The 101,796-nt window shown below is 43.2% G+C and carries 91 protein-coding genes and 1 pseudogene; 73 read left to right on the forward strand and 19 right to left on the reverse strand.

What is annotated here, in order from left to right; translation table 11 throughout:
- Positions 1–88: 88 nt before the first annotated feature.
- From ACIPK1_RS08565 to ACIPK1_RS08610, 10 genes are all read left to right on the forward strand, one after another.
- Positions 89–502: a flagellar protein FlaG gene (locus ACIPK1_RS08565; RefSeq protein WP_301387482.1), complete on the forward strand. Its 414-nt coding sequence runs from the start codon at positions 89–91 to the stop codon at positions 500–502.
- 4 nt (positions 503–506) lie between these two features.
- Entirely contained in the window at positions 507–1,928 is a 1,422-nt protein-coding gene (fliD, locus tag ACIPK1_RS08570; RefSeq protein ID WP_016611598.1) for a flagellar filament capping protein FliD, read from the forward strand.
- Positions 1,929–2,002: 74 nt separating this feature from the next.
- Positions 2,003–2,332: a hypothetical protein gene (locus tag ACIPK1_RS08575; protein ID WP_008376569.1), complete on the forward strand. Its 330-nt coding sequence runs from the start codon at positions 2,003–2,005 to the stop codon at positions 2,330–2,332.
- Positions 2,333–2,345: 13 nt separating this feature from the next.
- Positions 2,346–2,714 carry a flagellar export chaperone FliS gene (fliS, locus tag ACIPK1_RS08580; protein ID WP_008376567.1) on the forward strand — a complete coding sequence of 123 codons (369 nt, stop codon included), beginning with the start codon at positions 2,346–2,348 and terminating at the stop codon, positions 2,712–2,714.
- 165 nt (positions 2,715–2,879) lie between these two features.
- Positions 2,880–4,631, forward strand: coding sequence for a hypothetical protein (locus tag ACIPK1_RS08585; protein WP_008376564.1), 1,752 nt, complete (start codon positions 2,880–2,882; stop codon positions 4,629–4,631).
- 166 nt (positions 4,632–4,797) lie between these two features.
- Entirely contained in the window at positions 4,798–5,238 is a 441-nt protein-coding gene (locus ACIPK1_RS08590; RefSeq protein WP_016611594.1) for a MarR family winged helix-turn-helix transcriptional regulator, read from the forward strand.
- The gene (locus tag ACIPK1_RS08595; protein WP_016611593.1) at positions 5,235–6,977 is read left to right on the forward strand and encodes an ABC transporter ATP-binding protein; all 1,743 of its coding nucleotides are present in this window, start codon (positions 5,235–5,237) and stop codon (positions 6,975–6,977) included. Before ACIPK1_RS08590 ends, ACIPK1_RS08595 begins: the two co-directional genes overlap by 4 nt.
- On the forward strand, positions 6,943–8,709 hold the full coding sequence (locus tag ACIPK1_RS08600; RefSeq protein ID WP_016611591.1) for an ABC transporter ATP-binding protein: 1,767 nt from the start codon (positions 6,943–6,945) through the stop codon (positions 8,707–8,709). Before ACIPK1_RS08595 ends, ACIPK1_RS08600 begins: the two co-directional genes overlap by 35 nt.
- A 167-nt stretch (positions 8,710–8,876) precedes the next feature.
- Positions 8,877–10,313: a glycoside hydrolase family 1 protein gene (locus tag ACIPK1_RS08605; protein WP_008376556.1), complete on the forward strand. Its 1,437-nt coding sequence runs from the start codon at positions 8,877–8,879 to the stop codon at positions 10,311–10,313.
- 262 nt (positions 10,314–10,575) lie between these two features.
- Complete coding sequence (locus ACIPK1_RS08610) at positions 10,576–13,038, forward strand: heavy metal translocating P-type ATPase (RefSeq protein WP_016619548.1); 2,463 nt, start codon at positions 10,576–10,578, stop codon at positions 13,036–13,038.
- 73 nt (positions 13,039–13,111) lie between these two features.
- On the opposite strand, the gene ACIPK1_RS08615 is transcribed toward ACIPK1_RS08610, so the two are convergent.
- Both ACIPK1_RS08615 and celB read right to left on the reverse strand, forming a co-directional pair.
- Complete coding sequence (locus ACIPK1_RS08615) at positions 13,112–13,828, reverse strand: GntR family transcriptional regulator (protein WP_005226669.1); 717 nt, start codon at positions 13,826–13,828, stop codon at positions 13,112–13,114.
- Positions 13,829–13,936: 108 nt separating this feature from the next.
- Complete coding sequence (gene celB / locus ACIPK1_RS08620) at positions 13,937–15,208, reverse strand: PTS cellobiose transporter subunit IIC (protein WP_005226670.1); 1,272 nt, start codon at positions 15,206–15,208, stop codon at positions 13,937–13,939.
- Positions 15,209–15,367: 159 nt separating this feature from the next.
- On the opposite strand from celB, the gene ACIPK1_RS08625 reads away from it, so the two are divergent.
- From ACIPK1_RS08625 to ACIPK1_RS08635, 3 genes are all read left to right on the forward strand, one after another.
- Complete coding sequence (locus tag ACIPK1_RS08625) at positions 15,368–16,756, forward strand: glycoside hydrolase family 1 protein (protein WP_008376549.1); 1,389 nt, start codon at positions 15,368–15,370, stop codon at positions 16,754–16,756.
- Positions 16,757–17,002: 246 nt separating this feature from the next.
- Positions 17,003–18,283, forward strand: a complete 1,281-nt coding sequence (locus tag ACIPK1_RS08630) for a PTS sugar transporter subunit IIC (protein ID WP_005232725.1) — start codon at positions 17,003–17,005, stop codon at positions 18,281–18,283.
- 186 nt (positions 18,284–18,469) lie between these two features.
- Positions 18,470–19,210 (forward strand): GntR family transcriptional regulator, encoded by a 741-nt coding sequence (locus ACIPK1_RS08635; RefSeq protein WP_008376546.1) that lies wholly within the window; start codon positions 18,470–18,472, stop codon positions 19,208–19,210.
- A 74-nt stretch (positions 19,211–19,284) separates the two neighbouring features.
- Here the strand turns inward: ACIPK1_RS08635 and uvrC are convergent, their stop codons facing one another.
- Positions 19,285–21,075 carry an excinuclease ABC subunit UvrC gene (gene uvrC, locus ACIPK1_RS08640; protein WP_005232721.1) on the reverse strand — a complete coding sequence of 597 codons (1,791 nt, stop codon included), beginning with the start codon at positions 21,073–21,075 and terminating at the stop codon, positions 19,285–19,287.
- Between the two features lie 232 nt (positions 21,076–21,307).
- The gene (locus ACIPK1_RS08645; RefSeq protein ID WP_016619552.1) at positions 21,308–22,159 is read right to left on the reverse strand and encodes a LysR family transcriptional regulator; all 852 of its coding nucleotides are present in this window, start codon (positions 22,157–22,159) and stop codon (positions 21,308–21,310) included.
- 65 nt (positions 22,160–22,224) lie between these two features.
- Here ACIPK1_RS08645 and ACIPK1_RS08650 point away from each other — a divergent pair, with 65 nt between their 5' ends.
- Positions 22,225–23,247: a YeiH family protein gene (locus ACIPK1_RS08650; RefSeq protein WP_016619553.1), complete on the forward strand. Its 1,023-nt coding sequence runs from the start codon at positions 22,225–22,227 to the stop codon at positions 23,245–23,247.
- 165 nt (positions 23,248–23,412) lie between these two features.
- Here the strand turns inward: ACIPK1_RS08650 and ACIPK1_RS08655 are convergent, their stop codons facing one another.
- Positions 23,413–24,180 carry a DeoR/GlpR family DNA-binding transcription regulator gene (locus ACIPK1_RS08655; protein ID WP_005232717.1) on the reverse strand — a complete coding sequence of 256 codons (768 nt, stop codon included), beginning with the start codon at positions 24,178–24,180 and terminating at the stop codon, positions 23,413–23,415.
- A gap of 332 nt (positions 24,181–24,512) precedes the next feature.
- On the opposite strand from ACIPK1_RS08655, the gene ulaG reads away from it, so the two are divergent.
- Genes ulaG through araD form a run of 7 tightly spaced genes read left to right on the forward strand, consistent with a single transcriptional unit; the run spans position 24,513 to position 30,145 of the window.
- Positions 24,513–25,577 carry an L-ascorbate 6-phosphate lactonase gene (gene ulaG / locus ACIPK1_RS08660; RefSeq protein WP_005232716.1) on the forward strand — a complete coding sequence of 355 codons (1,065 nt, stop codon included), beginning with the start codon at positions 24,513–24,515 and terminating at the stop codon, positions 25,575–25,577.
- 47 nt (positions 25,578–25,624) lie between these two features.
- Entirely contained in the window at positions 25,625–26,098 is a 474-nt protein-coding gene (locus tag ACIPK1_RS08665) for a PTS sugar transporter subunit IIA (RefSeq protein ID WP_061054474.1), read from the forward strand.
- Positions 26,099–27,565, forward strand: a complete 1,467-nt coding sequence (locus tag ACIPK1_RS08670; protein WP_016611581.1) for a PTS ascorbate transporter subunit IIC — start codon at positions 26,099–26,101, stop codon at positions 27,563–27,565.
- Between the two features lie 23 nt (positions 27,566–27,588).
- Positions 27,589–27,882, forward strand: a complete 294-nt coding sequence (locus tag ACIPK1_RS08675; protein WP_008376531.1) for a PTS sugar transporter subunit IIB — start codon at positions 27,589–27,591, stop codon at positions 27,880–27,882.
- A gap of 60 nt (positions 27,883–27,942) precedes the next feature.
- Positions 27,943–28,581 carry a 3-keto-L-gulonate-6-phosphate decarboxylase UlaD gene (locus tag ACIPK1_RS08680; RefSeq protein ID WP_034872090.1) on the forward strand — a complete coding sequence of 213 codons (639 nt, stop codon included), beginning with the start codon at positions 27,943–27,945 and terminating at the stop codon, positions 28,579–28,581.
- A 6-nt stretch (positions 28,582–28,587) separates the two neighbouring features.
- Complete coding sequence (locus tag ACIPK1_RS08685) at positions 28,588–29,487, forward strand: L-ribulose-5-phosphate 3-epimerase (RefSeq protein WP_016611579.1); 900 nt, start codon at positions 28,588–28,590, stop codon at positions 29,485–29,487.
- Positions 29,459–30,145, forward strand: a complete 687-nt coding sequence (gene araD / locus ACIPK1_RS08690) for an L-ribulose-5-phosphate 4-epimerase AraD (protein ID WP_016611578.1) — start codon at positions 29,459–29,461, stop codon at positions 30,143–30,145. Before ACIPK1_RS08685 ends, araD begins: the two co-directional genes overlap by 29 nt.
- 43 nt (positions 30,146–30,188) lie before the next feature.
- Here araD and ACIPK1_RS08695 read toward each other — a convergent pair whose 3' ends face one another.
- The 6 genes from ACIPK1_RS08695 to ACIPK1_RS08720 form a co-directional block, all read right to left on the reverse strand.
- Complete coding sequence (locus ACIPK1_RS08695) at positions 30,189–30,692, reverse strand: GNAT family N-acetyltransferase (RefSeq protein WP_005232701.1); 504 nt, start codon at positions 30,690–30,692, stop codon at positions 30,189–30,191.
- 205 nt (positions 30,693–30,897) lie between these two features.
- The gene (locus ACIPK1_RS08700; protein ID WP_034872089.1) at positions 30,898–32,337 is read right to left on the reverse strand and encodes a 6-phospho-beta-glucosidase; all 1,440 of its coding nucleotides are present in this window, start codon (positions 32,335–32,337) and stop codon (positions 30,898–30,900) included.
- A 32-nt stretch (positions 32,338–32,369) separates the two neighbouring features.
- On the reverse strand, positions 32,370–33,680 hold the full coding sequence (locus tag ACIPK1_RS08705; RefSeq protein WP_008376519.1) for a PTS sugar transporter subunit IIC: 1,311 nt from the start codon (positions 33,678–33,680) through the stop codon (positions 32,370–32,372).
- A 159-nt stretch (positions 33,681–33,839) separates the two neighbouring features.
- Positions 33,840–34,598, reverse strand: a complete 759-nt coding sequence (locus ACIPK1_RS08710; RefSeq protein WP_005232695.1) for a MurR/RpiR family transcriptional regulator — start codon at positions 34,596–34,598, stop codon at positions 33,840–33,842.
- Positions 34,599–34,655: 57 nt separating this feature from the next.
- Positions 34,656–35,582 (reverse strand): ROK family protein, encoded by a 927-nt coding sequence (locus ACIPK1_RS08715; protein WP_005232693.1) that lies wholly within the window; start codon positions 35,580–35,582, stop codon positions 34,656–34,658.
- A gap of 75 nt (positions 35,583–35,657) precedes the next feature.
- Entirely contained in the window at positions 35,658–36,209 is a 552-nt protein-coding gene (locus ACIPK1_RS08720) for a GNAT family N-acetyltransferase (protein ID WP_005232691.1), read from the reverse strand.
- Between the two features lie 321 nt (positions 36,210–36,530).
- On the opposite strand from ACIPK1_RS08720, the gene ACIPK1_RS08725 reads away from it, so the two are divergent.
- From ACIPK1_RS08725 to ACIPK1_RS08740, 4 genes are all read left to right on the forward strand, one after another.
- Positions 36,531–36,899 carry a YxeA family protein gene (locus ACIPK1_RS08725; RefSeq protein ID WP_016611572.1) on the forward strand — a complete coding sequence of 123 codons (369 nt, stop codon included), beginning with the start codon at positions 36,531–36,533 and terminating at the stop codon, positions 36,897–36,899.
- Between the two features lie 296 nt (positions 36,900–37,195).
- Positions 37,196–38,503: an amino acid permease gene (locus tag ACIPK1_RS08730; RefSeq protein WP_400450536.1), complete on the forward strand. Its 1,308-nt coding sequence runs from the start codon at positions 37,196–37,198 to the stop codon at positions 38,501–38,503.
- A 145-nt stretch (positions 38,504–38,648) separates the two neighbouring features.
- Entirely contained in the window at positions 38,649–39,077 is a 429-nt protein-coding gene (locus tag ACIPK1_RS08735; protein ID WP_008376507.1) for a DUF1761 domain-containing protein, read from the forward strand.
- A 243-nt stretch (positions 39,078–39,320) separates the two neighbouring features.
- Positions 39,321–39,821: a hypothetical protein gene (locus tag ACIPK1_RS08740; RefSeq protein WP_086316758.1), complete on the forward strand. Its 501-nt coding sequence runs from the start codon at positions 39,321–39,323 to the stop codon at positions 39,819–39,821.
- A gap of 108 nt (positions 39,822–39,929) precedes the next feature.
- Here the strand turns inward: ACIPK1_RS08740 and ACIPK1_RS08745 are convergent, their stop codons facing one another.
- Positions 39,930–41,066 (reverse strand): serine protease, encoded by a 1,137-nt coding sequence (locus ACIPK1_RS08745; RefSeq protein WP_034872087.1) that lies wholly within the window; start codon positions 41,064–41,066, stop codon positions 39,930–39,932.
- Between the two features lie 425 nt (positions 41,067–41,491).
- Between ACIPK1_RS08745 and ACIPK1_RS08750 the strand changes: the two genes are divergently transcribed.
- From ACIPK1_RS08750 to ACIPK1_RS08760, 3 genes are all read left to right on the forward strand, one after another.
- A complete protein-coding gene (locus ACIPK1_RS08750) occupies positions 41,492–42,793 on the forward strand; it encodes a hypothetical protein (protein WP_016611566.1) in 1,302 nt (433 codons plus the stop codon).
- Positions 42,794–42,857: 64 nt separating this feature from the next.
- On the forward strand, positions 42,858–44,228 hold the full coding sequence (locus tag ACIPK1_RS08755) for a hypothetical protein (RefSeq protein WP_400450557.1): 1,371 nt from the start codon (positions 42,858–42,860) through the stop codon (positions 44,226–44,228).
- Between the two features lie 4 nt (positions 44,229–44,232).
- A complete protein-coding gene (locus ACIPK1_RS08760) occupies positions 44,233–44,985 on the forward strand; it encodes a hypothetical protein (protein ID WP_176374309.1) in 753 nt (250 codons plus the stop codon).
- Between the two features lie 89 nt (positions 44,986–45,074).
- Here ACIPK1_RS08760 and ACIPK1_RS08765 read toward each other — a convergent pair whose 3' ends face one another.
- Positions 45,075–46,004: a methyl-accepting chemotaxis protein gene (locus ACIPK1_RS08765; RefSeq protein WP_016611563.1), complete on the reverse strand. Its 930-nt coding sequence runs from the start codon at positions 46,002–46,004 to the stop codon at positions 45,075–45,077.
- A 218-nt stretch (positions 46,005–46,222) separates the two neighbouring features.
- Between ACIPK1_RS08765 and ACIPK1_RS08770 the strand changes: the two genes are divergently transcribed.
- From ACIPK1_RS08770 to ACIPK1_RS08790, 5 genes are all read left to right on the forward strand, one after another.
- Complete coding sequence (locus tag ACIPK1_RS08770; RefSeq protein ID WP_016611560.1) at positions 46,223–47,182, forward strand: alpha/beta hydrolase; 960 nt, start codon at positions 46,223–46,225, stop codon at positions 47,180–47,182.
- 253 nt (positions 47,183–47,435) lie between these two features.
- Positions 47,436–49,088, forward strand: a complete 1,653-nt coding sequence (gene alsS / locus ACIPK1_RS08775; protein WP_301387517.1) for an acetolactate synthase AlsS — start codon at positions 47,436–47,438, stop codon at positions 49,086–49,088.
- Between the two features lie 18 nt (positions 49,089–49,106).
- The gene (gene budA, locus ACIPK1_RS08780) at positions 49,107–49,823 is read left to right on the forward strand and encodes an acetolactate decarboxylase (RefSeq protein WP_005232672.1); all 717 of its coding nucleotides are present in this window, start codon (positions 49,107–49,109) and stop codon (positions 49,821–49,823) included.
- Positions 49,824–50,125: 302 nt separating this feature from the next.
- Positions 50,126–51,556 (forward strand): catalase, encoded by a 1,431-nt coding sequence (locus tag ACIPK1_RS08785; protein WP_016611558.1) that lies wholly within the window; start codon positions 50,126–50,128, stop codon positions 51,554–51,556.
- A gap of 16 nt (positions 51,557–51,572) precedes the next feature.
- A complete protein-coding gene (locus ACIPK1_RS08790) occupies positions 51,573–51,836 on the forward strand; it encodes a hypothetical protein (RefSeq protein WP_005232670.1) in 264 nt (87 codons plus the stop codon).
- Positions 51,837–52,019: 183 nt separating this feature from the next.
- On the opposite strand, the gene ACIPK1_RS08795 is transcribed toward ACIPK1_RS08790, so the two are convergent.
- On the reverse strand, positions 52,020–53,513 hold the full coding sequence (locus tag ACIPK1_RS08795; RefSeq protein ID WP_016611557.1) for a helix-turn-helix domain-containing protein: 1,494 nt from the start codon (positions 53,511–53,513) through the stop codon (positions 52,020–52,022).
- A gap of 591 nt (positions 53,514–54,104) precedes the next feature.
- Between ACIPK1_RS08795 and ACIPK1_RS08800 the strand changes: the two genes are divergently transcribed.
- The 3 genes from ACIPK1_RS08800 to ACIPK1_RS08810 all read left to right on the forward strand — a co-directional run bounded on the left by ACIPK1_RS08800 (position 54,105) and on the right by ACIPK1_RS08810 (position 58,306).
- On the forward strand, positions 54,105–55,622 hold the full coding sequence (locus ACIPK1_RS08800; RefSeq protein ID WP_016611555.1) for a peptidoglycan DD-metalloendopeptidase family protein: 1,518 nt from the start codon (positions 54,105–54,107) through the stop codon (positions 55,620–55,622).
- A gap of 496 nt (positions 55,623–56,118) precedes the next feature.
- A complete protein-coding gene (locus tag ACIPK1_RS08805; RefSeq protein WP_016611554.1) occupies positions 56,119–56,523 on the forward strand; it encodes a hypothetical protein in 405 nt (134 codons plus the stop codon).
- A gap of 241 nt (positions 56,524–56,764) precedes the next feature.
- Positions 56,765–58,306, forward strand: coding sequence for a helix-turn-helix domain-containing protein (locus ACIPK1_RS08810; RefSeq protein ID WP_087664773.1), 1,542 nt, complete (start codon positions 56,765–56,767; stop codon positions 58,304–58,306).
- A gap of 232 nt (positions 58,307–58,538) precedes the next feature.
- On the opposite strand, the gene ACIPK1_RS08815 is transcribed toward ACIPK1_RS08810, so the two are convergent.
- A complete protein-coding gene (locus tag ACIPK1_RS08815) occupies positions 58,539–58,916 on the reverse strand; it encodes a DUF7006 family protein (protein WP_005232663.1) in 378 nt (125 codons plus the stop codon).
- A gap of 552 nt (positions 58,917–59,468) precedes the next feature.
- Between ACIPK1_RS08815 and ACIPK1_RS08820 the strand changes: the two genes are divergently transcribed.
- The 21 genes from ACIPK1_RS08820 (at position 59,469) to ACIPK1_RS08920 (ending at position 81,072) form a co-directional block, all read left to right on the forward strand.
- The gene (locus tag ACIPK1_RS08820) at positions 59,469–60,956 is read left to right on the forward strand and encodes an NAD(P)/FAD-dependent oxidoreductase (RefSeq protein WP_301387523.1); all 1,488 of its coding nucleotides are present in this window, start codon (positions 59,469–59,471) and stop codon (positions 60,954–60,956) included.
- An 11-nt stretch (positions 60,957–60,967) separates the two neighbouring features.
- On the forward strand, positions 60,968–62,074 hold the full coding sequence (locus tag ACIPK1_RS08825) for a glycosyltransferase (RefSeq protein WP_086372523.1): 1,107 nt from the start codon (positions 60,968–60,970) through the stop codon (positions 62,072–62,074).
- A gap of 6 nt (positions 62,075–62,080) precedes the next feature.
- Positions 62,081–62,599: a glycosyl-4,4'-diaponeurosporenoate acyltransferase gene (locus ACIPK1_RS08830; protein WP_086372524.1), complete on the forward strand. Its 519-nt coding sequence runs from the start codon at positions 62,081–62,083 to the stop codon at positions 62,597–62,599.
- A gap of 296 nt (positions 62,600–62,895) precedes the next feature.
- Positions 62,896–63,960: a bifunctional transcriptional activator/DNA repair enzyme AdaA gene (locus ACIPK1_RS08835; protein WP_016619575.1), complete on the forward strand. Its 1,065-nt coding sequence runs from the start codon at positions 62,896–62,898 to the stop codon at positions 63,958–63,960.
- Between the two features lie 300 nt (positions 63,961–64,260).
- Positions 64,261–64,689 carry a MarR family winged helix-turn-helix transcriptional regulator gene (locus tag ACIPK1_RS08840; protein ID WP_016611544.1) on the forward strand — a complete coding sequence of 143 codons (429 nt, stop codon included), beginning with the start codon at positions 64,261–64,263 and terminating at the stop codon, positions 64,687–64,689.
- Between the two features lie 10 nt (positions 64,690–64,699).
- Positions 64,700–65,662 carry a ring-cleaving dioxygenase gene (locus ACIPK1_RS08845; RefSeq protein ID WP_016611543.1) on the forward strand — a complete coding sequence of 321 codons (963 nt, stop codon included), beginning with the start codon at positions 64,700–64,702 and terminating at the stop codon, positions 65,660–65,662.
- 13 nt (positions 65,663–65,675) lie between these two features.
- Positions 65,676–66,569 (forward strand): VOC family protein, encoded by an 894-nt coding sequence (locus ACIPK1_RS08850; RefSeq protein WP_301387526.1) that lies wholly within the window; start codon positions 65,676–65,678, stop codon positions 66,567–66,569.
- A gap of 17 nt (positions 66,570–66,586) precedes the next feature.
- The gene (locus tag ACIPK1_RS08855) at positions 66,587–67,195 is read left to right on the forward strand and encodes a flavin reductase family protein (protein WP_086332884.1); all 609 of its coding nucleotides are present in this window, start codon (positions 66,587–66,589) and stop codon (positions 67,193–67,195) included.
- 13 nt (positions 67,196–67,208) lie between these two features.
- A complete protein-coding gene (locus ACIPK1_RS08860) occupies positions 67,209–67,805 on the forward strand; it encodes an alpha/beta hydrolase (RefSeq protein WP_086316771.1) in 597 nt (198 codons plus the stop codon).
- Between the two features lie 646 nt (positions 67,806–68,451).
- Complete coding sequence (locus tag ACIPK1_RS08865; RefSeq protein ID WP_400450544.1) at positions 68,452–68,883, forward strand: PTS sugar transporter subunit IIA; 432 nt, start codon at positions 68,452–68,454, stop codon at positions 68,881–68,883.
- A gap of 2 nt (positions 68,884–68,885) precedes the next feature.
- A complete protein-coding gene (yajC, locus tag ACIPK1_RS08870) occupies positions 68,886–69,161 on the forward strand; it encodes a preprotein translocase subunit YajC (RefSeq protein ID WP_121260316.1) in 276 nt (91 codons plus the stop codon).
- A 19-nt stretch (positions 69,162–69,180) separates the two neighbouring features.
- Positions 69,181–69,663 carry a PTS N-acetylgalactosamine transporter subunit IIB gene (agaV, locus tag ACIPK1_RS08875; protein ID WP_061053601.1) on the forward strand — a complete coding sequence of 161 codons (483 nt, stop codon included), beginning with the start codon at positions 69,181–69,183 and terminating at the stop codon, positions 69,661–69,663.
- Positions 69,664–69,689: 26 nt separating this feature from the next.
- On the forward strand, positions 69,690–70,496 hold the full coding sequence (locus ACIPK1_RS08880; protein WP_400450546.1) for a PTS mannose/fructose/sorbose/N-acetylgalactosamine transporter subunit IIC: 807 nt from the start codon (positions 69,690–69,692) through the stop codon (positions 70,494–70,496).
- On the forward strand, positions 70,486–71,514 hold the full coding sequence (locus tag ACIPK1_RS08885; RefSeq protein ID WP_008376454.1) for a PTS system mannose/fructose/sorbose family transporter subunit IID: 1,029 nt from the start codon (positions 70,486–70,488) through the stop codon (positions 71,512–71,514). Before ACIPK1_RS08880 ends, ACIPK1_RS08885 begins: the two co-directional genes overlap by 11 nt.
- Positions 71,515–71,728: 214 nt before the next feature.
- Entirely contained in the window at positions 71,729–72,463 is a 735-nt protein-coding gene (locus ACIPK1_RS08890; RefSeq protein ID WP_016619581.1) for a GntR family transcriptional regulator, read from the forward strand.
- 178 nt (positions 72,464–72,641) lie between these two features.
- The gene (locus tag ACIPK1_RS08895) at positions 72,642–73,811 is read left to right on the forward strand and encodes an SIS domain-containing protein (RefSeq protein WP_301387538.1); all 1,170 of its coding nucleotides are present in this window, start codon (positions 72,642–72,644) and stop codon (positions 73,809–73,811) included.
- A 186-nt stretch (positions 73,812–73,997) separates the two neighbouring features.
- Positions 73,998–74,993, forward strand: coding sequence for a tagatose-bisphosphate aldolase (lacD, locus tag ACIPK1_RS08900; RefSeq protein WP_301387539.1), 996 nt, complete (start codon positions 73,998–74,000; stop codon positions 74,991–74,993).
- 406 nt (positions 74,994–75,399) lie between these two features.
- The gene (locus tag ACIPK1_RS08905; RefSeq protein ID WP_301387541.1) at positions 75,400–77,166 is read left to right on the forward strand and encodes a DUF2264 domain-containing protein; all 1,767 of its coding nucleotides are present in this window, start codon (positions 75,400–75,402) and stop codon (positions 77,164–77,166) included.
- Positions 77,141–77,968 carry a hypothetical protein gene (locus ACIPK1_RS08910; protein ID WP_301387542.1) on the forward strand — a complete coding sequence of 276 codons (828 nt, stop codon included), beginning with the start codon at positions 77,141–77,143 and terminating at the stop codon, positions 77,966–77,968. Before ACIPK1_RS08905 ends, ACIPK1_RS08910 begins: the two co-directional genes overlap by 26 nt.
- Before the next feature lie 151 nt (positions 77,969–78,119).
- A complete protein-coding gene (locus ACIPK1_RS08915) occupies positions 78,120–79,283 on the forward strand; it encodes a glycoside hydrolase family 88 protein (protein WP_400450550.1) in 1,164 nt (387 codons plus the stop codon).
- Between the two features lie 13 nt (positions 79,284–79,296).
- A complete protein-coding gene (locus ACIPK1_RS08920; RefSeq protein WP_301387544.1) occupies positions 79,297–81,072 on the forward strand; it encodes a beta-galactosidase family protein in 1,776 nt (591 codons plus the stop codon).
- Positions 81,073–81,096: 24 nt separating this feature from the next.
- Here the strand turns inward: ACIPK1_RS08920 and ACIPK1_RS08925 are convergent, their stop codons facing one another.
- Positions 81,097–81,804 (reverse strand): GntR family transcriptional regulator, encoded by a 708-nt coding sequence (locus tag ACIPK1_RS08925; RefSeq protein WP_034878155.1) that lies wholly within the window; start codon positions 81,802–81,804, stop codon positions 81,097–81,099.
- A 190-nt stretch (positions 81,805–81,994) separates the two neighbouring features.
- On the opposite strand from ACIPK1_RS08925, the gene ACIPK1_RS08930 reads away from it, so the two are divergent.
- The 16 genes and pseudogenes from ACIPK1_RS08930 to ACIPK1_RS09005 all read left to right on the forward strand — a co-directional run bounded on the left by ACIPK1_RS08930 (position 81,995) and on the right by ACIPK1_RS09005 (position 97,259).
- A complete protein-coding gene (locus ACIPK1_RS08930; RefSeq protein ID WP_301387547.1) occupies positions 81,995–82,957 on the forward strand; it encodes a PTS mannose/fructose/sorbose transporter subunit IIAB in 963 nt (320 codons plus the stop codon).
- A 140-nt stretch (positions 82,958–83,097) separates the two neighbouring features.
- Positions 83,098–83,886, forward strand: coding sequence for a PTS sugar transporter subunit IIC (locus ACIPK1_RS08935; protein WP_005226797.1), 789 nt, complete (start codon positions 83,098–83,100; stop codon positions 83,884–83,886).
- On the forward strand, positions 83,870–84,679 hold the full coding sequence (locus ACIPK1_RS08940) for a PTS system mannose/fructose/sorbose family transporter subunit IID (protein ID WP_005226799.1): 810 nt from the start codon (positions 83,870–83,872) through the stop codon (positions 84,677–84,679). Before ACIPK1_RS08935 ends, ACIPK1_RS08940 begins: the two co-directional genes overlap by 17 nt.
- 253 nt (positions 84,680–84,932) lie before the next feature.
- Positions 84,933–86,234: a 2-hydroxycarboxylate transporter family protein gene (locus ACIPK1_RS08945; protein WP_142971765.1), complete on the forward strand. Its 1,302-nt coding sequence runs from the start codon at positions 84,933–84,935 to the stop codon at positions 86,232–86,234.
- A gap of 124 nt (positions 86,235–86,358) precedes the next feature.
- The gene (locus ACIPK1_RS08950; protein WP_142971764.1) at positions 86,359–87,759 is read left to right on the forward strand and encodes an oxaloacetate decarboxylase subunit alpha; all 1,401 of its coding nucleotides are present in this window, start codon (positions 86,359–86,361) and stop codon (positions 87,757–87,759) included.
- Between the two features lie 16 nt (positions 87,760–87,775).
- Positions 87,776–88,036, forward strand: a complete 261-nt coding sequence (locus ACIPK1_RS08955) for an OadG family protein (RefSeq protein ID WP_142971763.1) — start codon at positions 87,776–87,778, stop codon at positions 88,034–88,036.
- Positions 88,037–88,062: 26 nt separating this feature from the next.
- Complete coding sequence (locus ACIPK1_RS08960; protein ID WP_142971762.1) at positions 88,063–88,413, forward strand: biotin/lipoyl-containing protein; 351 nt, start codon at positions 88,063–88,065, stop codon at positions 88,411–88,413.
- Positions 88,414–88,426: 13 nt separating this feature from the next.
- Positions 88,427–89,557, forward strand: a complete 1,131-nt coding sequence (locus ACIPK1_RS08965) for a sodium ion-translocating decarboxylase subunit beta (RefSeq protein ID WP_142971761.1) — start codon at positions 88,427–88,429, stop codon at positions 89,555–89,557.
- 57 nt (positions 89,558–89,614) lie between these two features.
- On the forward strand, positions 89,615–90,502 hold the full coding sequence (gene citG / locus ACIPK1_RS08970; RefSeq protein WP_221887583.1) for a triphosphoribosyl-dephospho-CoA synthase CitG: 888 nt from the start codon (positions 89,615–89,617) through the stop codon (positions 90,500–90,502).
- Between the two features lie 110 nt (positions 90,503–90,612).
- A complete protein-coding gene (citD, locus tag ACIPK1_RS08975) occupies positions 90,613–90,921 on the forward strand; it encodes a citrate lyase acyl carrier protein (protein ID WP_142971788.1) in 309 nt (102 codons plus the stop codon).
- On the forward strand, positions 90,909–91,796 hold the full coding sequence (citE, locus tag ACIPK1_RS08980; RefSeq protein WP_142971760.1) for a citrate (pro-3S)-lyase subunit beta: 888 nt from the start codon (positions 90,909–90,911) through the stop codon (positions 91,794–91,796). The genes citD and citE overlap by 13 nt, the downstream gene beginning before the upstream one ends.
- A 3-nt stretch (positions 91,797–91,799) precedes the next feature.
- Positions 91,800–93,332 (forward strand): citrate lyase subunit alpha, encoded by a 1,533-nt coding sequence (gene citF / locus ACIPK1_RS08985; protein WP_142971759.1) that lies wholly within the window; start codon positions 91,800–91,802, stop codon positions 93,330–93,332.
- Positions 93,325–93,863, forward strand: a pseudogene (gene citX, locus ACIPK1_RS08990) (citrate lyase holo-[acyl-carrier protein] synthase). Before citF ends, citX begins: the two are co-directional and overlap by 8 nt.
- Positions 93,864–94,034: 171 nt before the next feature.
- Positions 94,035–95,048, forward strand: a complete 1,014-nt coding sequence (gene citC / locus ACIPK1_RS08995) for a [citrate (pro-3S)-lyase] ligase (RefSeq protein WP_301387557.1) — start codon at positions 94,035–94,037, stop codon at positions 95,046–95,048.
- Between the two features lie 67 nt (positions 95,049–95,115).
- Positions 95,116–95,859: a GntR family transcriptional regulator gene (locus ACIPK1_RS09000; protein WP_142971756.1), complete on the forward strand. Its 744-nt coding sequence runs from the start codon at positions 95,116–95,118 to the stop codon at positions 95,857–95,859.
- A gap of 113 nt (positions 95,860–95,972) precedes the next feature.
- Positions 95,973–97,259: a DUF1576 domain-containing protein gene (locus ACIPK1_RS09005; protein ID WP_142971755.1), complete on the forward strand. Its 1,287-nt coding sequence runs from the start codon at positions 95,973–95,975 to the stop codon at positions 97,257–97,259.
- 381 nt (positions 97,260–97,640) lie between these two features.
- On the opposite strand, the gene ACIPK1_RS09010 is transcribed toward ACIPK1_RS09005, so the two are convergent.
- From ACIPK1_RS09010 to ACIPK1_RS09020, 3 genes are all read right to left on the reverse strand, one after another.
- Positions 97,641–99,692, reverse strand: coding sequence for a DEAD/DEAH box helicase (locus tag ACIPK1_RS09010; protein ID WP_142971754.1), 2,052 nt, complete (start codon positions 99,690–99,692; stop codon positions 97,641–97,643).
- Positions 99,682–100,845, reverse strand: coding sequence for a Hachiman antiphage defense system protein HamA (locus tag ACIPK1_RS09015; RefSeq protein ID WP_301405298.1), 1,164 nt, complete (start codon positions 100,843–100,845; stop codon positions 99,682–99,684). Before ACIPK1_RS09015 ends, ACIPK1_RS09010 begins: the two co-directional genes overlap by 11 nt.
- A 718-nt stretch (positions 100,846–101,563) precedes the next feature.
- Positions 101,564–101,755, reverse strand: a complete 192-nt coding sequence (locus ACIPK1_RS09020; RefSeq protein WP_400450555.1) for a trypsin-like serine protease — start codon at positions 101,753–101,755, stop codon at positions 101,564–101,566.
- Between the last annotated feature and the right edge of the window lie 41 nt (positions 101,756–101,796).

Raw genomic sequence — 101,796 nt, forward strand, 5'->3', positions numbered from 1 at the left:
AACCACTGACACAAGGACTGCCTAGGGGAAGCGCAGTTCTTGTGTTTTACATAGCAGCACAAAAACGCTTAGAAATGAGGAAGCTCTGATGGATATTCAGCCAATGTCAGGAATACACCCGATCGAAGCCGTTGCGTCGGTCGCTAAAGCACGTCCGATCGAATCCCTAGATCCAGAGACCGCCAACCTTCAGCCGCAACACCAAGAGGGGAAACTGGCGGAGAAAAAGGAACGGACAGTGGTCACTGAACCGCCGATCCGCTATTTTTCAGTAGCCGATCAGCACAAGATCGCAGCCTCCGTGGAGGAAGTGAATCAGCGACTACTTGGCAAAGATATGAAATTGGCTTATGAAGTACATGAGCGCACAGGGCGTACGATGGTGCGTTTAGTGGATATGCAGACCAACGAAGTGATCAAAGAGATCCCACCAGCCAACATGCTAGATGTGATTGGAAAAATATGGGATGACATGGGCATTGCGGTCGATCGAAAGGGATGAAACTATGGCAAGTGTAACCAGCAGTTCAGGAATCAGTACAACGCTAGGGAGTTATTCTGGCGTGACTTCAGAAGATATTGAAAAATTATTGGCGGCAGATGCGATCAATAAGACCCGTGCTGAGAATAAAATCACGTCGCTTAAAGCACAAAAAACGGCATGGAGTGATATCAGCACTCGCTTGACTAACTTTTTGTCAAAAGTCGATGCGTTACAAAAAGATGATGCTTATCAAACAAAAAAAGCGACGACCACCAATAGTAGTATCGCTTCAATTGCAGGAACAACGGAAGCCCCAGAAGGCACCTATGATCTAAAAGTCAACCAACTAGCAACAGCCACGAAGGTGACGGGGAGTCAAGTAGCTCAAAGCAGCAAAACGGCCCTAAATGTCAGTGGTCAGCTCTCATTGACCAGTTCGGAAGTCGATGAAGATGGCAAACCGATCACCGCTTCGATCGAGATCACTGCCGAAGACAGCTTAAAAGATGTGGCAGCTAAGATCAATGGCCAAAGCAAGACGACCTTCGTTGCAGCGAGCATCGTGGATAACCGTTTGATTTTAACGAATACCAAAATGGGCGACAAAAACTTCTTGATCGACGGCAATGCCGCCGAAGGATTAGGGATCGGTTCAACTGCGGCTACGACGCAAGGCCAACCGGCTATTTTTGAACTAGACGGCATGGAGATCACCCGCGACAGCAATAGTGTGACGGATGTTATCGATGGTGTCACGCTGACGTTAGCGAAAAAAAGCGAGGAGCATGTGACGCTTTCTTTAGCCAATGATACCTCGAAAGTCGTTGATGCAGTGCAAGGATTAGTGGATCAATACAATAGCTTGATGAGTTTTATCGGCGACAATTTGACCGTGGGAGATCCTAGTAGTGAAAACAACAAGACGGGGACCTTGGTGGGAGACAGTGCGTTGACTCGTCTACAGACCCAATTGCGAAATTTGATCACCATTCCAGCCGTCAGCGGCTCAAAGCTGACCGCCAATAAGCTAGGTATCTCCACCGTTGATAATGATGGTACATTGGGACTGGATACGACAAAGTTAAAAGAAGCCTTAGCGGAAGATCCCGCTGCTGTGAAGTCCTTCTTTTATGCAAGTACGAAAACCAAAGAAGCCGATGGCACTGCGAGTACGAAAGAGACCGGCTATACATTAGCGCTAAAAGAATTAGCCAACAGCTATGTCGTCAATACTTCAGCCAATAAAGGGATCATTGCCACCAAATCTGCGACCTATGACAGTACCATCAAGGATTTGAACAAACAGATTACACGGTTTGATGATATTTTAGCAATGAAAAAAGAGCGTTACATCACAATGTTTACCAAATTAGACTCCGTGATGATGGAGGCTGAAAATCAGCTGAGTTACCTAAGCAATCAGTTTGCCAATACGTCAAACTAGGCAGGGTAGCCGATTAAAGCAGTCATTTTTTCATTCGCATAAGAAACCCTCGTCAACAAGAAAGGAAACAACCTATGGAGCCACACGTATCATTAGATGAACGTTTGAATCAGATTTTAACTGGGTTTGCAAAATGGCGCGGCGACAGCGAAGAAGCCGGTCGTTTGATGGCAGCCAATGCAGCGGTCATAGCAGCCATGCAAGCAGAAGAACAGAGCCATAGTCCACAAACCAGTGCATTGGCGCAACAAGTGATCCAAGCGTATCAAGCGTTCCTAGACCAGGTCAAAGCCCAGCAGCAAGAGATCAAACAAGAATTGGGGCGTTTGAACCGCAAAAACAATCTTGTCAAAACGTATTTGCAGCAAGAAGACAGTGCCGCCTTCGTCGAATTTGATTTATAGTGAGGAAAAAAAGATGAATTATCAAAAAATGCAAAACAACTACCTGCAGAACCAAGTAATGAGTGCCTCCCCCAACAAACTGATTGAAATGCTGTTGCAAGCAGCCATCAAAAACATCAAATTAGCAGTGATCGCATTGGAAAAAGAAGAGTTGAGCCAAGCCCATCAGCAATTTGTCAAGGCGCAGAATATTTTATTGGAATTACGGGTCTCTTTAGACCGTGAGCAAGGCGGCGCTATTGCTGAAGATCTCGATCAGCTGTATGGCTATATGTACGATCAGCTAGTCAGTGCCAATGTCCAAAAAGAGGCAGCCCCTGCAGAAACGGTCGTCCCGCTTTTAAGCGAACTACTGGAAAGCTGGCAAACGATCACCCAATAAATTTGAGAAAAAGCAAAGAAACGACCACCTAAAACCTAGAAAAGTTTAGTAATTGGTTAAATTTTTACCATGTATCCCTTTTCACTAAGCTTTCTTTTTCCCCTCCTCGTCCCTATCTGGTACTCTTTTTATGAGCGTACCGAAAAGGTGCAAGGAGGTTTTTTTTTGAAACAAAAAATAGTACAAAAGCCGCTTTTCTGGCAAGTGGTGATTCTGATTGCAATGAGTGGTGTTTTTTTATTACCGCAGATCTTAGGCCAAGGCATGATTTTGGGCTCTGATGTGGTCTTTCACTTCAATCGTTTTTATGAGACCAGCCAGCAGATCAAAGAGGGCAATTTTCAATATTTTCTTTCTATCTACGGGTTTCAGCAATCTGCTCGTATCGTCAATGCATTATACGGTCCCTTTTTTGCCTATTTCCAAGGTCTGCTGGTCTTGCTGAGTCCTTCGTGGTTTTCCTACCAACTGCTCGCCAATGGGCTGCTCTATCTGCTAGCAGGGTTTTCGATGTTTGGCTTATTAAAGAAACTACGAGTCAATGGCTGGCTGTCAGTGGGGATGAGCATCCTGTTTATGGCGACCTATTCTGTCCAGTATTGGATTGAGCGGCAGGGCTTTTCTGCTTGGGGAGCAGCCGTGTTACCGCTGTGTCTGATTCCACTGATTGCACTAGGGGAACATAAACGGTTGCGGCCTTTTGCGGTAGGGGTTTCCGTGGCAGTCTTATTTCAAATCCATGTGTTTTCAAGCATCTTGTTAGTGCTCTTATATGTGCCCTTTTTCTTACGCGCCTTTTTTGTTGGAACTTCCGGCGAAGAAAAACGACAATTGGTGCTGCGCTTAGCAGGAGCGATCGGGATTTTCTTGCTGCTGACCGCCAATATTTGGTTAGGGATGTTGGATCTCTATACGAGTAACACGTTGATCGCGCCTTTTGTGAATCGCAACATGCAGAACAATACCATTACTGGAACCAGCAGCTATTGGTGGACGACTCCGTACCTGCTGCCAATCTTATGTGCCTTGTTCTTTTGCGGTGCGATTCGTGTATGGCCTCGTCTATCCGGCGGCTTCAAATTAATGACAGCAGCTGCAGCGGTCTTTTTCGTTTTATCATCGAACGCTATTCCTTGGCAATGGCTAGGCAGTCTGGACAATGGTGTGATCAATTTACTACAATTCCCTTTTCGGTTCTTTGTTCCTGCCACGATTTTGATCTTAGTCGGTTTGTGCCTGCTGGTTCCTTATTATCGGGGCAAGCCATTGGCAAATCCGCGTTGGTTCGTCCTCGTTTTAGTTTTGAGTGTTGGTCAAATCCTGATCCAAAACACGGTCAAAATGCAGGACTGGCACTCCGATGAAGCGGCAGTTTCACTGCGAAACCACACCTATCTCTCGGCGGAATCTGAAGCGCAATTGAAGGAAGCCTATTTTAGTAAAGACAAGTCCTTAGCATTAGCGCTGTATCAACGTTCTACCCCAGATTATCTGCCCCTCTATCAAGAGACCAAGAAGAACAAGTACAATTTGTACGGGGAAGAAATCATTGAAAAAAATGATACCGTGGCAAAAACCGTAGAAAACGGGAAACTTACTTTACGTTGGCAAGGTGATCAAGAGGCGTGGAAGGCGTTACCGATCATCAATTACCGCTATACTGAATTGACCCTCAATCAGCAGCCACTAACTGAGAAAGATGTCTCTTTGAGTGCCATTGGTGCCGTTTCTGTCCAACAGCAAGCAGGGGAGAATGTCTTAGTCGTTGACTATGACGCACCTTGGTTTTTCGACGGAGCTTTATGGCTGACGATCATTTCTTGGATCGCTTTACTCATCGGCTTTATCAGCTGGAAAACAAGACAGCTGTATCGTCGTCGTAAGGTCGTACAAGCTTTATTGAAAGAATCTGAATAAAATGAATCAGAAAAGAACTTCAGCGAGAGGGCTGAAGTTCTTTTTTTGTTGATCAGCAACAGTGTACCTATTTTTTTCCGAGAGAAACAACAATCGTTGCGTGCGCAACGATTATTCCTTATAATAGATAAGACACTTTGAAGAACCAAGAAAGGCAGGAGTGCTCATGGAAGCCATTATCCGCTCAATCAATCATATTGCCCGTCTCGCCACCCTTTATCGGGAAAAAGAACTGAAAAAATTTGGTTTAGGTGGGATGCATCATACCTATATCTTAAACATTTGCCGTCAACCGGGGATCAGTCAAGAAGCCTTAGCCAAGAAGATTTTTGTTAATAAAAGCAATGTTGCCCGTCAACTAGCGATCTTAGAAGAACGAGGATTTGTCACTAGAACCAGCAGTCCCACCGACAAACGACAATTACTGGTTTATCCAACCGAAAAAGCACTTGTTGTCCAACCAAAGATCCAACAGCTGCTTCAAAGCTGGAATGAACAAGTCGTAGCAGGTTTTTCTGCTGCCCAACAGCAGCAGTTGATCGCTGATCTGGAAATCGTCAAAGAAAATTCCCAACGGCTTTTAGCGAAAGTTGAGGCGATGGAATGAATCTTTTGACTCAATATTTAAAACCCTATATCGGCCGCATTTCCCTTGGCGTCAGCATCAAATTCTTCGGGTCATTGATGGACTTGCTATTGCCTTGGATTTTGGCGTATATCATCGATTCTGTGATTCCCACGAAGCAAGTATCAGCGATTTTTGCTTGGGGCGGGGCGATGGTGGTCTGCTCCATCATCGCAGTTGTCACCAATATCATCGCCAATCGGATGGCCTCCAGTGTTGCTCGCGATACCACTGGTAGTATACGCCATGACTTATTTGAAAAAGTTTCCTATCTGTCGATTCCGCAAGTCGAAGAAGTCGGGATCCCTTCCTTGGTGTCTCGCTTGACGACAGACACTTACAACATCCATCAAACGATAGGGATGATCCAACGGATGGGGATTCGTGCCCCGATTCTGTTATTAGGGGGAATCATGATCACTGCTACATTAGATCCCGTTTTGACACTGGTCTTAGTAGGCGTCTTGCCCTTCACTTTAGTGGCAGCAGTCACCATCTCAAAACGGGGGATCCCCTTGTTTGCCTCATTGCAAAAGCAAGTGGATGTGTTGGTGCGGACTGTCCGAGAAAATGTAACTGGGGCTCGGGTGATCAAGGCCTTGTCTAAAGCAGATTACGAGAAAAAGCGCTTTGACCACGTCAATCAAGACGTAGTAGCTGCGGAAACCACTGCTAATCGAACCATGGCTGCGACACCACCCCTGATGGACCTATTTTTGAATATCGGACTGACGCTAGTGATCGTCGTCAGTGCCTTTCGCGTCAATCAAGGGTTGACCCAACCAGGGGTCATCATTGCCTTTTTGACCTATTTTACGATCATTTTGAATGCCATGCTCAGTATCACTCGCATCTTTGTAATCGTGTCGAAGGGGCTCGCTTCTGCCGATCGGATCCAATCCGTCTTGCGCCTGCCGCAAAATATGCAAGTCATTGAGGCGCCTGTCAAAGAAGAGTCGGCGCATATCGTTTTTGAAAAAGTTTCCTTCACTTATCCTAATGGCACTCGGGTGCTGAAAGACATCGATTTTTCCTTGCAGCCGGGAGAAACCTTAGGGATCATCGGTGCGACTGGTAGTGGAAAATCAACGATCGTCAAACTACTGCTGCGGCTCTATGACCCAACGAAGGGCATGATTCGCATCGCTGGTCGCGACATTCGCTCCATCGATCCGACGGAGCTGCATCAGTTATTCGGTGTCGTCTTACAAAAAGACGTGCTTTTTGCGGAAACGATCGAAGAAAATATCGCTTTTGGCCGGCGGTTTTCCAAAGAGCAGATCGAAGAAGCGGCGGCTCGCGCCCAAGCCAAGGAGTTTATCAATCAACTACCCATGCGCTTAGCTCATCCACTGCATGCCAAAGGCAGCAATTTAAGCGGCGGTCAAAAGCAGCGGGTCTTGTTATCGCGGGCATTGGCGGGGGATCCGGAAATTTTGATTTTGGATGATTCTGCCAGTGCGCTGGATTATCGGACCGACGCTCAGTTGCGCAAGGTCCTGAAACAGCAGTTTCAACAGACGACGACGGTCTTGATCGCGCAGCGGATCAGCTCGATCCAGCATGCCGACAAAATTTTGGTACTGGAAAATGGTCAAATGAACGGTTTTGGCAGTCACCAAGAATTACTAGCAGAAAATGCGATCTACCAAGCCATTTATCAAGGTCAGACAGGAGGTGCCGACGATGCCGAAGAAAAAAACGGAAAAACCCAAGGATAGCAAGAAAACACTCCGGCGTTTGTGGGGCTATCTCTACGAGTACAAAGGACTCCTGTTGGCAGCCGCTATTTTAATGATGGTCAGCAACATCTTCGCCTTGGTGGGCCCGTTGCTTTCCGGGTACGCCATTGATGCTATTCAACCGGGTCCCGGCAAGGTCATTTTTGAACGAGTCTTCTTTTATTGTGGGCTGATGCTCCTGTTTTATCTTGCGTCTTCCCTTCTTAGTTATCTGATTTCGCTCATGATGATCCGCTTGAGTCAGCGGGTGGTGGCAGCGATGCGCAAGGCGATTTTTGATAAAATCACCGAATTGCCAGTGGGGTATTTTGACCGGGTCGCCACTGGGGATATCATCAGCCGCATCAGTTATGACGTCGATACCATCAATACGTCATTGGCCAGCGATGCCATTCAAGTCCTCAGCAGTCTTGTGACGATCATTGGTTCGTTTGTGATGATGGTTTTGATTTCGCCGCTGCTGGTGCTGATTTTTGTCGTAACGGTTCCCGCTTCGATCTTTTTGACCCGCTTTTTGATGAGCAAATTTCAACCATTGTTTCGCCGTCGTTCCCGCAAATTAGGTGAGCTGAACGGCTTTGTGGAAGAGATTATTTCTGGTCAGCAAACGATCAAGCTGTATAACCAAGAAGAAGCGATCATCAGCCGTTTTGACGAAAAAAACCAAGAAGCGGTGGATGCCTATTACAATGCCGAGTACTACGGTAGTATGACTGGTCCTTCCATCAACTTTATCAACAATCTGTCGTTGTCCTTGATCAGTATGTTTGGCGCCTTGCTGTTTTTGTTCGGTCATCTGACATTAGGGAATGTTTCTTCCTTTGTTCTTTACTCCAGAAAATTCTCAGGACCAATCAATGAGTTAGCCAACATCTTCAGTGATTTGCAATCGGCATTGGCGGCGGCAGAACGGATCTTCCGTTTGCTGGATGAAGAACCGGAAGTTTCTGATGTTCCTGGAGCCTACGAATACCACGAGGTGTCTGGTGAGGTCGCCTTTGACCATGTGACCTTCGGCTATCAAGCACAGCAGCCCATCATCAAAGACCTTTCGCTGCAAGTACCAGCTGGCAGCTTGGTCGCGATCGTCGGACCAACCGGAGCCGGGAAAACCACCATCGTGAACCTCTTGATGCGGTTTTATGACCCTGACCAAGGAGCGATTCGGTTAGACGGCAAAAATATCCGCCAAGCGACACGCCGCAGCTTACGGCAAAGCTATGCGATGGTGCTGCAAGACACGTGGCTGTTCACGGGAACGATTTTTGAAAATTTGGCCTACGGCAAGGCGAATGCGACGATGGCAGAAGTCCAAGCTGCTGCACAAGCCGCCCATATCCATGACTTTATTATGAGCCTGCCAAAAGGCTATGATACTTTGATTTCTGAAGACGGGACCGGTATTTCACAAGGGCAAAAACAACTATTGACGATTGCGCGAGCAATGCTGTTAGATGCCGATCTGCTGATTCTTGATGAAGCCACATCAAATGTCGACACGCAAACGGAGCTGCTGATCCAAGCAGCGATGACCAAATTGATGAAAGGCAAAACCTCCTTTGTGATCGCCCATCGCTTGTCCACGATTCGACATGCCGACACGATCCTCGTGGTGGAACAGGGCAATATCGTAGAGCAAGGGACCCACGAAGAGTTAGTAGCCAAAGAGGGGCGTTATGCCTCACTCTATCAGGCACAATTTGACGCATGATCCATAGCTAGTCCGCATCCGTACAAGGAGTAACCCACTGCTTGCACGGATGTTTTTTGCGTGCCATCGGCTTTCTTGGCACAGGTAAAAAATCTTCTTATGACAAATCAGGCAATTATCGGTATACTTAAGAAAGGGGTATCATCAAACAGAAAGAAGGGAAACAATTGGATCATAAACAACTAAAAGAATTCCCCAACGATTTCTTATGGGGTTCAGCATCAGCAGCCTATCAAGTAGAGGGCGCATGGCAAGAAGACGGCAAAGGCGCTTCAGTTTGGGACGATTTTGTCCGCATTCCAGGCAAAACCTTTAAAGCAACGAACGGAGATGTCGCGGTCGACCATTACCACCGCTTCAAAGAAGATGTTGCCTTGATGAAAGAACAAGGATTGAAAACCTATCGTTTTTCCATTGCATGGACACGGATTTTTCCAGAAGGACGAGGAGAAGTCAATCAAGCAGGGTTAGACTTTTATTTAGCATTGATCGATGAGCTGATTAAAGCAGGGATCGAACCAATGGTGACCTTGTACCATTGGGATCTGCCACGTACGTTGCAAGAAGAATATGGCGGCTGGGAATCTCGCAAAATCATTGAAGATTTCACCAACTATGCGGCCGTATTATTTGAAGCCTTTCGCGGCAAAGTTCACTATTGGGTCAGCTTGAATGAACAAAATATCTTTACTTCTTTAGGCTATCTTTTAGCTGCCCATCCACCAGGAGTGACCGATCCTAAACGGATGTATGAAGTCAATCATATCGCTAACTTGGCAAATGCGTCGGTGATCAACAAGTTCCATGAGATGAAAATCCCAGGGAAAATCGGACCAAGTTTCGCCTACTCACCAAACTACCCAATCAACAGCGACCCGAAAAATATTTTGGCAGCTGAAAATGCCGAAGACTTGATGGCGCATTATTGGTTAGACGTCTATCTATGGGGCGAATACCCGATTGCCGCAATGAATTACTTGAAAGAGCAAGGGATCGCACCAACGATTGAACCAGGAGATATGGACTTGCTGCGTTCAGCAAAACCAGATTTCTTAGGGATCAACTATTACCAAACAGCAACGAATGCCTACAATCCATTAGATGGTGTCGGTGCCGGTAAAATGAACACCACTGGGAAAAAAGGTAGCTCCGAAGAAACCGGGACACCAGGAATGTTCAAAAAAGCTGAAAATCCATTTGTGGAACGGACGAATTGGGATTGGGAGATCGATCCTCAAGGGCTGCGGATCGCTTTACGCCGAATCACTAGCCGTTATCGGGTGCCTGTGATCATTACGGAAAACGGACTTGGTGAATACGATAAACTAACAGACGATCACCAAATCCATGACCAATACCGCATCGATTATTTAGCAGGGCATGTCCATGCCATCAAAGAAGCGATCAGCGACGGCGCGGAAGTTCTTGGCTATTGCACCTGGTCCTTCACTGATTTGCTAAGCTGGTTGAACGGCTACCAAAAACGCTATGGCTTTGTCTATGTCGACCAAGATGAAACCCAAGAAGGGTCACTGGCACGCTACAAGAAAGACAGCTTCTACTGGTATCAAGAGCTGATCAAAACCAACGGGCAAGAGTGCTAGCCTCCTAAAGCCAATACCTGAATAAGCGAAACGACCCCTGCAACGGCAGTGATCGTTTCTTAGAAAAAAGTACGTTCCACCTGTAGCGACCGCCCAAAGGTAGACCAAAAGTCTCGCTTTTTGGGCCGCTTCAAAGGAGAACGTCCTTTTTTTGAGTATTATCGTTGACAAGTGTAAACGATAATTGTAAAGTAGAAGAAGATTACAACTGTAAACACAAAAGGTGAATGGGTTTGCATAGCAAGCAAGGAGGAAGGAAACAATGATCGAAAAGAATTATGGGGTAAAAGGGATGACCTGTGCGTCTTGTTCCCAGACAGTCGAAAAAACAGTCAGCAAGCTGGCGGGGGTCGACCAAGCAGCTGTCAATTTGGCTACTGAAAAATTACATATTCGTTATGATGAGCAGCAGCTCACCGAAGAAACACTCGCTGAGGCCATCAAAGCAGCGGGCTATCAACTGATCGGCTCTCAAAGACAAGAGACCTTTGCCATCTCGGGCATGACCTGTGCGTCTTGTGCCCAAACAGTAGAAAAAGCTGTCCAAAAATTAGCGGGTGTGGAGCAAGCCTCCGTCAATCTGGCGACAGAAAAACTGACGGTCAGCTATCAACAAGACCAAGTGTCCGCCGCGAAGATCGCAGCTGCCGTGAAAGAGGCGGGCTATGACGCACAGCTGCCGACCGCTTCTGCCGACAAGGCGGATTCAAAACAGGCAGAGATTCGTGCTTTATGGCAACGGTTTTGGCTTTCGGCGCTCTTTACGATCCCCTTGTTCTATTTGACGATGGGGGAAATGATCGGTTTGCCGATCCCTGGCTTTTTAGATCCAATGGCCTATCCAGTCAATTTCGTTACCACTCAATTGATTTTAGTCTTACCGGTGATGGTCCTCGGTCGCGCCTTTTACATTGCTGGTTTCAAAGCGCTTTGGAAAGGCCATCCTAACATGGATTCCCTCGTCGCATTGGGAACCAGTGCTGCCTTCTTTTATAGTATTTATGGGACCGTGATGGTCTACCTGGGCACGACCCACTATGCGATGCACTTGTACTATGAAACGGCCGCCGTTATTTTGGCATTAGTGACCTTAGGAAAATACCTTGAGTCGGTCTCAAAGGGCAAAACCTCCGAAGCCATCAAGAAGTTGTTGGATCTCGCACCGAAAAAAGCCCGCGTGCTTCGCGGCAGCGGGAATCAAGCCGAAGAAGTCGAAGTGGGTATTGAAGAAGTCGCAGCCGGCGATATCTTAGTCGTACGACCTGGTGAAAAGATTCCTGTGGATGGGATCGTTACCCAAGGACGCTCTGCCATCGATGAATCAATGATCACCGGAGAAAGCTTACCTATCGAAAAACAAGTCGGTGATCGGGTGATCGGCGCTAGTATCAACAAAAATGGCTCGTTTCAATACGAAGCCACCAATGTGGGAGAAGATTCAACGTTAGCGCAAATCATTCAGTTAGTAGAAAATGCCCAAGGCTCCAAAGCGCCGATTGCCCGCATGGCAGATAAAGTTTCGGGTGTGTTTGTCCCGATTGTCATGGTCTTGGCGGTTTTTGCAGGACTTGCCTGGTTTTTCTTAGGACAAGAAACCTGGATCTTCTCATTGACCATTACGATCTCTGTATTAGTGATTGCTTGTCCGTGTGCCTTAGGATTAGCGACACCGACCGCCATCATGGTGGGTGCGGGCAAAGGGGCAGAAAATGGCGTCTTGATCAAAAGCGGCGATGCGTTAGAAACAGCTAGAAACGTGACGACGATCGTCTTTGATAAAACCGGCACGATCACAGAAGGCAAACCAGTCGTAACCGATCTCCTGCCTGCCGGCAACCACACGCCGACGGAATTGCTGCAGCTGGCGGCTTCTGTTGAAAAAGGCTCAGAACATCCATTAGGCGAAGCCATTGTGATCGAAGCCCGCACGCAAGCCCTCGCCCTGCAAGAAGTTGACGGGTTTGAAGCGATTCCGGGGCATGGGATTCAAGGCACGATTGCTGGCAGTCCAGTCCTATTAGGCAACCAGAAATGGCTGGAAAAACAAAACGTTGCCATCGATGGCCTGATCGAGCAAGCCCAACAATTGGCTCACGAAGGGAAAACACCGATGTATGTTGCCAAAGACGGCGAAGCGATCGGGATCATCGCTGTGGCAGATACTATCAAAGAAAGCAGTCGAAAAGCCATTGAACGTCTGCATCAAATGGGCTTGTACGTAGCAATGATCACTGGCGACAATGCTCGGACAGCCCAAGCCATCGCCAAACAAGTCGGTATCGATGAAGTAATCAGTGACGTCTTGCCAGAAGATAAAGCCGCCAAAGTAGCCGGCCTGCAAGCCAAAGGCCAAAAGGTTGCGATGGTAGGTGACGGGATCAATGATGCGCCGGCGTTAGCCCAAGCCGATGTAGGGATCGCGATTGGCTCTGGTACCGATGTCGCCATCGAATCGGCAGACATCGTACTGATGCGCAGCGATCTGATGGACGTCCCATCAGCGATCGAGTTAAGTCGGGCAACCATCAAAAACATCAAAGAAAATCTTTTCTGGGCTTTTGCTTATAACGTCTTAGGCATTCCTGTCGCAATGGGTGTGTTGCATCTTTTCGGCGGCCCCTTGCTCAATCCAATGATCGCCGGGGCGGCCATGAGCTTCAGCTCGGTATCCGTTTTATTAAATGCCTTGCGGCTGAAACGATTCCAACCCTCAGCAAAAAAATAAACGAAGCAACGAATGCAACAACAAAAAGACCTGCCCACGGTTTCTGATGGAAGAAAACCGTGGATAGGTCTTTTTAGTGCTGGACATCTAAATAAGAGTAGGCCCGCACGTCATAACGGTTGCGACTACGGGAAAATTCGATGGGTGAGCCATTTTTCTGATAGACGATCTGTTCAATCTCTAAGACCGGATCATCGGCTTTACAGTCCAAATACTGTTGATCGTACGCGGTACTTTTATCAGCGGCGATGGTGCGGTAGGCCCCAGCAAACTGGACCCCTAGTTCCTCTTTGACATAACGATAGATAGAACTTTCTAAATGGCCACGAGTTAAATTGGGCACCAAATGGACCGGCATATAGGTATATTCTAAAATAAACGGCTGGTCTTCAAGAATCCGCAAGCGGACAATACTATAGATCGGCTGTTCTTCCGTCAACATCAACTTTTCTTGGATCGTTTGGTCAGGAAATTCGACTTGAAAATCGATGACCTGACTGACTAGCTTGCGGCCAGCTTTGCCCATTTCTGTTGACAAGCCTTCATAGACCGTTAAAGCAGTGGTGTCTTTTTTTAAGAATGGGTGGTTCAATATTTTTGTTCCAGCGCCCCGCTGAGAATAAACCAGTCCTTCCATGGCTAAAATACCGATGGCTTTTTTGACGGTCATCCGGCTGACTCCGAATTCTTCGACTAAATCAGTTTGATTCGGCAGTAAGCTGTCAGGCGGATACGTTTTGTTTTTGATACGTGTGCGTAAAATATTGGCAATTTCTTGGTATTTTGGCATCTGATCACCTCGCAAGAAGTATAGCTGAAAAAAGCGGTTTCGACAATCAAACCTTGGTTTTTTTATAAAAAGAACGGCTGACTGAAAAAATTCAGCCAGCCGTTGCGCTTAATCGATCGATGGTTCTGCTTGGCGATCTAAAACACGTAAGAATGGATACCAGATTAAGCCGACGATCACCACGTCAATGACTTGCAGCAAACCACCTAACCAAGAGTTGGTTGCTAAGACACCACTGAAGACCACTGGAACGGTCCAAGGAACAGAAACACCAGTTGGTGCAGGAACAAGTCCAGCCGCCATCACTAAGTAGTTGAAGGTCGTTACCACAAGAGGTGCCACGACCCAAGGAATCAGGATTGTCGCATTCAAGACGATCGGCATACCGAAGATTGCTGGTTCGTTGACGTTAAAGATCCCTGGTGCTAAAGCCAAGCGACCCACATCGCGGTATTGTTTTTTCTTCAATACGAAAGCCATCAAGATAACAACGGCTAACGTCATACCAGAACCGCCTAATCCAACAGTAAAGGTTTCCATAAATGGTTTTGTGACGATATGCGGCAGTGCATCCCCATTTTGATACGCTTCTAAGTTGTCTAACATCAATGTATTCCAAATCGGGTCCATCACAGAGTTGACGATGATTTGACCATGTAGACCGAAGAACCAAAGGAATTGAACAAAGAACAAAGCCAATAGAGTTGCTGGCAAGCTGCTGCCTAGTCCAGTCAATGGTTTTTGGATCAATTCATAAACCAGGTCATGCAAGTTGGCATTGAAGACACCCGTCATGATGGCATTGATCACTAAGAATACCGTTAAGGTGATAATTGCTGGAATCAAAGCGGCAAAAGATTTAGAAACTGCTGGTGGTACCCCATCAGGCATTTTGATCTGCCAGCCGCGTTTTGTGATGCGGCAATAGATTTCAGCTGCCAAAAATGCTGCGATCATCCCGATAAACATCCCTTTTGCGCCAAGACGATCAAGAGACAGCACGCCGGAGATCGTTTCGCCAGATTCAGTAGTCATAAAGAAAGGAGTTAAGATCAAAAAGCTGGCAAAAGAAACGGCGCCGCCAAAAATCCCTTCCACATCATATGATTTTGATAAATAATAGCCGATACCGAAAGTAACGAAAACAGTCATGATACTCATTGTTGCATTTTGCCCATTGCCAAACAGCGTTCCTAATGTTCCTTTAGTGGCATCACTGAAGAAGGGCAGGTTGTTTAAAACGACCACGATCGATCCAAACATAGTGATTGGGAACGAAAGCATAAACGCGTCCCGCAAGACGGTCAGGTAGCGATTTTGTCCTAAGGCATTCGCCAAGGGCAAAATCTTTTCAGATAACTTATCCATAAAACCATTCATTATTAGTTCACTCCTTAAATTTCTTTTTGCAATCGATTACATTGATAATGTATCATGTTTTATTTTAAATGTCTATACATTTATTTTAAAAAAGATTGATTTTTGTAACTGCTTCCTTTATGATTAGGGCAGCAAAGAAAAAATGAGGAGTGAATGAAGATGGATTATCAATTTCCAGCAGGCTTTTGGTGGGGGTCAGCCGCTAGTGGCCCACAAACAGAAGGTGTATTTGAAGGTGATGGCAAAGGGGCAAGCATCTGGGATTACTGGTATCAGCAAGAACCAGAGAAATTTTTCAATAGGGTAGGTCCTGAAAAAACCTCGCAAGTCTACACACGCTATCAAGAAGATATTCAACTCATGAAAGAAACCGGCCATACGACGTTTCGGACGTCGATCCAATGGAGTCGTCTTTTCCCGCAGGGCAAAGGAGAAGTCAATCAAAAAGCCGTTGATTTTTACAATGCCTACATTGATGAGTTGATCGCCAACGGGATCGAACCTTTCATGAATTTATACCACTTCGATATGCCAATGGCGCTGCAAGAAAAAGGCGGCTGGTTGAACCGAGAGACCGTGGATGCCTATGTCGCGTTTGCGCAAACCTGCTTTACGTTATTTGGTGATCGTGTCAAGAAATGGTTCACTCATAATGAACCGATCGTCCCTGTTGAAGGCGGCTATCTTTACCAATTCCATTATCCGAATGAGATCAACATGAAACATGCAGTCCAAGTTGGGTTCCACGAAACGTTGGCGAGTGCTAAAGCCATCAAAGTCTACCATGAGATGAACCTTGGTGGGGAGATCGGCATCATCTTGAACTTGACGCCAAGCTATCCAAGAGATGAGAACGATCCAGAGGATGTCAAAGCAGCGCAAATCGCAGATGCCTTCTTTAATCGCTCTTTCTTAGACCCTGCGGTCAAAGGCACGTTCCCAGAAGAATTAGTGACCATCGTCAAGGAATTAGATATGGTACCAGCGATGGAAGCTGATGATTTACAAACAATTCGCGAAAATACGATCGACTTGTTGGGGATCAATTATTACCAACCTCGTCGTATCATGAAGAAAGAATCACCGATCGATCAAGCGAAAAGTCCAATGCCAGATGATTACTTTGATAACTATGATATGCCGAACAAGAAAATGAACCCGTATCGTGGATGGGAAATCTATGAAAAAGGGATCTATGATATTTTGACAAACACGCGAGAAAACTATGGCAATATCAAGTGCTACATTTCTGAAAATGGCATGGGTGTCGAAGGAGAAGAACGTTTCGTCAATGCTAATGGCGTGATCGAAGATGATTACCGCATCGAGTTTGTCTCTGACCACTTGAAGTATGTCCACCAAGCGATCCAAGAAGGAACCAATTGTGTTGGCTACCATATGTGGACCTGCATGGACAACTGGTCATGGACCAATGCTTACAAGAACCGTTACGGATTTATCTCCGTTGACTTAGCAAATGATGCTAAACGAACAGTGAAAAAATCAGGTCGTTGGTTTAAAGAAGTTTCAGATAATAACGGCTTTTAATAACAATGAAAAAAGCAATGCTGTAGGGGCCAGCATTGCTTTTTTTGTGTAAAATCGCGGATTTTTCTGTCTTGTTCCGAAGGGAATTCTCTATTAAAAAACCACCTGTTTTTGCAAATGATAAGCTGGGTTAAACAAAAGCGCAGTTTTGATAAAGAAAAGACTAGACATGGAAACGTTCTCGTGGTATTCTTTAGTAGAAATCGGTTTCATTATTTTGTTTAGGGTTTGAAAGGAGAAAAAACAATGGATAAATTTATTGGATTTATGGAGAAGCACTTTATTCCGATCGCTTCTAAAATAGGCTCTCAAAGACATCTAGTGGCCATTCGTGACGGATTTATCGTAACGATGCCGTTGATGATCTTAGGCTCTTTTGGGGTATTGATCAACAACTTACCAATTCCTGCCTATATTGATTTTATGAATGGCATTTTTGGTGAAGGGACATGGCAAGCCTTTGGGAACAACTTGTCAGCAGGTACTTTTTCAATACTTGGTCTGTTAATCGCTTTCACAGTCGCGTATAATTTAGCTAAAAGCTACAATCAAGACGCATTAGGTGCTGGGGCGATCTCAGTTGCAAGTTTCTTCGCATTAGGTGCAATGGCGACAGGCCCAGATGGTTTGTTAACAGCTGCCGGACTTGGTTCTCAAGGATTATTTTTAGCATTAATCGTATCGATCATTTCTACTGAGATCTTCCGTCGTCTAGCTGGCAACCCACGCTTAGTCATCAACATGCCTGATGGCGTACCACCAGCAGTCTCACGTTCATTTGCTGCGTTATTCCCAGCAATGATCACCGTATCGATCTTTGCTTTGTTTACAGCAATTTTCCAAGCATTTGGTGTGACAAGTATCGTATTGTCCTTCTATGAATTGGTGCAACAACCATTCATGGGCTTGGCAAACTCTTACCCAGCTGCTTTGCTATTAGGTTTTATCTCTGCATTCTTATGGTTCTTTGGTTTGCATGGTGCCAACATCATCGACCCGTTCATGCAAACGATCAATGTGCCAGCGATCGAAGCAAACGCACGAGCATTAGAAGCAGGAACAGATTTGCCTTATATCGTCAACAAACCATTCTTTGATTCTTTCGTGAACATCGGCGGAACAGGCGCGACACTAGGTCTTCTGATTGCGATCTTTTTAGTTGCTCGTCATCATAAAGCGTATATGACTGTCGCAAAACTATCCGTTGCACCAGGTGTGTTCATGATCAATGAACCAGTGATGTTTGGGTTACCCGTTGTCTTGAACCCAATCTTGTTCATCCCATATGTGTTGACACCACTTGTTTTAGTCACGACTGCTTATTTTGCAACTGCAACTGGCTTAGTTCCTGCAAGTACCGTCATCGCACCATGGACGACGCCACCAATCATCGGCGGTATTTTGTCGACACAAAGTATTGCTGGCGGAATCTTGGCAGCTGTTAACTTGATCTTGTCGATCGTTATTTACTTGCCGTTCGTGAAAATGGCGCAAATTCAAGAAACACGCCGTTTAAAAAATGCGTAATGTCTGATCGAGTCGATTAGAAACAAGCGCCAAACGTAATAGACCTTATCCGGCCGCGATCAGAGTGCAATACCCCTTATCACACTGCTTCATTGGAAGGTGCAGTGGTGTGATGACACTCTTTTCGTTTGGCCGGTTCTTTTCTCGTTTTTCAATCAATACAACACACGTTTTGGAGGTGGCAAAATGCCCAAATATATGGAGATCGCAGATGTTCTGCGTAAAAGAATCAAGGACGGAACTTATCCGAAAGACAGTCTTTTACCTTATCAAACAGAGTTAGTGGAAGAGTTTGGCGTCAGCCGAATGACGATTAAAAATGCGGTGAATATCCTGATTATGGAAGGCTTGCTGCTGACAAAGCGCGGCTTAGGGACCAAAGTTTTGAATCATTCCTTTTGGGGCAAAGATACCTCATCGGTGACAGAATACAAAGGCCTGAGCTATCAGATGAAACAAGAAAAACGGACGTTGACTAGCCAAGTCATCACCTTTGAAGTCTGTTTTCCTACAACAAGAATTCAAGAGATGCTTCAGATCACTGCCGAACAACCAATCTACCATGTGATCCGTTTGCGGATCTTAGAAGGCAATCCATACATACTCGAGCATTCCTATATGCCGTTGGATCTGGTCAGCGGTTTGACGAAAGAGATCTTGGAAGAATCCGTCTATGACTATCTGTTGCAAGATTTAGGCTACAAATTTGCTGGTGCTTATCGGACTTTTCAGGCTGCCAAAAGTGATGAATACGATCAAACCTATTTAGCGTGCCAAGCAGATGATCCAGTATTGGAATTAGAACAGATCATCTATTTAGAATCGGGACGTCCAGTGGACTATTCCTGCAGCCGCAATCGGTATGATGTTCGTGGCTATTCCATGTTAGACATGAAGCCTGATCTGTTACAGCACCGCAAAAAGTAACGGCTTACAAAATGGTTCTTCAACGAAAAAACGCTTCATAGCTACTGTTGGCTATGGAGCGTTTTTGTTTTGACTTAAGAAGTGGGTTGGTTTTGATCGCCTAGTTTGGCTAAGATAGTTTCCGCAACGGCTTTGGGAATACCAGCTTGCTGGATCTCTTCCACGGAAGCTGCTTGGATGTTTTTTAACGACTTGAAGGTTTTCATGAGCTGTTGCTTGCGTTTTGGTCCTAAGCCAGGAATTTCATCTAGCTTGGAAGAAAAGCTGTTTTTACTGCGCAGTTGGCGATGGAAGGTGATCGCAAAACGATGGACCTCATCTTGGATCCGTTGCAGCAAAAAGAATTCCACAGAATTGCGTTCCAGTTGGATCGGATCTAAAAATTCCCCGAAAATCAACTCGCTGGTTTTGTGTTTGTTGTTCTTCACTAAACCTGCAACCGGAATATCTAAACCTAGCTGGTTATGCAGCACTTCTTGGGCAGCACCGACTTGGGCTTTCCCGCCATCGATGATGATCAGATCAGGAAAAGGCAGGTTTTCTTTTAGAACACGAGAGTATCGGCGGTAGATGACTTCTTGCATAGAGCCATAATCATCGCCGCCTTGTGCGGTACGAATCTTATATTTCCGATAATCATCTTTAAACGGCTTCCCGTCGACAAAAACCACCATTGCAGAAACCGGATCGGTTCCCATGATGTGGGAGTTATCGAAGGCTTCAATCCGATAAGGTGTCGGGATCCCCATGGCATCGCCTAGACGATCCACAGCACCGATCGTCCGTTCTTCAGTACGCTCGATCAACGCAAATTTTTGGGCCAAGGCAATGCGGGCATTTTTATTGGCCAAATCGACCAATTTCTTTTTGTCGCCTCGTTGGGGCTGCAGGACTTTGGTTTCCAACAGCGCTTCTAATGGGGCAGCATCGACATTTTGCGGAACAAAGACTTCTTTGGGAATGAAGTGTTCATTCTTTTGGTAAAACTGGCCGACGAAGGTCAAGAAATCTTCATCCGCTTCATTGTAGAAAGGAAACAAAGAGACTTCTCGTTCGATCAGCTTTCCTTGACGGATAAAGAATACTTGGACACACATCCAGCCTTTGTCGACACTGTAGCCAAAGACATCACGGTCCATCAGGTCGGTCAGGGTCATTTTTTGTCGCGTCATGACGGTATCGATCGCTTGGATCTGATCCCGCAGCTCAGCCGCTCGCTCAAACTCTAATGTTTCAATGGCTTCGCCCATCTTCTCTTTCAGATCTTTCAAAATATCGACGTGACCGCCGTGGAAAAAGTGTTTGACTTGATCCACGATCTTTTGATAATCCTTGGGGTCTACATTATTGACATAAGGACAGACGCATTGACCCAAATGATAATAAAGACAAGGCCGCTTTTGAGAAGGACCGCATTTTCGTAAAGGAAAGAGGCGATCTAGCACCCGTTTGGTTTCATTGGCTGCTCGTGCATCAGGATAAGGGCCAAAATATAAAGCCCCGTCTTTTAAAACTTTACGAGTGATGATCAAACGCGGATAGCGCTCTTTGGTCACTTTAATAAAAGGATACGACTTGTCGTCCTTTAACATGATATTGTATTTTGGTTTGTTTTTTTGAATCAAATTGATTTCCAGCAATAAAGCTTCCGTATTTGATTCGGTAACGACGTACTCAAAATCATTGATTTCTTGAACGAGCCGTTCGGTTTTCGTATCGTGGCTGCCGGTAAAATACGAACGGACACGATTTTTTAAAATTTTGGCTTTCCCAACATAGATGATTTTGTTATTTTTATCTTTCATTAAATAACAACCAGGTTGATCAGGAAGCAGCGCTAATTTGTTCTTGATTTGTTCGTTCATTTCAAGATCCTTTCTTACTGGTTTGCTTCACGAACTGCATAAGTAGTCAAAGGGCGGTCTAAGTTTCCCTCAAAAAGGGGAACGTTAGAGCCCATAGCCAGTACTCCTCATTTTAGCACAAATTTCTTAAGAAACAATCAATCGGACCAGATCAGCAGCGAGGAAGCGTAATCGTAAGAAAAGGTTAAGAAATCCCACGAGGCGGTGGTTCCCCCAAAAAATCAGTTTGTTATTATACGCTTGCCACCTGTGAGGGATCGTTTTGCGACCACTCCTGAATGAAGGTCCGCAATCCCTCGATGGCTGGTTCTGTGACTACTTTGCGCTGGATTAAGTAAAATTGGCGCTCAAAGTTTTTATCCAGCAGTTGATAGCCAATGCCGTGGGCGGCTCGCTTGGAAAGGATCGAACAGCCGAAGCCTTGTTTCAGCAAAGCGACAATCAATTCATTGCTGGCGATCTCGATGATCGGTCCTTGAATGTTCTGTTCCTCCAGATAGCGCTTAGTGTAATAGTAGACACCAGAACTCGCTTCTCGGACGAGCCAAGGACCGGTTTGGGGATCGCCAGCTAAGACGAGCTGATCTTTCAAAATCGGAAAACGCAAAATACTCGGTGCGGATAAGGGTTTTTCAATGATCCCTAAATCCAGTTGATGTTGTTCAAGCGCTGTTAAGACTTCAGCGGAGTTCATCATCGATACCCGAAAACGCACCGTGGGAAAGGCGTTGTATAAAGCAATCATCAAGTTAGGCATCAAGGCCATCGCATAGGTATGAGAGATGCCTAGGGCACAGTGGCTTTGGTGCTGCGTGTTGGTATGGATCTCGCTGGTGATCGTCGACCACTCATCCAATAAATTCAGTGCCTTTTCGTAAAGGTACTCTGCTTGGGGTGTGGCGATCACGTTTTTGCGACCATTGCGTAAAAAGAGCGGTGTATCCAGGTCTTGTTCCAACTGCTTGATTTGAGCAGAAACCGTGGGCTGCGAAATAAATAGCAATTCGGCAGCTTTCGAAAAATTTTTCGTTTCATAGACCATCTTAAAAGTCTCCAATAATTTTAACATTGCAATCCCTTCCATTAGAAAATTCAATCATAACTATTATACCAATAAATCCTACTGATCGGTCAATCTGTGTATAATGGATGTTATATGAAAGGATGAAAGCAATGAAGCAACGACAAACAGCTTTGATACTTCCCGGTTTGTTCCTGTCCTTTTCGGTAGCCGTCATCGCCCGAATCATGGCTTTGGCTGTGCCAAAATTAGGGGGAGCAACCCTTGCTATTTTATTAGGAATCATTTTAGGAAATACACTGTTCAAGCAAGAACGCTATCAAGTCGGGACGAAGGTTGCGGAAAGTCGTCTCCTAGAATATTCGGTGGTTTTGCTGGGCTTTACCGTCACTTTCCAGACTATCAGTGAAATGGGTCTTCGGGGCTTTCTCTTTATTTTGCTGATGATGAGCTTGGTCATTACCGCTGCTTATTTGATAGGGAAAAAAATGGGCTTTAATCAAAAGATGAGCCTGATGATGGCAGGCGGCAATGCTGTCTGTGGGTCCTCTGCGATTGCGGCGATCGCACCAGCCATTGATGCCGATGATGAAGAAAAAGGGCAGATCATCACCTTGGTCAATCTTTTAGGAACGGTGATGATGCTGACGCTGCCGTTTTTAGGCTTGGCCTTATACGGCGATGATCTATTGCAAAAAAGCGCCTTACTTGGCGGCACACTGCAATCCGTCGGGCAAGTCGTGGCGGGGGCTAGTTTGATTGATGCCGACACCGTCAAATACGCGATGCTCTTTAAAATCGCGCGCATCATCATGTTGGCAGTCGTCGTCATTGTTTTTGAACGAATGACGACAAAGACCCCCACCAAAACCAAAGGCAAAGGTAAGCTACGGCTGCCAATCCCTTGGTATGTGTTGGGCTTCTTGACCATCTGTATCTTGAACAGCTTCTTGCCGCTGCCTAGCTGGTTGAATGAGGGGGCTCATTTTATCAGTACGTGGTTTGAAACAACGGCGTTGGCAGCCATCGGTTTGCGCCTGGATTTCCGCAAGTTTTTAAAAGAAGGACCGCGCTTTTTATTCTATGGTCTTTCCGTTGGAGCCGTCCAAACCGTGGGTGCTGTTGCGTTGATTTGGTTGCTGCGGCTCTGATTCACACGAGGCACATCTCATAAAGCACGTTTGAAGCGTACGATTGTTTAACGAAAAAAGCCACGACGGTTGATCGAAGGGCACGCTTTGCTGTTTCTGTTGGAAGAGGCAGCAAGGCGTGGCTTTTCAGATCAACTGTCGGGCTTTTTTTAGCGACAAAGATTGTTAGACGGGGACTTGGATGACTTGAACACCTTGTTGCTCAATCAAGTCGATGACTTTGGGATCAGAATAATGGTCGGTAATCAGCAGATCGATAGCCGCAATTGCGCCAATCGTAAAATTGGATTGCTTACCGATTTTGCGATAATCCGCGATAACGATCAACTTGCCAGAATTTTCGATGATTTTCGCATTGACTTTGGCTTCGTGGATCACTGAAGTGGAAATGCCGGTCTGTAAATCTAACCCACTACAACCAATGATCGTAACATCAGAACGAACATGAGAAAACGACTCCACGGCGATATCCCCTGACAAGGCCGCTTTAGGATAGCGTATTTCGCCGCCACTTAAAACGATCGTTGATTTTGGATGGTGTTCCATTTGGATCACACTTGTATTGTTCGTCAACAAACTGATTCGTTTGTCTGTGAGATGGCGCAACGTTTGAGCGGCGCTAGTACTCGTATTGACGAAAAGGGTATCGCCATCTTTTACTTGGCGAGCCGCTTCTTTGGCCAGTCGATCTTTGATGTACTCGATCGAGTCGGTGGGATGCGCTTCATCTTCATAAGCTTCACAGTATTCGATTTTTCCGTGGGTTTGTTTGATCTGACCCATCTCACTCAGTACGGTACAGTCTCTGCGGATCGTCATCTCTGATACTCCCAACTGATGACTGAGGGTCTTCACATCAGAAAAACCAGATGTTTTTATCAGATCGATCAATTGTTTTCTCCTTTGCCTCACTTCTTCATTGGAACGTTTCACGATACTTCCTCCTTACATGCGCTTTATTCTATTCTTGTCTTTCATCGTTTATCCAGATTGCGATTGCCTTTGCATAGCAAAAACCTTCTCGCCTCCTTCTCGCAAGTTCAAGTGATGATCCCACACCACTTGTTGAGAAGCAACGATGTGTTTGTTGTTTCTTCTTTCGAACTCATTTTAACATATCCCCTATACATTACCATATATATTAAATAATCACATTTATTTATGGGTTAATTAACATATAATAAGCTAAATTAACATAAAACTAGATTGAAAGCGTTTTTCTATATGTTAGAATCAAAGTGTAAATAAGCAAGGGAGGAATAAGAATGGCACATGTAAATGATGTTTCGAAAGAGAGTTGGCTTTTAAATACGTTTCCAGAATGGGGGACCTATTTGAACGAAGAGATTGAAAATGAGCTTGTGAAAGAAGGCACAGTTTCCATGTGGTGGCTAGGCTGTACGGGTATTTGGCTGAAGAGTGCGGAAGGAACCAATATTTTATGCGACCTTTGGTGTGGCACTGGCAAGCGTAGTCATGGGAATGGGCAAATGAAAAAAGGCCATCAAATGATGCGAATGAGTGGTGTACAAGAAATGCAGCCTAACCTACGGACTCAGCCCTTTGTGATCGATCCATTTGCAATCAAAGGAGTGGATGCGTTAGTGGTGACCCACATCCATTCCGATCATTTAGACATCAATACCGCAGCCGCAGTCCATCAAAATTGTCCAGAAGCAAAATTCGTCGGTCCCCATGAAGTCGTTGCAACTTGGTTGAAATGGGGAATACCAGAAGAAAAAACCATCGTGGTCAAACCGGGGGATGAAGTGACCATTGGGCAGGTGAAAATCGTCGCTTTAGAAGCATTCGATCGAACCGCTCTGATTACTTGTGAAGATCCGGATACCAGCTTGAAAGGAAAAATGCCACAGGACATGGATCGTATCGCAGTCAATTACTTGTTTGAGACTTCCGGTGGGGCGATTTATCATGCAGGAGATTCTCATTATTCGAATGTATTTGCTAAACATGGGAATCAGTACAAGATCGATGTTTGCTTAGGTGCATATGGCGAAAACCCGCGGGGCATCACCGACAAAGTTACATCAGTCGATATGTTGCGGATGGCCGAATCCCTCAATGCCAAAGTGGTGATTCCCGTACATTATGATATCTGGTCCAATTTTATGGCTGATCCAAAAGAGATCACCGAGATTTGGAAGTTTAAAAAAGATCGTTTGAACTATGAGTTTAAACCGTATATTTGGCAAGTTGGCGGCAAATTCACCTACCCAACGAATAAAGATGATCTTGAATTTAATTTCTATCGTGGCTTCAAAGATGTTTTTTCGGTCGACAATGATACGCCATTCCCTTCTTTCTTATAAAAGAAGGGGGGATGCTGCAAAAGCCAAATTTGAAAGGAGCAAACGTAATGCTGCGTTATTTTTATGAAAATGAGTTGGTTGCAATCAACCATGAACAGCCCGAAGACTGGGAAGCTGCTATCTGGGCGAGTGGCGAAGGATTAAAGCAAAAGGCGTTGATTACGGATCAGTACATTGAAGATGTCATTCGGGATGTCCATCAATACGGTCCTTATATTGTGATCATTCCCAAAGTAGCCATGCCCCATTCTTCAGCAGAAAGCAAAGGCGTCTTAGGAACAGGGATCGGGCTGACGATTTTTCCAGCGCCCGTCTCGTTTCAGGAAGATAATCCGGACAAGGAGGCGCAGTTGTTCTTTATGCTCGCTGCCAAAAACGCTGAAGCACATATGAACAATATCGCTAGTTTATCCGAAACGCTGATGGAAGAAGGGCTGGTGGAAGATTTACTAGGTGTAAAAACGATGGCAGATTTTGAAATGGTGATGGAGAAATATGACCAAAAAGAAAGCAGGGATTAGATGGAAGTGGTAGGAGATTTCTTATTGAGATGCTGGGATTACTTTGCTCAGAATATTTTGATGCAGCCAGCTTTTTTGATCGGTTTTATTGTACTGATCGGTTACTTACTATTGAAACGGCCGTTTGTTGAATGTGTCGCAGGTTTCTTAAAAGCCACCGTTGGTTACTTGATTTTGACGATTGGCTCTGGTGGATTGGTCAATAATTTCCGTCCGATCTTGGTGGGGCTTAAGGAGCGTTTTGAATTAGATGCGATGGTCACTGACCCGTATTTTGGTCAAAATGCGATCACCGCCGGCATTGAAGAACGATTCGGACGCACCTTTGGTGACACGATGCTCTTATTATTGATTGCCTTTGTTTTTAATATCTTACTCGTTCGCTTTAAAAAATATACGAAGCTGCGGGCCGTCTTTACTACTGGAAATGTGCAAGTACAGCAAGCCGCAACGGCCTTTTGGTTACTGCTATTTTGTTTTCCAGACTTGGGTCGGATCGAAGTCTTACTTGTCATGGGCTTGATCTTAGGCTGCTATTGGGCGGTTGGTTCCAATTTGACCGTGGGCATCTGTCAAGATTTGACGGAAGGTGCTGGTTTTGCGATTGCCCATCAACAGATGTTTGGTGTTTATTTCTTTGCGAGACTTGCGGAACGGTTCAAAAAGAACAAATCCAATCGGAAATTAGAAGATGTCGAACTACCGGGTTTTTTATCGGTCTTCAATGAAAATATGGTATCGACTTCGATCCTGATGCTCTTTTTCTTCGGTATCATTTTAGTGACACTTGGACAAGATTATTTAATAACAGCAGGATTTATGGCAGAAGGACAAAGTTTCTTATTTTATATTTTACAAACATCACTGATGTTTGCCGTCTACTTAGCAATTCTTCAATTAGGTGTGCGCACCTTCGTTTCCGAATTGACCGAGTCATTTCAAGGAATCTCAAATACGATTTTACCAGGTGCTGTTCCGGGGATCGATATCGCGGCAACCTTTGCCTTTGGTTCACCAAATGCTGTGACGGTGGGCTTTTTATTCGGTGCATTAGGACAATTTTTAATGATTGCTTTACTGATTTTGTTCCGGTCACCAACGATCGTGATTGCCGGGTTTATCCCACTGTTCTTTGATAATGCAGCGATTGCCGTTTTTGCCAACAACCGTGGAGGTATCAAGGCGGCTTGTCTTTTCCCATTCTTATCAGGCATCATTCAGATCGGTGGTTCGGCCTTGATCGCTACTTGGGTAGGATTGTCCCAATATGGCGGCTATCTTGGTATGTTCGACTGGGCGACCGTCTGGCCATTCTTTACAGTATTGATGAAATTCTTAGGCATCATTGGTGTGGTTCTTGTGGTGGTGATCTTATTAGTGATTCCGCAATTGCAGTACCGCAGAGATCCAGAAGGATATTTCTTGATCGTAGATGATTACGATGCGTATGTAGAAAAACAAAAATAATGAATTCTTAGGAGGAAAAAACGATGAGAGTATTAGTATCTTGTGCAAATGGATCAGGAACAAGTTTGATGATGATGCGGAGTGTTGAAAAAGCTTTGAAGTCTGAAGGGATCACAATCACCTCTATCCACCACTGCGCGATTTCTGAAGGCAAAAGCACCGCCAAGAATTACGATGTGGTCTTTACGCCAATGAACTTTGTCAATATGTTCGATAAAGCAAAAGAAAAGGGCGTAACAGTAATCGGGGTCAGAAATGTGATGTCTCCAAAAGAAATCATTGAGCGGGTCAGAGAAGCGGGTCTTTCAAAGGAGTAGTCAGCGTAACAGGATGTGGCAAAACAAAAAGGTTGGTCAAACAAAAGAGAGGGGAATTTCATGAGCAGACCAAAACTACAGATTGCTTGCGATCACTCCGATTTAGCTAGTGCACTGGCAGATATCAAAAAAGTCGGCGATGTGGTTGATATTATTGAAGCAGGGACTATTTTATTGTTGCAAGAAGGAGAACAGGTATTACGCTGTTTCCGAGCAATGTATCCGGAGAAGTTGATCGTAGCAGACACAAAATGTGCCGATGCCGGTGGGACGGTCGCCAAAAACTGCCAGCAAGCTGGCGCGGATTATATGACCGTGATTTGTGCAGCAACGATCCCAACAATGAAGGCAGCGGCAAAAGAAATTGCTGAGATCCAAGTAGAATTATATGGTGACTGGACCTACCAGCAAGCACAGCAGTGGCTAGATGCCGGCATCTCACAAGCCATCTATCATCAAAGTCGTGACGCATTGTTAGCTGGTGAAACATGGGGAGAAAAAGATTTAACGAAAGTCCGTAAATTGATCGATATGGGGTTTCGAGTGTCCGTCACGGGAGGATTGAGCGTCGAGACGTTGGCTCTGTTTGCTGGCATTGATGTGTATACCTTTATCACAGGACGAGGCATCACTGCCGCTGACGATCCGCAACAAGCAGCAGTTGATTTCAAGCAAGAGATTTTACGGATTTGGGGGTAGTTTTCTATGAGTTTGATCGGTCTATATGAAAAAGCAACACCCAAAGCCCTTTCTTGGCCGAAACGATTGCAGTTTGTCAAAGACCGAGGTTTCGACTTCATTGAAATGTCCATCGATGAATCCGATGAACGCTTGGCACGCCTAGAGTGGAACCAAGCACAGCGCAAAGAGATCGTCGAGGCAATCTATGACTCGGGGATCAAAATCTTGTCTTTATGTCTCAGTGGACATCGGCGGTTTCCCTTTGGTTCGATCGATGAAAAAAAGCGCAAGCACGCGATGCATCTGATGGAAAAAGCCATCGACTTGGCTTCAGATTTGGGTATTCGCTGCATCCAATTAGCCGGATACGATGTGTATTATGAGGAAAAAAGTCTTTGTAGCCGCGAATGGTTCATTGCCAATCTAAAAGAAGCCGTCGCCAGGGCGTCTGAAAAGGGGGTCGTTTTGTCACTAGAGATCATGGATGATCCGTTTCTGAATTCTATCTCAAAGTATTTACGGATCAAGGAGCAGATCCCTTCACCCTATCTACAAGTCTATCCAGATGTCGGGAACCTGTCGGCCTGGCCAGAAAATGATGTCGGTTATGAATTAGAAAAAGGCATTTGCGAGATTACCCAGATTCATTTGAAAGATACATTGGCGGTCTCAGATAAGTTTCGAGGAAAGTTTAAAGAAGTACCGTTTGGCACTGGGTGTGTTGATTTTGATGGCTGCTTACGCACGCTGAAGCGGTTGAATTATAACGGTTCTTTTGTCATCGAGATGTGGAGTGAGACGAGCGCTGACCCGATTGGGGAGATTGAACAAGCCAAAGCATATTTATTACCAAAACTAAAGGAGGTCGGTTACCTTGATCAATCAGCTTCAATTGATGAAAGAGCGAGTTTATCAAGCCAATAAGAGACTACCTGAGGAAGGGCTAGTAAAGCTGACTTGGGGAAATGTTAGTGAGATTGATCGAGATTTAGGGATCATCGTCATTAAACCAAGTGGTGTTGATTATAAGAAGATGACGGTTGATTCAATGGTGGTTTGCGACTTAACGGGAACACCGAAAGAGGCGAAGACGTTGAAGCCTTCCTCGGATATCAAAACCCATGCGCTATTGTATAAGCACTTCGAAGGCGTCAAGGCGATCGTCCATACGCATTCGACAAATGCGGTAAAATGGGCGCAAGCACAGCGAGACATTCCTGCATATGGAACGACGCATGCGGATACTTTTTATGGTAGTGTCCCTTGTACACGACCATTACGGGCCTCTGAGGTAACGGCAGACTATGAAAAAGAAACCGGCAAAGTCATTGTCGAGACGTTTGAAAAGCGGGGATTAGATCCGCTTGCATGCCCAGCTGTCCTCACAGCGGGACACGGTCCCTTTACTTGGGGGCAATCTGCGGAACAAGCGGTCAGCAATAGTATTGTTTTAGAAGAGGTTGCAGAAATGGCACTAGGTACCGAAGCTTTGACCTTAGAGCGAACACCGATCGCTGATTATTTGCTGGATAAACATTATTTCCGCAAGCATGGCGAACATGCTTATTATGGACAAGGATAACGGAAAAGCAGCCATTCCTAGCGATCAAGGAATGGCTGCTGTTCTATTCGTTTTCTTCAACGAGTGTTTTCACATAAAAGCGATCCATCGTGGTATGCTGTGCCGCCAATAGTGGCTGGGACAATGCGCGATAGCCGGCTTTTTGATAGACATGCAAGGCAGCTTCTAAAGAATGATGGGATTCTAAATAGAGTTGCCGATAGCCTAGTTCAAAAGCTTTGGCCTCGATCTTCGCCAGCAGGGGATAGCTGAGACGCTGCCCTTTGGCGGCATCACTAAGATAAAATTTTTGCAGCTCGGCGATTTGCCCTTCTGAATCATAAGCGGCAAGACCACCGCCGCCTAAAAGGGTACCCGATTCATCGGTGACGACAAAATAATGGCGGCTAGCAGGATCTGCTGCATAAAATTCACTTAAGTGGTCTAACTCGGGATCAAAATAGGCAGTTCCTGGAACCGCCAACTGGTGGTTGGTCAAGCTTTTGCGAATGATAGCAGCTAATGGCGCATCATCTTGAGATTGGATTGGACGAAATATCGGCTTCATGCAGTTCCTCCTTAACGTAAAAGTAAATGAATAGCTATAGTGTACCACAAGCATCGAGGTAGTGTTTAGTGATGATAAGAAAAGCCATCCTCGCAATGGCGCACCTCTTTAATAAGAAAACCGCCCCTCGTTGCCAGGCTCCTAATGTAAAAAGGAGGATGGCGAAACGAGGGGGCGGTTTTTGTGTTAGTCATGGAAGCAGTAATTAGAGCGTTTCACCATTAGAGGCGATTACTTGCTGGTACCACGCAAAGGAATCTTTTTTCAAACGATTCAAGGTTCCTTTGCCGGTATTGTCTTTGTCGACATAGATCATGCCATAGCGTTTCTCCATTTCGCCGCTGCCGAAGCTGACGATATCAATGATCCCCCAAGGCGTATAACCTAATAGCGGTACACCATCTTCAACCACCGCTTTTTCCATCTGTTCGATATGCTCTTTCAGGTAAGTGATGCGGTAGTCATCATGGACTTGCTGTTCATTGGTTAATTGATCGTAAGCACCAAAGCCATTTTCTACGATAAATAGCGGCAAGTCATAGCGTTGATAGATCGTATTTAACACATAGCGCAACCCGACTGGATCGATAGGCCAGCCCCAATCAGAAGCACTGATATAAGGATTACTCACGATTTTTGCTCCCGGGATATCCTCAGTTGGTGTGCCAGCCACTTCATCAAGGGTTGAGATCGTTCCTGACATGTAATAGCTGAACCCAATATAATCAACGGTTCCCGCTTTTAATAGCGCTTGTTCCTCGGGCGTGATCTCAATCGTGATGCCTTTTTTTGCCCAATATTTTTGCACATAGGTTGGGATCTTGCCTCGTACGTGGACGTCGCTGTAAAAATAGCGCCGTTCATTGGCTTTGACGGATGCCATCAAATCAGCTGGCGCACAAGAGTAGGGGTAGACCGGGACATAGGCCATCATACAACCAATCTGAAACTCTGGATTGATTTTTTTGCCTTCGATCACGGCTGCCGCACTGGCAATCAACTCATTGACGCCCGCTTGAAAGACGAGTGCTTCTTTTTGACTGTCATCCTCGATGATCATGGCAGAATTGGTCCAAACGTGCAGCGGCTCTTGCCCATCTGCTTGATTATTGATCTCATTGAAAGTCATCCAATACGTCACTTTGTCATGATACCGTTGAAAAACAGTCTTAGCGAATTTGACAAAGAGGGGAATCACTTCTTTGTTAGCAAACCCACCAAATTCTTCATAGAGGGCATAAGGCATTTCAAAGTGAGACAAAGTGATGACGGGTTCGATGCCATTTGCCTGCAATTCGTCGAAAAGATCATCGTAGTATTGGAGACCGGCTTCATTTGGTTCTTCTTCTGTTCCAGTTGGATAGATCCGGCTCCAAGAAATCGATGTCCGTAGACATTTCAAGCCCAGTTCTTTGAATAACTGGATATCTTCTTTGTAACGGTGATAAAAGTCAATGGCTTCATGGTTCGGGTAATATTCCCCTTCAATGACTCCTTTGGTGATTTTACGGGGAATACCGTTGCCACCGGCCGTCATGACATCGGCGGTACTCATTCCACGGCCAGCAACATTCCAAGCGCCTTCCGCTTGATGGGCAGCGATCGCGCCGCCCCATAAAAAATCTTTCGGCATTTTTGCGGACATAAATTTCATTCCTCCTCGACTCATTCGTTTGCTTATAATTCTACTTTCTGGGAACGGTTAGAGGCGATCACGAAAGGCAAATAGATCAAGACCGAAATCGCAAGACAAACGACACCGACAACCGCAGCGATCGCATTTCCTCCCGTTCCTAAAAAGAGATTAATGATTCCTGGGGTCGTCCATGGTACCCCAATCGCTGGGGTCGGCATGATCGGCCAGACAACAGTGACAAAATAACCCACCAAAATATTGACCATTGGTGTCAAAATAAACGGAATGATCATGATTGGATTCAAGACGATCGGTAGACCGAAGATCATCGGTTCATTGATTTGGAAAATTCCTGGAACTAAGGACATCTTAGCGATCTCACGTTGTTCTGGACGTTTTGAAGCGATGAAGATCGCAATGATCAAGCCCAATGTCATACCAGTTCCGCCCATATTTGCGAACATATCATTTAAAACGCCCCAGGTTTCTTTGTAAGGAACGTCCCACAAGGAGCCGCCCTGGTTGATAAAGTCTAGGTTAGCTAGATCTTGTTCGGTAAAAATCGCTGAACGAACCGCATTCAATGTGTTTGGTCCATGGATCCCAATCGCAAACAACGTGGTTTGCAAAAATGCCAAGATCAAGACACCGACGACATTGCCCCCCAGATCCCGCAATGGACTTTGGATCCCGTTGTAAATAAGTTCATTGATGCCTTCCGGTGCAATCATTAAAACTAAGAAATTGATCAAAGCAGTGACTGCCACGATGATCACGATCGGAATCATGCCAGAAAAGGAACGGGAAACAGCTGGTGGTACCATTTCAGGCATTTTGATCTGCAATCGTTTGACCTTGAAAAGCTTCGGTAAGAATTCACCGACCAAACAAGCCACGATCATAGCTACAAACAACCCTTGGGCGCCTAAATATTGTGTGGAGATCACATTGACATCATCTACTGCAAAGGAGGTCGGGTACAAGATCATAAAGGCAGCGACACTTGTCAAACCAACTAGCGTAGCATCTGCTTGGAAATGCTTGGCTAAAAGTTGGGCAACAAGAAACGCAATGAATAAACTCATGATGTTGATGGTCCCGTTCGCCACGGAAGCTAGAACTTGCTGGGCGCTTTCCAGATTAGGAAAAAGCCGATTCAGTTGAAATAATTGCACGATGAAACTTTCATTGGAAAATAAAATATTGTTGACCAAAATAACGAGAGAAGAAGCGATGGTCAGTGGGAAAATCAGCATGAATGCATCCCGGATCGCTGCTACGTGGCGTTGATTGTTCAACTTTGTTGCGATTGGTACCAACGAGCGGTCTAACAGGTCATTGAATTTTTGCATAATAATAACACCTTTCCTTAATTGATGCCATCATTATAGCGAATGAAAGCGGCTAAAAGTAAGCGGATACGGATTCCGTACATATCTCTCAAGAAATGAAAAAAATTCCGCATCCGGAACACAGTGTTACAAAAAAAGATGGTTCAGTAAACTGAACCATCAAGGGTTGGAACGATAATCTTGTAAATAGCCGATCAGTGTTTCTAAAATCGCTACTGAAGGCAATTGACTAGTCAAATCAAGAAAGATGTCTTTGCGTTCCTCTTTGATCGCATACTCGATCGAATAATCGCACAGGCGTGCCAACGTACTTTCCCGATTAGGGGTAATGCAGTATTTCTGCACGATCGCTTGATTGTCTAAACCGGTAATGACTTCGATCAGTTCTTTGGTTTCACCAGAGACACTCAGAAAAACCAAAACATTTTTTTGATCTTTTCGCAAAAAGCTTTTGATTGGGTAGGTCAGCTCATCAATGCTGATACTAAAGTAACCGAGACTGGCTAGCTTGCGGGCAACGTATTGCGCGATCGCACCGGATGCCCCCATCCCCATAAATAAGATCAAATCGGCATCCCGCATCGCTTCGGCAAGTTTTCGTATTTGGTATTCCGCATCAGGGTGGAAGATCTGCATATTCAAGCCTTTGATGCGCGCTTCTAAACCTAAGTGTTCAGGATGCGCGTCAAAATGGGCTTTTTCTAAATGATTTTTGATATAGAAGCGAAATTCTGGAAACGACTGAAAGCCGACTTTTTGAATAAAACGAAAGACCGAAGTCGAAGAGACATGAGCATCATCGGCAATGTCGCGCACACGCATATACGGGATCTTTTCTAAGTGATTGACGATAAAACGGTAGATTTCTTGTTCTACCGCAGAGAGCTTGTTCAAGTTTAATTGTTCAAAAAGCGCCATGCTGGTTCCTCGCTGTCCTAGATAATCAATTTACACCAGTATAGCATATCCGAACTTTTAACGGTGCAGCTGTTGGTGGATCTGATAGACTGCGCCGATCAAGCCGGCATCGTTTTTTAGTTTCGCTGGACGAACAGGCGCGATGGTTTGTCCGCGCAAATAATTAATCGCTTCATGCCGTGTTTCCGTGATCGTCAAGCGAGCCTGCAGGCGTTCCCAGAAATAAGGATTGGCACTGATGCCGCCGCCGATCAATACCAATTCTGGGTCAAAACAGCTAATCAAATTGATCAGTCCTACAGATAAATCCGTTAGAAATTGGTCCGTCAGCTTCAGCGCCAACGCTTCGCCTTGCTGCGCGCGGTCAAAAATCTCTTTGGCGTCTTGGGTGGGTTCAAAGCCAGGAACTGCTGCGCCAGATAAATTGTAGAGGCGAATCAAGCCGCCCACGACGGCAGTTTTTTTATTGATGGAACTTTCCTCGATATTGCCTTCTTCTGGCAGCTGATCAATCACCATCCAGCCAAATTCACCAGCCATGCCATGAGCACCTCGGTAGACTTGATTATTGATCACGATCCCACCGCCTACACCAGTGCCTAGGACAAGACACAAATAGTTGGCTACCTCTTGCGCATTCCCGATCCATTTTTCAGCAATCGCTGCTGCATTGGCATCATTTTCCACCGCCACCGGCAATCCTGTACGCGCTTCCAAGACTGCTTTAAAATTTTCACCATATAACGATTTGATGGCTCCAGCCGTTAACATAAACCCGTCTTTTTGAACGATCCCTGGGGCACTGATCCCAATGCCATCAATCGTGTGGCGGCTCTGGGCATCTTCGATGATCGTGAGTAGATCCTGATAAAACTGGGCTGGCTCATAGCTAGTGGGGATCGCTGATTTTTCAAGGATCACTCCGGTTTCATCTAAAACCCCATATTTAATACTTGTTCCGCCAATATCAAATCCTACGTACATTCTTCTTCCTCACCTTTCAAAACATTGTTGCCTTAAGTGTACCATCTGGCAGGAGGAATTTTTTTCTTTTTTCAGCTATTTTTTGACAGCCGTTTCCGCTGCATCCAAATAAAACAAAATGTCACTTTTGCCTTCCTGATTGGTTCCTTTGTACACCTCCGTATCCAGGCCTCCGATACGAAAGCCTGCTCGCAAGTAAAACAGACAGGCAGAAGGATTGTTGTCCTGCGCTTGTGTATAGATGCCGCGATAGTCTTTGGCAAGGGCCGCTTTCAGTGCCTGTTGGATCAACAGTTGACCGATTCCTTGCTTGCGGTAGTCTGTGTTGACCTTTAAGTCATAGAGGTACAGATACTTGAAAAAAGCGTCTTGAACGATCGCTAAGCCAATGCATTTTCCATCATCATAAGCACCGATAAACAGACTGTTTCGGCTCATTTCATCATAGCAATAATTTTCATCTGGGAAACGCATCGTCTGAATGTCTTCAGGTGCAAATTTACAGATCGTGTACTGCCAGTTGCCCTCATTATAAGACGGCAGCATTTTCCCCCATAAGGAGAAGGGTTCGTTTTTCAAGCGGATATCAGCTTGGTGTTCTTGATCGATCAGTTTGATTTCTAGCATGGGACACCTCGGTTTTCTATAGTTTTCAATCATGAGTATTTAAAAGTAAGTTGTTGCAGTTTAGTTTACTACAAAGAATGAAAAATCACGATACTTATTAAACAGTCTGGTCTTCCTGTGAGAAGGGACGTTTTTGTAGGAGTAACTTAGTTGTTTGTCTATACATTTAGGTGGAAAAAGCAGAAAATATTCTATTGATACCTTAATCACAATGACCGACGGAAAAATACGTCTTAAGTTTGATTATATTTATCGCTTGTTTTTTTATACTGAAGGTAGATAGAAAAAACGGAGGACAATCACTTGAAAAAAGCAATTAGTATGATCCTGCTCGTGTTAACGATCGGGACCGTCACATTGGTTACATGGTCTTATTTTACGAAAGATGATTCCAGCGAACTGGTTCAGCTGGTGGATCGTTTCAATCCTTTCGTACCGGAGAAAAAGGTTTATGTCAAAACATCCAATGAGTATGGCGTGCCGCAAGAACATGATGCCTATGAATATACGCAAGAAGGAATCAATGAAGATGGACAAAAAATAAAAATCACGTTTTGGGCACCACAAAAATTAAAAGAAAATGCCTACCTAGAGCTTGATGCAAAGGGCAAACATGTGGAGTCGTATCAAGAGGTGACCGAGCAGGATCTCCCTGACGCTATCAAAGACGAGTTGGTTACGACCCATTGATCATCGAGCCTGCTTGAAGAAACGGACAGAAAGTCATTTCCCACAAGTTGGGAGATGGCTTTTTTTAGTACCTTCACCTAAAGAAAAGTTCGCCAAGATTTGATTTGGGTGAAAAAGATTAGAGGATGATAGAATTTTCAGAAAAAATAGATAATTTTTTCAATTCTTAGTTGCAATAGCAGAAACGTCTGGTATTCTCTATGAGGTAGTTAAAAAAAATCATTCATATAATTAAAAATAGCAACAGTGAGAGAATCACTGTGTATGAAGGATCAACGGTTTTCGAGGAGGAACGTATGACAGAAAAAAATCAATTAAAAAAACAGATGAAAACCAGACACATCACTATGTTGGCACTAGGTGGCGCAATCGGTGCCGGCCTATTCAAAGGCAGTGGGGAAGCGATCCAGTTAGCGGGGCCTGCGGTCTTGCTAGCGTTTATTTTTTGTGGGCTGATCTTATTTGTCGTCATGACAGGACTGGGACAGTTGGTTTTATCTGACCAAAAACAACATGGCCTTTCGGGCTTAGTCCAGCCGTATCTTGGCTTGCATACAGCTGATTTCATTGATTGGATCTACTGGTCAATGTGGATGATCAACATCATCGCCGAAGCAGTTGCTGCCGCAAGCTTTTTGCAGCTGTGGTTTCCCAATATTCCAGCTTGGATCTTTGTTTTGATTTTGGCACTACTCACGACCATCATCAATTTGTTTTCGGTCCGCTTGTTTGCAGAAACGGAATACTGGCTTTCGTGGGCCAAAATCAGTGTGGTGATTGTGCTGATCTTGGTGGGTCTCTATCTGGTTGCCACGCAAGTCTTTGATCTGGGCTTTTTACCGACGATGAGACAAATGACAGACTATGGTGGTTTTGCCCCTCACGGTCTCAAAGGATTTATCAATTCTTTATTGGTCGTAATCTATTCGTATGGCGGTTCTGAGTTAGTAGCCATCACGATTAGTGAAGCAGAAAATCCAAAAAAAGCGATCCCTCAAGCAATCAAAGGAGTAATGACTCGGATTGCCGCTTTTTACATCATTCCCATGTTTCTTTTACTGATCATTTATCCGTGGAATCAATTAGCAGATCCAAATGTCAGTCCCTTTGTAATGGTGTTTCAAAAAATCCATGTGCCTTTTGCTTCCGACATCGTTAATTTAGTGATCATTTTGGCCTTGTTTTCCTCCATCAATTCTGGGGTCTATGCTTCTTCAAGAACGTTGTTTTTCCGGTTAAGCAACAATGGCCAGAAAAAAAGCCGCTTCACGATGCTGAATAAAAACAGCGTGCCCCAACGAGCGATCATGTTTTGCAGCGGTACTTTATATCTTGGAGTCGTTCTTTCTTACTTTTTAGGCGACAAACTCTTCAATTATCTGGCAGGCTCCCTGTCGTATACTGTATTACTGATTTGGTTGTTGATCAGTGTGGCGGCGTTTGTTTTGGTACGCAAGCAGAAGAAAATGGGCTATACGATTTTTTTGGGTGGGGCGATCCTTGCGTTGCTTTTGCTGTTTGCCGGAATCTTGATCACTAACCCATTAGCGGTTACAGGTTTCACCGCATTGCTGTATACGATCATTTTTCTTAGTTTTTATTAGAACCATCGAAAAATAGGGGACACCAGTGGAAAAAGTTGAAGAACCCTCCCTTAAGGCATAAACTGATGGAGAAGGAACAGCCCGCTTGGCTATTTTTTCGCTTCTCAGGAACATGGCTAAAAATAAAGTAAAGGAGAATACGAAAATGGTTAATTTTTGGACATTGATTTTCGGCACCCTCAGCTGGGTTGTGGTGGAAAGTCTGCTTTACAACCCGATGCATAAGTGGGGCAAGTTTTGGGCGAAAGAATCAGGAATGGCAGAGAAGATGGACGGTCAGCAGATGACGACCGGTGACATGCTCTTTACCTTTGGCGGCACGATTGTTGGTGGGATTCTCTTATCGGCAGCGACCTATCAAGTCGTCTATTGGTTTGCCACATTCGATCATGATGGTTGGCTGATGACCTCCTTGCAAGTCGCTTGCTTATTGTGGCTAGGGGTGTATGGGGTCGCCACCTTCGTGATGGCTGTTTACTCGGGACAGTCCCGTAAATTAGTTGGGCTGCACCTTGTGAATGGGTTTCTAGGAGTGATCGTTTTAGGGCTTGTTGTCGGACTAATTGGACAATAGGCAGCGATCATATCCCAGCGAGAACGTTCAAAGATCTCAACGAATCAATCCTAAAGAAAGCCGATCTTGTCTCGACAAGGTTGGTTTTTTTGTGCGTGAAATTAATCTCACTATAAAAAAAAGCTATAAAAGCAAATTGTTTATGCTATACTGAAAATAACTCAATTTGACAGGAAACACAAACCCACGGGTTTGCGAAAAATCATGAAAGAAGGAAACTTAGGGACAACGAGGAGGGGAAAAATGAAAACGAAAAGCAAGTTAGGTAGAAGAATGTTTGCTACCGTTTGTTTGGCGGTGCTATTTTTTTTGGCAAGCTGCAGCCGCTCAGGGGTTGACTCTGCAGCTGCAAATCAAGTATTGACCAATAGCAACAGTCATCAACAAAATGCCTTGTACGTTTTGGAAGATGGAAAGCTCACCGTCAATAAAACGCTGAGTTTTTTGGTCGATCCGAATCAGGAACCTGCGGACTTGGTAGAAGAACAAGAGGCGCAATTAGTGCAGATCAACGAAACACTGCAAGCAGAGTTTCCCAAAAGCAAAGCACTGACTGCGGCAGACATCGGCACTATGCACACCTTTGAAGTGACAAATGCCCAAGTGATCATTGATCAAGAGAAAAAGGAAGTGCGCATGACTGGCGATGATTTTGAGAAAGTATTCAAAATGGTGGACAACAATGACAAGCGTCTGATCGATGATGAACAAAACGAGTACGAGTTTTCTTACGATGAGAAATAGCAAGTGACAAAAAAGCAGCTGCCTCCGACGAGACAACCGCTTTAGACTGCAGACAAACCTTAGACAAAAATGAGGTTTGTCTTTTTTTGTTGTAAAATTTAGTGGCTATTACGGAAAACATTTTGCGCAAGGAGTAAGTCCGCGACTTTGCGCTTCTGCTAAAGTGGCAGGCGTGTAGGTACCGTTACCGCATTTTCTCGTATGATATTTCGAACCTGTTGGTGTAACGAGGACCGACGTTTGGGCTTGATTGCTAGCAGCGGCTGGCTGGCTTTGTTCTGGCACAGCGGCGGCTGCCTGCCGTTCTTCCTCCGCCTTAGCTTGTGCGACTGCTTGTTCGTTGGCAGTGATCGTTTGCGCCACTGTTTTCGTTCGAGCAGCTAATTCCTCATCGGGGGTCTTGAGACGAGCGACAGCATCTTCTGCACGAGCAAGGGCATCTTTTGTCGGCTCCGCCTCTGCCGCTTCCACCGCTTGGACAGCTTCTGCAACGAGGGCTTCTGCTTCTTTCTCAGAAATCTTGGTTTCTACAGTGGATAACCGACTTTCAAACGTTTCCTTGTTCAACACCGCTTGTGCGACCAATTCTTTTGCCTGATCGAAATCCTTGCGCTCAAGAGAAGCTTCAGCAGTATCGAGGGCTTTGCCGATGGCAAGATGTTCTTCCACCACGGTTAGCCGGGTAGCGAAATCTTCGTAGGTTTTACTCAAAGCATGAATCAGCGTCACGGCTTCGTCGTAATTCTTTTGGTTTGGCTGGGTTTCGGCAAGCGCCAGTGCCGTCTCGGCTTTTTCCAGTGCTGCTTGTTCTTGTTTTTCAGCTTGCAAACTCGCTAGAAATGCGCGAGAAGGTTTGACGGTGACGACTTCTTCTTTGGTGCTTCCACCCATTGAGGCTTGGAGGGTAAATTCCTGTTCCTCTTCATCTTCAAGTTGCACGGTGTAAGAAAATGTTTCGTCCGCCAGCGAAACCTCCACCCCGTTGATCGTCAGTTGCGCTTCTGGATTGGTTTGCCCAGTGATCGCTACTTCACCTTGCTCATTCGTAACCAGTTCTGCTTCATCTACGTGAAGCTCCGGTGTTGTTGCAGGAGTCAATAATACCCCGCCGATCAATAAGAGAAAACCACCCATAAAAATAACGATTTTGTTGCGAAGCGGCTTTTTCTTGATCAAACTAAGAATAAAAAAGATTCCGCTTACAACCATTGTCAAAAAAACAACACCAAAAATAAATATCCCCATAACTTTTTCCATTTCCTTTCTTGTGAATATTTTAATTATAACATTTTTCCTAACTTATCCGCCATTAATAACCGGCTAGCAAGGGTTGCTGAACGTATGGAGGGAGTTCAACTAGCAAACCGATAGATTTTTATCAATAATAAATAGATTTACAGAAATTTTTATTATAAAATGATATAGAAAGAGTTGTTTTTCGTTTGTATTTGCTTTTTTTGCTAAACAGCTTTTGGTCCTAATACACGTATTTACTTCATTACTGGAAAAAGACGCTTTGAACAAACGGATGAAATCGAGCAAATACCTGCAAACAAGCGGCTTTCCTTCGCTGCTTCCCCCAAATAACACCATAAAAAAAGACATTCCCCCTCATGTGCAACTAAGCCACTTCATTGATAAGAAAATCAGTATGTGCAAAAGGAGTAGCAATGAAAATCACACAAATCCAATGTCCCAGCTGCTTGGGTCAGTTAACCGTTGACTGGGAGACAGGAAAAGCAGTCTGCCAATATTGCTTAACTAAATCAGTCCTACAGTCGCCGCCAAAACAAACGCAAGAAGCTTCGAATGAACAGGCTCCCGTAGTTTTTCAAAAAGTCAAAGAAGGGTTTTATTCGTTTGCCTTTAATGAAGACGAGGTAGCAAATGCCTTGAAAAAATGGCTGATCCAACAGGAATCAGTTCCTGAGGACATTATCGTTCATCTTGAAGTCAGCGAGGTAAAACGATATTTTATTCCGATTTATGAATTTCAGGTGACCTATACGATGCAGTGGGAGGGGGCCTTTGGCTACGATACCCATTCCATTGCATGGGAAGGATCGCATACGACCACGTGGGAAAAGAAGCGAGGCGACCATTCAGGTGAGACGGTTATATTCTATCAATGCGGCAGTTCGGAGGTGATCGAACAAGAAATTCCTCAGAGCTTTGAGGTCAATGATGAAATGAAAAGAAAACCGCACTTTAGTACCGATCAAAAGGAATTTCAACAGCTAGTCTCAGCACATGCTATTCATGTTTTTCCCTTTGATATTGAGCAAGAGCAGGCGCTCTTTGGTTCTGAAAAACAAGCGGAATTGAGAGCTCATGCGAATGCGGTGATCCAGAAGAAAGAATCTGCCGATCATCTAAAAGAGCTGCACCTAGATCTTTCCCTGATCAGCTGTGCTACAGAAAAGCTCTACTTTCCCCTGTATATGGGCACCTTCAAGTACCAAGAGCAATCCTTTGAATTTGCGATCGACGGCAAAGATCCTGACCGAATGAAGCTGCCGATTATCCCACAGTGCCAAGAAACCTTACAAACGGTTGCGAATTTTTCAAAAGCTCGTAAGGTTTTTGGCTGGTCCTCCGTACTCTTTTTTACGTTAGGTGTGATCCTGATGATCTTGGCTCTATTCATTTCTGAATGGATCCCTCTCGGAAGAGTATTTAGGGCTGTCATAGGGGGGATTGTCATGAGTTCCCTGCCAACTGCAGTTTATTGGGTAGTATCGGGGATAGTGTTGCACTTTCTAAAAGAACAGTACCTCAAAACAGTCCAAAAATTTAGAGATGAGTGCCAAAGAGAATTATTAGGTAAGAAAACTGGGACAGCTTTTTTAGCAAACTACGAGAAGCGTGGAAAGCATCTTGCAAGAATGAGGAAATTTTATGAATGGCTCGATACGCTCGCTTATGTGGTCGTGGTCGTTACCCTTATTTGGAACATTCTTCGGTTTCTTTGATAAACCATCTTGTTGAAAAGAAAAAACGATTCATAAAAAAGGAGAAAAAATGAAAATCACCTAAATCCAATGTCCCAGCTGTCTGGGACGTCTAGAAGTTGATTGGGACTCAGGAAAAGCAGTCTGTCAGTATTGTTTAAATGAGCTGTTGATCAAACCGGAACAAAAAAACCAGGAACAAACAAAACAAGTCGTCTCGCTTAAAGAGTTGTCACGCATTCAAGGGACCGTCAAAGAAGGATTTTATCCGTTTGCCTATGATGAAAAGGCATGTGAAGCGGCGTTGAAAAATAGACTAGCATGGCAAGACACCATCTCGGAAAGTATCTTTTTTGAGCTAGAGATGGTTCATCTAAAACGTGTATTTATCCCGATGTATTATTTTCAAATTGCTTATGATGCTCAAGTGAGAGGGAGCTATGTCCACGAGGAACAGCAGAGGGGGAGTGGGCGCATTACTGCCGACATTTCTTTACATAACAGCGGGAACACAACAATTTTCAATGAACATTTCCCTACAGATATCCAAAAAGAAGCGGATTACAGTATCAATGGTAAGCTGCCGCTGCATCTTCAAAAAGGAGCCGCCTATTGCACGGATATGCAGCAGTTTTCGGCACTTAGCCAAGGCGCTCAGGTGCTGCCCTTTGATATTTCCAGAGAAGCGGCACTCTCTGATACCCATCTAATGGAAGTCTTTGAAGCAAAAGCCAAAGACCATTTGGTGGGAGCAGATGTTGCCAATGAGGTTCAACTGACTCTTTTTCCGAAACAATGTGATACGGAAAAACTGTATTTTCCTTATTACATTGGCGAATTCAAATACGGAAACCAAACCTATTCTTTCGTGGCTGATGGCACCGATGCTGAACGTCTCTTTCCAACCCAGCTTCCTGAATGTGAACAGCTGGTGCAAGTGAAGAAAAGTTTTTCGAAGACCAGTAGTGTCCTTTGGCAATTCTGCTATACCTTCTTTTCATTCGGAATAATTTCCGGGACCCTTTTAAATTTTATTTTTGGTGGATTTTTAATGCCTGCCGTTTCCTTTAGTTTGATTGGCACATCGATCGTGCTTTTTGTCATTTGGCTAGTAGTTTCATTTTTTTTGATTACACAAAAAATCAACTTCTTTACAGAACATAAAAAGTTTAAAAAGGATCTGAATCAAGCACTCAGTCAGCCACAGGCAGATCAAATAGCTATTTTGCAGACATTTGAAGCCCGAAGAAAGAAACTCGTCCGAAAAACAGTATTTTACAGCAGTCTGGAAAACATGGCGTATGAATTTGCCTTGATTCTCTTCTTAGCAATATTGGTTTGGTATTTCGATTTTTATGGCTTATCTCTTCTAGTGCTGCTGGCGTTTGTCAGCTGGAATACGATCCGTATTTTTACAACGAATAGCTCTGATCGATGCATCAAAACGAAAGGATGATCTCGTGGATATCATTCCCATTCAATGTCCCCATTGTTTAGGGGAACTAGAAGTAAACTGGGGTGTCGGCACGGCAGTCTGTCTGTATTGCCGCGGCAAAATGGTCATCAAATTGCCCTTTGACCACGCCAAAATTGCCCAGTCCAGTCCCCTGACGGACAAACAGCTTGCGCTGACCCAGCTGACGGCTCTCTTGAAGAAAATCAGTTTGTCGTCTGCTGCTCTTAGGGAAGACGCACCATCAGCCGGCGTTTTCGTTGGACAAGAGCAGCCAAAACCAACGTCAAGAAACCAGGTGTCTCCGATTCAAAGGGCGCCCATCCATCAGCGCAACCAGCGACAAAATCGTTTGACTGCCTTTTTTCAAAAACAAAATTTTTTGTTCTATTTTTCTGGAGAAAGACAAGTGCTACCAAGGCAATGGCAAAGACAAGTCCTCGCTAGTTTTCAAGTGCCTGAAACGGAGACCCCTCTTGCGTTGCTAACGTCAAAGATGACTGGCAAGAAAGCGAATGCGGGACTGCTTTTTGGCGTTGAACGAGTGTATTTGTGCACGTACGAAAAGAAAGAAAAACGAATAGTCAGTTTTTCCTGGATTGTTTGGAAAAACCTCGGTTTTGAGGTCCAGCATAAAATGTTTGGTAGCTTTTTGGTGATTCAACAGGAATATCGTGTTCCTCTTCAAGCATTGGGCTTTGCGACCCAATCATTTTTGCAAGAATTACAGCAGTTGTTGCAAGAGTGGGAGACTGGCTAGTGCTGAGTATCGATGAAATCAAATAGGGAATCAATTTATTGGTCAAAAAAACAAAGAGAGCGTCGCAAACAGCGGCGCTCTCTTTCACTTCATGTGGTTTCCAACTCAGCATCGTTGGTCTCTGTTAAATACTCGGCTTCATCGTTTAAAAGACTGGCCGTCGTTCGCAGCGTGTCGTAAGAATGCAAAACGGCAGCGAGACTTTTTTGCGAATCACTGATTTTCATGGTCGTCGAATCGGCACTATCTAACACGACTAAGGCTTGTTGGTTGATGGCTTGCATGGTTGCGGCAATGGTTTGGGTCAACTGCTTGGTCTGTTCGGCTAATTTTTGCATTTCATCGGCAACTACCCGAAAGCCAGCTGCTTGTTCGCCGATCCGTGCTGTTTCGATGGAAGCGTTGAAGGATAGCAGTTTGGTTTGTTGTGCAATGCGGTCGATGTCATGCAGCACCGCTGTCACCTGTTGGCTATCCATTTCTAAGGCATGGGTCGTTGCTTGATTTTGATCAGACAGCCGTTTGACTTGCGCCAAGTTCTCTGACAAATGATCGACTTGCTGATGCCCGTTGGCAGAAAGTCGTGTCAGGGAAGCAGCACTTTCTTGCACTTTTTTGATAGTGACCGCTAAGGCTTGTTCTCTTTGGGTAATGTCAAAAGCGATTTTGACGACGTTGACGACTTCTTGCTGCTCATCGAGGACGGGGAAGTAGATTCCTTCTAAAATCAGTTTTTCTCCTTGTTTGTTTTTTCGGATGATTTTGTCTTGAAACCGTTGCTTTGAGTACAGCAGTTGATTCCAAAAAGCTTGGTAATCCGTACTGGCAGCATAATGGTCAAAACAAAAGGTCCGATGCGGCAAGCCAATGATTTCTTCTTGGCTGTACCCTAGGATATCAGTCATGTTGGCATTGGCGAAAACAACTTCTTTTTGCGGATCAAAGACTATGACAGCGAGTTCTTGAAAAATAGCAGCGAGCAGACGGTTATTTTGTGTTTCATCTAATGTGAATTTCATACGTACTTACCTACGCCTTTCAGTTTTTTGGGAAGTTTACACAGCGAGTGTCTTACAGTTATCGGTCATGAAGGCAAGGCAGTTAAGAGTGCAAAAACCACCTTTTTTGTCGAACAAAATGCCTGGAAGCAGAAGGAAGCAAGATTCTTTGCATCAGAATGACTTGGTGGTACCCTTAAGGTCAACACGAACGATTTCAAACAAAAGGAGAGAATCGTATGACAGATAGAATTTCGTTGGAAAAAGCAGCCGTTGAATTTAGTGAGGCAAATGCACCGCACCCACGGATCTATGAATTACCGCCAGAAGAAGGGCGCGCACTATTGGAACAAGTCCAAGAGTCACCCGTCAATAAATTGGCGGTTGAGATAGAAGATCAGACCGTAGATACAGGCGAATGGGGGACCATCAATGTTCGTTTTGTTCGTCCTGAAGGAAATCATGCGATTCTCCCTGTCATTTATTATCTCCATGGCGCGGGCTGGGTCTTCGGCAGTGCCGCAACTCATGATAAATTGATCCGTGAATTGGCGGTACGAACCAACTCGATCGTCATTTTTCCTGAATACAGTCGTTCGCCAGAAGCAAAATACCCAACGGCGATCGAACAAAATTATGCGGTCTTGCAGCAATTACCGGGATTTGTCGATGTCAAAGGCTTAGACCTTACCCGTTTGACCGTGGCTGGCGATTCCGTAGGTGGGAACATGGCGACTGTTATGACCTTGTTAACGAAAGCCCGTGGTGGCATTCCGATCGCACAGCAATTATTGTTCTATCCTGTGACAGATGCCCGCTTTGATACGCCTTCGTATGAAGCATTTGGCGAAAACTATTTTCTGACCAAAGAAGGGATGCAATGGTTCTGGGATCAATACACGACGGATGAAACACAGCGGAATCAAATTACCGCTTCTCCTTTACGAGCGACCAAAGAGGAGTTAGCCGATCTGCCACCAGCGTTGATCATTACGGGGGAAGCAGATGTCTTGCGGGATGAAGGGGAAGCCTATGCGCAGCATTTACGAGCAGCTGGCGTGGAAGTTACCCAAGCACGTCTGCAAGGAATCATCCATGATTTTGTGATGGTCAATGCGATGGATCAGACCCAAGCTGCACGAGCTGCCATGACACTGGCTGTCGGTTGGCTGACGGAAAAAAATGTCCCAGCAGAATAAAAAACCGACAAAAGAAGCTTCTTTTTAGAGGTGTTCTGATACAGTAAAGGATTTATGGGGTGGAGCGATCCACTCCTTTTTTTGTCGGAAAAATGGAAAGACATACACCTGCGGTCTGAAGCAGATGCAAACGCTCTCTAAAAAACTACGTTTTTATGGTACAGATATTAATAAGTGTTTTTCGTTGATAAATAAATAGAAAGTGCTATTATATGTATTGTGATTAATACAGTTTTTGAAAAGAGGTAATACAGTGAGTGCAAAAGGATCAGAAATCATTGTTGAAAGTTTAGAAAATCATCGGGTGCCTTATATCTTTGGGATTCCCGGTGCAAAAATCGATGGCGTATTTGACGTGTTGAGTGATCGGGGACCAGAGTTGATTTTGGCACGACATGAACAAAACGCGGCATTTATGGCACAAGCAATCGGTCGCCTGACAGGAGAGCCAGGAGTCGTCATTGCGACAAGTGGACCAGGAGCCAGTAATTTAGCGACTGGGTTGGTCACGGCAACTGCCGAAGGTGATCCCGTCCTGGCACTAGCAGGCCAAGTGAAGCGTTCTGACCTTTCAAAATTGACCCACCAAAGCATGAATAATGCGGCATTGTTTGCGCCGATCACGAAATTCAGCAGTGAAGTCCAAGATCCTGAAACCCTTTCTGAAAGTATTGCCAACGCCTTTCGCATCGCAAAAACAGCGAAAAAAGGGGCGAGCTTTTTATCCATTCCTCAAGATGTGACGGACGGAACCGTTCAAGGGGCAGCGATCAAACCACTATCTTCGCCTAAATTAGGCAGTGCCGATGCAGAAGATATCCAGGCACTCGTCGATCGGATCAAAGAAGCCAAGCTGCCTGTCCTACTCTTAGGAATGCGGGCTTCAGGCGTGAAAGAAACACAAGCGATTCGTCATTTAGTTGCAAAAACTGGGTTGCCTGTCGTAGAGACCTTCCAAGGCGCTGGGATCATTTCTCGTGAATTAGAAGAGCATTTCTTTGGCCGCGTCGGCTTGTTCCGCAATCAGCCTGGTGATATGCTGTTGAAACGCAGCGACTTAGTGATCGCTGTGGGGTACGACCCGATCGAATACGAAGCTCGCAACTGGAATGCGGAAAAAGATGCCCGCGTGATCGTCATCGATGAAGTACCGATGGAGATCGATCCATTTATGCAGCCAGAAGTTGAACTGATGGGCAGTATCGCGAAAATTATTGAACAACTATCAAAAGCCATCGATCAGTATCACTTGACCGAAGACGCTAAAAACTATTTAACGACGCTGCAAACCAAACTCAATGAAAAACCAGCGGATGTCGAAGGCAGCAACAATACCTTGCATCCCCTGGAAATCATTGATGCTTTGCAACAAGAAGTGACCGATGACATGACGGTGACGGTGGATGTCGGCAGCCACTACATTTGGATGGCCCGTCATTTCCGCAGTTATGAGCCACGGCATCTGCTCTTTAGTAATGGCATGCAGACTTTAGGGGTAGCTTTGCCATGGGCGATCGCGGCAGCGCTCGTGCGACCAAATACTCAAGTGATCTCTGTATCTGGCGATGGTGGCTTCTTGTTTTCTGCCCAAGAGTTAGAAACAGCCGTCCGTTTGAAACAAAACATCATTCACTTGATTTGGAATGACGGTACCTACAATATGGTGAAATTCCAAGAAGAAATGAAATATGATCGTGCTTCTGGGGTTGATTTTGGACCAGTTGATTTCGTGAAATATGCCGAAGCGTTTGGTGCCAAAGGCTTACGGGCAACCACCAAACAAGAATTGATGGCAGCCATCGAAGAAGGCTTTGCAACGGATGGTCCAGTGATCATTGATATCCCTGTGGATTATTCAGACAATGCCGATCTTGGCAAAACGATCCTACCTGATCAATTTTATTAAGACCAAAGGAGCATCAAGATGAAAGTGAAAAACAAAAGTTATTTATATCAGCATGGCACCCTAGGTGGGTTGATGCAGGATTTAATGGATGGCACGGAGCAAATCGGAAAAATGCTTGAATATGGCAATTTTGGGATTGGTACTTTGGCTGGTTCCAATGGTGAAGTGATTATTTTAGATGGTGAAATCTACCATGTAGACGAGTCGGGCAAGGTACAAGTGCTCCAAGGAAATGAAGGAACCCCCTATGCGGCAGTCGTTGATTTTTCTGCGGCGAAGCACCTGCAGGTCAGCCAAGAAATGACCGATGAAGAAGTGAAAAACCACGTCCTGACAGAAGTCAGCCCGAATTTGTTTTCCGCTGTCAAGATTCATGGGGTATTTACCAAGATGCACGTCCGCGTTGCCCCAAAGCAAGAAAAACCGTACCCAAAATTCATTGAGATCATCCAGCATCAGCCGGAATTTCAAGCAGAAGATATCAGCGGCACGATCGTCGGGTTCTTTACCCCGTTGCTGTTCCACGGTGCTGCGGCCGCCGGTTTCCATTTGCATTTTATTAGTGATGATCGCACATTTGCTGGTCATGTCTTAGACTTTGAAGTGGCAGCTGGCGAAGTCGAATTGATGGAACTAGCCGAATTTCGTCAGCATTTTCCTATCGACAACCAAGACTACTTGCAGCGGGAGATCGATGTCGCAAAAATCGCCAAGGATATTGAAGCTGCCGAATAAGTAGCAGGCAGCAAAAAATAATTGATCGCCAGTAGAGTGGTCTCGGATCGAATGGAACGCAAAGCAGCAGTGAAGCCAACGCTTCACTGCTTTTTTGTGCTTCCTTTTATTCATGAGGCTTGCTGCAAAACCTGGATACTTCGATAGAAAAGTTGGGGAATGGTCAAAAATCTGAATTAATTCTTATTTACGAGCAAATAAATTGATATATTTTAAGAATAATGATAATTTTTGTACTAATTAGAAGTATTTTGTTGAGAGTAATTGCACTTGACTGATTTTATAGAGAAAAGAGGAAAGATATGAAAAAAAAGTTGACGACTGCGCAAGGAGCCAGTGTAGCGGATAACCAGAATTCTTTGACAGCGGGGCGCCGTGGCCCAGTGTTGATTCAAGATGTCCATTTGCTAGAAAAACTGGCACATTTTAATCGTGAGCGGATTCCCGAACGGGTCGTTCATGCGAAAGGTGCGGGGGCTCATGGGGTCTTCCGAGTAACAAACGACGTAACGATGTACACGAAAGCGGCGTTTCTTTCAGCCATCGGGAAAGAAACGGAGATGTTTATTCGCTTTTCAACGGTTGCCGGAGAACTAGGGTCTGCGGATACGTTGCGCGATCCTCGGGGGTTTGCGGTTAAATTTTACACGGAAGCGGGGAATTATGATCTCGTGGGCAATAATACCCCGATTTTCTTTATTCGTGATCCGTTGAAGTTTCCTGATTTTATCCATACCCAAAAAAGAGACCCGCGAACGCACTTGAAAAATCCAGAGGCGGTATGGGATTTTTGGTCCCATTCACCGGAATCCCTCCATCAAGTCAGCCTGTTGATGGGGGATCGGGGCTTACCGGCAACCTTTCGTCATATGCATGGGTATGGGAGCCATACATTCGCTTGGCTCAACGCAGAGGGAGAACGCTTTTGGGTGAAATATCATTTTCGGACGGATCAAGGCATTATGAACATGAGTGCGGCACTCGCAGCAGAACTTGCGGGAAGCAATCCTGATTATCATATTGAAGATCTATATAAAGCGATTGAGGCAAAGGAGTATCCTTCTTGGACACTCTATGTTCAAATCATTCCCTTTGAAGAAGGTTGGTCAGCTGCCGTCAATCTTTTTGATGTGACCAAAACAGTCTCACAAAAAGACTATCCGCTGATTGAAGTGGGACGAATGACTTTGAATCGCAATCCAGAGAACTATTTCAACGAAGTCGAGCAAGTCACTTTTTCACCGGGCAATATCGTTCCAGGGATTGATTTTTCTCCGGACAAACTATTGCAAGGTCGGCTGTTTGCTTACGGTGATGCGCATCGTTATCGAGTTGGACCCAACAGCAGCCAGTTGCCGATCAATACGCCAAAAGCGCCTGTCCATAATCACCAACAGGACGGTTTCATGAATACCAAAACGAATTCTTCAGGGATCAATTATGAACCGAACAGTTTCGATGGCATCAAAGAAAACCCGCATGCCAAGGGCATCCACTATTCGTTAGAAGGAGAGATCGGTTCCTTTGATTACGATGAAGACTATTATAGCCAAGCAGGTGATTTTTATCGTTTGCTCTCAGAAGAAGAACGAACACGTTTAATTCAAACGATTGCGGGAAGTTTGGGACAGGTTCAAAATCAACAGATCAAAGAACGGCAGGTCATGCATTTTTACCGTGCGGACCCAGAATACGGCAGACGAATCGCTGAAGCGATCGATGTGAACATTTAAGAAAGGAGGAAAAAGAATGTTACTTTTACATGTAGTTTTTGGTCTTTTATCTTTTGTCGGAGCAATGATGCTGGGGGTGGCCTTTAAAGGGCAGCTGCGAGAGCTTTCAAGGCTTCAGCAATGGGCAGTCGGTTTGAGTTATACGGGCACGCTGTTGACGGCGATTTTGGGGATCTTGTCTGCATCTTCTCATCCAATCATCGTACTCATGACCCTCGTAGGCGCACTGGCTTTTACGAAACGGACATTTTTAAGTGCAGATCAATCCAAAGAGCAATGATTGCTGATAGTAGCGGCGTAGAAGGAAAAAGCGTACTTGATTCATTGGAAAAGTCCCATATAAAGCTGCTTCCACTAAAAAAGAACAGCTTTATATGGGAGGATTAGTCAGGCGTTCGTTTAAAGGCGACAAGGAAATATCAATTCTCTTTCTTTGGAGAAGCGGCGTGAATGATTGGAATTACTACGTATTATCAAGAACGACCAACCGCAAAATTCTCGGATTGATTCGATTCAAAAGATAATTCCAATCGGCAGCGTCGGGTATTGATTTTAATAAGACACTTTCAACATCCAGTAAGTATTCAGTGGCGTATTCGGAGTAGTTAGTAATGAGAAAATTAATGTTTTTTTCTTTTAAATACTCGTGGGAGAGTTCGTTTGAATCAGGGTAGTACATTTCATGATAAACGCCAAGATATTTTCGGATAATACTTTCGGCGTACTCACAAACATACTCGTTACCTTCAAAAATAACAGCTATAGTTCTCCGTGTGCCCCAATTCTCTTCAATGATGGCTTCCATGTGGAAGGTGAGACTTGCACAAAAATCATCCAAATGGTCGAAAGAATAGAGTGTTTTCACAAGAGGATGTGAGAGCAAAAACTGGCGATTTTTTTTATATTCAGCCGCAAATTTTTCTTTGACGAAAGCATTCAAATCATCGATGTTGACGTTCATCGTTGGCGATAACAACTCACGAAGCTTAAAAATAGTGAAGAATGACTCTAACCAAAGCAAATCTTTTTGTTCATCAAAGCTGTTGCCGCGATTTTGGGTATAGAAATCAGCAGTGATTTGTTTGATCGCGGGCCAGTGGTTATAGTTAAGACAAAACACTTTGCTTGTTTCTAGATCGGTGTTGAGTTTGCGACGACAAATGATGCAAGTCAAAAGATAGATTGCTTCTTCTTGAGGAAACTCAAAGGTAAAATAACGCTGGATAATCTTTTTAAGGTCCTCATAATTTGAAAGTAAACCATTTTTTTTAACTAACTCGCTTAGTTCTGGAGAGGGGGCAGCAAGTAAACCGCGTTTGCTGCGCTCCACGCTAATATAAAGGATATAAGCAAAATAAGAAAACGAAGAGCTCTGTAAGGCCTTCGTTTCCAAAAGGTCAGTGATTTCCATCACCGCATCTTGTACATGGATCGAGGGAAATAACGTGTGGACATTAATGTCAGACTCGTAGTAAAAAAGACAGAAAAATTTTCGTATATCGATCTCCGAACCTGCCAAAGAGACGGGATCCGTTTTGATTTTTAAACAGAAAGGGGATAAAAATGGCTGTATTTTCCGGAAGTAGCTGATCAGCGCTTGTTCAGAAATATTAAGCGTTAAGCTCCAATCAAAGAGGGTTTGCTGCTCATCATAAAAAATACTTTCTAAAATCTGGAAAATCGGTTCATCTTTTATCAATTCTTGCTTTTGCTTTCGATACCTATCATGATCGATTTCTTCAAAAAGATACCCGATTTTTGCTGTATGGATCGCCATAGCCCCTTTAAAATACTCTCGCAAGCTAGCAATGTCAGTAATCAACGTACGCGTACTGCTCTCGGTCACTTCAGCGAGTTCTCCCAGTGTACGGGAGGGACTTTTCTCAAATTCATTCAACAATTGCAGCCAGCGAATCAACGTACGATTTCGCATGAATTTTAATTGAAATGTTTTCATGTCAGCCTCCGAAAAATAAGTTTAAATAATTATAGCATAATCATTTACACAGAGAATGAAACGTTCAACTGTTAGGCGTTCTTGCCACAGTGCCTTGAAGACTCTGACTACCAGCAGAACATTTCCGGGAATATCAATCGTTCACGGTAAGTATAGCAAGGACCTGAGAAACCAATTGCCAAAAATCATACATAAACTTGAGAAAACGAAGCGCTAATAGAAAGGCTCCAAACGCTAGATAAAAAGCTAATGAAGCAAGAAAAGACGATAAAAACACAGTTTTTGAACTGGCAGTTGCCCATTTGAAAAACTGTGTTTTTTTCTGATGACGCCAGAGGATCTTAGGCAACAGAAAGAAAAAGCTGCAACCCAGACTCGATAACGAATTGGATGCAAAACGTGATCCTTTACCAGTAGACCCATTCTTCCAACAACTCGTTCTCTTTGACAAGCACGGGAGTCATTTGCTTGAGTCGAAAAAACGAAGCGTAGTATAATAAAAGAGAATTGATATTTATTTACTATTTGGATGACAACATGTTTTTTTGATAGAGGTTGTTAAGTGAAAAAAGGAGAGAAAGGAAATCGCCTATGAAGCATTCGCAAAAAGGGGTAGCGCTTCTTTTGGTTTGCGGACAACTTTTAGCTGGTGTGCCAGTTTCAGCTGCGGTTGTTGCATCGGAAGGTACGATCGTTGCCCAAACATCAGAAACAGCTGCACAAGAAAGTGACAGTAGCAGCACAGCAGGGACGGTTGAAGAAACTGCTCCAGCAGGGGAAGGACAAGTGTCCGATTCGGAGCAAGGATCGGCACCTGTAGAAAGTGTACCAGAAGGATCTGAGACAGCGCCGGAGGGAACAGAGCAAACCGAAGAACCAACCCCAGATCCCCAACCGACGCCAGAACCGAAACCAGAGCCGAAACCAGAGCCAGAACTACCGAGTAAGCCAGAGCCTTCTCAGCCAGAAGAACCAACCCCAGCACCGAAACCAGAAAAACCAACACAGCCTGAAGCGCCCAAACCTGAGACGCAGCCAGAGAAGCCCCAACCGTCAAAACCTGTAGAAACGCAACCGACACCAGAAGAAAATAGGGGAGCAAGTCAAGAAACACCGGCGGCTGTGTCTCCGATCATACCACCAAGTACCCAAGCACCAAGCGGGCCAAGTCAATCCGATCCTATAACGCAGCAAGGTAGCGAAACGAGCTTGACGGTCACACCAGTAAAAGAAGTGTGGGATTTTATCCAAGAAATCGGCGAAGATGCTCGGGAAATTGGCTTGAAAAATGATTTGTACGCTTCTGTCATGATTGCACAGGCTATTTTAGAATCAGGTGGCGGGCAAAGCAGACTGAGTCAGGCGCCGTATTTCAATCTCTTTGGTATCAAAGGAACCTATCACGGACAGGGTGTTGCCTTTCGGACACAAGAAGATGATGGTTCGGGAAATCACTACACAATCACGGCAACGTTCCGCCAATATACTGGCTACAAAGAGTCATTGATGGACTATGCTCGTTTGTTGAAAGAAGGGGTCGGGCAGCAGTCTGATTTTTATAAAGGCGTATGGAAATCAGAAGCGACTTCTTATCAAGAGGCTGCCCGTTATTTGACTGGTCGGTATGCCACAGATACGACGTATGATCAAAAGCTGACAGCTTTGATCGAAGCCTATGCGTTGACTCGTTATGATCAGAAAAAACCTGATGTGACCGCAAGTGAGACGTATCTTTTTCCTGTTGAAAAAGCCGTTGTCACTTCTACCTTTGGTCCACGTTGGGGAAGTTTTCATCGAGGTGTTGACTTTGCCGCAGCGTTTGGGACACCCATCATGGCGAGTCAATCTGGAACGGTCATCCGTTCAGAGGTTCATCCTTCTTGGGGGAATTATGTAGCGATTCTCCATGAGGACGGGATGACGACACTCTATGCTCACAATCAACAGAACCTTGTGAAGGTTGGTCAACAAGTGGAACAAGGAGAAACGATTGCGCTCATGGGTAGTACGGGCAATAGCACAGGCGCACACCTGCACTTTGAAGTCAGTGCATCGCCTAGTTTGAGCCAAGCGAAATTGGTCGATCCAATCGCTTTTTTAACAAAATAAGGATTGCCGAAAAGAGAGTATCGTGGATACTTTCTTTTTTTGTCTTTTTCCAGCAATTTTTTGGGAGCAACGATTTTAATTTTTTTTTCATGAAAACCGAAAAAATGTTTAAAAAAATCGTGCATAGATTCTTTATAATTTTCACATAACCGTAACAGTTGCTAACCCATAAACTGGCGTGAACAGATCGGTCAGCCAGCAGCACAAATGGTAGGTTCGAATGCTATTGATGATGAGCGGAGAAGCAAAATCGTTACAGTTGTTACCCCTACGAATAAAAACTTGCTAACGAAGTAGGGGAGCGAATAATCAGGAAGTGCATCAATTATAAGTCTACTCCTTTTTTTCTAATCAGTATTGATCGTTGAAAAGAACTAACAAGAAATGATTAACCATAAAAAAGTAGAAGAGATAAATGAGCTGCTCTTTTTTTCTGTTAAACGAAAAGAATGTTTTACACAGTGATGCATAAAATAAAAAAAGAGGGGAACATTTTATGAGAATAAATAAAACGGATTTTGAGACAGTGATGGCCAATAGCGAATTTTTAGACTATTACTGTCAATTATTTGAACAAAACGGTGAACGATCCGTCACAGATAAGCAATTAGAAAAATTACACTATTTGATTCAAAAGCAGGTGGCACTAACGATTCAAAAGAATGCGAGCTATTCCTTTTTTACACAAACATACAAGCTGCCGCAAACACTCGTAAAGGATTACCAACTGTTAGCGGAATGTACCGAGAGGCTTTCAAAAATAGAAATGGATCAGTTGATACCCAAACAATTTATTGAACAGGACTTTAATGTGCAGATGAAAAAAGTAAGTCAAGAAACGCAATATGAACAGCTTTTAAACATCATGACAGACACATTTAGACAAATAAAGAAAACATAGGTGATTTTCAACATAGCAGTTTTTTTCCAAAATGAAGCAAATAATACAAAGAATTTTCTTATTCCTTAAGCAGAATCTGATGAAAGTAAAAGCGAAATCCTTGCACTATTTTTAATAGCCGATAAAATAATTGTTATAAGACAGTAGTCTGGACACAACGCTTTTTTTCATCAGTCTATGAAAAAACCGATTTTTTATGTAGGATGAAAACCGATATAATGAGACTGCTTAGGCGCCTTTCATGCGTAAATTAGCCGCAAAAAAGAAATTCTTAGTAAGGAGCTTATGTTTGAAAAATTTTCAATTGAGTTTTGTCACAAGCAAATCGACCGTCCGATGGCTGCAGATTCTAAGTGAATTTGAAAAAAATGAAATTTGCAGTGCCAGCCATTTGGCTGAAGTAACAAGTAGTACCACAAGGACGATTGGCAAAGACATCAGTCAGATTAATGATTATTTCTGTGGGTTGATCCTGATCACTTCCACCAATCAAGGCTATTCGTTTGAACTATTTGATTATTCACAGTATGAAAAGAAAAAAGCCTCGCTTTTAGCGAATGAACCGCTCTTTATTTTATTGGAAAATATTTTTATTGGAGAGTTAAAGACGATCGATGAGTGGGCGGACTGCTTGTTTTTATCCAAGAGTACCTTATCAAAATACTTGCAGCGCATTCATGAACAACTGGCACGTTTTGATCTCCAACTAGCACTAGATCCCCTGAATATCGTTGGACAAGAAGCAGATATCCGCAATTTCTTCTGTACCTTTTTCTATGAAACGGATAGCACACCCCATACTGTCTTTCCGCCAGCTGCGGTCCAACAGGCAGTAACGGAAATCGGCAGGATGTTTAACAAAAATAGTTATCACACCGTTTCGTTTTCACAATATACGTATCTACTCTATATTTCGCTTGAGCGATTTATGCAAGGCAAAACTGTGCAAATCAACGACGAATTGTACCACGCCTTGCGACACAGTATTCAGCTGATGCACTTTCAGCGAATCAATGGCATTATTGAAAAGTACTTTCAATGTCGATTGACGAACGATGAACTTATCTTTTTGTTTGTTAGTATTATCACAAAGAAAAAACTGCAAAATGTGATCGTCGAACAAAAGTTTTGTCTTTCTTATAATCATTGGACCGAGATTCGCACGTTGACCAACGAGTTTTATCAGATGTTGAATGTATCGTCGAAAAAGCCTAAAGAAGATCAGATTCTGATCGAATCCTTTTTTACTTCTGCCAAATTGAAGGAGTGCTTATCCACTTCGGCCAATCGTAATATTTATGATGTGAATGCGTTTATTAAGAAAACTTTTTCTAAGGAGTTTGCTGCTTACCGAGAGTTTTTAGAAAGTAGTTGCGAGTACCACACCCTTTATTCTGTGGAGTATCTGACGGATTTTTGTGCAAACTTAGTGATTTTTATTGAATCTGTTCGAGAACGTCATTGGTTTCCCCGAAAAAATATCGCCTTTATCTTCGAAGGAAATAACAATATCGTTCAGTACATTGAGGGCTGGTCCAACCGCTATTTTAGCCGATCCCATCAAGTTTTTTATCCTGACTCAGGGGAAGTCAATGCTCAGTATTTAGAACAAAATACCATTGATCTGCTAGTGACGAACTATGCCGAGCATGCGACCGAATTTCGAGATATCGTTGAATGTATCGTCTTCAAAACGATCCCTTCTTCTTCTGACTGGAATCGGCTGCTTGAACGGATCAATCCTAACGTCACCCGCCAATTTGCCCTAAAAGACCTCTTCTAGTTTCCCATTCTGTTTTGACCTAAAGAGTTGCTAGAAAGGGCCTTTTACATGAAAAGAAAGCACTTTTCCTTCACTGCTTAGACAGTGAGAAGGAAAGATGCTTTCTTTTTTAATGGCTTGACTCTCCGCAGCTGTGCAGGAGTGTGGGGAGGGGAAGTGGGGAGTGCATCAGGTACGGATGCAAGCCTTTGGAACCAGCGGTTTTCAATTCAATCGATCAATGTGGGCGAAATCATTGGGCTTCACTTAAGTAAATCAAACTCCAAGGCGCCTTTTGGTTTAGCTGAAGACCGGTCAATTCCCGATAGAAACAGGTTTTGTCTTTGACCGTCAGCTGAATGATCTCTTCTTCCGTATACTCGTTTAGAGAAGAAATTTTTAAAACATAAAGTTCTTTTAGTATTTGCAGCTGTGCGTCGATATCTAAGAGCAACGACATTTTTTCGAAAAAAGTACCCTCGTCTTGTTCATAGATCGCCAAGAATCGTTGGCGCAAAGAGAGATAAAAATTAAAGATTTTTGGGTGTGTATAAGAACAGGGAGAGTGGATAAATTCTACGTCAAAAAAGTTTACATATTCTTCGGCTGATTGGATCGTTTTTAAGTTCATATCAATACTCCTTATAAGTGTTAGGAAAAGGTGACAATACGTGTCATTATCAAAAAGAGTCACTGTTAAGCAATGTCTTACTGAGAAGGCCCTTTTGTTTTTTTTAATGATTGGGGGAAGGACTTTCGCTACATTCAATGTACAGGATATTCCAAATTGGCTCAAACGCGTTTTTTCGTAACCATACGAAGATTTGTTTTCGCTGGTATTAACGTCAAAAATGTTCAACTATTCTGATAATTGTTGTTATAAAAAGAATATTTTCGGAATGGACGAAATGACTGGGTTTCCTTTCTTTTCCAGCAGGTTGTTTTTTCATTCGCTGAAATCATGGTTGAGAAAAAACAGCATCAGTTGACCGGTAGGCTCATCCCCGTCATTTTTTCAAAGGTGTGATACTATAGAATTATCTAGAAAAACGATCCTTTGATTCAAGTGGCCAATGCCAAAATAGTGCGAAGACACGCAGTTGCAGTGAGACGCAACCGTCTGTTTCGGTGAAAAGAATTGGCTAAATAGGGACGTTTATTAAAGCAAACGAGGAGCGACTCAATGAATGAGAAAAAAACAGTTGTAGTGATCGGCGGCGGACTTGGTGGTCTATCAGCGGCGGTCTCATTAGCCCAAAATGGCTTTGATGTATCATTATATGAAAAAAATCACCATTTAGGTGGCAAATTGAACCGACTGGAAACAAACGGCTTCGGCTTTGACTTAGGTCCTTCGATTTTGACGATGCCGCAGATTTTTGAAAAATTATTTACTGGCAGCAATCGCGATATGGCGGATTATGTTGCGATTCGCCGATTGCCATTGGAATGGCGCTCCTTTTTCCCCGACGGCACCAAGATTGATCTCTATGGCGATCTTGCCCGCATGGCAAAGGAAAACCCCCACTTGTCGGAAAAAGACATGGCAGAGTACCAAGACTTTTTGGACTATGCGCAAAAGATTTATGATATCACGGAAAAAGGCTATTTCGAGAAAGGCTTAGATACCACGAAAGAAATCTTGAAGTATCACGGCGTGATCAAAGCGCTGAAAGGCTTTGATTATTTCTCTTCCATGCATGATGCCATTCAAAAACGTGTCAGCAATCCGCAGCTGCAAGACATGCTGAGCTATTTTATCAAGTATGTCGGCTCGTCTCCTTATGACGCCCCAGCCGTCTTGAACATGATGATCTACATGCAGCATGCCCAAGGTGTCTGGTACGTGCCAGGCGGGATGCATCGGTTAGCCGAAGGCATCGTTCGCTTAGCAAAAGAGATCGGTGTGACCTTCCATACGGGACATAAAGTGGAAAAATTGATCGTTGAACAAGAACAAATCCGTGCCGCTCGTTTGGATGATGGTACGTTGATCGAAGCGGACTATTTTGTTTCCAATATGGAAGTGATCCCGGCATATGAAGAGCTGTTAGAAGAAGCGCCGACCTTTACTCAAAAACTGGAAGAAAAATTTGAACCAGCAAGTTCTGGCTTTGTCTTGCACTTAGGGGTCAAAACCTCCTATCCGCAACTAGCGCACCACAACTTTTTCTTTTCAAATGCCTCAAAAGAAAACTTTGATCAAAATTTCCATCAGCATCAGCTGCCGGAAGACCCAACGATCTATTTGGTCAATGCCAACAAAACCGATCCTTCGCAAACAGTGGCAGGGCATGAGAACATCAAAATCTTGCCTCATATCCCTTATTTGCAGGATAAACCCTTTACGGAAGCGGAATACGATGCCTTTCGTGAACGGATCTTGATCAAGCTGGAAAACATGGGCTTAACGGATCTACGCAAGCACATCGTGTATGAAGACCGCTGGACACCCGAAGACATCCAAAAGAATTATTTGTCACATCGCGGCGCCATCTACGGCACAGTCTCTAATCGCAAGAAAAATCATGGCTTTAAACACCCGAAACACAGCGAACGCTACGAAAATCTATACTTCGTTGGCGGTACGGTCAATCCCGGTGCCGGCATGCCGATGGTGACCCTTAGTGGCCAGCAAGTCAGTGAGATGATCACCAAAAGAGAACACTAAGACAAGAAAGGATGATGACTGTGTACCTGTTGCTCGCTGGTATTTGCGCTGCTTGGCTGGCAGGCTGGCTGATTTTTTTTCGCCTGCCGACGATACCCACCCGCAAGGAGACAGCCGCATCCAAAGACTTGAAGGAGAGGGCAGAATTGTCGATCATCATCCCCGCCCGCAATGAAGCAGAAAATTTGCCGCAATTGTTGGCATCCTTGCAGCAGCAAACCCTTTATCCTGTGGAGATTTTGGTGGTTGATGACGGATCGGAAGACGAGACGATCGCCTGTGCCAATTGCTTCGGTGCGACGGTCTTGAAAACCGCTGCTAATTCTGCTGGGAAAGCGGCGGCTTGCTGGTTAGGCGCCTCACAAGCGGTGGGCAAGTATCTATTATTTTTGGATGCCGATACCTTCTTTCTAGCAGAAGATGGCTTAGAGCGCCTTTTCGCTGCGTATGAGGAGCGATCGGGACAAGGCCTGCTCTCGGTGCAGCCCTATCATCAAACGAAGCGCCTGTATGAACAACTATCTGCCGTCTTTAATGTCATCTTACCTGTCGGGTTGAACCGTTTCTCTATCGTAGGCGAAAAACTCTCAGCCGGCGGCGCCTTTGGTCCGTGTATCTTGTGCAGCAAAACAGCGTACCTTCAAGCCAATGGGCATCAGGACATGCCACAAGGAATCTTAGATGATCTAGCATTAGCGAGACGCTTTAAGAAAAAACGCTTGCCGATCACCTTGTATGGTGGAAAAGACCTGTTGGCCTTTCGGATGTATCCAGCTGGTGTTCGTCAACTTGTTCAAGGCTGGACGAAGGACTTTGCCACTGCTTCGCAATTCACTCACCCTTTGATCATGGCGGGTGTCATCTTGTGGATCAGCGGCGGCATTGGGGTACTGGCGGCACCATTTCTGATGGAACCGCTTTGGCTAGGACTGCTTTTTTATGCTGCTTATTTTGGACAAACTCTGTGCTTTGCCCGCCGTGTCGGCAACTTCAACCGAGTCTTGCTGCTTTTTTTCCCATGTTACTTTCTTTTTTTCCTAGGCTTATTTGGTTGGTCATGGATCCAAACCCATTTGTTGAAATCCGTGACCTGGAAAGGACGAAAAATCAATTTATAGGAGGCGATGCACATGCCGCTGATCACCTTATCTCCACTGCTCTTGCTCTTTACAGACAGCTTGGCTTGGCTGCTGTTTCATCTAGGCATCTCGTTTGGCTTGCGCAAAGTCAGTGATGCTTTTTTTGAACGTCATACCAACTGGTTCCATTCTTTTGCCTTTGAAAAAGGCGGTAGGATCTGGGCGGAGGTATTTCGTATTCGTCAGTGGAAAGACAAATTGCCCGACGGCACTGTGATTGCCAAAAAAGGCTTTGACAAATCTCGCTTGGATCAGCAACAAAAGGACTATCTGGAAAAATTCGTCATCGAAACACGCCGAGCAGAGCTGACCCATTGGCTGCTGATTGTTCCAGCACCGTTCTTTTTCCTCTGGAATCCTACGTGGGCGGGCTGGGTGATGATCGCCTATGCGTTATTGGCCAACTGCCCATTCATCATGATCCAACGCTATAATCGCCCCCGTTTGGAGCGAGTCTTGCGGAAAAAAAGTGCCCTGCAAGTCAAGCAGAAGGCGATGGTCTAGGTTCATGTAGGCGTTGCTTTTAAGATTCGCCGAAAAATAGGCAAACGGGAAATCAAAAGGATCGGAGGATAACTGCCTTCGATCCTTTTTAAAAAATTGGTGTTAATTTTTATGGGATGCGTCAAGACCATTCTTTGTACACTAAGGTCATTCAGAGGAAAGGGTGATCGTATGTCATCAGAAGGATATGGGCAAATTTTCGACCTGCCTTTGCAGGCTGCTGCATTGGTTGGTCGTGTGTTAGGACAGGTACAAAGTATTTTTGTAAGTGTAGAAAAGAAGGAGGGATGCGCAAGATGATTGAAGATAGCCGACAACGGGACCACTATTACGACATGCTGATTGAAAAAAATTCCCAATATGAAGGGATTTTTTACGTTGGGGTAAAAACCACCGGCGTCTTTTGCCGTCCCACCTGCCCAGCGAAAAAACCGCTCAAAAAAAATTGCGAGTTTTTTCAGACGGCACAAGAAGCGTTGCTGGCGGCGTATCGTCCCTGTAAACGATGTCGCCCGCTCAGCTCACCTAGCCACTTATCCCCTGACGTGAAAAGCCTGGTGGAAGCCGTGGAGAGTAACCCAGAGAAAAAGTGGACCGACAAAGATTTTGAAGCACTAGCGATCCATCCCAATACCGCACGCCGACAATTTAAAAAATATTTTGGCATGACCTTTATCGAATATTCCCGTGCACGCCGTTTAGGGTTAGCGTTTAAGCAGATTCGTGAAGGAGAACCGCTGATCCAAGCACAATTAGAAGCCGGCTTCGATTCTGGCAACGGCTTTCGAGATGCGTTTTCCCGGATTATGGGGGAATTGCCTTCCAACAGCCGCGAAAAAACGATTCTTTCTTCTGCTTGGCTTGAGACCAAGCTGGGATCGATGCTGGCAATCAGCGACCAGCAGCAGCTTTACTTGTTAGAATTCGTGGATCGCAGAGGGCTAGAAACGGAAATCGCTGTTTTGAGAAGCCGCTTGAATGCAGTGATTATTCCGCAGCAAACGGCAATCATTCAGCAACTCAAGCAAGAACTGACGGAATATTTTGCAGGAAATCGAACTGTTTTCACGATTCCAATTGCATTGATCGGCTCCGATTTTCAGAAAGCCGTCTGGCAGCAGCTGTTGGCGATGAAGATTGGAGAAACATACTCCTACAAACAATTGGCACAGCGAATCGGCAATGAAAAAGCCACCCGAGCTGTTGCCAACGCCAACGGAAAAAATCAATTGGCGTTGATCGTTCCATGTCACCGTGTCATCAATAGTGATGGTAGTATCGGCGGCTATGGCGGCGGTGTCGAACGCAAAAAGTGGTTGCTGGCTTTGGAAAAGCAGGTCCAGCCGACTGTAAAGATTTGAAAAAGAGATAACTATGCGTAGGAATCAGCGCTTCATCGATCAGTACATGGAATGGATCGAATCCTCTTCAGTAAAATATATATTTAGCGGAACTTATGGAATCTTTCATGAGTTCTGCTTTTTTATTAGATTTGAAGGGGACATAGAGAAAAGGTGGGACCTTCGTTAGTGTCTAACCGTTCTTAACCTCTATAAAAATAAGCATTGAATGATTTTCTTAAACAACCAAAGCATATCTTTTTACAACTTACAAAAAGTAAGTTATGATTATCTCGAATTCGAAATAAAGAGGTGAGGAAAATGGCGCATCAAGAAGAAGCGCTCAAAGCGTACATCGGTTTGCTGCGTACGGCGAGTCGTTTGGAACAAGTGGCAAAAAAAGATGTTCGTTGTTATGGCTTAAATATTACAGAGTTTTCTGTACTGGAATTGCTTTACCATAAAGGCACCCATACGACGCAAGCCATCAAGGAAAAAATTTTGATCGCCAGCAGCTCGACAACCTATGTAGTCGATCAATTAGTCAAAAAAGGCTGCGTGCGCCGGGAACCTAGCCAAGAAGATCAACGGGTAACTTACGTCAGTATTACGGAAGCAGGCAGGGCATTGATGGAGAAAATTTTTCCCAGTCATGCACAAAAGATTGCGGCGAGTTTTTCCGAACTCAGCAGTGAAGAATTGCAACAATTAAAAACAATTTTACGAAAAATAACTTACGATCAGAAATGAGGAAAAGAAAATGAGAAAACAAGATCAATTATTAGGGGTACACCATGTGACGGCCATGACAAGTGATGTGGAACGGAATTACCATTTCTTTACGGATGTGTTAGGGATGCGTTTAGTGAAAAAAACCGTAAATCAAGATGACATTTATACGTACCATACCTACTTTGCGGATGATTTAGGGACACCGGGAACGACCATGACGTTCTTTGATTTTCCCAATACCGCTCGCGGCAGCAAAGGAACCAACTCGATCACCCGCACCAGTTTCCGAGTACCCAGTGATGCTGCCCTTGATTATTATGCCGCACGCTTTGATGAATTTGAGGTAAAACACGAAGCAATCACCACCGAATTTGGGAAAAAAGTGTTGCGCTTTTGGGATTTTGATACGCAAGCCTATCAATTGATCTCTGATGAACACAATACTGGCGTGAAAGCTGGTACCCCTTGGAAAAAAGGACCGGTTCCTACTGAATTTGCGATTTATGGCTTAGGTCCTGTCGAAATGTCTGTTTCTTACTTGGCAGATTTCAAAGGGCTGCTGGAATCCGTTTTTGATTTCAAAACCATTGATCAAGTAGACAATCGCTATTTGCTAGAAGTCGGTGAAGGCGGCAATGGCGCTCAAGTCGTTTTAGTGGAAGATACCACGAGCCCGCAAGCACAACAAGGCGATGGCGAAGTGCATCATGTCGCTTTTCGTTTAGCTCACCACGACTCATTAGCAGTTTGGCAAGAAATCTTTGATAACTTGGGATTGGCCAACTCCGGCTATGTGGATCGCTACTATTTTGAATCCTTGTATGTGCGCATCGGCCATATTCTTTTTGAACTAGCGACAGATGAACCAGGGTTTATGGGGGATGAGCCGTATGAAACATTGGGTGAATCCTTATCATTGGCACCATTTTTAGAAAATCGCCGTGAATACATCGAAGGAGTCATCAAACCCTTCAATACAAAACGCGCCTAAGGAGGCACATAGTATGCAACCCATTCAACAGATCCACCATATTTCAGCCATCGTAGGCGATCCGCAAACGAACGTTGCCTTTTACCGTGACGTGTTGGGGTTGCGCCTCGTCAAACAAACCGTCAATTTTGATGATCCCTACACGTATCATCTTTATTACAGCAATCAAGCGTTAGAAAATGGGACCATCATCACTTTCTTCCCTTGGGCAAATGCCCATCCTGGACGAGTAGGAAGCGGACAAGTCGGCACGATCGCCTTTCGTATTCCTAAAGGTAGCAGTGCCTATTGGCAAGAACATTTGGCGAAACATCAAGTAACTGTCCAAGAAAGTACATTGTTTGACCGGCCAACTTTAGAACTTCATGATCAGCATGACCTGTCTTTGGCGTTAGTCGAATCCGAAGAATCGGCGGAAACACCAGCGATTGTAGGCTTTCATGGGGCCGTCTTGCTTTCGGCACAACCAGAAGCGACCATTCAAACGTTGGCAGATGATCTAGGACTAAACATTTTTAACAAAACAGAGAAAAGCACCCATCTTCATACCGCAGGCACCCTCGCTCATGAGATCGTCGTGCCCCATGAAGCACTGCCAGCAGGACGCTGGGGTGTCGGCACCGTCCATCACATCGCGTGGTCTGTGCCAACGGAAGCAGTGCAAAAAGAGTGGCAAGAATACTTGTACGATCAAAGATACGGAGTCACTGAAATCAAAGACCGCAATTATTTCAAAGCCGTCTATTTCCAAGAGCGGGGCAACATCGTCTTTGAGATCGCAACAGAAACCCCGGGCTTTTTCGTTGATGAACCGTTGGAAACGTTAGGACAGCAGTTGATGTTGCCAGCCCAATTTGAAAGCCGTCGTGCAGAGATCGAGGATCGCTTGCCAGACTTATCGGTTTAGAAAAAAGGAGACGCTGTATGCACTATTTAGATCCCAAGGATTTGACCCAACGAGAAAATTATAAGCTACTGATTGGCTCCATCATTCCACGGCCAGTGGCAGTGGTCAGTACGCAATCAGCCGATGGTATCGTCAACATCGCCCCATTTAGTTTTTTTAACATCGTCAGCTCAGAACCTGTGATCCTCTCGTTGGCTATCCAGCGCAAAGAGGGGGAACTGAAAGACACCGCCCGCAATCTGTTGGCGACGAAAGAAGCCGTCGTGCATATTTTGGATCAAACAAATGTCCAAGAGGCCAATAAAACCGCGGCATTATTGCCCGCAGACCAAAGCGAGTTGACGGTTTCTGGATTTACCACAACGACATCGAAAATGATTGCCGTTCCTGGCTTGAAAGAAGCCAGTGTCCGCTTAGAAACGATTCTGCATCAGCACGTACCCATCAAAAAAGACCAGCAGACCACTGCCGATCTCTTATTGTTGGAAGTCGTCGGCTACCAGATTGCAGAGGATGTCTATCAAGACGGCAAGATCGATCCCCGTGCCTTACAAGCAGTCAGCCGGCTAGCGGGAAATTCTTACGCAACGATTGGGGAGATTTTCGATATCAAACGACCAAGTTAAAGGAGGAACTTCGATGAAAGCAATCTACCAACAAGGAGCAGCCGACGCACCAGTTTTGGTGCTGCTCCACGGCACCGGTGGCGACGAACAGTCGCTGCTAGAAGTAGGCAAAGCCCTTGATCCCCAAGCGTCACTATTAGGTATTCGCGGCAATGTCTTAGAAAACGGCATGCCCCGTTACTTCAAACGCCTAGCTGAAGGGGTGTATGATGAAGCCGACTTAGCACTTCGCGGCGACGAATTAGCCGATTTTATTCGGCAAGCCGCCAAAGAATACAACTTTTCGTTAGCGCAAGTGGTACTGGTGGGTTATTCCAATGGCGCCAACATTGCCATTCGCTTATTACTAAATGATAGTGACCACTTCAAAAAAGCGATCCTCTACCACGCCATGTATCCAGTCGAGAATGTACCGACGAATTCCTTGCCTGACACTCATGTGTTTATGAGTTTTGGCAGAAACGATCCGATCGTTTCCCTAGCTGACAGTGCTTACGTCCAAGAGATCTTTACCTCGCGGGGGGCAGTCCTTTCAACCGTTTGGACCCCGAGTCATCAGTTAACGTATGAAGAAGTTGAACACTCGCGCACGTGGTTGACCAAACAATAAAGCAGTGCCTATTTCCTAATCAAACAGCGATCCTGCTGGTTGGTTAGGTTTTTTTGTTTCACGTGAAAACATTGAACAGAGAGTAGATCAGCTCCACCAAGATATGCTTTACATTAGTTCTGTTAGTATGGGTGGTTTTTATATTCTTAAAGCTTCTAGATTATAAGGTAGCTTGTTATCTCTAACCTGTTTAAGTTAATAACATGAATTATTCCTAAAAAAAATGGTAATACAATTTAATAAAACACATAATGGAAAATGAGTTTGGTGATGATCAAAACCAGTTAGGGATTATACCTAGCTGGTTTTTTTAGTAAGGAAGCAAATTTGTTGATAGTTCCTTTATTTAACAACGTTGATTGTTGTATCGGTGAATAGTGAGTGACTTGTGGTTCTTTAGATACCAAGACTCAAAAACCAGTGAACCTACTTGTTAAAAATAACATTAAGGTCGTTCCCTTGATGGATTTCAATACCTTTATCAATTGGGTTATTAATTGATAATCATTGTTTTGGCGCCATTTTTCGTATTTAAAGATAACAAAGACATTTTTATATAAAAACAAAAAATTGTTGACAGACAAAATGAAAGCGTTTATATTGGATATGTGGTTACTACCAGTTGAGAGTAAGGGGAGGACATAAGATGCTTGGTTTGGTTTTAACAGGTCATGGGGAATTTGCGCAAGGGATGGAAAACGCGCTTGCGATGATTGCAGGGCCGCAAGAACAGTTTCTAGCAGTGCCGTTTTTAGAGGAAAATCCGTTAGCTGACTTTGAAAAAGAGTTGCAAGGAGCAATCGATCAATTAAAGGAAACCTGTGATGGGGTCGTGATTTGTGCAGACCTTGTGGGCGGGACCCCTTTTAATGTTGCAATGACCGCTGCCAATGAGGACCCGCAAGTCGAGGTCATCGGCGGCAGCAATCTACTGATGCTAGTGGAAGGTTCGTTGACTAGATATACGGCAACTGATCCAGAGCGTTTTTGTCAAGAACTGGCAGAGATTGGCAAGAGCGGTATTTTTCACGGAAAGATCAAAGGCCATGAGGAAATCAATGAGGAAGAAGGGATTTAACGATGTGGGAAATGATCTTAGCAGCCTCAATCGTGGTGCTTGTTTTTCTCTTTCTCTTTTTGGCGGTCTCATCTTTCTTGAATGGGAAACATCTGAAAAAGCAAAAAGGCTATTTCGCTGAATTGCAGCAGTCCTTGAAAAAGGGACAGAAAATCAAATTGTACGGCGGCATTATTGGGGAGATTCAAACACTGGGGAAAGAGACGGTCGATCTAAGGGTGAAATCGGGAACGGTGATCGAAGTAGAACGCAGTGCGGTTGCAGAAATCATGCAGTAAATAGAAGGAGGACATATTTATGGGAGAACCAAATATTTTGTTGACGCGAATCGACAATCGGTTGATTCATGGGCAAGTTGCCACACAATGGAACGGTACGTTGGGGGCAAATCTAATTTTAGTGGCAAACGATAAGGTCGCCAAAGACAAAGTCAGACAAGGGTTGATGGATATGGCGGCGCCAGCTGGCGTCCAAACGAGGTATTTCTCGATTCAAAAAACCATCGAGATCATTCATAAAGCATCGCCAAAACAAAAGATTTTCATGGTGGTTGAAAATCCTCAAGATGCGTTGAAATTAGCTGAAGGTGGGGTGCCGATCAAGAAACTCAACATTGGGAATATGCATATGTCAGAAGGGAAGAGACAGGTTGCTACAACAGTTGCCGTCGATGAAGCAGATGTCAATGCCTTTAAAAAACTGAAGGAAATGGGGGTGCAATTAGTGATTCAGCGGGTTCCAACGACACCTGTTGAAGATGAAAAGAAATTATTTCAGTGATGCAGAGGTAAGGAAGGAGAAAGAAAATGGATTACACGATTTTTCAAATCATTTTAGTCTTCATAGTTACATTCATTGCCGCAATCGATCAATTTAGTTTTTTAGAATCATTGTACCAACCCATTGTTACTGGGATGGTTATCGGACTTATTCTTGGAGATCTTCAAACCGGCTTGATCGTTGGTGGAACGTATCAGTTAATGACGATCGGCAATATGCCGGTGGGCGGCGCGCAACCGCCAAATGCGGTGATTGGCGGAATTATGGCAGCAATCTTAGCGATCACGCTGCAGCTGGAACCGACAGTAGCGGTTGCTACGGCGATTCCGTTTTCTTTGCTGGGGCAATATGGGGTGACGATTATCTTCTCACTAATGTCGCCAGTGATGTCAAAAGCTGACCGCTACGCCCATGATGCCAATACGAAGGGCATTGACCGGATCAATTATTTAGCGATGGTGGGACTTGGAACGATCTTCGGCTTGATTGTGGTCTTATTCTTTATCGGCGGTGCTGCCTTCGGGAATCAGGCGGTCGCAGCGATCCCTCAATGGTTGATGGGTGGGCTCGGCGCAGCTGGGGGCATGATGCGGTATGTCGGTTTTGCGATTTTACTAAAAGTGATGGTTTCCAAAGAAATGTGGGGCTTCTTCTTTATGGGGTTTGGTTTAGCCACGATCGTAATGGCGGCACCTTCCTTGCAAGGACCAGCCTTGATCATTCTAGCCTTTATCGGTTTTGCATTAGCCTTTTGGGATTATCAAATCCAGTCCAAATTTAAAGTAGCAACAGCCAATACCTATGATTTCGGAGGCGATGAAGATGGCATATAATATTCCCGATTCTTATAGCGAACAAGCGCCCGCAGAACAACTGGATAAAAAGACCTTGAACAATATGGTTTGGCGTTCCTTATTTCTACAAGCCTCTTTCAACTATGAGCGAATGCAAGCAGGAGGCTGGTTATTCAGTATTTTACCTGGATTGAAAAAAATCCACAAAAATGAAAAGGACTTGGCTGCTTCAATGAGCCATAACCTAGAGTTTTTCAATACTCATCCATTCCTCGTGAACTTTGTGATGGGGATCATTCTATCGATGGAACAAAACAAAGCCGATATTCCCATGATTCGGGCAGTGCGAGTCGCCGCGATGGGACCGCTAGGCGGGATCGGGGACGCGTTATTCTGGTTCACTCTGGTACCGATAACAGCTGGTATCACAGCCAATATGGCGATCAACGGCAACATCGCTGCACCGTTTATTTTCTTACTGGTATTCAATGCGGCCCAATTTGGTTTACGGTTCTTCTTGATGCATTGGTCCTATCGTTTAGGGACAGATGCGATTGGGATCTTAACGGAAAATGCCAAAGAGTTCACCCGAGCAGCGAGTATTTTAGGGATTTTTGTTGTCGGTTCCTTGACCTGCGTGTATGGGGCGACGTCTTTGGATATTCAGATCCCTAACGGTACTACCAATGAAGTGACACAAGCGACGACGATCGTGGATGATCAAGCAGCCATTGCCGCTTACGAAGACATGCTGTATACCACGGATGAGAATGGACAATTGACCGACACACTGCAAGAAAATGCGGCGGTCAACGAATTGGCTAACGGCAAATATGAATTGACGTTTAACAAAGTCAACGAAGTGCCCGTGACGATCGATATTCAAAAAATCCTCGATGGGATCTTGCCGCAAGTGATTCCATTGACCATCACACTGATGCTGTATTTCTTCTTATCAAAACGCGGTTGGACGCCGTTGAAATGTATCGCTTTGCTGCTAGTGATCGGCTTGATCGGTTCTGGCTTTGGTCTGTATCCATCCATTTGGCCGCAATAAGCAAGCTAGCAGAAGAAACGGCGCAAACCGTAGGAGGAGTTTTGCTAAGCAAGCAAAAGCTGACTTTTTAGCTTAGCTCGTGCTGGCAATTGGTTCATTTTCCTACGTGAAGAGATGCAAGCTCAGGAAACAGAGCCCCTGTAGACGATTGTTTGACACGCTTATCGGGAAATAGTACACTCGTTATGTGGTAGTAACCAGTTTGGAGGGGCTTATGAATATCAATAAAAATCGACAACCATTATACGATCAATTGTTAAATTTACTGATTGAAAAAATCGAAAATGAAATGGAAGCAGACACGATGCTTCCCTCAGAAAGAGAACTGTCAAAGCGCTACGGGTTAAGTCGGACCACCGTTCGCTTGGCACTACAGGAGTTAGAAAAATTAGGCTATATTTATCGCCAACATGGTAAAGGAACCTTTGTCTCGGATATCCGCAAGCAGGCAACCAATTTATCGGGTTCCTATAGTTTTACCGAACAGATGAAAGCACTGGGGAAACAACCGGAAACTAGAGTATTGGCATTCAAAAAAATGGAAGCGACAAAATATTTTGCCACTCAGTTGCAAGTTTCCATTGGCGAGCCGATCTACAAGTTAAAACGATTGCGTCTTGCTGATGGCCAACCGATGATGATCGAGCGTTCTTATCTGCCCGTCAAGCGCTTCATGAATTTAACGAGTGAGATGATCGAGCAAAAACCATTGTACGATATCTTCCATGAAGATTTTCATCAAGTGATCCGCCTAGCGGACGAAGAATTTTTTGCCAGCATTGCCAGTGCGAAAGATGCGGCATTGCTAAAAATCCACGAAGGTGCGCCGGTGTTGAACCTGGTACGCAGCACGTTCAATATTGAAAATGAAGTGATCGAATACACCTTGAGTGTTGCTCGAGCAGACCAATTTAGATACAAAGTCCGCCACTTGCGTAACGACGAGTAGCGCATTTCCTAGACAGTCTGAAATGATCCGCTCGAGCAAAGAAAAGGTGTGTATTCAAAACCAGTGAGGTCGAGGAAGTTTGCCCTTTGGGTGATCGCTAAGTATTCATCCAAGACAACGCTCCTCGTACCGTCACTGGGAATACATACTGGAAAACCAGCAGCTAGGAGGAAGAAAGATGTTTCAACTGTCAACAAAGGAATTAGCAGAATTAGGTGCGGAGATTACAACAAGAGAAATCAAACAACAGCCAGAACTGTGGCAAGAAACCTTGACGATCTATCAAGAAAAGCAAGAGGCGATCGCGGCTTTCTTACGTACTATCAAGCAAAAGACGGACAAGCGAATCCGCGTGGTCTTCACGGGTGCGGGGACATCGCAATATGTTGGAGATACGATCGTTCCTTACTTGAATAAGAACGGCGCAACGGTGGATTATCTTTTTGAAAGTATTGCTACGACGGATATTGTCGCTGCTCCAGAACAAGTTTTATTTGCGGATGAGCCAACACTGCTCGTTTCTTTTGCTAGAAGTGGCAATTCACCAGAAAGTTTAGCAGCGGTCAAAATCGTCGATCAATTCGTTGCCGACAGCTATCATTTGACGATCACTTGTGCAGCCGACGGATCTTTGGCACAACAAGCTGCCGCTGATGAAGCGAGTTATCTGTTATTGATGCCTGAGAGGTCAAATGATGCTGGATTTGCGATGACGGGAAGCTTTTCTTGCATGGCCCTTTCGGCACTGCTGATTTTTGACCAGACGCCTCTGGCGGAAAAAGGGCATTATGTTGAAACCCTTAGCCGGTTGGGGCAAGAAGTGATCGATAGAGAAACAGAACTCCAAGTACTGACGGACCGTTCCTTTAAGCGAATCGTTTACCTTGGTTCAGGCACGTTGTCGGGGTTGACCAGGGAAGCACAGCTAAAAGTATTGGAACTGACTGCGGGAAAAATCGCCACCGTGTTCGATTCTTCGATGGGCTTCCGTCATGGACCGAAATCATTCGTAGATGATCAAACCCTCGTCTTTGTCTTTGTCAGCAATACGCCATACACGCGGCAATATGATCTTGATATGTTGGAAGAATTAAAGAGTGACGGCATCGCCGTCGCAGTGACCGCCATCGGACAGCCGGCAGCTGTGAATTTTTCAGGAACAAACTTTTTCTTTCCAGATGACACTTCACTGCCAGATGGCTATCTTACCTTAGCAGACATTGTTTTTGCGCAAACGATCGCACTGTTGGCATCGATCAAAGTCGGTAATACACCGGATACCCCTTCGCCAACGCGTACCGTCAATCGGGTGGTCAAAGGCGTGACGATTCATCCATATAAAAACTAACGATGATTGAGAAAGCCCACCACGAGCACGTATCTTTTCTTGTACGAAGTCGATACGTGCGGTGGTCAATCAGTCGAACGGCTTCATCAATAGACATTTTTATACGTGCTGACAACCGTTTCGCCAACGCTGAAAAAAAGTGAAAGCGGTTGATTCTTTGGCATGGACAAAAAAGGAGGAATTTTAATGAAAGCAACCGTAACGAAAGCCAAAAAAGCAGCGATGGATCGCCTGTCAACGAAAGAAGGAGTGATCGCAGCTTTAGCAATCGACCAACGAGGTGCCTTGAAAAAAATGATGGCAGCACTTGGCGTGGAGGCTGATGCAGAAAAAATCAGCCAGTTTAAAAAGCTAGTCTCACAAGAATTGACCCCTTACGCGTCTTCCATTTTACTAGATCCAGAATATGGGTTGGCAGCTGCGCAAAGTCGTGATCCAGAGGCGGGGCTTTTGCTGGCGTATGAAAAAACCGGCTATGATGCGACTACGCCGGGACGTTTGCCTGATTTATTAGGAGAATGGTCAGTTGAGCGATTAAAAGCAGCAGGCGCCGATGCCATCAAATTTTTGCTTTATTATGATGTAGATGAAGATGCCCAGATCAATCAGTTGAAACACGTCTTTGTGGAACGACTCGGCAGCGAATGCCAAGCCGCTGATCTGCCCTTCTTTTTAGAAGTTCTTTCCTATGATGCTAAGTTGCCTGAAGTCGACTCAAAAGCATATGCGCAACGCAAACCAGAAAAAGTCATCGGATTGATGAAGGAATTTTCAAAACCACAGTACAAAGTCGATGTGTTAAAGGTGGAAGTACCAGTCAACATGAATTATGTGGCAGATTTTGCCAAGGGAGAAGCCGTGCATACCAAGGAAGAAGCCGCAGCGTATTTCAAAGCGCAAAGCGATGCGACGCATCTGCCGTTTATTTTTCTCAGTGCAGGCGTATCAGCCAGCTTATTCCAAGAAACACTGGTTTTTGCCAAAGAAGCCGGTTCAACCTTCAATGGCGTCTTGTGCGGCCGGGCAACGTGGAAAGACGGTGTTGATCCCTTTGTAAAACAAGGGACAGAAGCAGCCAAAGAATGGCTAGCAAGTACCGGAAAACAGCACATCGAAGACTTGAATGAAGTGATCCAAAAGACCGCCACTTCTTGGTGGGACAAAGTCACGGTCGAAGAATAGTTGACAAGAGAAATAGCCAATAATCAGACATCTTAAGGACTTTTGAGAAGAAGTGGTAGGCTTCTTACTTAAGGCTTTAGGGTGTCTTTTTCTAGTGAAAAAAGGTTGATAGTATAACGGATGCTGACCTCATTTAGACAAAAAAAGGTTAGCAAAAAAATTATGAAAAAAAGTCATGGCACTACGGATGATTTATCATAATTTTTTCATATAGACTAAGTTAACTTTGCTAGTTAAAAGAAAATGAAGGCAAGAAAATCAATCCCAAAAGATTTGTTAACAGGTTAAGTCAAAAATCCCTCAAAATCTTTTCTCATTTTTCAACAGTATTGCCAGTAGAAGATCGCTTGATAAAAAAGCCGTTGCTTGCTATTCTGTTCTGTAAATTGACAGAAGGAGATGGCGTATGAAGCAAATGGCAATCAAAGAGAATCCGTTTTTGACGCGTCTGGATTATCAGCGGGCATTGGAAGACATGATCGCTCCTTTGCAAGCAGCAATATTGGCAGATGACTATCCAGGATTGAATCTAGGTAGCAGTGGGGCCGTGTATGACCGAACACGGGCTGAGATGGAAGCGCTTGTGCGTCCTTTGTGGGGGTTGGCGCCTTATTGGAGGATTTGCTCAGATGATCCGTTACGAGCAGCTTATGTGGAAAAAGTGATGGCGGGGACAGATCCTGAACACGCATTTTACTGGGGAAGGATCACGGATTATGATCAATACATCGTGGAAGCAGCCGCATTGTCATTGACTCTTTTATTGCAAAAGGATGCTTTTTGGACAGCGTTGCCGCAGAAGAACCAGCGAAAGCTAGTGGCTTGGCTATCCCAAGCACTTGCGTGCAAGATTCCTAAGAACAACTGGACATTCTTCAAAGTGTTGATTCGCATTGCCCTGTTTCACTGTGGGGAACCGTTGGCAAAAGAAGCATTGTCCCAAGAGTTGGCATTGATCGATTCCATGTACATTGGCGATGGTTGGTACGTAGATGGGAAAACGACGCAGCGAGATTACTATATTCCTTTTGCGTTTCATTATTATGGCTTGATTTACGCTACATTTATGCAAGACGAAGACCCAGAATGGGCACAGCGTTTTAAAGAACGGGCCACCCGATTTGCCCAAGACTTCATCTATTATTTTGATGAAGACGGCGAAGCCTTGCCCTATGGCCGCAGCCTGACCTATCGGTTTGCGCAAGGGGCGTTTTTCTCGGCGCTGGTTTTCGCAGATGTCGAAGCGATCCCATGGGGACAGGTGCGAGGACTACTGGCGAAACACTTGCGCAATTGGATGGCGCAGGAGATTTTCACTTTCGATGGTCGCTTGTCCATCGGATACCACTATGAAAATCAAGTGATGGCAGAAGGGTACAATGCACCAGGCTCGCCTTACTGGGGGCTTAAGACCTTTTTGCTTTTAGCGGTCGCAGAAACGCATCCTTTTTGGCGGGCTGAACCTGAGCCAATCAAGAGAGAGCTGCAAAAACGGATTGAAAAAGGCAATATGTTGCTGGTGCACAATGAAAAAAACCATCATTTGTTGGGGTATCCTGCAGGTTTGATGCTTGAACAGCAAGCGCATGCTCAAGCAAAATACAGCAAATTCGTCTATTCGAGCAAATTTGGCTTCAGTGTGCCGAAAGCCGGCGTCACGTATGCCGAAGGCGCCTTCGATAGCACATTAGCTATTGCTCGAGATGGCAGCTATTTTCGCACGAAGGGCGCAGTCATGGATTATCGAGTGACGGAAAAAGGCGTCTTTTTCCAATGGGCGCCCTTTGAGGAGGTAGTGATTGAAACTGAGATTTATCCCTTTGGTCAGTGGCATGTGCGCGTGCACGAGTTGACGACGACGATTTCGTTGGACCTTCGTGAGGGCGGATTTAGTGTACCGCTGACTGGACGGTTGCCTCAGGCCCAAACAGGACCGATCTGGAGTCGAGTCAGTGAAGGGGGCTTTTGTTCTCAAATCATCAACATCGAAGGCTATCAACAAGCCAGTATTGTTCAGCCAGAAGCCAATACCTCCGTCTTTTTTCCAAGAACCAGTTTTCCATACTTAGCACAACATATTCCGCCCGGGAAGCACCGTTTGATTTGTTTAGTCGGTGGTATCGTAGAAAAAGAAAGGAGCGATCCAAATGATTACGCTAGCAATAAAAAATAAGCAGGACCAGGTGATCGTCGGTCGCATCGACCATGAAAAAGAACCCGCGCCATTTCAAGTTTCTGATGATGATTTGGCCGTATTAGCCATTAAAAACTATCCCTATGAGGAAGGAGATAAGGTCGTTATTGAGGTGACGGGGGAAAATCCGTATTATGTCCTTCAGCTTGATGAAACCTTAGCACCATCATTGATCTATCTTTCCCAATCCACTTGGGAGTATCAGATTCCTTGGACGGAATCTCATCGAAAGTCCTCGGTGGAAACGGCCTTTGCCTCGCAGCGCCATCACCTGATGGTGCGTAAAGCCCATGCGTTTGAGATCACGAATTATCAAAATTTATCCTTCAATGCCCATGATCAAAAGTCAGCGACAGGGGCGTATCCTCATGCTTCAGCGAATGTGGAAACGCGAGATGATTCCGTCTTTTTTGCTAAGAATGCGATTGATGGAAAATATGGCAACCGATCCCACGGGTCGTATCCGTTTGCTTCTTGGGGCATCAATCAGCAAGCCGATGCTGCATTGACCATTGAGTTTGGTCGTCCCGTCTTGATTGATCGGGTTCGCTTCCTATTGCGGGCAGATTATCCCCATGATAGCTATTGGACCAAAGGGACCTTGGTCTTTGCTGATGGAGAAGAGCTGGTGGTGGAAACGACAAATACGGCGTCTTTTCAAGAAGTTCGTTTTCCGAAAAAAGAAACGACTAAGCTGACCTATAAAGAGCTGCAAAAAGCAGAGGATGATTCCCCGTTTCCAGCTCTTACACAAATCGAAGTATTTGGTTGGAACTGTTAAAAAAAAGAGGACAAGAGCATGACAGGTCTGCATTTGTGTGCAGTTGTCATGCTCTTTTTTTTAGGAATCAAGGAAGGAAGGTCGCTTTTTTTGTGCGTTTACGTTATAATGATTTCAGTTAATATGTTAACAAGTTAAGGAGAGGGTAAATATGCCTCTGCAAGAGAACAAACAACGCTTGATCCTGTTAGGAGAAAAAGTGACCGATGTGTGGGTAGCGGATAAAATCACCGCGTGCATCCAACAGATCGAAAAAAATAGTCAGCGCTTTGGCACACAATTTCCTTCAGCCTGTGCCACCAATGGCAAATATCGGCTGAAAGGCAACGATGATTGGACCAATGGCTTTTGGACCGGGATGTTGTGGCTCGCCTATGAGTGGACCAAGGAAAAGAACTTTCTTGATCGAGCTATGACAAATATCGACAGTTTTCAAACGCGTTTAGACGACCATTTTGTATTAGATCATCATGATATTGGTTTTTTATATAGCTTATCTGCCGGTGCGGGCTACAAGATCACCGGCGATGAACACTGCAAGCAAGAAGTCATTCAAGCAGCAGATGTTTTGTTGGCACGGTTTCAAGAAAAGGGGGAATTTATTCAAGCTTGGGGCGCTTATGGCGACCCACAAGAATACCGCTTGATTATTGATTCGCTACTGAACTTGCCGCTTTTATTTGCAGCAACTCAATTGTCGGGAGCGCCTCGCTACGCAGAGGCTGCGAGTAAGCATTATCAGACAGTCCGAAAGACCGTCATCAAGAATGACGCCACCACCTTTCATACGTATTATTTCGATCCTGAGACGGGGCAGCCAAGTCACGGTGCGACGCATCAAGGAAACAGCGACCAATCGATTTGGGCACGAGGGCAGAGCTGGGCGATTTTAGGGCTTCCTTTGAATGAAAGCTACCTGCATAGTCAGCCTTTTCCAGAAAATTATCCGCAGATCGTGGAGGTGTTTTTGGCTCATTTGCCAGCAGATTTGGTGCCGTATTGGGACTTTGATTTTAACGACCAACATCCTGTTGAAAAAGACAGCTCTGCTTTAGCGATTGCGGCTTGTGGCTTGTTGGAAGCAGAGAAAATGGGGGCATATCCCGATGCCCAAAAAATCGCTAAAGGAATGCTTTACCAATTAGGCGAGCAGTATGCAGCGAGCCAAGTGCCAGAAAATGAAGGATTATTGCTGCATGGTGTGTATGCTCATGCGGAAGGCAAAGGCATCGATGAGCCCAATCTTTGGGGTGATTATTTCTATTTAGAAGGATTGATCCGATTGGCATTGCCTGATTGGCAAAGATACTGGTAAAGGGGAAGACGACATGCGAACGTTTGAGATAAAAGAAGATTTTTTGTTAGATGGAAAACCAATCAAATTGATCAGCGGAGCGATCCATTATTTCCGCATGACACCGGCGCAATGGACAGATAGCCTCTACAATCTAAAAGCACTGGGAGCCAACACAGTTGAGACCTACATTCCTTGGAATCTCCACGAACCTCGTGAAGGAGTCTACGACTTTGAAGGAATGAAAGACATCTGTGCTTTTGTAAAGCAAGCCCAAACGCTTGGCTTGATGGTCATTTTACGACCTTCCGTCTACATCTGTGCTGAATGGGAATTTGGCGGGTTGCCAGCTTGGCTGTTAAATGAACCGATGCGGTTGCGCTCAACCGACCCACGCTTCATGGCAAAGGTGCGCAACTATTTCCAGGTCTTGTTGCCAAAGCTTGTGCCGTTGCAGATCACCCATGGGGGACCAGTGATCATGATGCAGGTGGAAAATGAGTACGGCTCTTATGGAATGGAAAAAGCGTATTTGCGCCAGACCAAGGAGTTGATGGAAGAATACGGCATCGATGTACCCTTGTTTACCTCAGATGGGGCATGGGAAGAAGTCTTGGACGCTGGAACATTGATTGAAGACGACGTCTTTGTCACAGGCAATTTCGGCAGTCGTTCCAAGGAAAATGCGGCTGTGATGAAAGATTTCATGGCAAAACATGGCAAAAATTGGCCCATCATGTGCATGGAATACTGGGATGGCTGGTTCAACCGCTGGGGCGAGCCAATCATCAAGCGAGACGGTCAAGACTTAGCCAATGAAGTCAAAGAGATGTTAGCAGTCGGCTCCTTGAATCTTTACATGTTCCATGGAGGTACGAACTTTGGCTTTTACAATGGCTGTTCCGCTCGGGGAGCGCTGGATCTACCACAAGTGTCCAGCTATGATTACGATGCTTTACTGACAGAAGCAGGAGAACCTACCGACAAATACTATCATGTACAAAAAGCCATAAAAGAAGCCTGTCCCGAAGTGTGGCAAGCCAAACCACGGACCAAGCAATTAGCGGCATTAGGAACCTTTCCCATCGAAAACAGTGTCTCATTATTGGCTATCAAAGATCAGCTGATGGCACCGCAAGAAAACATGTATCCACTAACAATGGAAACTGTCAGCACAGGCTACGGCTATTTGCTCTATTCGGTTCAGTTAAAAAACTATCATCGAGAAAACAAATTAAAAGTGGTAGAAGCTAGCGATCGGTTGCATATTTTTACCGACGGCCAATTACAGGCGATCCAATACCAAGAAACGCTAGGTGAGGAGCTGTTGATCCAAGGGACACCAGATAAAGAAACCATCGAGCTAGATGTCTTAGTAGAAAACTTAGGGCGCGTGAACTACGGGTTTAAATTGAATGGGCCTACACAAGCCAAAGGCATCCGTGGGGGCATCATGCAAGATATTCATTTCCATCAAGACTATCGTCATTACCCATTGACGCTTTCCGCAGAGCAGCTACAAGCCATCGATTATCAAGCAGGAAAAAATCCGACACACCCCTCCTTTTATCAAACGACCTTCACGCTGACAGAGGTAGGAGATACGTTTATCGATTGTCGTGGGTATGGGAAAGGCGTCGTTATCGTCAATGGCATCAATCTTGGTCGCTATTGGCAACGTGGCCCCGTGCATTCCTTATACTGTCCGAAAGAATTTTTGAAAAAAGGCAGCAACGAAGTCGTGGTATTTGAAACCGATGGCGTTGAGATCAAGGAACTCGTTTTCTGTGATCAACCTGTCGTAGAATAAAAAAATAGAAGTAGAGACCCAAATTTACGCGGGCTCTACTTCTATTTTTGTTTTGAAATATTTCCAGTGCTTGTAGCTGACGATGTATTCAGCGACACTTCCATCTGCCAAATAGGAGTGCTTGACTTGTTTGACCGCAGGCTCTCGGAAGCTCAGTTGCAATAAGTTCAACAATTCAGCGTCATCAGGAAAGACGATTTCGTTGGTTTCAACAGAAGCCAATGAGAAAAGGTCGATCGCAAAGTCTTTTCGGACCCGCTCATAAACACTAGCATATTGGTTGAGGTTTTTGGCGATCGGTTCTTTCATCAGCTTCTTCGGCAAATGAGTGATGTGAACCAAGAAAGGAACGTCGCCAAAATAGCGGACTCGTTTGATTCGGTAGTAGGAAGCACTGGCAGCCAATCCTAATTCTTTCAAAATCTCTGGGTCATTTCCTTCTTCCACCGCAAGGACCTTGACCTTTTCTTGGTCCAGTGAATGCAGCTCAATGTCTGAAAACTTCACACTCTGAGATACTTTTGCTTTTGAGACAAAGGTCCCTTTGCCTTGGATGCGATACAGATAGCCAGCACTCGTCAATTCATTCAACGCTTTGACTGCCGTGATCGAACTAACAGAATACATCCGCTTGATATCCGCCTCTGAATAAAACTTATCGCCGGGAATGAATTTATGGTCTTTGATTTCTTGTAAAAGATCTTGCTTGATCTGCTCATACTTTGGCAGCACAGTGGTTTCCCTCCATTCCATATGAATACATCAAGCATAACATGTTAAATCCTTTCCTGCCACTTAATTAGTGTAGAAAATTCGTTGTTTTCCAGTCTATACAGGCCTGAAAAATAAAATTCAATATGTTAAGATATTAGGTTTACGAATGGCTTGCCATGTGGTATAGTATGCTTACAAGGAACATAACATGTTAAGTGGGGCGACCTGCGGAGTAGGAGGGAAATTAGTGGAAAACATTGTATTGATCAGTCATGGCGGCATGGCAGAAGGGGTCAAAAGCAGTCTGGAGATGATCGTAGGCCAGCAAGCAAACGTTCACACCGTTTCATTACGACCAGATAGTGACAATCTGCAATTTGAGAAAGAATTGAACGAGAAAATGAAAGCCCTTAACGGTTCAACATTGATTATTGCGGATTTATTAGGAGGAACCCCGTGCAACGTTGCAGTCAAGAATTATTTAGAGGATGACGAAGTGGCGATCTTAGCTGGAATGACATTGTCCGTAGTGATCGAGGCAGTCGTCAATCAACGAGCGACGATCAAAGAACTGCTTTGCTTAGCCAAAGAAAACATCGTTGATGTCAAAGCAGGGATGAACCAAGCAGAACAAGAGATTTTAGAAGAAAAGCAAGAGGAATTAGGGGATTACAGTGCGTATGCTGGGCAAGAAAATATCGTCAATAGTCGAATCGATGAGCGCTTGATCCATGGACAAGTCGCCGGTATCTGGTCCACCAGTTTAAACACGCAACGGATCATCGTAGCCAATGATGAAGCCGCCGTAGACCCATTACAAAAATCTTCTTTACGAATGGCAGCGCCAACTTCGATGCGACTTTCGGTCCTTCCGGTGGCAACGGCAGCCAAAAATATTCGCGCCGGTCGTTATGGAAAACAACGGTTGTTTTTGCTTTTCAAAAATCCCCAAGATGTTTTGCGTTATATTGAAGCAGATGGACCGATCAAAGCGATCAACGTCGGCAACATGAGCTACAAAGAAGGCGCACGGGAAGTGACCAAAAGCATTCAAGTACTGCCAGAAGAAGAGCCGATCTTTGAAGCGATCGCCGCAAAAGGCATCACCGTCACGGCACAGCTTGTACCCAATGAACCATCGATCGACTTTATGAAGAAATTACGAGGATAAACCAGGCAGGGATTGAATCGAGGAGAATATGTAGCGGAAGATTTGTCAAAAAACGAGTGTTTTTCACGATTTATCTGAGGCGACATAACGATCGATAACTAGCCAGTTAAGACTCGTTCATACAATTAGGAGGAAAATTCATGCATTTAGCAGCGTATCAAATCATTCTTATTACTGTTTATGCTTTTATTGCTATTAATGATTCACTTATTTCCAATACGTTGACCCAACCAGCGATCGCCGGAATGATTTCTGGAATGATCATGGGGGACTTAAAGACCGGTTTGATGGTCGGTGGGACCTTGCAGTTGATGCGTTTGGGGATCGCCGCATTTGGTGGTGCATCCGTCCCGGATTATTTTACCGGCGCAGTACTGGGAACAGCGTTTGCCGTGATCTCAGGAAACGGCGCGGAATATGGCATCGGCTTAGCAGTTCCAGTGTCCTTGCTGATGCTGCAACTGGATGTCGTGGCTCGTTTTTGTAACGTATTTCTACTACACCGGATCGATAGAGCCATCGACAACATGCAAGTCAAACGAATCCCACGGTTAGTTTTATCGGGTTCTTTCTTATGGGGATTGTCACGGGCGATTCCGATTTTATTGATGCTTTTAGCTGGAGATGCAGTCGTTACGACGATTACCGATAACACGCCAGAATGGCTGATGACCGGACTAAAAACCGCTGGTGGCGTCTTGCCAGTCGTCGGAGTAGCGATCTTATTGCGCTACTTGCCAACAAAGCACTACATTCCTTATTTGTTATTAGGCTTCTTTTTAGCTGCGTATCTGCAAGTACCAATGCTCGGCGTTTCCATCATCGGACTTGTAGCAGCAATGTTAGTCTTTAAACGTGATAGCGAAAAAGGCACGGTTGCAACGGCAGCTGCCGGAGATTTTGAAGGAGGATATGATGGCGATGAGTGATCAAAAACTGACAAAAAAAGAGTTGAATACCATTAGCTGGCGTTATATTTTGGCAAGCCAATTAAACTGGAACTATGAGCGAATGATGAGTTCAGGCTACCTTTACGGCATCCTGCCCGTCTTGAAAAAATTCTATGGCCATGATGAAACCCAGCTGCAAGATATGCTGCGGACCCACAATCAATTTTTTAATACCAATGCGATCTTTGGGAACTTGATCATGGGGATCGATGTCGCGATTGAAGAACAAGACGGACACAAAGCCAAAGAAACGATCATCGCCTTGAAAACGGCCTTGATGGGTTCCTTAGCCGGTGTTGGTGACTCCTTGTTCCACGTGATTTGGGGAACGATCTTTGGCTCTGTTGCTGGCACATTGGCGCAAAATGGTTCCGTCGTTGGTTGTGTCATCTGGATCATCGCCAACATCGCGTTACTTTTCGGTCGGGCAGCGTTGCTTCCCTTAGGTTACAAACAAGGGGTCAAATTAGTGACGACCTTGAAAGACAAATTATCTGCCTTCACTAATGCCGCAACCGTTTTAGGGGTCACAGTGATTGGTGCTTTGATTCCCTCTGTCGTTAAAGCGACCGTTCCTTTTGTCTATAAAAAAGACGGCGTCGAATTAGTGATCCAAGACACGTTGGATGCCATCTTGCCATCCCTTGTACCTATCTTGCTCGTCTTGCTGACCTACTGGATGTTAGGCCAAAAGAAACTAAATTCCACTCGAGTGATTTGGATCATCTTGATCTTGTCGATCGTTTTGAGTGCGTTTGGTATTTTGGGTTAAGATTAGCAGTAACAACTGATAGATAAGAATACGTAAATAGAAAAAGAGTGTGGAATATTTTTCCGCACTCTTTTTTTGTGTCTATAGCTAATGAATTTACTTAGAATTTTGAAGAAAGCTGCAAGTGTACTTGTAATGTGTTTTTGGTCACGGATATATATTCTAAATGGAAATTGTTTGATAATATGAAAATAAGTTATAACTTAACAAAGTGATGTTAGATTTGTTTTACGAGAGGAGAGTTTTTATAAAAATGGTTGAATCGAAAAAGAGAAAACTGGAGTTTTACGGGGTCCCATGGTACATTGCTATTTTTTCCTGCGGCGTCATTATCTTAAGCATGTTCTTTGGTGCGTTAGGAACAGATATGCCTAGTGTACTAGCTCTAATGTTGGCATTAGGGATTCCACTAAATGAAATAGGAAAAAGAATACCAATTTGGAACACGTATATTGGTGGAGGATTACTGTTAGCTTTCTTTGGTGCCTCGATCATTGGTACGTATCAATTAATCCCTGAGGAATATATCACAGCAATCGATGGTTTCACTGGAAGCGTTAACTTTTTGACATTATTCATTGTTGTACTGCTTGCCGGATCCATCATGTCCTTAGAGCGTACTATTTTATTTAAGAGCTTTATGGGGTACTTCCCAGCAATTCTAGGCGGATTAGTCCTGGCCATTGCCTTTGGCATTATTGGTGGTATGGTGTTTGGCATTTCACCTAGCGAAATCACAACAAACTATGTGTTGCCTGTATTGGGTGGTGGAAATGCTGGGGGAGCAATTCCTCTTTCAGAAATTTATTCAGAAGTAACAGGAGAACCAAGCGAAATATATTATGGATTCGCAATTATTATTCTGACGGTTGCCAATATTATTGCAATCGTTTTCGCGGCCTTGTTGAACAGGTTGGGCGAGTTGATTCCAAGTTGGACTGGTGATGGCACGACTCTGATGCGGAAGTCATCAGAGGAGAAAATTAAAGTAGAAGACTATACGCCAAATTTGAAAGATGTGGCTGCCGGATTTTTAGTAGCACTTAGCTGTTATGTTGTGGGCTTATTCTTTAGTAACTTTTTATTGCCAACAGTGTTTGGTTTTCCAATCCATCAATTGGCCTATATGGTTATTTTTGTAATTATACTCCAAGCATTCGATGTTATCCCGCTGAATGTTAGAATGGGCGCAAAAAGATTACAGAGCTTTTTCTCTAAACACTTGACCATTTTAATCATGATTGGTGTTGGTGTGGAATTAGATTTGTTCGAATTGTTTGCGGCAATTACTGTTCCTAATATTGTTATTGCTATGTTAGTCGTTCTAGGTGCGACGATCGGGGCAGGATTTGTCGGGTACTTGGTAGGATTTTACCCAATAGATACTGCAATCACCGCAGGATTGTGCATGGCTAATCGTGGGGGATCTGGGGATATTGCTACGTTAGGCGCGGCAAATCGTATGGAATTAATGGCATATGCACAATTGTCCACTAGGCTCGGTGGAGCATTGATATTAATTATTGCAAGTATCCTTTTTTCAATCTTGCTCTAGCAAAATTGAAATTAGAATCCTAGAGAAATCTCCAGAAAATCAGGCAAGTAATGAACGAGGGGATTTTTCGTTCTACGATAGAAGGATATAAAAAAGCAAGTAAATAGGAATAAAGGAGTAAAGCATGAGGAAAAAAATTGACCTGACTGAGACTGTTTTAAGAGATGGTCACCAGTCGTTAATGGCGACTAGAATGACTACCCAAGATATGCTTCCAGCAATTGAACTAATGGATACTATTGGATACCGCTCATTAGAATGTTGGGGTGGTGCAACCTTTGATGCGGCGATTCGTTACCTGAATGAGGACCCATGGGATCGCTTGAGAGAAATCAAAAAGAGAGTAAAGCACACCAAGCTTCAGATGCTGTTAAGAGGGCAAAATCTACTTGGTTATCGGCATTATGCTGATGACGTGGTGGAATCTTTCATCTCTACTGCTGCTACAGCAGGTATAGATATTTTTCGTATATTCGATGCGTTAAACGATACTAGAAATCTAGAGACATCCTTAAAAGCGGTCAAAGCTTCAGGCAAGCATGCTCAATTGACAGTATGCTATTCCATTAGTCCAGTCCATACGGAAGAATATTTCAAACAATTAGCCATGGAGATGGAAGCGATGGGGGCTGATTCTATATGCGTAAAAGATATGGCGGGGATATTGACTCCTTATAAAGCAAGGCAGTTTATTGCTAGCTTAAAAAAGGTGATTTCTATCCCAATTCAACTACACACTCATGCAACAAGTGGAACCGCAGAGATGACTTATTTAGAAGCAGCCAAAGCCGGAATCGACCAATTAGATTGTGCGATTTCTCCATTTGCTGGTGGAACGAGTCAGCCGTCGTCTGAAATCATTAGCTTAGTTTTGAAGGAATATGGATTTGATATAGATGTGGATATGAAAAAGATGACTGAGTTAGCTACCTACTTTAAACAAATAAAAGAAAAGTATGTCAAAGAAGGAATTTTTGATTCTAAGATGTTAGGAATAGAACCCTTAGTTTCATTGAATCAAATGCCTGGAGGTATGCTCTCTAATTTGTATTCTCAGCTAAAAGAAGCAGATGCAGTTCACCAATTTGATACGGTTTTAGCGGAGGTGCCTAGTGTACGTCAAGATTTGGGTTTTCCTCCGTTAGTTACTCCAATGAGCCAAATGGTAGGAACCCAAGCTGTTTTCAATGTTGTTTCTGGAGAAAGGTACAAGATGGTGTCCAATGAAATCAAAGACTATCTCCGTGGAAGATATGGAAAAGCGCCTAGCGAAATTGATGAAAAAATACAGACAAAAATTATTGGGGACGAGAAAGCCACTTATCAACGTCCAGCGGATTTATTACAGCCTGAAATGGCTGAGTTGCGTGCAACTTTAGGGGATTTAGCAAAATCAGAAGAAGATGTATTGATTTATGCTATGTTTCCACAAGTCGGTAAGGCATTTTTAGAAAGAAAGTACGCTCGTCCTGAAAAAAAACAGCTAGGGACTCCTAGAATCACCATACGTAGAATATCAAAGTAAAAAGAAGGTGTAGAAAATGACTGAATCACTGACTATTGATGCAATAACATTGATGTTTGGCTCAATTACTGCTGTTTTTTTCGTGCTGGTAGTTTTGTGGGGGATTCTTTTGTTATCTGGTTATGTATTCGGAAAAGAAGCAATTAATCAAAAAACAGCTACTACTGTTTTGGTACCGAAAAAAAATACGGAAGAAATTGCAGGAGATGAATGGGATGAATTGATTCCAGTTCTGTTAGGGATTGTTATAAATACAGAGTTATCCGAGATAGATTAGCTAAACAAAAAGTAGGGGTGCAGATCATGAAACAGTATGAAGTCGTATTTAATGAAAAATTATATAAAATCACTGTAGAAGAGCTACAGCAAACAGAAGAGACCAGAAAAAATGAACAAAGTATTGAGACTATCAAGTCCCCAGTTACTCCTGAGCGAACGTCTGGTGAGATAGTATCTGCTCCGATGGCAGGGACGGTTCTTCGTTTTGAACAGAAAGTGGGTCAGCAAGTGAAAGCAGGAGATGCTGTGATGGTTTTGGAGGCGTTGAAAATGGAAAATAACATTGTGGCGACCAAAGATGGTATACTTTCAGCTTTTTTTGTCACTGAAGGCCAGTCAGTCAACACGAATGAATCTTTATTTGAGATCCGATAGAAGGAGATAAGGTATGGTTGCTATTTTTAATGAACTGCTTAATGCATCTGGGTTAGCTAACGCTTCCTATAAAGAGCTGCTGATGGTGCTGATTGCATTAGGATTTATCTATCTCGCCGTAGTAAAAAAAATTGAGCCTTTTCTTTTGCTGCCATTGTCCTTTGGTATATTGCTCGCAAACTTACCGCAAAGTGAGTTAATGAATGCACCTTCAGGACAAGAGATAGGTGGGATTCTTTACTATTTGTACCAAGGGATACAGTTAGGAATTTATCCACCGCTGATTTTTATTTGTTTAGGTGCTTCGACAGATTTTAGTTCGCTAATTGCAAATCCCAAAACGCTTTTTTTAGGAGGAGCGGCTCAAGTTGGCATCTTTTTTGCATTCTTTGGTTCACTTTTATTGGGGATGACCCCGCAAGAAGCTTCTTCAGTTGCCATTATTGGCGGAGCAGATGGTCCAACAACTATTTTTATTACAAGTAGGTTGGCTATTCACTTGTTGCCGGCAGTTGCTCTGGCGGCCTACTCATACATGGCATTGATTCCAATTATCCAACCACCAATCATGCGTTTTTTGACAACGAAAAAAGAGCGGCAAGTTGAGATGAAACAATTGAGAGTGGTTACACAGAAAGAAAAAATCCTTTTTCCGATTGTTGTGACACTCTTTGTAGGATTGGTTATTCCATCGGCGATTACCTTAATTGGGATGCTGATGATTGGAAACTTAATTCGAGAAGTCAAAGAACTGAAAAAGTTAGCAGAAGTCTTGCAAAATGAATTGTTATATTTATTAACACTCCTAATAGGATTGACGGTCGGTGCAAGTGCTACTGCCGAAACATTTTTGACAAAGTCAACATTACTGATCACTGTTATGGGGCTGGTCTCATTTATTGCTAGTACTGCCTTCGGCGTTCTGATGGGGAAAGTTATGTGTAAATTAACAAAGCAACAAGTGAATCCTTTAATTGGGGCAGCAGGTGTATCTGCAATGCCAATGGCTGCTCGGGTAGTTCAAAGAGAAGGCAACAAGTACAATTCTAATAATTACTTGCTGCCACACGCTCTTGGACCCAACGTTGCCGGGATAATTGCTACAGCAATTGTTGCTGGGATTTTCCTATCGATCTTTGGTTAGCTGTATCGGATAACCTTAAATTAAAAGAAATAAATCTAGCAGAGTAAAGGAGTCATCTTGAATATAAAATCAGACAATGAACAGAATCTATTGGCCTCGCAGTATCAAATGAATCCACTTGCTTTTGAAATTGCTGCCCTTGCGGAACGGAGTTTATTATACGAAGTTATGAGTTTTCCAAAGCCTGGTCTTGTAACACCAATTTCGTCAGGTGCTCATCGAGATATGGACATGTTTACTTTTATTGATAGTTCGAGTGTATTGATCAAGTACTTTGCCTTAGCAGCAATGAATGGTCTTTCACATCAATCGCCAAAGGAACAATTTTTAGAGTTACGGACATTGGGTGTTCAGGCGGAACAGGAAATGCTTGAAGCTACGGAAGGTGTCAATACACATAAAGGACTTATTTTCTTGATGGGTATTGCTTGTAATGCGGTGGCTAAAGCTTATTTTGAGAAGCGCTCACACGAAGAAATCTCAACGATTATCCGAGACATGACACAAGGAATTGTCAAAAGTGATTTAGCTGCTACAAAAAAACGTGAATATTCTCATGGTGAAAGAATCTACCTGAAGCATGGAATTGCTGGAGTAAGAGAAGAAGCAGAGCAAGGGCTACCCACAGTATTTTTAAGCAGCTTGCCTTTTTATCAGCAAAACGCAGATTTATCAAATCACTCACGCTTGCTCCAAACCTTATTGAAAATCATGACGACCTGTCAAGATACTACAATCATCCATCGTGCCAATAGAGAAGCTTTATTCGAAATTCAAGAATCAGCAAAAGAAATTCTGAGAATCGGTGGTGTGAGAACAAAGGAAGGTCGAAATGAAGTTGACCGGCTTTGTGGGAAATGTCTGATAGACAATATCAGCCCTGGAGGATCTGCAGATTTATTGGCAGTAACTGTTTTCTTTCATTTTACACAAAAGTTCTGGTAGTGATTCAACTTCATTAGAACTAGTGAGGAAATGCGCTGAGAAGAGTGAGATAAGCAACACCGATTATTGCTGTATATAACATAACTTAAGAAAGGACTGACTAGGGAATGATGATAATTAAAAAAAATGCGATTGCAGGTACACTAGAGTCCAGTGATTGCTTAGTAACAATCGAACCGATTGTTAGTGATAAGAATGAGGTAGAAATTGAAAGTATTGTCCAAAAACAGTTTGGTAAAAAAATTGAAATGGTCATTTTTAAAGTGCTCGAATCTGCAGGTGTTACAGGAGTGATGGTACAGATAAATGACAAAGGAGCGTTAGATTGTACGATTAAAGCGAGGGTGATAACGGCACTGCATCGCGCAGCTGAAAGAGAAATCTACAATTGGAAGGAGCTAGATCAATGGAGCAATTAAGAAGAACAATGATGTTCGTTCCTGGTGCTAATCCGGCAATGCTTCGTGATGCTGGATTATTTGGAGCGGATGCGATCATGTTTGATTTGGAAGATGCGGTGGCTATTAAAGAAAAAGATTCTGCTAGGGCTCTGGTCTATCATGCGTTGAAAACATTTGATTTCAGCCACATGGAAACTGTAGTTCGAATCAATGAGACTGGAAATGGTGGCACACAGGATATTGAAGCCATGGTGTTAGCAGGAGTGGATGTGATTCGATTACCGAAAACAGAAACAGCGAATGATATCGTTGAGGTCGATACAATTATTACAGAAGTGGAACAAGAGAATGACATTGAAGTAGGCTCAACGAAAATGATGGCAGCTATCGAGTCAGCTACCGGCGTATTAAATGCAAGAGAAATTGCACTTTCGTCCAATCGTTTGGTTGGTATTGCTTTAGGCGCGGAGGATTATGTAACAAATATGAAGACGAAGCGTTCCGCTGAAGGGCATGAACTATTTTTTGCTCGTAGCACCATTTTACATGCAGCGCGTGCAGCGGGAATCTCTGCTATAGATACGGTCTATTCAGATGTTGAGAATACAGAAGGATTCAAACAAGAAGTAGCTTTGATTAAACAATTAGGCTTTGATGGGAAATCAGTCATCAATCCTCGCCAAATTCCTCTTGTTCATGAAATTTATACACCAAGTGAGAAAGAAATTCAAAATGCAAAAGAAATTATTTGGGCAATTCGTGAGGCAGAGGAAAAAGGGTTAGGGGTTGTTTCTCTTAATGGAAAGATGATAGATAAACCTATTGTTGATCGAGCAAAGCGAGTGATTGCTTTAGCCAAAGCAGTAAAATGCATTGATATAGAGGAGGTTTAAAGTATGGAGATTAATAAAGCTGGAAAAGAAATACCTCAGGAATTTATCAAACAGTACGGCAGTTATGCAGGGGAATTTGAACGGATTTGTCCTTACCAGGAAGCAAGTCGGAAAATAAACCCCGTTCGTCCTAGAGAATCAAAAAAAGTAGCGACAATTCGTGCAGCAATTGAAAAGACTGGACTAAAGGATGGTATGACTATCTCCTTCCATCATCATTTTCGTGAAGGCGATTATGTGATGAACATGGTGTTGAAAGAAATTGCTGACATGGGCTTTAAGAATATTTCGATTGCGCCTAGTTCAATTGCAAATATACATGAGCCGATCATTGACTATATTAAAAGCGGGGTTATTACTAATATTACATCTAGTGGCTTGCGTGACAAAGTCGGTGCGGCAATCTCAGCTGGTATAATGCAAAACCCAGTCATTATTCGTTCCCATGGCGGAAGAGCGCGCGCAATTACTTCTGGAGACATCCATATTGATGTTGCATTTCTAGGCGTCCCTAGCTCAGATGAATACGGAAATGCCAATGGAACAGTTGGGAAGGCGACATGTGGCTCATTGGGATATGCGATGATGGATGCCAAATATGCAAATCAAGTAGTTTTGGTAACGGATACATTGGTGCCGTTTCCCAACACCCCCATAAGTATTCCACAGACAGATGTTGATTACGTGGTGGAAGTAGCAGAAATTGGCGATCCGAAAGGAATTGCTAAGGGTGCTACTCGCTTCACAACGAATCCTAAAGAATTACTGATCGCTGAATATGCGGCAAAAGTGATTACGCACTCCCCGTATTATAAAGAAGGATTTTCTTTCCAAACAGGAACAGGAGGCGCATCTCTAGCCGTATCGAGATTCTTAAAGGATGCCATGATAAAAGATGGTATTACAGCTGACTTTGCTCTTGGAGGGATCACGAATGCAATGGTGGAATTGTTAGAGGAAGGGCTTGTCAAAAAAGTGATTGATGTTCAAGACTTTGATTATCCTTCAACCATTTCCTTAGGAGCGAATGAGCACCATTATGAAATTGACGCAAACATGTACGCATCTCCCTCGAGTAAAGGCGCATTTGTAAACCAGCTCGATACAGCAATCTTGTCTGCTCTTGAAATTGATACGGCGTTTAATGTCAATGTGATGACGGGGTCAGATGGGGTTATCCGAGGAGCTTCTGGCGGTCATTGCGATACAAGTGCAGGCTGCAAGATGAGCTTAATAATTGCTCCACTGGTTCGCGGTCGAATCCCGACAATTGTTGATCAAGTTAATACGGTGATTACCCCAGGAACGAGTGTAGACGTGGTAGTGACAGAAATTGGCATCGCGATTCATCCAGATAGACAGGATTTGATTGAAGCTTTTGCTAAATTAGACATACCACAATACACAATCAAGGAGCTAAAAGACATCGCTTATGGAATTGTTGGCGATCCCGAGCCTATTCAATACGGGGAGAAGGTCGTCGCTTTAATTGAATACCGAGATGGAAGCATCATAGATGTTGTGAAAAATGTTTAGTGATTTTTTTGATGGACCGAAAGTCTCCTTAGAGGAACTTTTGTCTGCTCGAGAGAAAAGAGCGACTAAACAACGAAATTTACTAGAAAACGAAAAATATCCGTTGTTGTCTGTAACTATGAATATTCCGGGACCAGTGAAAAATACAGATGCTCTGTCTCTTATTTTTGAGTATTTCCTGAAGCTGCTTGAAAGAGAACTTTTACCATTTGTTGTGTCAAAAGAAGTCTATTCTCAAAAAAGAACTGGGAGCGAATACTATGCTCTGGTTGATTTGGATGCGAAGATGCTGAAAAAAAAATGGTGCAGTTAGAAGAGATAACGTTGTTAGGTCGCCTGTTTGACCTTGATGTCATTGTTTTAAAAACAAATCAACCAGTTAGTATCAGTAGGAAAGAAATAGATCATACAGCTAGAAGCTGCTTTGTTTGTCAAGAGGAAGCCAAAGTTTGTGGACGCAGTAAAAAGCATTCTTTGAATGAGTTACAAACAAAGATCTATCAAATAGTCCAAGAAGCATCAAGAACCTGAATCTATTGATAGTTGAAAAGCCAGCTAACAGTAAACAAATTCCTTACTCGAAAGACTTCCTTTCAAAAAAATCATAAATAAATTTGGAAATTATTGTCCTTTTGAGTATTGGATTTGTTTATATGCAGTAACTGCTTTTAAAAGTATAAATCGATGAGTGGGGTGAGGTTCATGCAGGAGAAAAAATTTATTTCAAAATATGATTCCTGTAATCGCGAAAAAGTTCGTAATTTTTTAGAAAACTATGAGCTTTATTTTGACGAAGCGATAGAGTTTACAATAGCATACTTTGCGGATGGAGAAATAATCGCTACCGGATCGTATGATGATCAAGTAATCAAATGTTTGTGTGTAGCAGATGAATATCGTGGCTATGGATTGACAAGTGCGATTGTATCAGAGTTGATAGCTGAACAATATTCTAACGGTATTACACATCTTTTTGTATACACGACACCTAAAAATCGCTCTGTCTTTGATGCTTTTCACTTTCATGAAATAATTGAGATCCCGAATAAAGTTTTAGTTATGGAAAACAAGAAAGATGGTTTGAAAAAATATATTACTAGGTTGAAAAAAAATAGTATTAAGGGTCAAAAAGCTGCGGCATTAGTAATGAATTGTAATCCTTTTACCAATGGGCATCGTTTTCTTATTGAGAAGGCTGCCAAAGAAAACGAGCACGTCTACTTATTTATAGTGATGGAAAATCGTTCAGAATTTTCTGCTGAACAAAGAGTAGAGCTGGTAAAAACGGGGACGCAAGACTTAGAGAATGTTTCTGTTTGCGAAGGAAAAGATTATATTATTTCGAAAGCAACCTTTCCTACCTATTTCTTTAAAAAGCAAGAAGATGTAGTAGCCATTCATGCGGAACTAGATGCTACGATTTTTGCAAAACTAATTGCGCCAAGACTAAACATAACTCGTCGTTATGTTGGTGAGGAACCGCTGTGCCTAGTAACGAATCAGTACAACCAAGTGTTGGCAAACATTTTGCCTCAGTTTGGAATAGAGGTGAAAGTAATTCCAAGATTGAAGGAAGCTGATGAGCCAATCAGCGCCTCGAAGGTGAGAAGTTTATTAGCCCAAAAAGACTACGATGGCGTAACAAGATTAGTTCCCAAACATAGTGTTGATCAGCTGATTGACTTTTGGAAGCAGAATCAATCCTCAAATGTTTAGTGTATAGTCCCAATTGTCAATCATACATAGGACTTTGCAGAATGCATTCAATTGAGGAGGAAGCTATATGTTAGTAAATAAATATCTAAGTTTACAAATGCAACTATTGGTAGAAAGTCTACGTAATGAAATAAGAGAAAAAACAGATAAACCTTTGAATCTAATCATCTATGATGGAATTCGTACTGCTATAATCCATGGTAAGTTATCTAAAGGTGAAAGAATAAACGAAAAATACCTTTCGAAAGTACTAAATATTAGTCGGACGCCGATTCGAACCGCATTAAAGAAGTTGTTTGAAGACGGGATATTGAGTTATCAGTCTCAAATTGGCTATACAGTGAAACAAGTGTCTGTGAAAGATGTTTTAGAAGTATATCAAATCAGACAAGCACTTGAAACGATAATTTTTACAACAGCAGCACAAAATATGACAAAAAAAGACTTTGATAAGTTAGATAAATTGTTGATAAAAACTGAAAATAAAGAGAAAAATGGCGACTCTCGTGAGGTCATGCATTTATTTATAGAATTTCATCATTTCATTTTAGCGCACTGCCGCTTGTATCGAGTAGAGGAGGTTTATAAGCAAGTCGAAGAATATATGGACTGTTTTCGTGATTTTTCTTTAAATTCACCCTTAAGAAGAAAACAGGCTGTGATTGAACACCGTCTACTATATTTTGCTATGTTGACAAAAGATGATACGGTGATCGAAAGTACGATTTGTGATCATTTAAATTTTTCGAAAATATTTATTTGTGAAAAAATCGAAGAAGAGAATGCCAATCAAAAAAACGAAGAAAAATAACTATAATTAAGCTATGAAAAGATAGTCTAATTAATGTAATCGCTAACAATACACTGGATACTGTGAAGTCAATGATACTAGCTGGCAAATGAGGGGAGCTTGAATAATCAAGGATGAAATTTATTGGTCATGAAATAGATATTGAAACATTGATGTATTCGATTTTCATTGTATATAGTATTATTTTGCTTGCTTTTGGTATTATGCTTGAAGGAGTTTTAGGAATTTATCAAGGAATGCATCAAATTATTCAGTCCCCTAGTCAGCTATTAACTGACTACATTGTCGTAGCCAACCTAGGTAGTGTATTTTTTAATAGTGGTTTAATGACATTGATTAGTACGTTGATTGCAGTAAAAAAGAAAATACCTGGAACGGGTTTGATGATAGCAGCTCTTTTTTCTGTCTCAGGCTTTTCATTCTTTGGGAAAAACTTGTACAATTCGATCCCTATTTTTATAGGTGTTTTGCTATATGCTAAACTTGTTAAAGAATCAGAACGAGACTATATTATAACAGGTTATTTTGGGAGTTCGTTATCTCCAGTAGTCAGTTACATGACTTTTGGATTAGGTCTAGGCTTTCTAAAAGGAATGATTCTTGGTATGAGCGTCGGATTATTCATTGGTTTGATTTTACCCAGATTAGCTAAGCATTGTAAAAAATTCCATAAAGGATACTCATTGTATAATGTTGGGTTCACATCAGGTTTTCTAGCGATGATTTTAACAAATCTATTACGTCTATCTGGATGGGAAATAGAAGATACCTATCTTGTTTCTTCAATACATTCGAGGGAACTTTTTCTCTTCTTATTTTGCGTGTTTTTAGGTTTGTTTCTCATTGGCTGGTATGTTAACGAAGCGAGTATTGCTGGAATGAAAAGGATCTTCCAATCTACTGGAAGGGAAGAAGCTGATTTTTCTATAAGTGCAGGGTTGGGTGCCACATTTATGAATATGGCAATTTTTGGTGGTGGACTAATAATGTATGTTTATTTTATGGGCGGTGTATTTTCAGGACCAATAGTGGGTGCTGTTTTAACTGCTACAGGATTTGCGGCTTACGGGAATCATCTGGGAAACAGTTTGCCGATTCTGATTGGGGTAGTACTTGCTTCACTCCTAGCCCCAATCCATATGCCTGATCAAACTGTGGTATTAATGGCAGCGATCTTCGGCACGACTTTAGCACCTATAAGTGGAAAATTTGGTTTTGTTCCAGGGATTTTAGCTGGTTTTATCCATCTGTCTTTAGTGACGAATGTTACGTACCTTCATGCCGGCCTGAATTTGTACAATAATGGCTTTGCGGGTGGTTTTGTGGCAGCTTTTCTTGTTCCGCTATTACAGGAGTCAATATTTACACGATTTTCCAGAGAGCGTGTTGAAAACATCTAAAATTTGAAGATTATCCTGTTTTCAAAAGAATGAATGGAGGCAATGTCGATGCATCTTTATAATAAAAATCTCCTGTAATGATCGACTTTCGTCATTACAGGAGATTTTTATTATATCAGTTTATGTTATAGTCTCAATATCAAAAATATAAGAAAAAATAGTAATTGAATTCATTGTTTTATATGAAAAAGGTGATTGAAAGTTCCATTATGATGATTTGCAGATATTTTCCATTCGCAATAAGTTAGCTTTTTATTCTCACTTTGTAATGAGAGATGTTAATTTAATCATGAGCTGTTGTTAGTATAGAATCTAATAGATCTCCTTTTTCCTAATTGTAGTAGATGAGTAATGGTTATACATCAAACACGTATTTTTTAGCTATATGTCTTCAATTATTTTTTTTCCAAAAGGCGATAGTTCCTCAAATACTGCTTCTTGTTGTAATTTTTTTAATTTATGTTCGGTTCCTTCAATCGTTTCGAAATTTGTAATCTGATTACGCACTTTTAAAATATCTTCTTTAGGGAACCCTAAATCAGTTAATATTCGTTCATAGCCATCACTGGAAGTTGAGTAGTTTTTAATCATGTTGATACTCTGAATAAAAGCACGATTATCAATTGGATTAAATAACTTTTTACTGTCAAATAATTCATAGATAGCTACTATTTTTATTAGTTTAAATTTAATGAATTCGTCAATTTTGAATAGTGTATCTATAAAAATATTAATATCATTAGCTGTACATGTAGGGAATGTAGTTGTGAATTTTGTAATCACACTTTTCATGCCGTTACGCGAAATTAGAAGGAGGTACACAGGATCAATAGGAATGTACGGGCTATTATTCATTTCAGAAGTTGCGAACGAATACTCAGATATCTTCAAATATCGGAGATAGTTATTCTCTTCGTTCAACAATTTATATTTAATGTCATGGATAACTTCCCATTCTCTAGACTCTAAAGTCAAACTATCGTAGTTATCAATAAAACGTTGAAGTATCTTAAATTCAATACCGGCTTCAATTATATCTGAATATTGAATATTATATTTATGTGAAAGTATTTGAGTTAAATCTGAAATGTTTTTATCTATTTCTGTATTAGCTTGCTTATCTAAATATAAACTTTCGTCTTCTTTATCCTTAGTAAGTATATCTTCATCTTCATAAAGTATGTTTAATTCAATCCATTTATTAGGATTATATAATTCCCAAGTCTCTTTTTTTGTTATATAAACTTTTCCAGGTTGTGGATTCTCTATATTTAATCTACCAACTCGACCAATTAAATTATTAAGTTCAAAAACTCCTCGAGGTTGATCATAAACTACCAAGCTATTGGTTGGTGTATTTACACCTTCAATCAAAGTACTTGTGCAGAGTATTGTATGAATACTACCATGCGCATATTCATTTTCAATATATTTTCTTAAAAAGGTAGGCGTCTTCCCATGATGAATTCCAATTCCTTTTTTCAAACAGCTAACATAGTACCAACTGGGATGAACATTTTCTGATATCCAATCAACTATTTTTTTATCAAATTCTACGACAGGCAAGTCAGGAGGTGTTTTTCTTAAAAATTTAACAATATTGTCAGGAGAATCAAAATAAATAAATCTTTTATCTTCAGGATTTCCATAATAACTTTCAAAATTTTCATCAAACTCTACCTCATTGTAGACTAAGTTGAGATTAGTAATGAATTTTTGTATTTTCATTTTTGATCTGGAGAAACTTACATTTTTTATAAAAGGTCCTAATAGTAGTACTTTTTTAGATCGTTCAATTAGGTACTTGTATATGTAATTCATTTTAATAAGTCGAGAATTATTTTTATTAGTTTTTTTATCTGCATTCAACTTATAAATTTCATCATAAATCAAAAAATCAATATATCGTTCGTCTAAATATTTTTGAAATAACTGAGCGCTTATTCTTTCAGGAACAACAATAATAATTTTTTTAGTATATTGATAATATTGCTCTAACTCTGAATCAGATGTTATAAGAATGAAGGTATCTTTAAAATATAAAAAACATTTTCTTCTTAGTTCATTCATTAAAGCTATTGTAGGAACAACAAATATAATGTTATTTAGCATATCTTTATTTCTGGCAATGTGTTCTAGAGCAATAAATGTTTTTCCGAAACTTGTAGGAGCACTTACAAATAAATTTTCTTTTGAGAGTATATTTAGACACGTTTCTTGTTCCTTAGTAAGGATTATTCTTTCATCCAACAAAGATAGTCGGATTGCTTTTCCAAATCTATCAAAAAAACTATAGTCTTTAGAATATATATCCAAATCAGTAAAACTCAAGAATGCATTATTCACGTTTTTTTTATTGTATATGTCATAGAGTAGTTCATTTCTGATATCTCGAATTGAACTATTTAAATACAACAAGTCATCACTGGACATAATATTGGTTTCCTCTCAATATAGATTGTTTTTTGAAGCTTTCAAGAAATTCGGATTTACTTAAAATTGGTAACACAAATATAATAACTTCAAAACTTTTTTTCAGTTCTATTAAACCATTGTTTTTTTTAAGACATTTCAGAACGTCTTCTTCTTTGAATATATTATCACAAATTAAAAAAAGCACTAATTTTTCATTAACATCATCGGTAATTTCAATAATTTCATCATTACTTTTAGTTTTAATATTTCTGAAAAGCTCTGTTTTGTGATCAATATTCTCTTGTGTTACTTCATTATGTTCTTTAAGGGAATCTACCGCTTTATTTATTGCTTTGGTCAGATTTGTATAAAACTTTGCTTCTAGATAAAAAATTTCCTTTTTTGATGGCACATAAATAGTACCGTCATTTCCATAAGCAGGCATTTTAGGATTGCTTTTTAATACTAATTTTGGATATAAGTATTTTACAGAATTGTTATCACTTATATAGTTACTAACTAAGTGATGCATAAGAAATTCGCCAATATCTCCGTGTAAGACGGATAAATCGGTATCCAATTCGTGCTTACTAATAAATCCGATAGATTGCAATGCGCTATAATATTTTTTTTTCAATAGTCGCTCTTCATACTTATGAATAGATGGATTGTAAGAAGATGCAATGTCTAAAACAATAGTTTGGTCAAATAGAATATCATTTAGTTTTTGAAAAAGAGTAACTTTGCTACTTATAATTTCTTCCCAGCAAAAATATCTCAATTTTATTTTGTTTAAAAGTTCACCAATGTTTTTACTTATAAAATGATCGTTACATGTAAGGGTATTTTCTTTATAATATATATGTTTCTCATAAGTATTAGTTTTTACAAGTCCTAAGTCATATAATATAATACTTTGAATTTCCTCATTTACTTTACTAAAAAAAAATTCAGAGGATGCATTTTTTGAAATTTTTCCGACACTATAATGAACTTGCTTATTGGAAGAACTATAACATACTATAAAAAATAAGTGTTCTTGAAATTTACTATATTTTTTATGAAAGTTTTTAACTTCGGCTAGTTGTTTATGCTCAAAAATTGGATGAGGATGAGTATCAAAATAATTAAATACTCTCTGGTTAGTCGTATAATGGAGTAAGACTTGCAAAAAATTACCTCCCACATTTTAGTAATTAGAAAGAATATTAGGTATCGAATTTATTGACGTGTACTTATAGAAGATTTATTTCTGAGTAATAATCTTTTATATTTTTATCGCTTTCGGAGCAAGTATGTGTTGTTTTGACAATCTAGTTGAAATCTTATGCTACGAAGAACATTATATATGAAAATAATAATTACAAGGGATGGTTTATCCTTAAATAGTTGAAAAAGTGAAGAGAAGATTACTCATAAAAAAGAATAGATTGAGTAGCATCCGAATTCAAATTGTCTAAAAACATAAAAAGTAAAATTTTTTAATCAATCAATTAATTAAAGTGAAATACCGAATAAATCTGAGCTGGGATGAGCTTTGTTCTGGCTAGTTTTGATTTTCATAAACCATTCGGCTGAATGAATAAAGCACCAAAAAATAGGCTAAATATAACTAGCTAGCTTCTGTCATAACATTAAAATGAGCATAAAATTTTTGTGTTGAATCAATCTCGGATTATCTGAATAAATAAAGAAATTGCCTTCTATGATTTAGATACTAGAGAGACTTTTTATGGTGCTAATTTACTTATAATCACAAGAGGTCTGAGTTTTTTTGGTGAGTATCGACGGCTGGTAATTGTATTATTTTAGGGCGATTTATTACTTATTATTTCTATAATAAACGGTGAAATAATTTGCATTTTTAATGATTATTAATTAATATTCTTTCAAAGCTTTTTTAAATAATGCAAATACTCAATAGGAATAATTCTGTTTGTGGAAGTTCTTTTACCTTCTGTAGCTACACCTATGACTCTGTTTTGTCTATCTAATACAGGCCCCCCGCTATTACCCCCAAAAATAATGGCTCTTCGACATTTAGTGTTGGTAGAGAAAAATACAACTGAAAATTTAGTCATAACCAGTTAGGCAGCGTGCTTAACTGGTTTTTGTTTTACTT

This window comes from Enterococcus sp. NPDC086594 (assembly GCF_044746145.1).
Lineage (GTDB): Bacteria > Bacillota > Bacilli > Lactobacillales > Enterococcaceae > Enterococcus_D > Enterococcus_D entomosocium.

Coding starts and splice junctions, on each gene's coding strand:
- ACIPK1_RS08565 (WP_301387482.1), top strand. CDS start 89: ATGGATATTCAGCCAATGTCAGGAATACACCCGATCGAAGCCGTTGCG.
- fliD (WP_016611598.1), top strand. CDS start 507: ATGGCAAGTGTAACCAGCAGTTCAGGAATCAGTACAACGCTAGGGAGT.
- ACIPK1_RS08575 (WP_008376569.1), top strand. CDS start 2,003: ATGGAGCCACACGTATCATTAGATGAACGTTTGAATCAGATTTTAACT.
- fliS (WP_008376567.1), top strand. CDS start 2,346: ATGAATTATCAAAAAATGCAAAACAACTACCTGCAGAACCAAGTAATG.
- ACIPK1_RS08590 (WP_016611594.1), top strand. CDS start 4,798: ATGGAAGCCATTATCCGCTCAATCAATCATATTGCCCGTCTCGCCACC.
- ACIPK1_RS08595 (WP_016611593.1), top strand. CDS start 5,235: ATGAATCTTTTGACTCAATATTTAAAACCCTATATCGGCCGCATTTCC.
- ACIPK1_RS08600 (WP_016611591.1), top strand. CDS start 6,943: ATGCCGAAGAAAAAAACGGAAAAACCCAAGGATAGCAAGAAAACACTC.
- ACIPK1_RS08610 (WP_016619548.1), top strand. CDS start 10,576: ATGATCGAAAAGAATTATGGGGTAAAAGGGATGACCTGTGCGTCTTGT.
- ACIPK1_RS08615 (WP_005226669.1), bottom strand. CDS start 13,828: ATGCCAAAATACCAAGAAATTGCCAATATTTTACGCACACGTATCAAA.
- celB (WP_005226670.1), bottom strand. CDS start 15,208: ATGAATGGTTTTATGGATAAGTTATCTGAAAAGATTTTGCCCTTGGCG.
- ACIPK1_RS08625 (WP_008376549.1), top strand. CDS start 15,368: ATGGATTATCAATTTCCAGCAGGCTTTTGGTGGGGGTCAGCCGCTAGT.
- ACIPK1_RS08630 (WP_005232725.1), top strand. CDS start 17,003: ATGGATAAATTTATTGGATTTATGGAGAAGCACTTTATTCCGATCGCT.
- ACIPK1_RS08635 (WP_008376546.1), top strand. CDS start 18,470: ATGCCCAAATATATGGAGATCGCAGATGTTCTGCGTAAAAGAATCAAG.
- uvrC (WP_005232721.1), bottom strand. CDS start 21,075: ATGAACGAACAAATCAAGAACAAATTAGCGCTGCTTCCTGATCAACCT.
- ACIPK1_RS08645 (WP_016619552.1), bottom strand. CDS start 22,159: ATGGAAGGGATTGCAATGTTAAAATTATTGGAGACTTTTAAGATGGTC.
- ACIPK1_RS08650 (WP_016619553.1), top strand. CDS start 22,225: ATGTTATATGAAAGGATGAAAGCAATGAAGCAACGACAAACAGCTTTG.
- ulaG (WP_005232716.1), top strand. CDS start 24,513: ATGGCACATGTAAATGATGTTTCGAAAGAGAGTTGGCTTTTAAATACG.
- ACIPK1_RS08665 (WP_061054474.1), top strand. CDS start 25,625: ATGCTGCGTTATTTTTATGAAAATGAGTTGGTTGCAATCAACCATGAA.
- ACIPK1_RS08670 (WP_016611581.1), top strand. CDS start 26,099: ATGGAAGTGGTAGGAGATTTCTTATTGAGATGCTGGGATTACTTTGCT.
- ACIPK1_RS08675 (WP_008376531.1), top strand. CDS start 27,589: ATGAGAGTATTAGTATCTTGTGCAAATGGATCAGGAACAAGTTTGATG.
- ACIPK1_RS08680 (WP_034872090.1), top strand. CDS start 27,943: ATGAGCAGACCAAAACTACAGATTGCTTGCGATCACTCCGATTTAGCT.
- ACIPK1_RS08685 (WP_016611579.1), top strand. CDS start 28,588: ATGAGTTTGATCGGTCTATATGAAAAAGCAACACCCAAAGCCCTTTCT.
- araD (WP_016611578.1), top strand. CDS start 29,459: ATGAAAGAGCGAGTTTATCAAGCCAATAAGAGACTACCTGAGGAAGGG.
- ACIPK1_RS08695 (WP_005232701.1), bottom strand. CDS start 30,692: ATGAAGCCGATATTTCGTCCAATCCAATCTCAAGATGATGCGCCATTA.
- ACIPK1_RS08700 (WP_034872089.1), bottom strand. CDS start 32,337: ATGTCCGCAAAAATGCCGAAAGATTTTTTATGGGGCGGCGCGATCGCT.
- ACIPK1_RS08705 (WP_008376519.1), bottom strand. CDS start 33,680: ATGCAAAAATTCAATGACCTGTTAGACCGCTCGTTGGTACCAATCGCA.
- ACIPK1_RS08710 (WP_005232695.1), bottom strand. CDS start 34,598: ATGGCGCTTTTTGAACAATTAAACTTGAACAAGCTCTCTGCGGTAGAA.
- ACIPK1_RS08715 (WP_005232693.1), bottom strand. CDS start 35,582: ATGTACGTAGGATTTGATATTGGCGGAACAAGTATTAAATATGGGGTT.
- ACIPK1_RS08720 (WP_005232691.1), bottom strand. CDS start 36,209: ATGCTAGAAATCAAACTGATCGATCAAGAACACCAAGCTGATATCCGC.
- ACIPK1_RS08725 (WP_016611572.1), top strand. CDS start 36,531: ATGATCCTGCTCGTGTTAACGATCGGGACCGTCACATTGGTTACATGG.
- ACIPK1_RS08730 (WP_400450536.1), top strand. CDS start 37,196: ATGACAGAAAAAAATCAATTAAAAAAACAGATGAAAACCAGACACATC.
- ACIPK1_RS08735 (WP_008376507.1), top strand. CDS start 38,649: ATGGTTAATTTTTGGACATTGATTTTCGGCACCCTCAGCTGGGTTGTG.
- ACIPK1_RS08740 (WP_086316758.1), top strand. CDS start 39,321: ATGAAAACGAAAAGCAAGTTAGGTAGAAGAATGTTTGCTACCGTTTGT.
- ACIPK1_RS08745 (WP_034872087.1), bottom strand. CDS start 41,066: ATGGGGATATTTATTTTTGGTGTTGTTTTTTTGACAATGGTTGTAAGC.
- ACIPK1_RS08750 (WP_016611566.1), top strand. CDS start 41,492: ATGAAAATCACACAAATCCAATGTCCCAGCTGCTTGGGTCAGTTAACC.
- ACIPK1_RS08765 (WP_016611563.1), bottom strand. CDS start 46,004: ATGAAATTCACATTAGATGAAACACAAAATAACCGTCTGCTCGCTGCT.
- ACIPK1_RS08770 (WP_016611560.1), top strand. CDS start 46,223: ATGACAGATAGAATTTCGTTGGAAAAAGCAGCCGTTGAATTTAGTGAG.
- budA (WP_005232672.1), top strand. CDS start 49,107: ATGAAAGTGAAAAACAAAAGTTATTTATATCAGCATGGCACCCTAGGT.
- ACIPK1_RS08785 (WP_016611558.1), top strand. CDS start 50,126: ATGAAAAAAAAGTTGACGACTGCGCAAGGAGCCAGTGTAGCGGATAAC.
- ACIPK1_RS08790 (WP_005232670.1), top strand. CDS start 51,573: ATGTTACTTTTACATGTAGTTTTTGGTCTTTTATCTTTTGTCGGAGCA.
- ACIPK1_RS08795 (WP_016611557.1), bottom strand. CDS start 53,513: ATGAAAACATTTCAATTAAAATTCATGCGAAATCGTACGTTGATTCGC.
- ACIPK1_RS08800 (WP_016611555.1), top strand. CDS start 54,105: ATGAAGCATTCGCAAAAAGGGGTAGCGCTTCTTTTGGTTTGCGGACAA.
- ACIPK1_RS08805 (WP_016611554.1), top strand. CDS start 56,119: ATGAGAATAAATAAAACGGATTTTGAGACAGTGATGGCCAATAGCGAA.
- ACIPK1_RS08810 (WP_087664773.1), top strand. CDS start 56,765: ATGCGTAAATTAGCCGCAAAAAAGAAATTCTTAGTAAGGAGCTTATGT.
- ACIPK1_RS08815 (WP_005232663.1), bottom strand. CDS start 58,916: ATGAACTTAAAAACGATCCAATCAGCCGAAGAATATGTAAACTTTTTT.
- ACIPK1_RS08820 (WP_301387523.1), top strand. CDS start 59,469: ATGAATGAGAAAAAAACAGTTGTAGTGATCGGCGGCGGACTTGGTGGT.
- ACIPK1_RS08825 (WP_086372523.1), top strand. CDS start 60,968: ATGATGACTGTGTACCTGTTGCTCGCTGGTATTTGCGCTGCTTGGCTG.
- ACIPK1_RS08830 (WP_086372524.1), top strand. CDS start 62,081: ATGCACATGCCGCTGATCACCTTATCTCCACTGCTCTTGCTCTTTACA.
- ACIPK1_RS08835 (WP_016619575.1), top strand. CDS start 62,896: ATGATTGAAGATAGCCGACAACGGGACCACTATTACGACATGCTGATT.
- ACIPK1_RS08840 (WP_016611544.1), top strand. CDS start 64,261: ATGGCGCATCAAGAAGAAGCGCTCAAAGCGTACATCGGTTTGCTGCGT.
- ACIPK1_RS08845 (WP_016611543.1), top strand. CDS start 64,700: ATGAGAAAACAAGATCAATTATTAGGGGTACACCATGTGACGGCCATG.
- ACIPK1_RS08850 (WP_301387526.1), top strand. CDS start 65,676: ATGCAACCCATTCAACAGATCCACCATATTTCAGCCATCGTAGGCGAT.
- ACIPK1_RS08855 (WP_086332884.1), top strand. CDS start 66,587: ATGCACTATTTAGATCCCAAGGATTTGACCCAACGAGAAAATTATAAG.
- ACIPK1_RS08860 (WP_086316771.1), top strand. CDS start 67,209: ATGAAAGCAATCTACCAACAAGGAGCAGCCGACGCACCAGTTTTGGTG.
- ACIPK1_RS08865 (WP_400450544.1), top strand. CDS start 68,452: ATGCTTGGTTTGGTTTTAACAGGTCATGGGGAATTTGCGCAAGGGATG.
- yajC (WP_121260316.1), top strand. CDS start 68,886: ATGTGGGAAATGATCTTAGCAGCCTCAATCGTGGTGCTTGTTTTTCTC.
- agaV (WP_061053601.1), top strand. CDS start 69,181: ATGGGAGAACCAAATATTTTGTTGACGCGAATCGACAATCGGTTGATT.
- ACIPK1_RS08880 (WP_400450546.1), top strand. CDS start 69,690: ATGGATTACACGATTTTTCAAATCATTTTAGTCTTCATAGTTACATTC.
- ACIPK1_RS08885 (WP_008376454.1), top strand. CDS start 70,486: ATGGCATATAATATTCCCGATTCTTATAGCGAACAAGCGCCCGCAGAA.
- ACIPK1_RS08890 (WP_016619581.1), top strand. CDS start 71,729: ATGAATATCAATAAAAATCGACAACCATTATACGATCAATTGTTAAAT.
- ACIPK1_RS08895 (WP_301387538.1), top strand. CDS start 72,642: ATGTTTCAACTGTCAACAAAGGAATTAGCAGAATTAGGTGCGGAGATT.
- lacD (WP_301387539.1), top strand. CDS start 73,998: ATGAAAGCAACCGTAACGAAAGCCAAAAAAGCAGCGATGGATCGCCTG.
- ACIPK1_RS08905 (WP_301387541.1), top strand. CDS start 75,400: ATGAAGCAAATGGCAATCAAAGAGAATCCGTTTTTGACGCGTCTGGAT.
- ACIPK1_RS08910 (WP_301387542.1), top strand. CDS start 77,141: ATGATTACGCTAGCAATAAAAAATAAGCAGGACCAGGTGATCGTCGGT.
- ACIPK1_RS08915 (WP_400450550.1), top strand. CDS start 78,120: ATGCCTCTGCAAGAGAACAAACAACGCTTGATCCTGTTAGGAGAAAAA.
- ACIPK1_RS08920 (WP_301387544.1), top strand. CDS start 79,297: ATGCGAACGTTTGAGATAAAAGAAGATTTTTTGTTAGATGGAAAACCA.
- ACIPK1_RS08930 (WP_301387547.1), top strand. CDS start 81,995: ATGTTAAGTGGGGCGACCTGCGGAGTAGGAGGGAAATTAGTGGAAAAC.
- ACIPK1_RS08935 (WP_005226797.1), top strand. CDS start 83,098: ATGCATTTAGCAGCGTATCAAATCATTCTTATTACTGTTTATGCTTTT.
- ACIPK1_RS08940 (WP_005226799.1), top strand. CDS start 83,870: ATGATGGCGATGAGTGATCAAAAACTGACAAAAAAAGAGTTGAATACC.
- ACIPK1_RS08945 (WP_142971765.1), top strand. CDS start 84,933: ATGGTTGAATCGAAAAAGAGAAAACTGGAGTTTTACGGGGTCCCATGG.
- ACIPK1_RS08950 (WP_142971764.1), top strand. CDS start 86,359: ATGAGGAAAAAAATTGACCTGACTGAGACTGTTTTAAGAGATGGTCAC.
- ACIPK1_RS08955 (WP_142971763.1), top strand. CDS start 87,776: ATGACTGAATCACTGACTATTGATGCAATAACATTGATGTTTGGCTCA.
- ACIPK1_RS08960 (WP_142971762.1), top strand. CDS start 88,063: ATGAAACAGTATGAAGTCGTATTTAATGAAAAATTATATAAAATCACT.
- ACIPK1_RS08965 (WP_142971761.1), top strand. CDS start 88,427: ATGGTTGCTATTTTTAATGAACTGCTTAATGCATCTGGGTTAGCTAAC.
- citD (WP_142971788.1), top strand. CDS start 90,613: ATGATAATTAAAAAAAATGCGATTGCAGGTACACTAGAGTCCAGTGAT.
- citE (WP_142971760.1), top strand. CDS start 90,909: ATGGAGCAATTAAGAAGAACAATGATGTTCGTTCCTGGTGCTAATCCG.
- citF (WP_142971759.1), top strand. CDS start 91,800: ATGGAGATTAATAAAGCTGGAAAAGAAATACCTCAGGAATTTATCAAA.
- citC (WP_301387557.1), top strand. CDS start 94,035: ATGCAGGAGAAAAAATTTATTTCAAAATATGATTCCTGTAATCGCGAA.
- ACIPK1_RS09000 (WP_142971756.1), top strand. CDS start 95,116: ATGTTAGTAAATAAATATCTAAGTTTACAAATGCAACTATTGGTAGAA.
- ACIPK1_RS09005 (WP_142971755.1), top strand. CDS start 95,973: ATGAAATTTATTGGTCATGAAATAGATATTGAAACATTGATGTATTCG.
- ACIPK1_RS09010 (WP_142971754.1), bottom strand. CDS start 99,692: ATGTCCAGTGATGACTTGTTGTATTTAAATAGTTCAATTCGAGATATC.
- ACIPK1_RS09020 (WP_400450555.1), bottom strand. CDS start 101,755: ATGACTAAATTTTCAGTTGTATTTTTCTCTACCAACACTAAATGTCGA.